This is a genomic window from Pseudomonas sp. GW822-FHT04C11 (assembly GCF_058800905.1).
Genome location: NZ_JBXAMS010000002.1, coordinates 281,247 through 392,840, shown reverse-complemented (window position 1 = coordinate 392,840; position 111,594 = coordinate 281,247). Strand labels below are relative to the sequence as shown.

The following is a 111,594-nucleotide window of genomic DNA, read 5'->3' as shown; positions in this document are numbered from 1 at the left end:
GATTTTACCCAGACGACACTGGAGCAGGCCGGGGCAGGGCGTGATCTTGGTAGCTATCAGTTGTTGCTGACTCAGGCGTTCAATCGGGGTGGCAAACCCGTGCGTTTGCTGGGGATTGGCGTGCGCTTGCAGGATCTGCGTGGCGGGTTCGAGCAGTTGGATCTGTTTGAGCGGTAGGGTCCGATCGGGGGCAAGCGCGTTTGACTCTGTAGGAGCAAGGCTTGCCCGCGATGCTTTTCGGCTTTAGTTCGGCCCTGGATCCGCCACCAAACGCCCGGCATCCTTGGTCAGCGACTTGAGAAACTCGCTTTGCAACTCGGGATCGTTGCGGGTCAGTTCGATCAGGCTTTGTTCCAGCTCGCTGGCTTCTTCTTCCAGGCCCAGCTCCGACAGGCGTTTGACCCGGTGTACCCACTGGCTCACTTCGTCGTCTTCGAGGTCGTCGTAAATCAGCGTATGAGCTTCCAGCAGCTTGCTGCGCAAGGTGCTGCTGATCGTCAGGGACGAGTCGGTGTGCACATCGTCCTGAGCATCTTCAACAGTAATCTGCAGCTTGCCGATACGGTTCAGGTCCTGTTCCGCGAACGGGCTGTCCAGCAGGTTCAAGCGCAACACGCCGTTGCGGTCGGTGGTGAGCTCGAAGGTCTGCGTGCCGGCCTTGACCTCTACCGGGCGCTCGCTCCATGGCAGGCTCGAATATTCCATACGCTTATCACGCTGGACTTCATCGATACCGGCCAGGTTCTGTTGTGCGCGACCATGGGACTGTATGTTCATGAACGGGTTGAGCCCGGCAATGCCATTGCTGATCCAGTCCTTGGTCATGCTGTCTGGCAGGTTGCCGAGGGCGAACACGTTGGCGATGTTCGCGCCGACGCCGCCCACCAAAGTCACCGCGCCCAATGGAATCTCGTAGACCTTGCGCCAGGGTTGGTAAGGCGTGTAGCGATCGTAGCGCCGGGTGACATCGTACTCGGTGACTTCGAAGGTCTTCTGCTCGTGAATCCGAACCCGACGTTGCGGCAGCTCAAGCACCTTAGGCTCACCGACATCGATCTGCAGGCTGTGATCGAGCAGTTTGCGCTCGATGCGTTCCTCGTGCTCGCTGCGTTGTGACATCTGATTGGCGCAGCCGCTGAGCAACAGGGTGCCGCACAGGGCGGCACCACCGAGGTTTAAGGTGTTTCGCTTGAACATGACTTCTCTATCTGGTGTCAGCGGCGGATACGAGCCTGAAGGAACGACAGCACGTCAGCGACCGGCAGCGCTTGCGGCTCGGCCTCGGTACGGCTCTTGTATTCCAGGTTACCTTCGGCAAGGCCGCGGTCACTGACCACGATCCGGTGAGGAATGCCGATCAGCTCCATGTCCGCGAACTTGATGCCCGGGCTGGTTTTCTTGTCGCGATCGTCCAGCAGCACTTCGAAGCCGGCAGCGGTCAGTTCCGCGTACAGCTTGTCGGTCGCTTCGCGAACCTGCTCGGTTTCGTAGCGCAGAGGCACCAGGGCGATCTGGAAGGGCGCGAGGGCGTCGCTCCAGATGATGCCTTTCTCGTCATTGTTCTGCTCGATGGCCGCAGCCACTACGCGGGACACGCCGATGCCATAGCAACCCATTTCCAGGGTGACCGGCTTGCCGTTCTCCCCGAGTACTTCGCACTTCATCGCTTTGCTGTACTTGTTGCCCAGCTGGAAGATGTGCCCGACTTCGATGCCGCGCTTGATTTCCAGGGTGCCTTTGCCGTCAGGGCTAGGGTCGCCGGACACGACGTTACGCAGGTCGGCAACGGTCGGTACTGGCAGATCGCGCTCCCAGTTCACGCCGAAGTAGTGTTTGTCGTCGATGTTGGCACCGATGCCGAAGTCGCTCATCAGTTCGACGGAACGGTCGATGATGATTGGCAGCGGCAGGTTCAGCGGGCCAAGGGAGCCGGCGCCGGCGCCAATGGCGTCACGCAGTTCGGCTTCAGAGGCCATGACCAGCGGGCTGGCGACGCCAGGCTGGTTGGCGGCCTTGATTTCGTTCAGTTCGTGGTCGCCACGGATGATCAGGGCAATCAGCTTGCCTTTCTCTTCAGCGTGAACCACCAGGGTCTTGATGGTTTTTTCGATTGGCAGGTTGAAGCCTTCGACCAGTTGCGCAATGGTCTTGGCGTTCGGGGTGTCGACCAGGCGCAACTCTTCAGACGGTGCGGCGCGCGAGGTCTCCCGTGGTACGGCTTCGGCTTTCTCGATGTTCGCTGCGTAGTCGGAACCGTTGCTGAAGACAATGTCGTCTTCACCGGATTCGGCCAGTACGTGGAACTCGTGGGAGCCGGCGCCGCCGATGGAGCCGTTGTCGGCTTCTACAGGGCGGAACTTCAGGCCGAGGCGGGTGAACACGTTGCAGTACGCCTGGTGCATGCGGTCGTAAGTGATCTGCAGCGATGCCTGGTCGGCGTGGAAGGAGTAGGCGTCCTTCATGATGAATTCGCGACCGCGCATCAAGCCAAAGCGTGGGCGGATTTCGTCACGGAATTTGGTCTGGATCTGGTACAGGTTGATCGGCAACTGCTTGTAGCTGCTCAACTCGTTGCGCATCAGGTCGGTGATCACTTCTTCGTGAGTCGGACCGGCGCAGAAGTCGCGACCGTGACGATCCTTGAAGCGCAGCAGTTCAGGGCCGTACTCTTCCCAGCGACCGGATTCCTGCCACAGCTCAGCCGGTTGAGTGCTCGGCATCAACACTTCGAGAGAACCGGCGGCGTTCATTTCTTCACGAACGACGGCTTCGACCTTGCGCATCACTCGCAAGCCCATCGGCAGCCAGGTGTACAGGCCGGAGGCGAGTTTGCGGATCATGCCGGCGCGCAGCATCAGCTGATGGCTGACGACGACCGCATCGGAAGGCGTTTCTTTCTGTGTGGCGAGCAAATATTGACTGGTGCGCATGGTAGGCCGTTGTCGGTTGCTGAAGACTAGAAGTGACGAAGCATTGTACGGGCGAGATTTGCTGGCGTACAGGATTGCGGCCGGCGGTGTGGCTTGAGTGCGGAGAAAGCCCCGCACTCAAGGGGCTATGATTCTTCGACGGCGGTAGCGGTCTGGGCAGGCTCGGGCGTTGGAGTCGGGCCTTCGCGGCGGTTTTCCTGGAACCAGTGCAGGGCGATCAACAGCAGGGTCGGCACGCCAAGCAGCGCTGTGATGATGAAGAAGTTGTGATAGCCGTATTTCTCCACCATGACTCCCGAGTAGCCGCCGATCAGGCGTGGCAGCAGGAGCATGATCGAGCTGAGCAGGGCGTACTGGGTCGCGGAAAACTTCAGGTTGGTCAGGCTCGACAGGTAGGCGACGAAGGCCGAGGTCGCCATGCCCGAGCTGAAGTTGTCGAGGGAGATGGTGACGATCAGCATCTCCAGGTTGGCGCCCATGTCGGCGAGCATCACAAACAGCAGGTTGGTAGCAGCTGATGCGAACCCGCCGATGAACAGAATCGGCAGGATGCCGAAACGCACGATCAGCAGGCCACCCATGCCGGCGCCTATCAGGGTCATGATCAGGCCGAAGATCTTGCTGACGCCGGCGATCTGATCCTTGGTGAAGCCCAGGTCGATGTAGAACACGTTGGCCATTACGCCCATCACAGTGTCGGACATTCGGTAGGTGGCGATCAGGCCCAGCAGCAGAAAGGCCTGCCAGCGGTAGCGGACAACGAAGTCGTTGACGGGCGTCAGCACCGGGGCCAGGCCGCGGCGGCCCATGGTGGAGAGGCACAGGCTGGTCAGGATGATGTAGAGCAGCGCTCGTAGAAATGCCCGATCTTCCAGCAGCAGATCCAATGGGCTCATGGCGCCGGTGATGACGCTGGCGAAATCAGTGTTGTAGAGCTGGGTAAACATCGCGGGTACGGATACCAGCAAAACGATGAGTACGAATACCGAGGCGAGTTGGTGCACAAAGCTGTAGCGCCCGGCGGACAGCTGGGTACGCAGCGGCACGGGAGGTTCGCGCATCAGCAGGGTGGTCACCAACGCCGGGATCATCAGCAGGCCGAACAGCGCGTAGGTGCCGGTCCAGGCCGAGTGTTTGTAGTTGAACCCGGTGGAGCCGAAACCTTCGGCAATGAACAGTGCACCGGCTGTCGCCAGGAGCGCCGCGACCCGATAGCCGGACATATAACTGGCGGCCAATGCAGCTTGGCGCGTGTCGTCGACAATTTCCAGGCGATAGGCGTCGACGGCAATATCCTGGGTGGCAGAGGCGAACGCGACCAGAACGGCAATCGCAATCAGCCAGGACAGGTGCTTTTGCGGGTCGCAGAAACCCATGCCGATCAGGCCGAGGACCAGCAGTATTTGCGCCAGGACCAGCCACGAGCGTCGTCGGCCGAGTTTGCCGAGTAATGGCAGGCGCCACTGGTCGAGAAGTGGCGACCACACCCATTTAAACGCATAGGCCAGCCCGATCAGGCTGGCATAACCAATCGTTTCACGGGCTACGCCGGCCTCACGCAGCCAGACGGATAGCGTTGAGAACACCAGCATGTAGGGTAGGCCAGCGGCGAAACCCAGTAGCAATAGTACGAGTGTCGAGGGGCTGGCATAAGCAGCGAGCGCGGCGCGCCAGGTTTTACGGGGCATGGGCTGGAGTCTGCCTCAAAATTGCGAAAACAAAGCGCGCACTCTAACCGCTGTGCTCTACCGGGCGCCAGCCATGACGCTGAATATCAACACGATTGTTCAGGACACTGACACCTTCCATGCGCAAGCGTGCCCGCTGTTCATCGCCGGAGGGGCTTCCCGCTGGTAGGCTGAGGCGACCGCCGGCAGCCAATACGCGATGCCAGGGCAGCTTGGTGTCGCCGGGCAACTGACTCAATGTGCGCCCCACCCAGCGGGCGGCCCGCCCCAGGCCTGCCAGTTCGGCGAGTTGACCGTAACTCACCACTTTGCCTTCCGGAACCTGGGCCAGGGTCAGGTAGAGCGTGGTTCGGCGCATCTGTGCCGGGGTCTCGGTTTCATGGTTGGCGTCAGTCACGTTGCCGCTTCCTGATGAGGGTGTTGAGGCTGCTTCCAGAGTAAGTCTTCCGTGAGCGAATGAAAATCTCGCCAAATCGGGTGTGGCCGGTAAAAACAGACAGGCACAAAAAAGCCCCGCTTTTGAGGGCGGGGCCTTTTACTAAATCAGGACAAGTTAGATAACTTGAACTTCTTCAGCTTGCATGCCTTTCTGACCGCGGGTAGCGATGAAAGAAACCTGTTGGCCTTCTTTCAGGCTTTTGAAGCCGTCGGATTGGATAGCTTTGAAGTGAACGAACAGGTCGTCACCGGATTGTGGAGTGATGAAGCCGAAGCCTTTTTCATCGTTGAACCACTTAACGGTACCGGTTTGGCGATTAGACATGGTGTAACTCCTTGAACAAAGATAACTGCGACTCAGGAAGAACCCTGGCCGAGACTGAGTGCAAAGAGCAGGAAAAATTCTTGTAGATGGTTGGATCGAAATTCAACATATCGTGTAGAGATTCTCAGTGACACAAGCAGCACAGTGGCGCCACCTTAACCCTTTTTCCTGAACGTGCCAATGGTCTTTGCGAAGGTTTCTCTGTTTTCATGACTGACGGTGCGCCGTATTGCCGCGAAGGCCCGGAAATCGTGGGGGATCGGCGAGAATTGTGCCCCGGACTTTGAACCGGCGGCGCGCCCCGGTAAGATGCCGGACAGAATTTTTCCACCTCGCTATTCAGGACACCCCCGCCATGAGCATCAAATCGGACAAGTGGATTCGCCGCATGGCGCAAGAGCACGGCATGATCGAGCCCTTCGTAGAGCGCCAGATGCGTGGCGAAGGCGCCGATCGGCTGATTTCCTTCGGCGTATCGAGCTACGGCTATGACGTGCGTTGCGCCGATGAATTCAAGGTGTTCACCAACATCAATTCGGCGACTGTCGATCCGAAAAACTTCGATGAGAAGAGCTTCGTCGACGTCAAAAGCGATGTCTGCATCATTCCACCGAACTCTTTCGCGCTGGCGCGTACCGTCGAGTTCTTCCGTATTCCGCGCAATGTACTGACGATCTGCCTGGGCAAGAGCACCTACGCTCGTTGCGGCATCATCGTCAACGTCACGCCGCTGGAACCGGAGTGGGAAGGTCACGTGACCCTGGAGTTCTCGAACACCACCACGTTGCCGGCGAAGATCTACGCCAACGAAGGTGTGGCGCAGATGCTGTTTTTCGAGTCCGACGAAGAGTGTGAAGTGTCTTATAAGGACCGTGGCGGCAAGTATCAGGGCCAGCGTGGCGTGACCCTGCCGCGTACCTGAGTCAGCCGTCTGACAAACCGTTGGAATTCCTGGGCGGGCGTACACTCTATGGGGTGTACTGCTCCGATGCGCGCAAGGCGCATCGGGCCATCGCTCAGGAGTGCTTCATGAAGATCGATCCGCGAGTAAGTGCCGAACTGGCAAGGCTTGAGCCCAATCAAGTGGGCCTGCTGGCCTGGTCATTGCTGGCGCATCCGCCTGTCACGCAGGCCGGCGGAATCCCTGGTCAGCCCGACCCCGATACCCCGAACGAACAACCGACGGAACCAGGTGAGCCTGGTGAACCCACCTTGCCGGATAAGCCGCCTCCGGCGCCGGTTGCCTGATTTTCCGCATCGAAATTCAATGGCCCGAGGTTGGATTGATCCCTGTGGGAGCGTGGCTTGCCCGCGATGAACGATAACGCGGGTTATCAGATAAATCGCGTTGCCCCATCGCGGGCAAGCCACGCTCCTACGGCATCTGGGGTTACTTGAGGTTGCCGCTGAGGAATTGCTTGAGGCGTTCGCTCTTCGGGTTACCCAGCACGTCTTCAGGCGCGCCTTCTTCCTCTACCAGCCCCTGATGCAGGAACAGCACCTGATTCGAGACTTTGCGGGCGAAGCTCATTTCGTGGGTCACCATGATCATGGTCCGGCCTTCTTCGGCCAGCCCCTGGATCACCTTGAGCACTTCACCCACCAGTTCCGGGTCCAGCGCCGAGGTCGGTTCGTCGAACAGCATGACTTCCGGCTCCATCGCCAGTGCGCGGGCAATGGCCACTCGCTGTTGCTGGCCGCCGGACAGGAACGCCGGGTATTGATCCGCCACACGCGCCGCAAGGCCGACCTTGTCCAGATAACGCCGGGCGCGATCTTCGGCGTCCTTCTTGCTGACCCCCAGCACCCGGCGCGGGGCCATGGTGATGTTTTCCAGTACCGTCATGTGGCTCCACAGGTTGAAGTGCTGGAACACCATTGCCAGTCGGGTACGGATTCGTTGCAGTTCGGCTTCATCGGCCACCCGCATGCCATGGGAGTCTTTGATCATGCGGATCGCTTGACCGTCCAGGCTCATGGCGCCGTCGTTGGGTTGTTCGAGAAAGTTGATGCAGCGCAAAAAGGTGCTCTTGCCCGAGCCGCTGGCGCCGATCAGGCTGATCACGTCACCGGTCTTGGCCTTGAGCGAAACGCCTTTGAGCACTTCATGAGTGCCGTAGCATTTATGCAGGCCTTCGATGGTCAGTTTGTACATGGGGCATGCATCCTCAAGGCGAAAGTAGGTAGCCGGTGCGATAGGCTTCGAGGCCTGCAACATGGGCGATCACCATGCCTGCGGTGGCCATCCGGCGAGTCGAACGGGCGTAGAGCAGGCCGGCGTTGGCGCAATGAACCGGGGTCACGCGGTCGCCGATCGGGTCGATGATTTCGGCGATCAGTTGTCCCGCCTCCAGGTACTCGCCCGGCAGCACGTGGTACACCAGCAAGCCGCCGACCGGGGTTGCAACCGGTTCTACTGCGGCCAGTGGCGTGGCGGGGTAGGGCAGTTCGGGCAAGGGCGTTGCTTCACCTTCGATTGCGCCGAAATGAACCAGATAGTCGATCAGCGCCTGGCAGTCGAGGCTGGCCAGCGGATGATTGACGTCGCCTTGACCGCGCAATTCGACGGTCACCGAGAAGCTGCCCAGCGGAATGTCGAAGTGCTCACCGAAGCGCTCCTGCATTTGCCACCAGACCAGCGTGAAACACTCATCGAACGAATGACCGCCGGAGTCAGTGGCCAGCAGGCTGGCTTCGGCGCCGATGTAGCGCGCCAGTGGCTCGACTTGCGGCCAGGCCTCGGGCGTGGTGTACAGGTGCGCGACGGCTTCGAAATCACAATGCAGGTCCAGCACCATGTCCGCGTCGCAGGCCAGTGTTTGCAGGGTCAGGCGCTGGGATTGCAGTTGGGTGCGGGCGGTTTGCCGAGCCAGCGCATTGCGCAGGCTGCTGCGGATCAACTCAAGGTTGTGTTGTGGGTCGTCGTTGAGTTGCCCTTCGATCTCGTTGCCGACTTCTTCGCCGAGGTCAACGAACCAGCGGTTGAAGTTCTGTCCGCTTTCCAGTTCATAGCGGCCCAGTGGCACGTCCATCAGCACTTGTTCGAGGCCAATCGGGTTGGCCACGGGCACCAGCACGATCTCGCTGCGCAGACGGCCGGCGGCTTCGAGCTCGGCCAGGCGCAGCTTGAGGTGCCAAGCCACCAGCATGCCGGGCATTTCGTCGGCGTGCAGCGAGGACTGGATGTAGATTTTGCCTTTGGCCTGGGTCGGGCCGAAGTGGAAGCTGTGGATCTGTCGTGCAGTGCCCGGCAGTGGGGCAAGCAGGTCATGGATCTGGTGGCGCATTTGCAAAAAATCCTAGTGAGTCGGCCCGAGGAACGCCAGCCATCGGCGTTCGGCCAGTCGGAACAGGCCGACCAGCGCAAAGGTGACGGTCAGGTAAATCAGCGCGGCAATGCCGAACGACTGAAAGGTCAGGAAGGTCGCCGAGTTGGCGTCACGAGCGACTTTCAGAACGTCCGGGACGGTGGCGGTGAAGGCTACAGTGGTCGAGTGCAGCATCAGGATCACTTCGTTGCTGTAGTACGGCAACGAACGACGCAGGGCTGACGGCATGATCACGTAGGCATATAGCTTCCAACCCGTCAGACCGTAGGCCTTGGCGGCTTCGACTTCACCGTGGTTCATACTGCGAATCGCCCCGGCGAAAATCTCCGTGGTGTAGGCGCAGGTGTTCAGGGCAAAGGCTAAGATGGTGCAGTTCATCGCATCGCGAAAGAACGCGTCGAGTACTGGCTGCGCACGGACCGCGGCCAGGCTGTAGATCCCGGTGTAGCAAATCAGCAACTGGATATACAGCGGTGTGCCACGGAACAGGTAGGTGTAGAACTGCACCGGCCAGCGCACATAGAGCTTGCTGGAAACCCGGGCAATCGACAGCGGAATCGACACCAGAAAACCGATGAAGATCGAGGCGCTGAGCAGCCACATGGTCATCGCCAGGCCGGTGATGTGGTAACCGTCGGTATAAAGGAACGGTTTCCAGTAGTCCTGTAGAAGTTCGATCATCGTACGGCCTCCCGGGCACCGGCGGCATAACGGCGTTCAAGCCTGCGCAGGACAAAGTTCGAAGCGCTGGTGATCAGCAGGTAAATCAAGGCGGCCAGCACCAGGAAGTAAAACAGTTGATAGGAGCTTTTACCGGCGTCCTGAGCCGCTTTGACCAGGTCCGCCAGGCCGATGATCGACACCAGCGCGGTGGCCTTGAGCATCACCATCCAGTTATTGCCGATGCCCGGCAGGGCAAAGCGCATCATCTGCGGGAACACCACGAAGCGAAACCGCTGGCCGCGCTTGAGGCCATAAGCCGTGGCGGCTTCGACCTGACCCCGTGGAACGGCGAGGATTGCGCCGCGAAAGGTCTCGGTGAAGTACGCGCCGTAGATAAAGCCCAGGGTGATGACCCCGGCGCTGAACGGGTTGATTTCGATGTACTCCCATTCCATCAGGTCGGTCAGGGAGGTCAGCCAGGTTTGCAGGCTGTAGAAAATCAGCAGCATCAGCACCAGGTCCGGCACGCCGCGAATCAGGGTGGTGTAGATCTGGGCGGGAACTCGTAGCAGTTTGACGCTGGAGAGTTTGGCAGTGGCGCCGAGCAGGCCGAGCAACACGGCCACCAGCAGCGACAACACCGATAATTTGATGGTCATCCAGGTGCCTTGCATCAGCAGCGGGCCAAAGCCCTTCAAGCTGAAGGCGGAAAGCCCGAGGTTTTGTAACAGTTGTTCGAACATAAAATCTGCAACCTGATAGCGTGAAAAAAGCGCCCATCACGAGGATGGGCGCCGGGCATTATTTGCCGCTGTACAGATTCAGATCACCGAAGTGTTTCTTTTGAATGGTCGCGTAGGTGCCATCATCGTGTAACGCTTTGATACCTTTATCGAGAAGGGCTTTGAGCTCTTTGTTACCTTTCGAGATACCGACAGCTGTTTTGGCTGGCAGCAAAGGATCGTTGACCGGCTTGCTGACTTCATAAGCAGCGCCTTGTGGCGACTTCAAGAAGCCCAGTTCGGCTTGCAGCATGTCCTGGATCGAGGCGTCCAGACGACCGGAAGTCAGGTCGGCGTAGACCTGATCCTGGTTGGCGTAGGCCTGAGTGGTCACGCCAGCCTTGTCCAGCACGGCCTTGGCGTAGGCTTCCTGAATGGTGCCTTGCTCGTAGCCGACCTTTTTACCCTTGAGCGAAGCCACGTCAGAAATGCCGGAGCCTTTCTTGTAGACCAGTGCGGTAGGGCCGGAGAACAGTTCGCTGGAGAAGTCGATGACTTTTTCGCGGGCTTCGGTGACGGTCATCGAAGAGATCACACCGTCGAATTTATTCGCCTTGAGGCCTGGAATCATGCCGTCGAAATCGCTTTCGACCCATTTGCACTTGACCTTCAGCTCGGCGCAGATCGCGTTGCCCAGATCAATGTCGAAGCCCACCAGGCTGCCGTCGGCCGCTTTGGACTCGAACGGAGCGTAGGAAGGGTCAACGCCAAAACGCAGTTCTTTATATTCCTTGGCCAGTGCGGAACCAGCGGCCATGCACAACGCCAGTGCAGAAAGGGTCAGCAATGCTTTTTTCATTATTAAATCCCTAAGAACCAATTTGAGCGCTTGTGGCGCGAAATTATTGTTACTGGAAAGCGTAAGACCTTATGAAAGTAGCAATTTCCGAACCAGAGTCCCGAACAAGCGTTTTAAAAGATGATTCAAGACACGTCTGGAGAGGAATCGTGCCCAAAAACGGGCGTGAACAAATTGCCGCACCAAAGTAGAGCGATCGGTGGCGAGGAAGCAAGCTCCCTCGTCACTGATCGCTCTACGTGTTACTTGCCTGGCACCAGGGTCAGCCGCGTTTTGCCATATATCTTGTCGAAGTTCTGCGGTTGCATCGGCAAGCTCATGTATTGGCCTTTGAGCCACGGGTCGATGCTGTCGATATAGTTCGGGCTGGCCGGGTTACCGGATTGGCCGGTGCCGCTCTGACCCATCAGCGGTTCGGCCTGGCCGAAGTCGACAATGAAACGCATGGCCGGCACCCGCGTCACGTTGAAGTCCTGCCCCCACGTGTACGCGGCAGCATTCAATGTGGTGTGGTCACCTCCGGCTGACATGGCGCCACGCACGGTCTGGCCTCGGCTGTTTTTCCATTCGTAGTGGTGCAGTTTGCCCCACTGCCAGGCTTTGTGGTCGGCACCCATCTGGCTCTCGCCGGCGGTAATGGCCGCGGCCAGGCTACGGGCGAGAATGGTCGGTTTGTCTTCTTTTTGCTGCGTGCGCAGGTCATCCCAGAACGGGCTGTCTTCGCGACCCAGCAAATGGTCGGCCTGGGCCGAGTAGGACAATTTGCCGTTGGCGACGAAGGCTTTCCACGTCGGGCTGGACTCTGGGCCGAGCTCGTCGAGGAAGATCTGCTTCATGCTTTCTTGCAGGAACAGTTCATAGATCGCTGCGTCGGCCGAAGTCGGGCTGAGCTTGCCGTCGAACGCCATCAAGCGGTTGTAAGCTTCGCGCGCTTTGCCGGCTTCGGCAGCAGGCAGTGCGTCGATCGCCTGTTTCAGAGGCTGGGACATGCCCGGGGCTTCAAACATCTTTTTCAGTTTGGCGGCGAACAGCGTGGTCTGGTCGTACTGCATCGCGATCATGCTGCGGCTGTCGTGCTTGCCGGCAGCCGCCAGCTCGGCGATGCGCTCGCCACGCTCGGGCGCGGCCCAGGAGTTGGACAGCTGCATGCCGTAACCATGAGGGATGACCCGCTGGTTGGCGGTGCCGACCCAGCCTTGGGCCGGGTCCTGGTCATAAGGGTGGAGCATCGGGTCGGCGTAACCGTCCCAGTCGTAACGACCTTCCCAGCCCGGCGATGGCAACAGGCCTTCACCTTCGCGGCGGTTCGGGAAGCGCCCGGTGACTTGCCAGCCGATGTGGCTGGCATCGGCGAATACCATGTTCAGCGCGATAGCGCGGATTTCACGGCTGGCGTCCGAGGCTTTCTCTGCGCTCTGTGCACGGGACAAGTCGAAGAAGGCATCGAGGCTCTTGTCGTCGGTAAAGTTCGGCATCTGCAACGCCAGACCGAAACCATTGCCCAGTGCGCTGCCTTGAGCGCTGTTGAGCAGCGGGCCGTGGCGGGTTTCGTACACGGCTTCGCGAATCGGCCGCTGGCCTTTGACGAAGTAGGTTTCGTTGCGAACCGTCACCGGTTGCCATTTGCCTGAGACTTCGTAGCTCAGGCCATTGCCTTGACGCTTGAGTTTTTCAAGGAACAGGTCCTGGTTATCGCCCATGACCGCGGTCATGCTCCACGCCACTTTACTGTTGAAACCGGCGAGGACCATCGGCAGGCCGGCAATGGAAACCCCGGCCGCCTGGTACTTCGGCGAACGGATCTGTACGTAGTTCCACAGCGACGGCACGCCAATCGGGAATTGGCTGTCGCTGGCCAGCAGGCTCTTGCCGCTGCGACTGCGCTGCGGGGCAATTGCCCAGTTGCTCGACGCCGTGGCGCCGAGCAAATTCAATGCGGACAACTGGTCGCCGGCTTTACTGAGTTCGCTCAGGCCCGGGATCGTGCCGTTGAGCTTCACGCCTTTAAGCTTTTCAGCTTCGGCGAGTGGCAGCTTTTCGTCCGGATACGACGGCAACAGCCACGGGAGTTTGTCTGTCGTGACGGTTTGCGCCATCACCAGCGAAGCGATTTCTTGCGGCAGGTTGGCTGACTGGCTGAAGTTCAGCAGGCAGAAAATCAGCGCCGAATCTTCCGGTTTCCAGTATTCAGGTTGGTAGCCAGTGGCGGCCAGGTCCGACGGCAGCTTGTCGCGATAGCGGAACAGGTAGGCGTTGACCCCGCGTGCATAGACTTCAAAGAAGCGTTGCAGGCGCGGAGAGGAGGCCTTGTAGAGCTCGTCGGCACTTTTCTTCAGGTTGACTGCGCGCATGTAGCGGTCAGCGTCGAGCATCTCTGCGCCGGACATCTCCGACAGGCGACCCTGGGCCAGCAGGCGCATGGTGACCATCTGGGTGATGCGATCACTGGCGTGTACGTAGCCGAGGGTGAACAGTGCGTCGTGGAAGGTGTTGCTTTCGATCAGCGGCACGCCCATGGCATTGCGCCGCACTGAAACGTTCTGCGCCAACCCTTTGAGCGGCTGCACGCCTGCGGTGGGTGGCAGGCTGTCCTGGGCATTCCAGGTCTGGCAACCGGTGAGGCTGAGCACACTGGCCACTGCTGCGGCAACGCCGAACCGGGGAAGAAAAGATGTAAAGGCTGGCGAGGCCATGGCAAAGCTCCTGCGGGAGTAGAGGCGCAATAAAGGCGCTACGTTAGTGAGCAGGAGAAGGCCGCGCAAGCGGGTGCCGATCTTATTTCAAGGTTTGTCCGATAAATCAAAGAATTTGACGCTGGAGGCTGTATCTGTGGTGGGGGAGCTTGCTCCCGCTGGACTGCGTAGCAGTCCCATTTTCAGGCCCGCTTCGCGCCCCAGCGGGAGCAAGCTCCCTCGCCACAGGGGACTGCGCTGTTTTCAGGGGATTGGCGTTCACGATGACTTGCCTGGAGGAGGGTGTGATGCTCAAGTGTGGAAAATTCAATGACCCGTGCAAGAGATAACTCGCCATGGAACTTCAGGCAAACGCAGTGCTTATTCTGATCGATCAGCAAAAAGGCATTCATCACCCCAGGCTTGGACCACGCAATAACCCCCACGCCGAGGAGCGGATGGCCGAGTTGTTGAGGGAATGGCGGCGCATGGCGCGGCCGGTGATTCATGTGCAGCATTTGTCCCGCTCGCCGGAATCGGTGTTCTGGCCACAGCAGTCGGGTGTCGAGTTTCAGGAACGGTTCGAGCCGCAATCGGGCGAGTGTGTGATCCAGAAACAGGTTCCGGATGCGTTCAGCGGGACGACGCTTGCAGCGGGTTTGCGTGAGGCGGGGATCGAGCAACTGATCATTGTCGGCGTGGCGACCCATAACTCGGTCGAGTCCACGGCGCGTACGGCGGGCAATCTGGGGTTTGAAACCTGGGTCGTGGAAGACGCCTGCTACACCTTCGACAAGCTCGACTTCTTCGGCAACAAGCATTCGGCGCAGGAGGTGCACGCCATGTCGCTGGGCAATCTGCACGGGGAGTATGCGACGGTGATTCGCACAGCCGAGATTCTGATGGCTGATTAAAACCTGTGGGAGCAAGGCTTGCCCGCGATGAGCGATGACGCGTAATACCTCAGATACCGAGGCGATCCTATCGCGGGCAAGCCTTGCTCCTACAGGGGGGATGCGTGCGGCTAGAGAATCAAGCGCCGTGGCACTTCTTGAACTTCTTGCCGTTGCCGCATGGGCAAGGGTCGTTGCGGCCAACGTCTTTCAACGCGTTGCGCACCGGCTCCTGGTGAGCGTGGCCGCAGTTCGGGCCATGAACATGGCCATGGTCGTGATCATGGTGGTCGTGATGGTCATGATCGTGGTTGCAGTCAGGGCCATGGACATGGGGTTGCTGGGTCATCGAGGTTACTCCGGAATGAAATCGCCGGGAATTATCTCGCCATTATTGGCCAGGTGCACGTCATTGCCGATGAATATTCCGGTTTGAAGTGTTCCTTCCAGGCGATAGGGGATCGGCTGGTCGCGTTTCTTCAGCATTTTTACCACCTCACGCAGGTGTTGCCAGAGGTTGGTGCGGATCGGCACCTGGAAATAGCTGCTGCTTTTCGGGTCGACGGTGAACCATTCGCTGGCCTCGCCTTCGGCCAGCAGGAAATCGCTTAAATGAATCCGGTACACCAGGCCGCGAACTCTAAGGTCGGAGTCGTTGGGGTTGTCGACGCGAAAGTAGAGCATGAATTTCTGCTCAAGGAGTTTGGCACGCACCACTTCGACTTTGAGCAGGTGGACTTGCGGGTCGAGGGTGTCATCAGCGAACCAGGACGCGCAGCCACCGAGGCTCAGGAACATGAACAGGGTGACAATTCGTAAGGCGCGCTGCTGATGGGTCATAGTGGTATTTCTCCTTGACCCCCAGTCTAGCCCCAAAAGATCGCCTCAAACGGTGAAATAACTCGCACAACACTTCTTGAATTTCTGCCCGCTGGCGCAGGGGCATGCATCATTGCGCCCGGCCTTGAGCTGCACGGTCGGGTCAATGAAGTACCAGCGCCCGGCGTTTTGCACAAAGGATGAGCGTTCGCGGTGGCTGTGCTCGCCGGTGCTGTCGTGCCAGCGTGCGGTGAAGGTGACGAATGCATGTTCAGGCTGGCCGCCGAAGACCTCGGAGCTTTCCACCTCAAGGCCAAGCCAGGTGCTTTGCGCGCTCCATTCGCTGATCGACTGACGATCCAGGCCTGCCTGTTGGGCGGGCAGGGTGGTGGCCACCAGATAGTCGATCAGGCCCAGCACATAGGCGCTGTAGCGCGAACGCATCAAGGCTTCGGCGCATGGCGCGGGGTGGCCGGCGTGGTAATGGCCGCAGCAGGCATCCAGCAGGGTGCCACTGCCGCACGGGCAAATGGACGTACTCATCGTGTTACCACCAGTATTTTCCGAAGTTTTCCGGATTGGCCCAGAAGCGTGAATTGAGCCAGTCAGGCACTTGTTTGTAGTCAAGCAGATCGTAGGTAAACAGTGTCAGGACCTGTTCGTCACGCTGGAAGCGTTCGCTGGCCTGCAGTGCCAAGGAAAAGAAGTCGGTTTCTTGCCAGCCGCAGGCTTTCAGGTCTGCCAGCACCGCGATGCGGCTAGCGTTGAGATTGCGAATTCCGCCGAGCAGGTTCAGGCCATCGCGTTTGGGCAGATGCTCAAGGCAGTCGAGTGCCAGCGCCAGGTCGAAGCGTTGTGCGGCAAGCTCAGGTGGCAGAGGGCCGGGCGCGACTTGCGCGACGCAGGCATCCGGGTGCGCGAGCTTGAAAGCTTCGAGCGCCGGGAAGCCGCTGGCGCCGATCAGCAACAGACGTTGTGGCGCATAACGGTCGAGCAAGGCGGCGAGTGCTTGCTGGGGCGTGCGCGAAGAAATACCTGTGGTCATCGAAGATCCTCAATCAGATGTGCGAAGACTAGCCTGCCCGAACGTGCGGGCCTAGAGGTGGTTTGCAGGCAATGGTGAGGCCCGCCGTAAATACGCGGCGAAAAGCCGTGGAGTCGAACGGGTGATGGACCGCTGATCGACAGATGCGACGCTCTAAACCGCCCGTTCAGAAGAATTTTCGTTGGCCTCTGGCTTATCCGTTGCGGAAGTCGGTACTGTGCGCGCAAAGAATAATGATCTGCGGGGGCGTACATGAAAGTGCTTTGGGGCTTGGGGAAGGGGTTGACCCTGTTGTTCTGGCTGGTGGTGCTGGTCAATCTGATCAGCCCGTTGATCGGTCCGTTTCATTTGATGATCAATCTGATCGGCTGTCTGTTGCTGATGACCCATGTTGTGGAGTTGGTGCTCTTTAACCGCAACCTTAAAGAGCGGGCTCATCCGTGGCGTGATCGCTGGCAGATCCTCATTGTCGGTATTTTCCATGTGCAAACCCTTGCAACCCCTGCCGCCGGGGAGGTTCGCCATGCGTAAGCTCTGCCTGCTCGCCGCCTTGATCAGCCCGATGGCGATGGCTCAAGTGGTCACGGTCGAGACCAACTCGCTGCTGCGTTTGCCCAATACCGCCAGCACCTTGCAGTTGGAGCGCCTGGAAGTCGCCGATAATGGCACGCTGCTGATCCCCTCGAACGTGACCGAATTGAGCGTTGGCGAGTTGCGTCTGGGCCGCGAGGCACGGATCGCCATTGTCCCCAGCGAACAGGCTCTGCAACTGAATATCAGCCGTGCGCAGCTTGCCAGTGGCAGCCAGATCACCTCGCGAGGCGCACCCGGCACTTACCTCAAGGCCGCCCGCGCCGGGCGCAACCTGAATCTGCGGATTGCCTCGCTGAATGCTCCCGAGTTGTCGGTGGATGCCCGTGGCGGCGCCGGTGCGCCAGGTTACGTGGGGCTCGATGGCGGCAACGGCCAGGAGCCGGGTTGCACATGGGGCCAGGCCGGGCATGGGGCGGATGGTGATAATGGTGGCGATGGTCATGCCGGGGCGCCGGGTGCGCAGGTCCGGGTGGAATTACCGCGTGATTACCCGGCCCAGCAGATCAAGGTGCTGGTCGACGGTGGCGCCGGCGGCGTAGCGGGTGCCGGTGGCAAGCCCGGCGCAGGCGGAAAGGCCAAGGGGTGTTTCGTCTACCGTGCCGACGGCGGTAAAAGCGGTCGTGCAGGTGCGCAAGGTCAGCCAGGTCCTGCCGGGGCGGCAGGTGCCGTGACGGTACAGCGGTTGTAAGAACTGGCGAGTCCCCTGTGGCGAGGGGGCTTGCCCCCGCCGGGTCGCAAAGCGGCCCCAGAACCAGCGCTCCCGTTCCTTCAGAATGCATGCGGTGACTGGTTTACGACTGCTTCGCCCGAGCGCGGACCGGCCGACGGGGGCAAGCCCCCTCGCCACAAAAGCCCTGCTGGGCTGCGTTATCCCTAGAACATCGGCCGAGCCGAGGCCACCGCCACCAGCAGCAGCCCCAGCAATAGATTGATCCCCACCAAGCGCCGAATCTTGCCCAGCATCGCCGCACCCGTCGGCCAATCCTCGGCCAGCACCGCTTTACGCAATTCCGGCAGATTCAGCGCCTGAATGCGGATAAACAGCGCGGTCATCACCAGATACAACCCCATCATGATCTGCACGTAACGCGGTGCGGTTTCAAAACCGCTGAAGCGCAGATGAATCAGCCCGACGCCACTGATCGGCAAGATCACCACGGCGACCCAGACCCAGACAAAAAAACCTTGAAACACTTCTACCCACAGTTTCAGTCGCGCCGGCCCTTCAAGTGCCTTCATGGCGGCGGGGCGCAGGACCATCCAGGCGAAAAACATGCCGCCGACCCAGATCAGGGCCGCCAGTACATGCAGGGTGTAAATGAGGGCGAAAGGTGTCATTGGGGTACTCCGTTCTGCGCGGGATTAATTAGCGGGGTATGATAGCCGCCGATCCGAACCACTGAAAATTTATCCAGCGTTTTTTGCGCCCGACAATCCATGATCAGCACAGAACTCAAAACCACGATCCAGGGCGCCTACTCGCGTTTTCTCGAAGCCAAGAGCCTCAAGCCGCGTTACGGCCAGCGCCTGATGATCGCCGAAATTGCCAAGGTCCTCGGTGACATCGACACCGACGACGAAGGCCGGCGCAGTGGCGACCCCGCGATTGTCGCGGTGGAAGCCGGCACCGGTACCGGGAAAACCGTGGCCTACAGCCTGGCGGCGATTCCGACTGCCAAGGCTGCCGGTAAACGCCTGGTGATCGCTACCGCGACCGTCGCCCTGCAGGAACAGATCGTCTACAAGGACCTGCCGGACCTGATGCGTAACAGCGGGCTGAACTTCAGCTTTGCGCTGGCCAAGGGCCGTGGCCGCTACATGTGCCTGTCCAAGCTCGACATGTTGTTGCAGGAAGGTCACGCGCAAACCGCTACCGCGCAGCTGTTCGAAGAAGAAGGCTTCAAGATCGAGGTCGATGAAGCCAGTCAGAAGCTGTTTACCAGCATGATCGAAAAGCTTGCCGGCAATAAATGGGACGGTGACCGCGACAGTTGGCCCACCGCCCTTGAAGATGCGGACTGGGCGCGCCTGACCACCGATCACAGTCAGTGCACCAACCGTCATTGCCCCAACTTTGGTCAGTGCGCCTTCTACAAGGCCCGCGAAGGCATGGGCAAGGTTGACGTGATTGTCACCAACCACGACATGGTCCTCGCTGACCTGGCGTTGGGCGGTGGTGCCGTGTTGCCCGACCCGCGCGACACCATCTACGTGTTCGACGAAGGCCATCACCTGCCGGACAAGGCGATCGGCCACTTCGCCCATTACACGCGTTTGCGTTCCACCGCCGACTGGCTGGAAACGACCGCCAAGAACCTCACCAAATTGCTGGCCCAGCACCCGTTGCCGGGCGATCTGGGCAAGCTGATCGAACAAGTGCCGGAGCTGGCCCGAGAGATCAAGACCCAGCAGCAGTTCATGTTTACTGCCTGCGAACAGGTTGCCGAATTCAAGCCCGGCGAAGACGTCGAGGGCCGTGAACGGCCACGTCATCGTTTCGTCGGCGGGGTGATTCCCGAGCATATGCGCGAGATGGGCGTCGAGCTGAAGAAAGGCTTCGCACGCCTGACCGATGTCTTTACCCGGCTCACCGAGCTGCTCAAGGAAGGCATGGATGGCGAGGTCAATATCGGCATCGCCAGCAATCAGGCCGAAGAATGGTATCCGCTGTTTGGTAGCCTGCTGTCCCGTTCCCAGGGCAACTGGGAGCTGTGGACCGCATTCACCGCCGAAGACCCGGAAGACAACCCGCCGATGGCGCGCTGGCTGACCCTGGCCGAAAGCGGTTCGCTGTTCGATATCGAGGTCAACGCCAGCCCGATCCTGGCGGCGGAAATGCTCCGACGCAACCTGTGGAATGTGGCTTACGGTGCGCTGGTGACCTCGGCCACCTTGACCGCACTGGGCACCTTCGACCGTTTCCGCATGCGCGCCGGTCTGCCGAAAAAGGCCGTGACGGCGGTGGTGCCGAGCCCGTTCCATCACGCTGACGCAGGCGTGCTGCGGGTGCCGGACCTGCGCGCCGACCCACGGGACGCGGCCGCGCACACCGCGGCGATCATTCGTGACCTGCCGGAACTGGTCGAAGGCTCGCGCGGCACGCTGGTGCTGTTCTCTTCGCGCAAACAGATGCAGGACGTGTTCGACGGCCTGGACCGCGACTGGCGCAAGCAAGTGTTCATTCAAGGCAACCTGTCGAAGCAGGAAACCCTGAACAAGCACAAGGCGCGGGTCGATGGCGGTGACTCCAGCGTGCTGTTCGGCCTGGCGAGTTTCGCCGAGGGTGTCGACTTGCCGGGTGCTTACTGCGAGCACGTGGTGATCGCCAAGATCCCGTTCTCGGTCCCGGACGATCCGGTCGAAGCCGCGCTGGCCGAATGGATTGAAGCCCGAGGTGGTAATCCGTTCATGGAAATCTCGGTGCCCGACGCCTCGCTCAAGCTGGTTCAGGCTTGCGGGCGCCTGCTGCGCACCGAAGAAGACCGCGGCACCATCACTTTGCTTGACCGGCGTCTGGTCACGCAACGCTACGGCAAAGCTATCCTCAACGCGCTGCCGCCGTTTCGCCGCGAAATATCTTGAGACACGGTGGGCGAAATCGCCCACTTCGTTGTCTATCCCCCCACTACCGATTCCACACAGGCCGTTCACTGGTCGTTAGGGAGAACCTGGTTCATATGATTCGCCGTTCGTTACCCGCTGTTTTTGCCCTGATGTTCGCTGCGCCACTGCTGGCGGCTCCGGCCGGACAACAGACGCTTTTCAACTTTGTCCGGCCCGCCGATGTGGTCCAGGTGGCGACCCAGGACGCCAGTCTGCCGCAGTCCAACGCAGAGCAAACGGCCGAAGGTGAAGTGCTGCGCCGGGTGACCTTCAACCCGGCGGCTCAACCGAACCTGCGTCTGACTCCGCAAAGCGGCGCCTGGGACTGGTCGCAGTCTGGTGTCATGAGCTTGCGTATCCAGAGTGCAATGAACTGGCCTGTAACGCTCTACGTGAAAATCCAGAGTAACGACGGCAAGACCTTGGTCAGCCGCATCGATTTGCCGGCCGGGCCTGCGCAAACCTTGCTGGTTCCGCTGACACCGAGTTCGCCACTGAGCCAGGGCCTGAAAGCCGGGCCGCCGATGCCGATCACTGTCGAAGGCCAGCGCGTATTGCTGACCAGCAGCACGGGTGAACTGGATCGCAGCCAGGTGGTGTCGGTGACGCTGTCGATGGATCAGCCAAAAGTCGCCCAGAGCATCATGCTTGAGCGCTTTGGCGTGCAGGACGGCGAGTCGGTGGTCAAGGCCGCCTACGGTTCGTTAGTGGACGCTTATGGTCAGTCCACGCGAGCGAAATGGCCGGAAAAAGTCACCAGCGACGAGCAACTCAAAGCGGCGGCAAACAAAGAACAACAGCAACTGAAAACCTGGCTGGCCGAGCGTAAACGCTCGTCCCTGGACACGTTCGGTGGCTGGAGCAAAGGCCCGGCGTTCAAGGCCAGTGGCTTCTTCCGCACTGAAAAGCGTGACGGTCGCTGGTATCTGGTGACCCCGGAAGGTCACCCGTTCTATTCCCTGGGAGTCAATACAGTCACCGCCGATACCAGCCAGACCTACGTCGCCGGGCGCGAATCCATGTTCGAGTCGTTGCCCGCTAACGACGAGCCATTGGCCAGCCATTACGGTGAAGGCGACAACCGCAATGGCAATGGTGCCGATCAGGGACGTGGGTTCAATGCCGGTCGCTGGTATGACTTCTACGGTGCCAACCTGCAGCGCACTTATGGCCAACCGTGTGCGGTTGTGACTGAAACCAAGGCTGATGAAGCCAAGGCCGACACCGCCACAACCCCGTGCACCTCCCACACGTTCGACGAAAAACGCTGGACCGGCCATACACTCGACCGTCTGCAAGCCTGGGGTTTCAACACCATCGGCGACTGGAGCGCCCCGGCGCTGGGCTTGAATGACCGTGTGCCGTACACCTTGCCGCTGTCCATCGTTGGCGATTACGCCAGCATCAGCACCGGCACCGACTGGTGGGGCGGCATGCCCGACCCGTTCGACCCGCGTTTCGCCATGGCCACCGAGCGTGCCGTGGCCATTGCTGCACGCGATCACCGTGACGACCCATGGCTTATCGGTTACTTCGCCGATAACGAACTGGCCTGGGCCGGTCCCGGCGATGACCCGAAGGCCCGTTATGCCTTGGCATACGGCACCTTGAAAATGACCACCGACGTGCCGGCCAAACGGGCGTTCCTCAAGCAATTGCGGGATAAATACCGTAACCAGGCGGGCCTGTCGAAAGCCTGGGGCATTGATTTGCCGGCCTGGGAATTGATGGAAGACCCGGGATTCGTGCCGCCGCTGCCAAGTGCGGAACACCCGGAAATCGAAGCCGACTTCAAGTATTTCCAGAAAGTCTTCGCCGATACCTACTTCAAGACCATTGCCGATTCGCTGAAATGGCACGCACCCAACCACCTGCTGCTCGGTGGTCGGTTTGCCACCAGCACACCTGAGGCTGTCGAGTCTTGCGCGCAGTACTGCGACGTCCTGAGCTTCAACATGTACACGCTTAAACCTCAGGACGGTTATGACTTCGCCAAACTACAGGCGTTGGACAAACCGGTGCTGATCACCGAGTTCAACTTCGGTTCGCGTGATCGCGGTCCGTTCTGGGGCGGAGTAACGGAGCTGGCGAAGGAAGAAGACCGTGGGCCGGCCTACGCCAATTTCGTCAAGCAAGCGGTGAGTGAACCGTCGATTGTCGGCGTGCATTGGTTCCAGTACCTCGATCAACCGGTGAGCGGTCGCCTGCTGGACGGTGAAAACGGCCATTTCGGTCTGGTCGGGATCACCGATCTGCCGTTCCAGGGCTTTGTCGAAAGTGTGCGCAAGGCCAACTTGCAGGCCGTCAATCAGCTCGGCAAAGAAGCCGAGAAGGCCAAGGCTGCGGCGGATAAAGCCGACAGTGCCGGTCATGAAGACACAGCTGGGAAGAAAGGCCGCGACAGCAAGGGTGCAGGGCAGGGCGCTGGCCATGCAGGTGGGCATTCCGCCAATGGTCATTAAAGCCTGCGATCTTTTGATCTTTTGATCGCTGACCTATTAACGATTACGGCAACCGCCGAGCCCGCCCCTGTTCCCAAATCGCTCAAGGGCTGGAACAATGCAGGTCATTGTGTCGAAACGTTTTTTCGGAGAGTTACGGGTGCTGATTCAGGGTCATTACGAGCTTAAATTTGAAGCGGTACGTGAAGCTTTCGCGGCACTCTTCGACGATCCCCAGGAACGCGGCGCGGCACTGTGCATTCAAATCGGCGGTGAAACCGTCGTCGACCTCTGGGCCGGTACTGCCGACAAGGACGGTCACGAGGCTTGGCACAGCGACACCATTGCCAACCTGTTCTCCTGCACCAAGACCTTTACCGCGGTGACCGCCCTGCAACTGGTCGCCGAAGGCAAGTTGCAGCTCGATGCTCCGGTCGCCAGGTATTGGCCGGAGTTCGCCGCTGCCGGCAAGGAAGCGATCACCTTGCGTCAGTTGCTCTGCCATCAGGCGGGTCTGCCGGCCTTGCGCGAATTGCTGCCACCAGAGGCGCTCTACAACTGGCAAACCATGGTTGACGCGCTGGCCGCCGAAGCCCCTTGGTGGACGCCCGGTGAAGGCCATGGTTATGCGGCGATCACTTATGGCTGGCTGGTCGGGGAACTGCTGCGACGCGCCGATGGCCGTGGTCCGGGCGAGTCGATCGTGGCACGTGTTGCGCGACCGCTGGGGCTGGATTTCCATGTCGGCCTGGCGGATGAAGAGTTCCATCGCGTGGCGCACATCGCGCGTGGCAAGGGCAATGTCGGCGATGCGGCGGCGCAGCGTTTGCTGCAAGTGACGATGCGTGAGCCGAAGGCCATGACCACTTTGGCGTTTACCAACCCGCCATCGATCATGACCAGTACCAACAAGCCGGAATGGCGTCGTATGCAACAACCGGCAGCGAATGGCCACGGCAATGCCCGCAGCCTGGCCGGGTTCTACAGCGGTCTGCTCGATGGCAGCCTGCTGGAAAGCGAGATGCTCCAGGAACTGACTCGCGAGCACAGCCTGGGCGAAGACAAGACTTTACTGACCCGGACCCGTTTCGGTCTGGGTTGTATGCTCGATCAACCGGACGTACCCAACGCGACCTTTGGCCTCGGCCCTCGAGCGTTTGGTCATCCGGGTGCTGGTGGCTCCATCGGTTTCGCTGACCCGGAACATGATGTGGCCTTCGGTTTTGTGACCAATACCCTTGGGCCATACGTGTTGATGGACCCTCGTGCGCAGAAGCTTGTGCGGGTTTTAGCCGCCTGTCTGTAAAGGGTAGTTTCAAGGCATTTTTTTGAAAAAAACTTGCCCAATGGTCGCAGGACGGAACCCTGTGGCTTCTATAGTTTCAAAGCGTCTGTTTTATACGGGTCGTAGCGGCCCACAGCTTCTTATCTCATTTTGTGGATATCCCCATGTCACTGAACAAATCTCTAGCCTTGGCACTGTGTCTCAGCATTACCGGTTGCGCGCAAACCCCACAAAATGATGCAGACGGGGCCCACTGGTGGTCATTCGGTTCCGGTTCGGACAAAGCCGCTGCCAAACCGGACGCGAAGGCCGCTGAAGACGCTGCAGCCGCGAAGGCCAAATCGACTGCAAGTGCTGCCGCGCCAACCACCCCGGCTGCAGTTCCAGGTTCTTCAGCTGCCGCAGCAGCCAAGGCCGATAGCGAAAGCAAATGGTGGTGGCCGTTCGGCGACCAGCCAAAAGCCATCACCAAGGCCGACATCAAAGATGTGCCGATGCCTGATCCGAAAATCACCCAGGCCTGGCTGGACAGCTACGAGCCACGCTTGCGGTCTGCGGTCCAGGACGGCCATATGCAGGTTGAACGTCGTGAGAACGTGCTGGTGGTCGTAGTGCCAGTGGATGACTCTTTCAACCCGAAACGTCCAGCCATGCTGCTGCCGTCGTCCCTGGGGCAGTTCACCAAGATCGCCAAGCTGGTTGAGCCCGATACCCAGGCTGCCGTCCTGGTACTTGGCCACGGCGACGCTGTGGGCACAACTTCCGACGCTCAACAACTGAGCAAGGACCGTGCGACTTCCGTTGCGTCGATCTTCAGCCTCAGTGGCTTGAAGCGTGATCGTCTGATGTTGCGTGGCATGGGCAGCTTGATGCCGCGCGCCGCCAATGACAGCGCCCAGGGCCGTGCCTTGAACCGTCGCGTGGAAATCATGCTGACCCAGCGCACCACCATGCTGGCATTGCTGAACAAATACAGCCAGCCGACCCCACCACCGGTGGAAATGGTTGCAGCGCAGCCCGTCAAGCCCGCAGCACCAGCCGTGGCCACGAAAAAAGCAACGTCGAAGAAGAAAGGCGCTGTCTCGAAAAAGGCTCCGGCGAAGAAAGCTCCGGCCAAAAAACAGCCGGCCAAGAAGCCAGCAGCTGCAGCCAAAGCGGATACAGCGGCAAAAAGCACCAGCGGCCAGTAATCGGCCAGCAACTGACTGATCAAGCACAAGGAAAACGCTATGCCCCGGACTTTGGCTGATATGCGTCGTGACTACACTCGCGATGGTTTGACCGAGGCTCAGGCCCCGGCCGAGCCATTCGCGCTGTTTCATCAGTGGTTTGCCGAGGCGGTAAATACCGAGCAACCTCCGGTCGAGGCGAATGCCATGACCCTGGCCACGGTTGATCAGGACGGTCGCCCGCATTGCCGAATCCTGTTGCTCAAGGGGCTTGATGATCAGGGGTTTACCTTCTTCACCAACTACGACAGTGCCAAGGGTCAGCAGCTGGCGGGCAATCCGTTTGCTGCCATGACCTTCTTCTGGCCGACCCTGGAGCGCCAGGTGCGTATCGAGGGTCGAGTGGTGAAGGTCACGCCGCAGGAGTCCGATGCCTATTTCCAGGTACGGCCGCTGGGCAGTCGCCTGGGGGCCTGGGCGTCTCCGCAGAGTCAGGTGATTGCCGATCGTGCCGAGCTGGAAGGGCTGCTCAAAGTCACTGAACAGCGCTTCAGCGATAGCCAGCCGCATTGCCCGGAACATTGGGGCGGCTATCGTTTGTTGCCAGAACGCATCGAGTTCTGGCAGGGTCGGGCGAGTCGTTTGCATGACCGTCTGAACTATCGTCTGCAAGGCGCGGACTGGAGTCGCGAGCGCCTGGCACCGTAAACCGGCTACACAGTGGGGTAGGTGGCAGCCGCCGCCTCCAGCCACTGTGGCAGGTCCCGACGTTTGATATTCTGCTGCCGGGCAATAGCCAATTGTTGCAGCATGAACGCCTTTTTCCGCTCGTCATTGCCGGCAAGTGCCAGCGCCAGATCACGGTCCATCCAGCGTTTGATCCGCACGTACAGCCACCAATGGAAGTACAGTCCGGCAACGGTGGTGGCGACAATGATGAAGTAATCCATGGAAATCCTTGGTGCAATGGCGCAGATTCTGGAATTTGGCGCTACTGTGTGATGAGTTCTCAAGTGCGACTGTACTGCACCTGAATGAAACCAATTTTATCCGGGCAGTGCCGTGACAGGCGTCAAGCTGCGGAGTTTAATGAATACCTGTCCTTTGGAGTTGATGCTATGCGTAAGTCTGTTTTGCTGGTTGCTTCTTTTTCTACGATGGCGATGCTGCTCACCGGTTGCCAATCGAGCCTGACCGGTGACTCCTACTCCCGTGACGAAGCACGTCGGGTGCAGACGATCCGTATGGGTACCATCGAGTCCCTGCGTCCGGTGAAAATCGAAGGCACTAAAACCCCGATCGGCAGCGTAGCCGGTGCGGCCGTTGGCGGCGTTGCCGGCAGCTCCGTGGGTGGTGGCAAAGGCAGCATCGTCGCTGCGGTGATCGGTGCTGTGGCTGGCGGTCTGGCGGGTTCTGCCATCGAAGAAGGCGCGACCCGTACCCAAGGCGTGGAAATCACCGTTCGCGAAGACGACGGCAGCATGCGCGCCTACGTTCAGGAAGTTCAGCCAAACGAAGTATTCCGCGTTGGTGAACGCGTGCGTATCTCCACCGTCGGTGGCACCAGCCGCGTTTCGCACTAAGTTTTACGCGGTTAAAACAAAACCCCGATCAGGTAACTGGTCGGGGTTTTGTGTTTTTGGCTGATTGTTTTGTTAGACCACTACAGCACACCTCGGCTGTGTGAACTCGGTAATAAATCCGGCTATTCAGGGCGCACTATTGATGCGCTTGCGACTGGCCGCGGCGGTCACCGCATAACCGATCAATGCGGCGAGGATCGACCCAGTGAGAATGCCCATGCGGTCCATGCCGGCGTATTCGCTGCTGCCCGGCACAAAGGCCAGGGAACCGACAAACAGACTCATGGTGAAACCGATACCGCAGAGGATTGCCACGCCGAGTACCTGGCCCCAATTGGCGCCAGCGGGGAGGGCTGCGATGCCTATCTTCACGGCGAGCCAGGTCAGGCCGAAGACGCCAACGGTCTTGCCCAGCAGCAAACCGGCAGCAATGCCCATCGGTACGTGGTGGGTGAAGCTCTCAAGGTTAACGCCAGCCAGTGAAACACCGGCATTGGCGAAAGCGAACAACGGCAGGATACCGAAGGCCACCCAAGGGTGCAGCGCGTGCTCCAGGCTCAGCAACGGTGACGGTTCAGCGTTTTTGGTGCGTAGCGGAATGCAGAACGCCAGGGTCACACCGGCCAGCGTGGCGTGGACACCGCTCTTGAGTACACACACCCATAGAATCAGGCCAATGATCATGTAGGGGCCGAGCTTGACCACGCCTAGCCGATTCATCGCCACCAGCGCTACCAGACAGGCTGCGGCCAGCATCAACGACAGCGTCGACAATGCGCCGGAGTAGAAGATCGCGATGACGATGATTGCACCCAGGTCATCAATGATCGCCAGGGTCATCAAAAACAGTTTCAGCGAGACCGGCACACGCTTGCCCAGCAAGGCGAGCACACCGAGGGCGAAGGCGATATCAGTGGCCATCGGGATCGCCCAACCACCCAGGGCTGACGGGTTGTCTTTGTTGAGGAACCAGTAGATCAGCGCCGGCACGACCATGCCGCCGATGGCCGCTGCGCCCGGCAGGACGATCTGCGACGGTTTGGACAGATGGCCTTCAAGGATTTCGCGTTTGACCTCAAGGCCGATCAACAGGAAGAACATCGCCATCAGGCCGTCGTTGATCCATAACAACAGCGGCTTGGCGATTTTCAGGGCGCCGATCTGGGCGACTACGGGAGTGTCCAGCAGGCCGTTGTAGAGCCAGGACAGCGGTGAGTTGTTGATGATCAGGGCAAGAGCTGCAGCGGCAATCAATAACAGACCGCTGGCAGCTTCCAACTGAAAGAAACGCGTGAAAGTGCTACGCAGAGGCAAGGTCGCTCTCCATCTATCGATTCAAAAGGTGGACCACCCTAACCCGTACGGTTAGTTGTTAAAACAAAAGTTATATTCTTTTTTGTTATATGCCATTACAACGATGTCTCCCGGACCCGGCCTGAGCCTAGCAGTTGGTTGGCGTATTGGGCCTCAGCTGTACCTGTGCGTTATGTGGGTTTTTTCCTAAGCTTGTTGATTGAGCCTTCCGACAAGGTCAATCCATTGCCTGTTGTCACCGCCAGGTTTCCTTACGCCTATTCGATTCAATGAGAAAAAGACCATGAGCGACAACCGTCAGTGGGCTCGCGAAGCCATCCGGATCATCGAAGCCGACTTCCAGCGCAGCGCCGATACGCACCTGATCCCTTTGCCACTGCCGGGATTGCCGGGCATCGAGTTGTATTTCAAGGATGAGTCCAGTCACCCCACCGGTAGCCTCAAGCATCGGTTGGCGCGCTCACTGTTCCTTTATGCGCTGTGTAACGGCTGGCTCAAGCCGGGAGCACCGGTGATCGAGGCGTCCAGCGGTTCGACGGCGATCTCCGAGGCGTATTTCGCGCGCTTGCTCGGTTTGCCGTTCATTGCCGTGATGCCGGCCACGACCTCCCGGGAAAAAATTGCGCAAATCGAGTTCTACGGTGGCAAAAGCCATCTGGTGCAGGATCCGACACAGATCTACGCCGAGTCCGAGCGCTTGGCCCGGGAACACGACGGCCATTTCATCGACCAGTTCACCTATGCCGAGCGTGCCACTGACTGGCGAGCCAACAACAACATTGCCGAGTCGATTTTTCAGCAGATGCGTTTCGAACGTCATCCTGAACCGAGCTGGCTGATTTCCAGCCCTGGCACCGGCGGTACGACGGCCACTCTGGGGCGCTACGTGCGTTATCGCCAGCATTGCACCCGCGTGTTGTGTGCCGATGCCGAGCGTTCGGTGTTCTTCGAGTACTACCAGACCGGCGACGCGAGCTTGCGTCTGGATTGCGGTTCGCGGATCGAAGGCATTGGCCGGCCACGGGTTGAGGCGTCGTTCTTGCCTAAGGTCATCGATGCGATGGTCAAGGTGCCGGATGCGTTGTCGCTGGCGGCCATGCATTATTTGGCGCAGCGTCTGGGCCGGCATGTGGGAGGCTCGAGCGGGACCAACCTGATCGGCGCCTTGATGGCGGGGCAGCAGATGGTGGCAGCGGGGGAGAGTGGCTCGATCGTGGCGATTCTGTGTGATGGCGGCGAACGTTACGCGACCACCTATTACGATCAGGACTGGCTGAAGGCTCAGGGGTATGAGCTGAGTGGACTGATCGCGGCCGTTGTGGGCAGTGCCGAGCGCGGTGAGCCGCTGCCGACCAGCGTGTTGCGCGCCGGTATCTAAAACCAGGCACTGTCCCCGTAGGAGCAAGGCTTGCCCGCGATGAAGTTGACGCGGTCTTCCCGAAAGACCGCATTATCGTTCATCGCGGGCAAGCCTTGCTCCTACAGGGTTTCGGTCAGGCCTCGATGCCGAGAATATCCCGCGCCACCGCTTCGGCAATGCGAATACCATCGACACCCGCCGACAGGATCCCACCGGCATAACCGGCGCCTTCACCGGCCGGGAACAGGCCTTTGACGTTCAGGCTCTGCATCGACTCGTTACGGGTGATCCGCAGTGGCGAAGAGGTGCGGGTTTCAATCCCGGTCAGCACCGCGTCGTGCAGCGAGTAGCCGCGAATCTGCTTCTCGAAGGCCGGTAAGGCTTCACGAATGGCGTCGATGGCAAACGCCGGCAACGCCAGCGCCAGATCGCCCAGTGCAACCCCGGGTTTGTAGGAGGGTTCGACGCTGCCCAGCGCCGTCGACGGCTTGCCTGCGATGAAATCGCCGACCAGTTGCGCCGGTGCTTCGTAGTTGCTGCCACCCAGCACAAAGGCGTGGGACTCCAGACGCTCCTGCAACTCGATCCCGGCCAATGGGCCGCCCGGATAGTCGACTTCCGGGGTGATGCCCACAACAATCCCGGAGTTCGCATTACGTTCGTTACGCGAATACTGGCTCATGCCGTTGGTCACCACGCGATTCGGCTCGGAAGTCGCCGCCACCACGGTGCCGCCCGGGCACATGCAGAAGCTGTAGACCGAACGACCGTTCTTGGCGTGGTGCACCAGTTTGTAGTCGGCGGCACCGAGTTTCGGGTGACCGGCGTATTTGCCCAGGCGCGCGCTGTCGATCAGCGATTGCGGGTGTTCGATACGGAAACCTACCGAAAACGGCTTGGCTTCCATGAACACGCCACGACCGTGGAGCATGCGGAAGGTGTCACGGGCGCTGTGGCCGAGGGCAAGAATCACGTGTTTCGAGTGGATCTGTTCACCGCTGGCGAGCTCGATACCGGTCAACTGGCCGTCTTCGATCAGCACGTCAGTGACTTTTTGCTGGAAGCGTACTTCACCGCCCAGCGCGCGAATCTGCTCACGCATGTTTTCGACGACGCCCGTCAGACGGAACGTACCGATGTGCGGTTTGCTGACGTAGAGGATCTCTTCCGGTGCGCCGGCCTTGACGAATTCGTGCAGGACTTTGCGGCCATGGTGCTTGGGATCCTTGATCTGGCTGTACAGCTTGCCGTCAGAGAATGTCCCCGCGCCGCCTTCACCGAATTGCACGTTGGACTCGGGATTCAGCACGCTTTTGCGCCACAGACCCCAGGTGTCCTTGGTGCGCTGACGCACTTCTGTGCCGCGCTCAAGAATGATCGGCTTGAAGCCCATCTGCGCCAGCAGCAGCCCGGCGAAAATCCCGCACGGGCCGAAACCGACCACGATCGGCCGTTGGCTCAGATCCTGCGGAGCCTGGCCAACGACCTTGTAGCTGACATCCGGCGCCGCATTGACGTTACGGTCATCGGCGAATTTGTGCAGCAATTTCGCCTCATCGCGCACGCTAAGGTCGATGGTGTAGATGAAGCACAGTTCGGAAGATTTTTTGCGCGCGTCGTAGCTGCGCTTGAACAAGGTGAAATCGAGCAGGTCATCACTGGCGATGCCCAGGCGCTGCACGATGGCTGGCCGCAGGTCTTCTTCGGGATGGTCGATCGGCAACTTGAGTTCGGTGATTCGTAACATGACGGGGTCCGGTTCGCGGGGGCGCACAACTGCGCCAAAGGCGTTTCACAAACCGGCGATTATAAGCCTCAACGGCCCGTTCCGGTGAGGCTAAAACAGCATCCTGTCGAATCAGTCGTTACGCGAGCCGCCGAAATACGCGCAGCCACGTTGTACCTGGCCGTTGACCCGCAACTCGGCGCTCATGAATTGAACGCTGCCACGGGTGCTGTCGACGCAGCGTTGTGGTGCGATCCAGAGTTCAACGTGTTGGTCATTGGCTTCGCTACTGAGGCTGAAACGCCCGTCACCGAGTTGTTCTTCCAGAAACGGCAAGGCCAACGCTGGCTGGCCGGCGCGCTCGATCACCATGCCCTTGGTGTTGACCTTGACGTTCCAGTCGGGCGTAGTGCCGCTGGCACGCAGGATCAGCCGCTGGAAGTTGGGGTCTTCACAGGCCGCGCTCGAGCGTTCGACGCGGTATAGCTGCTGCACGTCGAACTGGGCACCCGCATCAGCTGATTTGCCAGTGGCAACCCGGCCGCGCACGTCAGCGAAAATCTTGTGCTGCGCGCCCGCCAGCGTTGCAGCTTCCTGCAGGATGCTGGTGCTGCCGGTGTCATTAACGACATACAGCTTGTTTTCCTGGCACGGCTGAAACATCAGCTTGCCGTTGGCCATGCTGAGTTCGCCCTGCATGCGGGACAGGCCCGCCATGGACGGTTTCTCAGGCTGGCTCTGCAGCAACTGGCAACCGGCGAATACAGGAAGCAGGGCGACAAACATCAGGGAACGGGCAGCACGCATCGTTGGGTCTCCAGACAAGTGCCGCCACGTTACTCAGGCTGACCGCTCATCACAACCCTGCAGTGCACCTGCCCTCCTGTAAAACGCCTTGCTCTCAGCCGACGTTGTAGATCTGGCCAGTCTGCAGGCCTTCCACACTTTTCGCGTAGGCCAGCGCCACATCGGCGGCTGGGACCGGTTTGAATCCGCGGAAGTACGGTGCGTAGCTGCCCATGGCTTCAACCAGTACGTTAGGGCTGACCGAGTTGATCCGCAGACCGCGTGGCAATTCGATAGCCGCCGCTTTAACAAAACTGTCCAGGGCGCCGTTGACCATCGACGCCGAGCTGCCGGTACGAATCGGATCGTGGCTGAGAATGCCGGTGGTGAAGGTGAACGACGCACCGTCGTTGGCGAAATCCCGGCCGATCAACAGCAGATTGACCTGGCCCATCAGCTTGTCTCGCAAGCCCAGTTCGAAGTCTTTTTCAGTCATGTTCGCCAGCGGTACGAAGTTGACGCTGCCGGCGGCGCAGATCAGTGCATCGAATTTGCCGGTCTGTTCGAACAGCTTGTGGATCGAGGCGCTGTCACTGATATCGACCTGGAAGTCACCACTCTTGCGACCGATACGAATGATTTTGTGGCGCTGGGACAGTTCCCGGTCAATGGCCGAGCCGACAGTGCCGGAGGCTCCAATCAAAAGAATTTTCATCGTGCGAATCCTCAAGTGGGTGAATGTGGTTTCAGTTTAGTGTGGTTTTTTTTATTGATAAGCGTGCTAATGGGCAACCTTTGGTTTTCAAATGGAAACAATCCATGAGCGAAATGGATGATCTGGCGGCGTTTGCAGTGTTGATCGAGGCCGGCAGTTTCACGCTGGCAGCGCAGCAACTGGGGTGTAGCAAGGGGCAGTTGTCCAAGCGCATCAGTCAGCTGGAAACACGTTTCAGCGTAGTGCTGTTGCAGCGAACCACACGGCGTTTGAGCCTGACGGCTGCCGGTGCGGCGTTGTTGCCGCAAGCGCAGGCGCTGGTGATTCAGGTAGAGCGGGCGCGACAGGCCCTGGCACGCTTGAAGGACGACATGGCAGGGCCGATTCGGATGACGGTCCCGGTGTCGTTGGGGGAGACTTTTTTCGATGGGTTGCTGCTGGAGTTTTCCCGAGAGTACCCCGACGTGCAGATCGAACTTGAGCTGAACAACAGTTACCGCGACTTGTCACGGGATGGCTTCGATCTGGCGATTCGTTCAGAGGTGGCCAACGACGAGCGAATGGTCGCCAAACCACTGTTGGCCTGGCACGAGATGACCTGCGCCAGCCCGGCTTATCTTGAGCAGTTTGGTGAGCCGCAGACGCCGGCGGACCTGGCCGATCATCGTTGCCTGCTCAACAGCCATTACAGCGGCCGGGAAGAGTGGTTGTATCACCAGCAACATGAACTGTTGCGGGTGCGGGTCTCGGGACCGTTCGCCAGCAACCACTACAACCTGCTGAAGAAGGCTGCGCTCGCTCATGCGGGGATCGCGCGCCTGCCTTCTTACTTGCTCCAGGCTGAACTGGCCGATGGCCGTTTGCGCTGGCTGCTACGCGACTATCAGACCCGCAGCATGCCGATGTATCTGGTGCATCCGTATCAGGGCGGCTTGCCCAAGCGCACGCAGGTATTGGCCGATTACCTGATGAGGTGGTTCAAGCGCAGCGGCGAAGCACTGGATCGGCTGTAGCAGCTGCCGAGCCAGCGAGGCTGCGTCCGAGGACGAAGTCCTCGCAAATCCTGAACATGCAATTTATCTGAAAGAGCGCGTCGTCTGATGTACGAGCGCTTCGCACTCGAACGCAGCCTTCGGCAGCTGCTACACGGGCTTAGCGTTTGGCGGCGTAACGTTTGGCGATCAGGTGATCGATCGATAGCATGCCCGGACCTCTGGCCATCAGGTACAGCAGAACGGCCGCCCAGGTGCCGTGAGTCGGGTAGGCGTCCGGGTAGACAAAGGTCTGAATGGTCAGCGTCATCCCCAGTAACGCCAGGGCCGAAAAACGTGTGGCGAAGCCGACGAGGATCAGCATCGGGAAGAAATGCTCGGCGAAGGCCGCCATGTGCGCCGCCTGTTCCGGGGACAGCAGCGGCACATGGTATTCGCTTTGGAACAACGGAATGGTCGAGTCCGCGAGGTGCGGAATTCCGAGCTGGAAGGTGCCGTCGAGCAGGTCGATGGCCAGGCCTTCGACCTTGGTTTGCCCGGACTTCCAGAACACCGCGGCAATGGAGAAACGTGCAACGAAGGCGATCAGGCTGTGGGGGATTTTCTCGAACAGTTCGATGATCCGTTCGATCAAGTGGGTGATTGCGTTCGGGTGTTCGGTGCGGGTGTTCATGGCGATACCTTGTCGTGTTGCAAGTGGATGATGGCGTTGTGGCCGATCAGCAGCGCCAGGCACTGACTCGGGTCGAACGCCGGTGCAGCGTTCAGGGCATCGGCGACCGCTTGCCCCAGAGGGTGGTTGTTTTGCAGGCTGTGGATGAAGGTCGCAGTGCCGACATCGATCGCAAAGACCTCGACCTCCAGGCCATTGCGCAGCACCAGTGCGTTTTGCGGGTGATACGGCTCAAGGTTTCGGGGCGGTATGTCAGTCTGGTGGGCAGCCCATAGCGCAACGGTGGCGTACGGCGAACTCAGCGTGAACGTTGAGGGATGCAGATGAATGTGTAGCTGTGCGAGCGCTTCGGGAGCAGCCAGCGCAGCAGCAATCTGTGCAGGCTCGACGGCATTGGCATCCGCTGCGTGATAGGCCATTACCCGCAAGCGTTCCAGGCGCGCAACATCTGCGAGGTACGGCACTGACGCGGCCGGTGCAAAGTGCTCGATGAAACTGGCGAAGTCGCTGCCGTAGTCGTTGATCAGCGCACTGCTCGGCGGAAAATCCCGTACATGGAACTGGGCCATGGCCCGAAAAAACTCTTCTCCGACCAACTGCGAAACCACCGGATAACTGTCGGCCAAGGAGTTGATCAACGAGCTCTGCACGTTGTTGCGGTACACAGCGAAGCGGCTATCCGGGTTAGCGCCGTTGGCGCTGAACAAACCGTCAGGGCAGGGCCGTCGAGGATCAAGCAGGGCAGCGGCGAAATCGGCTTGAGTATTCATCGGCGAACCTCGGTGTAACCCAGCAATTCATCGGCTTGACGGGCCTCGGCGAGCAGCACGGAAAATGCCGGCACCTGATTGTCGCGCTCAATCAGCGTGGCCACCGGCCCGACGCGCTCAAGAACTTGCGTATACAGCGTCCACACAGCGTTATCGATGGGGGCACCGTGATCGTCGATCAGCAGGCGATCGCCGAGGCTGTCAGTGTCTTCGGCAAATCCGGCCAGATGGATCTCGCCCACGGCATGCAACGGCAGTGCGTCGATGTACTCCAGCGGATCGCGCTGATGATTGATGCAAGAGACGTAGACGTTGTTCACATCCAGCAGCAAGCCGCAGCCGGTGCGGCGAATGACGTCAGTGATGAAGCTGGCTTCTTCCATGCCGGAGTGCTGGAACTGTAAGTAAGTCGCCGGGTTTTCCAGCAGCATGGGGCGTTTCAGATGCTGCTGGACCTGGTCGATATGCTCGCAGACACGCTGCAGTGTCGACTCGTTATAGGCCAATGGAAGCAGGTCATTGAGAAACACCGGGCCGTGGCTCGACCAGGCCAGGTGTTCGGAAAAGGACTGGGGTTGGTAGCGTTCGATCAGATCGGCGAGCCGGGCAAGGTGCTCGGAGTTCAGCGGGCCTTCGCCGCCGATCGATAGACCGACGCCATGCAGCGACAGCGGATACTGCTCGCGGATCAAACCCAGGTAATGATGAAACGGGCCGCCGGCCACCATATAGTTTTCGGCGTGGACTTCGAAGAAACCGATGTCCGGGCGAGTATCGAGTACTGCGCCAAAGTGCTCGGTCTTGAGCCCCAGCCCCGCGCGGGGCGGGAGCTCGGACGCCAATGCCTGAGTGTGAGGATGTACGTTGTGCAGCGCTGAAGTGGTCATCATCAACACTCAGGCAGAGGAGGGATTACGACTTGGCTTTGTAGGCGGCCATTTGACCGAAGCCGGTCGGTGAGGTCGGGCTGGCGGTCTTCTCGCAAGTGCCTTTTGGCACCAGTTTGAAGTGGTTGCTCTCGAAGTCGATTTTCGAGGTGCCCGCGCAGGTAGTGCCTGCACCTGCGGCGCAATCGTTCTTGCCTTTCATAGCGACGCCAAAGCATTTTTCCATGTCAGTGGCTGCGGCGTGGGCAGTGGTCGGCAGAGCCGCGATGCTCAGGGCGGAACCCAAGGCCAGGGCGAGGGCGGCGGCGGACAGGGGGCGAGTGGTAGCAGTCATGGTGTTTCTCCAAACGAGGGGTGGGTTCAAGTAAGCGTTGGTGCTTGCTTACCCCTCTAGAGAAAGGTCATTCGAGTTCGTTACAGCGCGTGTGAAAAAACTTTTGTACACGACACAATCCTGTAGGAGCACGGCTTGCCGGCGATGGTGCCCGGGAGAACGCCATCGCCGGTAAGCCGTGCTCCTACAAGGCAAAAAAAAACGGCCCGCAGGCCGTTTTTTTTTGCAGCAGTGCTTAGCCGCCCAGGTAGGCGTCGCGCACTTTAGGGTCGCTCAGCAGGGCTGCACCGGTGCCTTGCATCACTACCCGGCCGTTTTCCAGCACATAGGCACGGTCGGCAACCTTCAACGCCTGGTTAGCATTCTGTTCAACCAGGAACACCGTCACACCATCCTTGCGCAGCTGTTCGATGATGTCGAAGATCTGCTGGATGATGATCGGCGCCAATCCCAGCGACGGCTCGTCGAGCAGCAGCAGCTTGGGTTTGCTCATCAGCGCCCGACCGATGGCAAGCATCTGCTGCTCACCACCCGACATGGTGCCGCCGCGCTGGTTGAAGCGTTCCTTGAGCCGCGGGAACAACCCCAGGACCTTGTCCATTTGCTCCTGGTAATCGCCTTTCTCGGTGAAGAAACCGCCCATGGCGAGGTTTTCTTCCACGGTCAGACGGGCAAACACCCGACGACCTTCCGGGACCACGGCGATGCTTTTACGCATGATTCGCGCGGAGTCCTGGCCGACCAGTTCTTCGCCCATGTAGCGAATGCTGCCGCTATGGGCTTGCGGCGAACCGCACAGGGTCATCAGCAGGGTGGATTTGCCGGCGCCGTTGGCCCCGATCAGCGTGACGATCTCGCCCTGACGGACTTCGACGTTGACGCCGTGCAGGGCCTGGATCTTGCCGTAGAAGGTGGAAACGTTTTCGAACTGCAGCATTTACGCTTCCCCCAGGTAGGCTTTGATCACTTCAGGATTGTCGCGGATCTGTTCCGGCGTGCCGTTGGCCAGAGGCGTGCCCTGGTTGATCACGAAAATGTGGTCGGAGATGCTCATGACCAGTTTCATGTCGTGTTCGATCAATAGCACGGTGACGTTATGCTCTTCACGCAGGGTGCCGATCAGCGCCTTGAGGTCGTCGGTTTCCCGCGGGTTGAGGCCGGCGGCCGGTTCGTCGAGCATCAGGATGCTTGGACGGGTCATCATGCAACGGGCGATTTCCAGGCGGCGCTGCTGACCGTAGGCCAGGGTACCGGCCGGACGGTTGGCAAACTCCTTGAGGTTGACCTTGTCGAGCCAGAACTCGGCGTATTCCATGGCCTCGCGTTCGCTGCGGCGAAACGCCGGGGTCTTGAACAGACCCGCCAGGAAGTTGGTGTTCAGGTGCCGGTGCTGAGCGATCAGCAGGTTTTCCACGGCGGTCATTTCCTTGAACAACCGCACGTTCTGGAACGTCCGCACCACGCCTTTACCGGCGATCTTGTGGCCGGGCAGGCCTTCGATCGCTTCACCGTTGAGCTGGATAGTGCCAGCAGTGGGCTTGTAGAAACCGGTCAGGCAGTTGAACACAGTGGTCTTGCCGGCACCGTTAGGGCCAATCATCGATACCACCTGTTTCTCTTTCACGCTCAGGGCAACGCTATTGACCGCCAGCAAGCCGCCAAAGCGCATGCTCAGGCCTTCTACTTTCAGGATCTCTCTGCTCATTTACGCAGCTCCATGTGAGGACGTTGCATGGGCAGCAGACCTTGAGGACGCCAGATCATCATCAGCACCATCAAGGCGCCGAACATCAACATGCGGTATTCGCTGAAGTCACGCATCAGCTCGGGCAACAGGATCATCACGACGGCCGCGAGGACCACGCCCAGTTGCGAGCCCATGCCGCCCAGCACCACGATGGCGAGGATGGTGGCCGACTCGATGAAGGTGAACGACTCCGGAGTTACCAGTCCTTGACGTGCGGCGAAGAAGCTACCGGCAAAACCGGCGAAGCAGGCACCCAGGGTGAAGGCCGACAGCTTGATCACGGTCGGGTTCAGGCCCAGGGCCCGGCAGGCGATTTCGTCTTCACGCAACGCTTCCCAGGCACGGCCGATCGGCATGCGCAGCAGACGGTTGATCACGAACAGCGCGAACAGCGCCAGCAGCAGCGCGACCAGGTAGAGGAAAACCACCTTGCTGACCGGGTTGTACGTCAGGCCGAAGAACTCGTGGAAGGTCTGCATGCCTTCGGCGGCCGTTCTCTCGAAGCTCAGGCCGAACAGCGACGGTTTGGGAATGTTGCTGATACCGTTCGGTCCGCCCGTGAGGCCCGTCAGGTTACGCAGGAACAGACGGATGATCTCACCGAAGCCCAGGGTCACGATCGCCAGATAGTCACCGCGCAAACGCAGCACCGGGAAGCCCAGCAAGAAGCCGAAGGTTGCCGCCATCAAGCCGGCGATGGGCAGGCAGATCCAGAAGCTCAGACCGTAGTAGTGCGACAGCAGCGCATAGCTGTAGGCGCCCACGGCGTAGAAACCGACGTAGCCCAGGTCGAGCAGACCTGCCAGACCGACCACGATGTTCAGGCCCAGACCGAGCAGCACATAGATCAGAATCAGTGTGGCGATATCCACCGCACCGCGCGAGCCGAAGAACGGCCAGACCAGAGCGATGACGATCAACCCCATGATGACCCAGCGCTGGGTGCTGGGCAGGGTCAGGAAATTGCTCGCACTGGCCGGGATCAATTTACCTTTGGGCACGGAGCGCATGGCCGCCGTGTATTCGCGGTCGAACAGCACGCGCAGGAACATCAACACCGAGCAGGCGGCGATGATCAGCAGCGTGGAGGTCGTGGCACCCTGTACTTCGAGGTTGATGCCGGCGATGGACAGTTTCAGGCCGAGTACCGGGTACGCCACAGCCCAAACCAATAGCGCGCTGAAAAGCGCCTGTCTAAGATTCCTGATCATACTTTCTCAACCTCCGGACGGCCCAACAGGCCGGTTGGCCGGAATAACAACACCAGAACCAGAAGGCCGAAAGCCACCACGTCCTTGTACTGGTCACCGAATATATCGGCGCCGAATGCTTCGGCCACCCCCAGCACCAGACCACCGAGCATGGCGCCCGGAATGCTCCCGATGCCGCCCAGAACCGCCGCGGTAAAGGCCTTGAGGCCCACCAGGAATCCGGCGTTCGGGTTGATCACGCCGTACTGCATGCTCAGCAGTACAGCCGCCACGGCTGCCAGGGCAGCACCGATGACGAAGGTCAGGGCGATGATGTTGTTGGTGTTGATGCCCAGCAGGTTAGCCATCCTGATGTCTTCGGCACAGGCCCGGCAGGCACGTCCCAGACGTGAACGCGAAATGAACGTGGTCAGGCAGAGCATCACCACCAGGGTCACTACGAATACCAGGATCTGCATGTAGGAGATCAGTACTTCCTGTGCCCCGCCTGGACCAAAGCTGAAGCTGCCCGGAATCAGGTTGGGGATCGATTTGTCCTTGGAGTCCTGCGAGAGCAGTACGGTGTTTTGCAGGAAGATCGACATACCGATGGCCGAGATCAGCGGGATCAGGCGGTTACTGCCCCGCAGAGGGCGGTAGGCGATCCGTTCGATACTGTAGCCGTAGGCACTGGTGACAACGATGGTCGCCAGGAATGCGGCGGTCATCAACAACGGTAGAGAATGGATACCCAGCATGGCCAGTCCGGCAAGGACGATGAAGGCCACGTAGGAACCGATCATGTAGACCTCGCCGTGGGCGAAGTTGATCATTCCAATGATGCCGTAAACCATCGTATAGCCGATGGCGATCAGGGCATACGTGCTGCCAATGGTCAGACCATTAACCAGCTGTTGGAAAAAGTGATAGATCTCAGGCATTACTGCGCTCCTAAAAACCTGATACGCATTTCACTGGTGGAGTCATTTTCCCGCTCAGGCCCCGTGGATCTGCATCCACTTCGAACATGAGGTTTGCCAGCGAACCGCTGATGACGGTTTTGAGATTTTCAGGTGGGGAGGCTTCCGGATCACGGAGGCACGGCCCATTACCTCGTAAAACAAAGCCCACGGCACGCCGTGGGCTTTATTGGCAGTCAGTCAGGCAACGCCTTACTGAGGCGAAACTTCGGTTTTAGGTTTGCCAAAGTGCCACTGGTAAACCACGAACTTGAAGTTCTTCAGGTCGCCCTTGGCGTCGTAGCTCAGGTCGCCAGTCGGAGTCTTGAAGGTGCCAGCGTGAATGGCTGCGGCCACTTTGGCGGTGTCTTCGCTCTTCGCTGCCTTGATGCCTTCAGCGATGACTTCGACTGCCGAGTAGGCCGGGAACACGAACGGGCCGGTCGGGTCCTGTTTCTTGGCGGCGAATGCGTCAACCAGTGCCTTGTTGGCCGGATCCTGGTCGAAAGACTTCGGCAGGGTCACCAGCAGGCCTTCGGAAGCGTCCTGGGCGATCTGCGAGATGGATTCGTTGCCGACGCCTTCTGGCCCCATGAACTTGGCGTTCAGGCCTTTTTCCTTGGCTTGACGCAGGATCAGGCCCAGTTCCGGGTGGTAGCCGCCGTAGTAGACGAAGTCGACGTTGGCTTGCTTGAGTTTCTGGATGATCGAGGAGAAGTCCTTGTCGCCGGCGTTCAGGCCTTCGAACACGGCAACCTTGACGCCTTTGCCTTCGAGGGTTTTCTTCACGGCGGTGGCGATGCCTTCACCGTATTGCTGTTTGTCGTGCAGAACGGCAACGATTTTCGGCTTTACGTGATCGGCGATGTAGTTACCGGCGGCAGGGCCTTGGGCGCTGTCGAGGCCGATGGTGCGGAACACCATTTTGTAGCCACGGTTAGTGATGTCCGGGCTGGTGGCGGCCGGGGTGATCATGATCACGCCTTCGTCTTCGTAGATGTCCGAAGCCGGTTGAGTGGAGCTGGAGCAGAGGTGGCCGACCACGAACTTGACGCCGTCGTTGACCACTTTGTTGGCAACGGCAACGGCCTGTTTAGGGTCGCAGGCGTCATCGTATTCCTTGGCTTCGAGCATCTTGCCGTCAACACCGCCTTTGGCGTTGATCTGCTCGATGGCCATTTTAGCGCCGATGAACTGCATGTCACCGTACTGGGTCACTGGACCGGTTTTAGGGCCGGCGATGCCGATCTTGATGGTGTCAGCTGCGAACGAATGGCTGGCAACCCCGGCCAGAACCATAGCGGCAAACAGTTTGGAAATCTGCTTAGTAGCCTTATTCATAGTGCTCCACTCTTACTGTTGTAGTTTTTATAGTCCTGGCAGCCTGAGCCACAGAACCGGATCGATATCTTGGATATCCCCCGGAAATGCCCCCGGCAACTGTACCGGTACAGTGTAGAGCGCCGGTTGTTCGCTTGGAAAGCTGGCGCTCAGGGGCAATTCCTGGGGGTGTCGCTTTTTTGAAAGAAAAAGACAGAATTGCGGCGGGATTTTGGCTGCGTAGTAACCCGATTCAGCGGCTATCCTTGCTTTCCTGCAGTTCTCGATCAATGACTCTATTGCATCCGGGTTTTTCTGCCAGAGCGCCGACGTTATGATTGCGCCGATTTCAATTCCGGACAGGGCCCATGACTCAAGAACCTAGCACCCTCTATGCCAAGCTGCTTGGTGAAACCGCATCTATTACCTGGAAGGAACTCGAACCGTTCTTCGCCAAGGGTGCCCTATTGTGGGTCGATCCCGACCTGGATTTGATCGCTGCCGCCGAGGCAGTTGCCCAGGACGAAGGCGAGAAAGTGGCTGCCTGGCTGGCCGCCGACAAACTCGCCAAGCTCTCTGAAACGCGGGCGCTGGATCTTTTCGAGCGTGATCCGGAGTTGTGGGCAGTGGTCGTTTCGCCGTGGATTCTGATCCAGGAAAGGGCGCAGGCCTGAAGTGGTGCACCGATTTGGTGCTGGTGGCGTTCGGGTAAAAGTGTGTAGCCGAGTAGCGTGATGGCAGGTTGCCGTAGAGAAATGCCACAGGCAGGCGGGGGGAAGGTTACGTAAACGTAACGGGAACAGTTTAATAAGCAGCCGAATGGCTGCTTAATTGTTTCTGATTGTTTGAAAAAAAGGATCGCAGCCTGCAGCAGCTCCTACGGGCTGCGATCTTTTAGGGGGCTACGCCATTACGCCGTCTTGCCCGTATGGTTATTCAGCGAAATGACCTTGGTCTTGCCAATGCGGTGGCGGTAGATCTCGCGCAGGTACTTGATGGCCTTTTTCACGCAATCGCGCGACAGGCGGATGTCGTTGATCGAGACGAATTTGTCTTTGTCGTTGATCAGCTCGCGGTACTTCTTCTCGTACATCGGCTTGATCGCGTACCAGTTGGTGTCGAGGATCTTCGCCGGGTTTTCGAACTCGTTGAGCAGCTCGTCGATTTTCGCCTCGTCGAAGTCTTCATGAATGATGAAGTCGAGGATCGAATTGTCCAGCGTTTCGTCGAAACGGTACGGGTTGCGGGCAAAGCAGCGCTTGATGAACGCCACGATCAAGGTCAGGAAATCGTCTGACAGGCACGGGCTCTTGGCGATCAGGGTGGTCAGCGAAAGGTTGGCCGAGGCGCCGATCACCAGGGCATAACGCTTGAGCGTGGTGTTGGGGAACAGGCTGTTGAGGTGGGTCTTCAACCGGTTCAGGTCCATGTAGGACAGCTTGTAATCCTTGGGCAGCGACACGATCGACACCACCGACGAGCAATTCTTGAAGAAGTGCAGGTCATGCAGCGCGGCAGCGTCGTAACCCGAGTTCTTGTATTGCTCCAGCGACGCGCGATAGCGCTTGGACTCGATCGGCAACAGGCTGATGCCTTCGATGGCCTGGGTCACTTTGTTGAAGTGCGGCAGGTCGATGGAGCGGAAGAACAGGTCGTCGATGTTCAGGCGCTGCGGCTCTTTGTCGAACACCTTGAACTTGTCGCTGCTCGGTGCCGGTTGCTCTGGCACCACCGACTCGGCGTAGGCAATCGCCACCGGCCCGGCCAGACTCATGAACAGGTCATTGGCGTCCAGGCGAATGGTTTCGCCGATATCGATGCCGGCCCGGCGGAAATAGTTCTGATCGTAGTCAGTGGTGACCGCCTGGGCTGTCAGAATGTTGAAGATCTGCTGCGAGATGTACTGGTTGGCGTGCTTTTCCATGGCATTGACATCAATGTTCTGGATATTGCCGTCATCGTTCTCTTCGGCGTAACGCATGATGTCGTTGGAGATCAGCATCATCGCGTTCCATGGGCGGATACGACCCATGACGCTGGCTTCGCTGCTGTCTTCGTTAGCGAAGTTGTACGAGAAATCCCATTCTTCCGACAGGTACTTGCACAACAGGCGACCGGCGTTGATGTGCAGCGCTTCAGACATTTCGCTGCGGTGATCGGAAATGTTCGGCAGTACACAAATGCCGCTGGTGAAGATCGGCTCGAAAACGAAGGAGTGGCCGCTCTTGCTGTCGTGTTCGTCCACCGGTTTGGTGTCGAACGTCTTGTTCATGTACGAGTGTTGCTGGGCCAGCCCGAACTCCGAGGCCATGCCCGAACCGGTACCGCCACCGGCGCTGAAGATCGAGAAGTACAGGCGCGACTGGTTGGCCTTGATGCCGCAGCTGTCGATCAGGTACGAGTGGATCATCTTCCAGTCGGGGCTGGAGAAACGCTGGGTGTCCTTGTTCAGGATGATCTTCGCCAGGTACTGGCCGAGGATCGGCGCGTTACCGGCGCCACCGGCGTGGACTTCCGAGAGGTCCATGATCTTCATTTTGCTGTAGTCGCGCAGGAAGCCGCTTTTTTCGCCCTTGCGCGAGAAACGGATACGTCCGGCGATGTCTTTGTCGAGGTCGCCGAGCATCACCAGTGGTTCGACCAGGAACACCGGTTTGGTGGCCTTGCCGACACCCAGTTTGAGGTTGTTACGAATCCATTGCGCAGGGCTGTAGCCCTTTTCAGCATAGGGCTTGTCTTCGTTGTTGAACTCGTTGAGGTAGAACTTGCGGGCGTTGTACACCAGTTCCGCGACGTCCAGCGCAATGTTCGAACCGCAGCGACCCAGACCGATCAGGCACACCGAGGGGAATTCCTGCTGATGCAGTTCGTGGGCGTCTTCCAGGTGCGGCGGCTTGGGGAACACCAGATCGCGCAGGCCATCGAGGTTGTCGAGGATGCGATCGGTGTTGGTCTCGGTAAAGTACAGGTACTGCTGGGTCGCAAGCGGGCGCGAGCTGGTCAATGGCTTCGGGACTGAGGGTTTATCCGTGGCGGCGGTGAGCGTCAGTTCGGATACCGCTGGGGCAGGATTATTTTTAGAAGTCATTGTGCGCCATGTGCCTGGACTGGTTGGTTCGGTGGCGAGATGTCATCAAGCCATCACGAATAAAGAACTCGCGACTTTACAGCGCGATATTGTCCCCAGCGATAGGGCTTTACCTGAGCGTCGCTAGGGGGAATCCTTTCCTGAGTCATGATGAATCGGCCAAAATTTGGCGATCTTTAATCAAATAGAGGCAAATTGATGGCTACGTTACCTTCGCTCGCGTTTGCTGGAATCGGCTTGATGGGTTTACCGATGTGCCGGAACTTGTTGGCTGCGGGCTATCCACTGACCGTCTGGAACCGCAACCCCGACAAGTGCGCGCCCTTGGTCGAGGCCGGAGCGCGACAAGTGGCCACACCTGCCGAGCTGTGTCAGCACGCCGATCTGGTGATGTTGTGCCTGGCCAATACCGAGGTGGTACGCGAGGTCGTGTTCGGTGCGGCGGGCGTGGCATCCGGTGCGAAAACCGGTCAGTTGCTGGTGGATTTTTCCAGCCTGGAGCCCACCGCGACGCGGGAAATGGCTGCCGAACTGGTCAGTCGTACGGGCATGGGCTGGGTGGATGCGCCGGTGTCTGGTGGTGTGGCGGGGTCCGAGGCCGCAAGCCTGGCGATCATGGTGGGTGGTGAGTCAGCCGATGTCGAACGCGTACGCCTGGTGTTGTCGAGTCTTGGCCAACGGGTCACGCACATGGGCGCAGTCGGCGCAGGGCAAGTGACCAAGGCCTGCAATCAGATGATCGTTGCCTGCAATGCGTTGGTGATCGCTGAAGTGGTGGCGTTGGCTGAACGTTCAGGCGTGGATGCGAGCCTGTTGGCCGAAGCATTGAGCGGCGGGTTTGCCGACTCTAAACCCTTGCAGATACTGGCCCCGCAAATGGCCGAGAGCCGTTTCGAACCCATAAAGTGGCATGTTCGAACGCTGCTCAAGGACCTGGATGGCGCCGTGAAGTTTTCCCGCGAGCAAGGCTCCGCGACGCCGATCAGTGGACTGGCCGCGCAGTTGATGCGTCTGCATGCAGGTCAGGGCTATCTGGAAAAAGATCCCGCGACACTAATCCATCTATACCGCGAGCCAGATTCAAAGGATTGATGGCGTGTGCTTGCCTGCGCTGGTTGATCTCGTTCAGTACCGGACGTAATTCAGCCAGCGGCACCGGGCGGCTCAACAGGTAACCCTGAACAAAGTCGCAACCGAAACGTTCGAGAAACTGGTACTGCTCCAGGGTTTCGACCCCCTCGGTGACCACTTGCAAATGCAGGGTGTGGGCCATGACGATAATGGCCTGGACGATCTCCATGTCCTGAGTGGCCTTGGGGATGTCCTGGATAAACGAACGGTCGATTTTCAGGGTGTTCAGCGGCAGGCGCTTGAGGTAGGCCAGCGACGAATAACCGGTGCCGAAGTCGTCGATCGACAACGAAACTCCCAGTGCCCGAATCTTGCGCAGTAGCACCAGCGTATTGGCAATATTGCCCATCAGTGCGTTTTCCGTGACCTCCAGCTCCAGCCTCTGCGGTGAGACGCCGGCTGCTCGCAGCGCACTTTCGACTTCTTCGGCGAGCTCTTCGCGAGCGAGATTGAGAGGTGAGCAGTTCACGGCGATTTTCAACGACTCGCAGCCGTGCCTGGACAGCTCGCTCAGGTCTTCGCAGGCTTTGCGCAGCACCCAGTTGTCGAGTTCGGCGATCAAGCCATTGGCTTCGGCAATCGCGATGAAACGATCAGGGGCGAGCAAGCCGTGTATCGGGTGCTGCCAGCGAATCAGCGCTTCCAGTTTGGTGACCTGGCCGCTTTTGAGGTCATAGATCGGCTGGTAATAAAGCATCAATCCGTCTTCGTCGCGTAAGGCATTGCGCAGTTCTTCTTCGAGCTGCAGCGCCATCGTCGCCTTGGTTTTCAGGTTGGAGCTGAAGAAGTGCAGGCCGTTTCGGCCGTTGCCCTTGGATTGGTACAGCGCCAGGTCGGCGTGTTTCAGCAGTTCCTCGCAGGTTTTGCCGTCGTCAGGGAACACGCTGATACCGATGCTGGTGGTCATGACCATGCGCCTGCCGGCCAACTCGATCGGCTCCTTCATCTTTTGCATGATGCGCTGGGCCATGTGCCGTGCTTCGTCGCGCTCACGCAGGTTGATCAGAATGCAGAACTCATCGCCGCCAAACCGCGCGACCACATCATCGTGGCTGCGGGTCGAGCTTTTGATGTGGCTGGCGAGCACTTTCAACAGTTCGTCACCGGCGTCATGACCGAGGCTGTCGTTGATCCGCTTGAAGTGATCGATGTCCAGAAACATCACCGCCAGCATGCCGCCATGGGTGCTTTTCTCGATGAGCTTTTCGGCGAAGATCTGATTGAAGCCGCGGCGGTTGATCAGGTTGGTCAGGGGGTCGTAGTGCGCCACTTGTTGCAGCGACATGCGCGCCTGATCCAGTTGACTGAGCAGCGCGTTGACCCGGCGCAGGTCATGGTCCTTGTGCTGCAGTTTTTTGTCGGCGAGGGCGGCGCTGATGCTGCTGCCGATGACCACCAGCGCGATCAGCGCAATTGTCAGCGCCAGTTGCAGGTGGTCGTTGTCGACCGACAGTTGCATGGGGACTCCGGTCGGCAACACCAGGCTCATGGACTGCATGCCGGTGAAGTGCATGCTCACGATGCCGGCGCCGAGTACCAGGCTGGCGGTGTACTTGAGTACTTGATGAGCGATGCCGCCGCCGTTGCGCAGACCATGCGACAGCAGCAAGGCAATGGCGCTGGCACCGATGGCAATCAGGACCGACAGGCCGAACACGATTGGCTGGTAGTGGGCCACGGCGTTCGAGCGCATTGCCGTCATTCCCACGTAATGCATGGTGGCGATGCCCAGTCCGATGCAAATCGAGGTTTGCACGTATTGCCGCACGTTAAGTTGAGCATTGCTCAGGGTGTTCATCGCTACAAAGGCTGCAATAAAGGCGATCAACAGGGAAAGCAGGGTGGCCGGCAAGTCGTAATGGATGTCGATAGGGGCCTGGAACGCCAGCATGCTGATGAAGTGCATGGCCCAGATACCGCCCGACAGGCAGCAGGCACCGACCCAGCGCCAGAGCCGTTGAGAGGCAGGATTTTCGGCATTACCGACGCGTTCGGCCATGTCCAGCGTGGCGAAGCTGGCTGCACAGGCAACCAGATAGGCCAGTAGCACCAGAAAGGGGTTATGAGTGCAATTGAGGACGACTTGCCCGCTGCTCTCTGGCAGCTCGGTAATGAAATGCAAACCAGGCCACTCCATAGCATGCCCCGCCTTTGAGTCATTCTCTGCCGGCGCCATGAACGCTGGCGAATGTCTGGAGTATAGAGGCCGTGCACAGAGCACAAGAAATAGTGGCACATTGGCACTAATGATTTTGCAATAAGCCGGGGAGCGCTTAGACATAAATTGTCACGCGCGCGGCGTTGGCTGTCATGAGCGGGTATCAGCCTGACGAATAATGACAGACAGCGGCCATGGCGCTGACTAGATTGCGGGTTCCGGGCTGGAGTGTTGTCGGCAGTGAAGCCCTCATAACAATAAAAGAGACGGACCCATGCAGAACTCGACCCAAGCGGCGAATGCCTGGCGCATTCTGTTCCTGCTGTTTCTGGCCAATCTGTTCAACTTCTTCGATCGTACGATCCCGGCGATCATCATCGAGCCAATCCGCATGGAATGGCACCTCAGCGACTTTCAACTGGGGATCATCGGTACTGCATTCACGATCGTTTATGCCATTGCCGGTCTGCCGTTAGGGCGACTGGCGGACACCGGTTCGCGCAGCAAACTGATGGGCTGGGGCTTGGCGGTCTGGAGCGGGTTGACCGCAGTCAACGGCCTGGTGGGGAGTTTCTGGAGTTTCCTGATCGTGCGCATGGGGGTCGGCATCGGTGAAGCCAGCTATGCGCCGGCCGCCAATTCGCTGATCGGTGATTTGTTCCCGGCACACCGTCGGGCGCGGGCCATGGGGATCTTCATGCTCGGTTTGCCGCTGGGCCTGTTGCTGGCGTTCTTCACCATCGGCGCGATGGTCAAGGCGTTCGACAGCTGGCGTGCACCATTCTTTATCGCGGCGATCCCGGGTTTGATCCTGGCGATCTTCATGTTCTTCATCAAAGAACCCCAGCGCGGCGCGGCGGAAACTGTGCGCGTGTCCCAGGAGCGGGTGGATCGGCCGATTCGCCGGGTACTGGCGATTCCAACGTTCCTCTGGCTGGTAATGGCGGGGCTGTGTTTCAACTTCGCCACCTATGCCTGTAACTCGTTTCTGGTGCCGATGTTGCAGCGCTACTTTCAGATACCATTGCAGCAAGCGGCGGTGGCGACCGGGGTGATCGTCGGTGTGACCGGCTTGTTCGGCCTGACGCTGGGCGGCTGGGTGGCTGACAAGATTCACCAGCGGGTGGCCAACGGTCGGCTGCTGTTTGCTGCGTTCAGCCTGATCATCTCGACCCTATGCACGGCCTGGGCACTGCATGCAGGACGGATTGAAATCGGTGTGTTCGTCGCCGTGTTCAGCGTCGGCTGGTTGTTTGCCTACAACTTCTATACCTGCGTTTACACGGCTATTCAGGATGTGGTCGAACCGCGTTTGCGCGCCACGGCGATGGCGTTGTTTTTTGCCGGACTCTACCTGTTGGGCGGTGGCTTGGGGCCGGTGGTGGTCGGCGCTTTGTCCGATCACTTTGCCCATAGCGCAATGCTGGCGGCCGGCGCCGAGCAAATGAACGAGGCCTTCAAGGCGGCAGGGCTGCATGACGCGATGTACCTGATTCCGGTGGCGTTGTTTTCGACCATGGTGTTTCTGTTCCTGGCTTCGCGGTGTTTTGTGCGGGATGCCAAGCGGATGAAGGAAGGGTTGATGGCGGTGGTTGAGCCGGGGATTGCGGTGGCAACAGCTTAAGATCTTGCAGGTCTTCAGAAAACAAAAAGGCCCGCATCGCTGCGGGCCTTTTGTTTTTACCGGGGGAGAGGAGGGATTACCCCGCCACCAGCACCCGGATCGCTTCCAGTCGCAGTGCCGCTTTGTCGAGCATGGCCAGGCCTTGCTCGCGCTGCTGGCGCAGGGCAACCAGTTCGCTGTCGCGCACGGTCGGGTTGACCGCTTGCAGGGCGGTCAGGCGCGCCAGCTCTTCTTCGGTGTCGGCGGCCAGGCGGCGTTGCGCTTCGGCTACACGTTCGGCGTGGCGCGGAGTGATCTTCTCTTCACCGGCATTGATGCGCGGTGTCAGTTGATCACGCTGGGCCTGGACGAACTTGTTGGCGCTGGCGCGAGGCACGCTTTCGAGCTGGTCGTTGAGGGTTTCGAACGAGACGCGGCCCGACAGGTCGTTGCCGTTGGCATCGAGCAGGCAGCGCAACGCCGCCGGCGGCAGGTAACGGCCCAGTTGCAGCGAGCGCGGGGCAACCACTTCGCTGACATAGAGCAGTTCCAGCAACACGGTGCCAGGCTTGAGCGCCTTGTTCTTGATCAGCGCCACGGCGGTGTTGCCCATCGAACCGGACAGCACCAGGTCCATGCCGCCCTGAACCATCGGGTGCTCCCAGGTGATGAATTGCATGTCTTCGCGAGACAGCGCCTGGTTGCGGTCGTAGGTGATGGTCACGCCTTCGTCGTCACCCAGCGGGAAGCTGGCGTCGAGCATTTTTTCGCTCGGCTTGAGGATCAGCGCGTTTTCCGAATGGTCTTCGCTGTCGATGCCGAATGCGTCGAACAGGGTTTCCATGTAGATCGGCAGGGCGAACTGATCGTCTTGCTCAAGAATCGCCTCAACCAGCGCGTCACCTTCGCCAGCGCCACCGGAGTTGAGTTCCAGCAGGCGGTCACGGCCGCTGTGCAACTCGGCTTCGAGGTTTTCACGGGTGGTGCGGGCTTCGTCGATCAGCGCTTGCCACTCGCCGTCATCGGCATTTTCCAGCAGCGGCAGCAGGCGCGGGCCGAACTGATGCTGCAAGGCGTTGCCGGTCGGGCAGGTGTTGAGGAACGCATTCAGCGCTTCGTGATACCACTGGAACAGGCGCTCTTGCGGGCTGGTTTCCAGGTACGGCACGTGCAGTTCGATGACGTGCTTCTGACCGATCCGGTCGAGACGCCCGATCCGCTGTTCCAGCAGGTCCGGGTGCGATGGCAGGTCGAACAGCACCAGGTGGTGGGAGAACTGGAAGTTGCGACCTTCACTGCCGATTTCCGAACAGATCAGTACCTGGGCACCGAATTCTTCGTCAGCGAAGTAAGCCGCCGCGCGGTCACGTTCGAGGATGTTCATGCCTTCGTGGAACACCGTGGCCGGAATGCCGGAACGTACGCGCAGGGCGTCTTCCAGGTCCATCGCGGTTTCGGCGTGGGCACAGATCACCAGCACTTTGGTGCGCTTGAGCATTTTCAGCTGGTCGATCAGCCATTCGACCCGTGGGTCGAAGCGCCACCAGCGTTGTTCTTCATCTATATCCGGCTGAGCCTGGAAGCTGACTTCCGGATACAGCTCGGCGTGTTCGCCCAGCGGCAGTTCGAGGTATTCGTCCGGGCACGGCAGCGGGTACGGGTGCAGTTTGCGTTCCGGGAAGCCTTGTACCGCGGCGCGGGTGTTGCGGAACAGCACGCGGCCAGTGCCGTGGCGGTCCAGCAATTCGCGGACCAGACGGGCGCTGGCCTCGGCGTCGCCAGCGTTGACGGCAGTCAGTAGCGCTTCGCCTTCGTCACCGAGGAAACCCTGGATGGTTTTGTGTGCGGCCGGGGACAAGCGCCCCTGGTCCATCAGCTCCTGAACGGCTTCGGCCACCGGGCGATAGTTTTCGCTCTCGGCGCGGAAGGCTTTCAGGTCATGGAAACGGTTTGGATCGAGCAGGCGCAGGCGCGCGAAGTGGCTGTCCTGACCCAATTGCTCCGGGGTCGCGGTCAGCAGCAGCACACCGGGGATGGTTTCCGCGAGTTGCTCGACCAGCGAATACTCAGGGCTGACCTGATCTTCGTGCCACACCAGGTGGTGCGCTTCGTCGACCACCAGCAGGTCCCAGCCGGCAGCGAACAACGCGTCCTGGGCCTTTTCGTCGTCCACCAGCCATTCCAGAGCGACCAGTGCGAGCTGGGTGTCTTCAAACGGGTTGCCGGCATCGCTTTCGATGAAGCGTTCTTCGTCGAACAGCGCGACTTGCAGGTTGAAACGACGGCGCATCTCCACCAGCCATTGGTGCTGGAGGTTTTCCGGTACCAGGATCAGCACGCGGTTGGCGCGGCCCGAGAGCAGTTGGCGATGGATCACCAGACCGGCTTCGATGGTTTTACCCAGACCTACTTCGTCCGCCAACAAAACCCGCGGCGCAATACGGTCAGCAACTTCACGGGCGATGTGCAATTGGTGAGCGATCGGCTGCGCACGCACGCCACCCAGGCCCCAGAGCGAGGATTGCAACTGGCGGCTGGTATGTTCCAGGGTGTGGTAACGCAGAGAGAACCAGGCCAGTGGGTCGATCTGCCCGGCGAACAAACGGTCGCTGGCCAGACGGAACTGGATGAAGTTCGATAGTTGGGTCTCAGGCAGCGTCACCACTTCGTTCTGCGCGTTGAGCCCGTGATAGACCAGCAGGCCGTCGACGTCGTCGACTTCGCGCACGGTCATTTTCCAGCCTTCGAAGTGAGTGATCATGTCACCCGGCGAAAACCTCACGCGAGTGAGGGGCGCATTCCGTAGCGCGTACTGGCGAGTGTCGCCAGTGGCCGGATAGAGCACGGTCAGCAAGCGACCGTCCTGTGCCAGAACGGTGCCTAGACCTAGCTCGGCTTCGCTGTCACTAATCCAGCGTTGCCCCGGTTGATACTGCTGCGCCATGCTGCCTGACTCCCGCCTTGAAAAAGCCGACTATATTAACGGATGCGGGTCCCGAGGCCAAAGGGTTACTCGCGTAGGAGCGGCCGAAGGTTCGGGCCGCGTTGGCTCGCAAGTTTGCGACCGTTGGCTCAAGTCGCCGACTCAGCAGCCGACAGCCTGCTGTCAGGAGACTAATAACCATGCTGCCACCGATGCTCCCCTTGAGTGCCGTGCCGATTACTTCCCAGCAGGATCCGATTCGCCAGCGGCCGGATATTCCGCCGGTGGTGCCGGTGGAGGCGAGCTCCAGCGAAAGTACGATCGACCTGCACAAGCGCCATGCCGAAGAGTCGGCGCAGTTGTTGCGCGAAGAGCAGCGGCGTCAGCAAGCGCGCGACAAGCGTCGCCGCGAAGCCGAAGAGGACCCTGAAGAGCACTTGGCTGTGCCGGGTGACGAGTTGAACGCCGACAATACGGTGCCCGTTGTCCCGCTGATAGACGATCAGCCGCGCCAGGGATTGTGGGTCGATGTCGAGGTCTGACGCTTACTCACTTTTTGTTGCGCTGTGATGTTGCTGGCGACTGGTCAGCGCCGGCTATTGGCCGCATTATTGGCAAACCCTGAGCGGGCAGGGTGACAGTAGTCACTTTGCTACGCCTGTATTGACCTTGAAGATGTAAGCCACGCCATGAGCCAAGATGACAAGCTGATTGACCTCAACACCGAGCGTGCCAAGCGCGTGCATGACCTTAATGAAAAGCGCCTGAACGAAGTGCGCCAGGCTTTCGAGCAGGCCATGCCTTTGGGTAAAGCGAAGAAAAAGCCGAAAAACAAACCGAAAAAGCGTTGATCCTCCCTGTTTCCATTGATGCAGGTCAGTTATTTCCCTTCCTTTTACGCCCGGTCTTGGGCGGCATTGATCCCGGTCAATTTTCTTCTGCGCCCGATTGGGTAACTTAGCCCCATCGCAACAGGGCAAGTGCAGGAGGCCAGTCATGTTTTTCGATAATGTGGTGATTGCCGGAGTGCTGACAGTTGGCCTCATGGTTCTGTTTTTTGCCGGGTTTGGATTTTTTATCTGGAAAGACGCACATAAGCGTAAAAAGCCTTAGGTCTTTCTGGAAGCACGAGCACGCAAGGCATTTTGGGCGACTTCGGTCGCCCTTTTTTTTTGCCTGCGGTTTCTTGCCGGGTCAGCGTTTGCAGGTGTACTCGATCCACTGTGGGAGCTGGCGTGCCTGCGAAGGCGCCCCGACAGCCGACCCATCTCCCGCAGATGTACCCCAATCCAAAGTGTGGGAGCTGGCTTGCCTGCGATGGCGGCCTGACAGCCGGCCAATCTCCCGCAGATGTACCCCAATCAAACCTGTGGGAGCTGGCTTGCCTGCGATGGCGGCCTGACAGCCGGCCTATCTCTTGCAGATGTACACCAATCCACGGTGGGAGCGAGCCTGCTCGCGATGGCGGCCTGACAGCCGACCCATCTCCCGCAGGTGTACATATCCATTCCTGCGGTAACGGCCACTTAGGGTTTCGCCCTTACGGCGAGTCCCTTTTTCAAACGCCAAAAAGGAACCAAAAGGCTTCGCCCCAAGCGTACGGCACCTCGCCTAGGCTCGGCGTTCCCTCACTCCGGTGTCCATCAGGGGGCATCGCCTACGGTCTGCTGCGCGACGACCTCCTCTCGATGTGTCCGGCTGCGCCGTACGGCGCTGCGCGCCCACCCCCTGATGAACACCTCCACTCGGCCTCCCGAAGGGGCGGGTGGATCAAGATCAACAGCAACATCAAAAGCAACAGCACGACGGCCTACCGGCCGGTCTGAGTGGTTGGGGTGTGTGCGGCTTCAGATGCTGATCGTTCCCACGCGCAGCAAAGGAATGCATCCTGTGACGCTCTGCGTCACGCTTTGAAACAACGGGAAACGCTCATCAAATCCTTGCAAATCCTACAGGCATAAAAAAAGCGCGACCTCCAGGAGGGCGCGCTTTTTTGTAAGGCGGCGGATCAGCTGCCGAGTGCCTTCGATGCCAGCCAGAACAGGCCGGCTGACAGGGCCACCGTCGCCGGCAGGGTCAGGACCCAGGCCAGCAGGATGGTTTTCACGGTGCCGCCTTGCAGGCCGCTTTTGTTGGCGATCATGGTCCCGGCCACACCCGAAGACAGCACGTGGGTGGTCGATACCGGCAGGCTGAAGATGTTCGCCAGGCCGATCATGCCCGCCGTGGTGATTTGTGCCGACATGCCTTGAGCGTAAGTCATGCCTTGCTTGCCGATTTTCTCGCCGATGGTCAGTACCACGCGTTTCCAGCCAACCATGGTGCCCAGGCCGAGTGCCAGGGCGACCGCCAGAATCACCCAGAACGGGGCATATTCGGTGGTGGTGGTCAGGTCTTTGCGCAGTTTGTCCAGGTCAGCCTTTTCGCGGGCATCGAGGCCAGGCAACTTGCCGACCTTTTTCGCCGTATCGTCCAGGCAGAGCAGGTAGCGACGCACCTCAATGCGGCTTTCTTGCGACAGCGAGTGGTAGTCCGCTACACCCTTGAGGGTGCCGAGCAGGGCGGTGATGGTCGGTTCGGTCTGTTGCGGATTGCAGCGGAATTTCTCCGGCAAATCGCCATCCAGGCTTTTGCCCAAGGCCAGGAACTCGCCCAGGGTATCGGCATTGCGCTTATAGAACTGGCTCAGGTGCAGGGTCGCATCGCGAGTCCGCTCAATCTGGTAGGTGGTGCTGCTCAGGTCGAGTACGAACTGGGCCGGCACGATACCGATCAATACCAGCATGATCAGGCCGATGCCTTTCTGGCCATCGTTGGAGCCGTGAACAAAGCTGACAGCCATTGCCGAGATCACCAGAACCAGGCGGTTCCAGAACGGCGGGTGTTTCTTGTCGTCAAGCTTGCGGCGTTGCTCCGGTGTCTTGTGCATCTTGGACAGCGGACGCCACCATTTCAGGCCAATCAGCACCAGCGCGGCTACCAGGAAGCCGGCTAATGGCGAGAACACCAGCGAGGCGCCGATATCGATCGCTTTCTGCCAGTTGACACCGTCAGCCAATGGAATGTCGTTGATCAGGGCGTTCGCCAGACCCACACCGAGGATCGAACCGATCAGGGTATGGGAGCTCGAGGCCGGGATACCGAAGTACCAGGTCCCCAGGTTCCAGGTGATGGCTGCAGCGAGCAACGAGAACACCATCGCCAGCCCGTGGCCGGTATTCACATTGATCAGCAGTTCCACCGGCAACAGGTGGACGATGGCATACGCCACGCCAACGCCGCCCAGCAACACGCCGAGGAAATTGAACACACCGGAAAAGAACACTGCCAGATGAGGCGGCATGGCTTTGGTGTAGATAACAGTGGCAACCGCGTTAGCGGTGTCATGAAAGCCGTTGATGAACTCGAAGGCGAGGACAAAGGCCAGGGCGAGCAAGAGGCTCACAAGCACCCAAGCATCCAGTCCGCTGAATAAATCGATCATGAAGGTTTTCTGACCCGGTCATAAGGGGGCGCGATTATGCCAGAAAACCCTGCTAATCAATGCACTTGCTGCTCATCGGTTACATTCTTCAACGAATTAGTGTGTAACAAGGCCCTAAGTCCCAGCGTTGCCGTAGGTTTTTCAAGCCTTTGATTTCATTGGGTGTTGTGGCGCACGCCAGCATTTCAGCGACTTCGATGGGAGGCCGAACGGGGTGTGTGAAATATCTGTAAGGAGGGCCAGCCAAGCGCCAATAACCTCATCCGGTAGGAGTGAGGTGGCAATCGCCGGCTTTTAGCAGGCGCGATATGGGACGCCATTTCATTCAGCGTGTAGCTGAAGGTGACGCAGGCCCTGAAAACTCAAACCTTCGCGATTATGGCTCTTCGGCTTTGAGTTCCTTTTCCATCTTCTGCAGTTCCTGGGTAAAGGCCTGATCGAGGATGCTGGCGCGTTTACGCCAAGGTTTGCGTTCCGGGTCGGGCTGAGCGGCGTAGGTGGTGACTTCCCCGCCGTAAACTTCCTTGTAACGTTGTTCCTGGCGCTCAAGTTCCGCGCGCAGTTCTTCTTTCGTCACAGTGTTACCTAATTGAGTTGAGATAAATTCTGGTGATACGCACTGCATTCGTTGTGTCGGTCACACGCCTCTCGAGCAGAGTGTCCGGGAAGACACCCATTGCGAAAGTGTTGTGCTTGACAGCTTCCTTCGTGCAGGCGGCCACGGCACCAGAGTAGAACCACTGACGTAGCATCAGTTTCTTTGTTTTTTTGCAAACGCATGGGTCGGGCATTCGAAATGAGCGTCAGGCGTTTGCCAGCAGGAAGCGGGGTTGAAACCTCGCGCTGCCTGAGTGATTGGATCCCGTAGTTGCCAACAAGCACGGTCATCACTGAGTTGCATTATAGCGACCGATTGGCAGAACACTATCTCGAATAACTTAAAAGTGCTTCGTTCTGTGAATTTGTGTTGTTACCCGCAAGTCGTGTGTGCAGTGCACTTTGGGGCAACGTCTTTAACAAGCCCATTTCCTGGCGCCATTAAGTCGTACAAGTTGAGTGGATTAGAACGTGGTTGTTATTCAGTGTCAGCTAAAGTGTCAAAATCTGTAATGAACGGTTCCCGGTCTTATCGGAAAATGTACCGCAGGCCTTATGCCATTGGGTCGTGCGTCGGTTGATTGCGATTATCGATTAATGGTTCGATAATCGCCCAACCTTGGCTGCCGATGCTTGTACACAAGCTCCGGAGCAGCTTGTAATAGCTATCGAACTCTGGGGAATGACCTGAAATGAACGATCAATTGCGCAATTCCTTTGCTTCAGTGGCGCCGCCGATCGTTGCTTCGCCGGCCAAGCGGATTCAGGCATTCACTGGCGATCCGGACTTCATGACCTCCCTGGCCCGTGGTCTGGCGGTGGTGCAAGCCTTCCAGGAGCGCAAGCGGCATCTGACCATCGCGCAAATCAGCCATCGTACGGAAATTCCCCGCGCCGCCGTACGCCGTTGCCTGCATACGCTGATCAAGCTCGGCTACGCGACCACCGATGGCCGAACCTATTCGCTGCTGCCCAAAGTCCTGACCCTTGGCCATGCCTATCTGTCCTCGACGCCACTGGCGGTATCGGCCCAGCCTTATCTGGACCGCATGAGCGAACAACTGCACGAGGCGTGCAACATGGCCACGCTGGAGGGGGATGACATCTTGTATATCGCCCGTTCGGCCACGACCCAGCGTTTGATCTCGGTCGATCTGTCGGTGGGCGGGCGTTTGCCGGCTTACTGCACCTCCATGGGGCGGATTCTTCTGGCCGCGCTGGACGATGCATCGTTGCACGATTACCTCGAACATGCCGAATTGCAGGCCAAGACCAGCCGCACCCTGCATACACGCGAGTCGTTGCTCGAATGTCTCCAGGAAGTTCGGCAGCAAGGCTGGTGCATTGTCGATCAGGAACTCGAGCAAGGCCTGCGCTCGATTGCCGTTCCGGTGTACGACGCCTCCGGTCAGGTGCTGGCTGCGCTGAATGTCAGCACCCACGCCGGACGGGTCAGCCGCAACGAACTGGAGCAGCGTTTTTTGCCCGGGTTGTTGAGTGCCAGCCGTGAGTTGAGTGCCCAGCTGTTTGCGTAAGCTGTTCGATAAACGCACAGAGTCGCGTTTGGCGAATTGACGCTGTTTCCCTTGCCTCATTAATGTCGCGGCAGCGTCATCCGCTGCTGTTGGCCACTGCTCCTGGCACCGGAAGACGACCGAATAATAATGAAGAGGCGATTGCCTGCGCGTATTCGCCTGCGCTTCTTGCCTGGAATAAAAATAATGAACCAGCCTCAATCCGCTGTCGGGAACTGCCTCGATGTGCAGTCCTTTATCAATGCCCAACCGCTGTCGCGCTATCAATGGCGGGTGGTGATCCTGTGTTTCCTGATTGTGTTTCTCGATGGCCTGGACACCGCGGCCATGGGTTTTATCGCACCGGCGCTGTCCCAGGATTGGGGGATCGACCGCGCCAGCCTCGGCCCGGTGATGAGTGCTGCGCTGATCGGCATGGTCTTCGGCGCGCTGGGCTCAGGACCGCTGGCTGACCGTTTTGGACGAAAAATCGTACTGGTCGGCGCGGTACTGTTATTCGGCGCCTTCAGTCTGGCCTCGGCCTACAGCACGAATGTCGAGCAACTGCTGGTGCTGCGTTTCCTGACCGGGCTTGGCTTGGGCGCCGGCATGCCGAACGCCACCACGCTGCTGTCGGAGTACACCCCGGAGCGCAAAAAATCCCTGCTGGTGACCAGCATGTTCTGCGGCTTCAACCTGGGCATGGCCGGTGGCGGTTTCATCTCGGCCAAGCTGATCCCGGCGTTTGGCTGGCACAGCCTGTTGCTGATTGGCGGGGTTCTGCCGCTGATTCTCGGCGTGGTGCTGTTGCTGTGGCTGCCGGAGTCAGCGCGTTACCTGGTAGTACGCAATCGCGGCACCGACAAAGTGCGCAAGGCGCTGGCGCCGATTGATCCGGCGACTATCGCCCAGGCGTCGAGTTTCAGCGTACCCGAACAAAAAACCGTGAAGGCCCGCAATGTGTTCGCGGTGATTTTCTCCGGCACTTACAGCACCGGCACGTTATTGCTGTGGCTGACCTATTTCATGGGGCTGGTCATCGTCTACCTGTTGACCAGTTGGCTACCGACCCTGATGCGTGACAGCGGCGCGAGCATGGAGCAGGCGGCCTTCATTGGTGCGCTGTTCCAGTTTGGCGGCGTGCTGAGTGCAGTGGCGGTGGGCTGGGCGATGGACCGGTTCAATCCGCACAAGGTGATCGGCACTTTCTACTTGTTGGCCGGAGTGTTTGCCTACGCGGTAGGGCAAAGCCTGGGCAACATCACACTGCTGGCAACGTTAGTGCTGGTCGCCGGGATGTGCGTCAACGGCGCGCAATCGGCGATGCCGTCGCTGGCGGCGCGCTTCTATCCAACTCAAGGTCGGGCCACGGGCGTGTCGTGGATGCTCGGGATTGGCCGTTTCGGTGCGATTCTCGGCGCCTGGATGGGGGCGACGTTGTTGGGCCTGGGCTGGAATTTCGAACAGGTGCTGACTGCCTTGGTGATTCCGGCGGCGTTGGCCACCACGGCGGTGGTGATCAAAGGCATGGTCAGCCATGCGGATGCGAATTGAGTCGCGATCGTTCCCACGCTGAATGTTGATCGTTCCCATGCTCCGCGTGGGAATGCCTCAATGGACGCTCTGCGTCCGCTCTTGGGACGCGGAGCGTCCCTGGCTGCATTCCCACGCGGAGCGTGGGAACGATAGGAAGACAACAATCTGTTCGATAAACGAACACTTAGTCGATTATCGGATTGTTTGGGGTTTTTCGGCGGCTTAATCTTCAGTCATTCCGGCGCTGCTCATCGCGCTTTGTCCTCCACATCGGTTTACTGATAATCGGGAGTCCAACCCCATGGCTGAAATCCTTTCGCTGCACGACGCGGTGAAGCAATTCGTCAACGACGGCGATACCGTCGCACTTGAAGGCTTCACGCACTTGATTCCGACCGCAGCGGGTCATGAAATCATTCGTCAGGGCAAGAAAGACCTGACGCTGGTGCGCATGACTCCTGATCTGGTCTACGACCAATTGATCGGTGCCGGTTGCGCTCGCAAGCTGATTTTCTCCTGGGGCGGTAACCCGGGTGTAGGCTCCCTGCACCGTCTGCGTGATGCCGTCGAGAAACAGTGGCCGCACGCGCTGGAAATCGAAGAGCACAGCCACGCCGACCTGGCCAATGCCTACGTTGCGGGCGCTTCCGGCCTGCCGTTCGCAGTGCTGCGGGCCTACGCCGGTTCCGACTTGCCGAAGGTCAACCCGTTGATCAAAAGCGTGACCTGCCCGTTCACCGGTGAAGTGCTGGCGGCGGTGCCGTCGGTGCGCCCGGACGTCACGGTAATCCACGCGCAAAAGGCCGATCGCAAGGGCAACGTCTTGCTCTGGGGCATTCTTGGCGTGCAGAAGGAAGCCGCATTGGCCGCCAAGCGCTGCATTGTCACCGTTGAAGAAATTGTCGACGACCTGAAGGCGCCGATGAACGCCTGCGTCTTGCCGACCTGGGCCTTGAGCGCGGTTTGCCATGTGCCCGGCGGCGCGCATCCGTCCTACGCCCATGGTTACACCGAACGCGACAACCGCTTCTATCAGGCCTGGGACCCGATTGCCCGCGACCGTGAAACCTTCACCGCGTGGATCAACGAATACATCCACGGCAGTGCTGACTTCAATGAATTCCAGGCCAAGCTGGCCAAAGCGTCGGAGGCTCAATAATGGCTTACTCCACCAACGAAATGATGACCGTCGCCGCCGCTCGCCGCCTGAAGAATGGCTCAGTGTGCTTCGTCGGCATCGGCCTGCCGTCGAAAGCGGCCAACTTGGCGCGTCTGACTTCCTCTCCAGATGTAGTCCTGATCTATGAATCGGGTCCGATCGGTGCCAAGCCGACGGTATTGCCGCTGTCGATCGGTGACGGCGAGCTGGCGGAAACTGCCGACACCGTTGTTCCGACCGGTGAGATTTTTCGCTACTGGTTGCAAGGCGGGCGCATTGACGTCGGTTTTCTCGGTGCTGCTCAGGTCGACCGTTTTGGCAACATCAACACCACCGTGGTTGGCGATTACCATCAGCCGAAAGTCCGCTTGCCGGGTGCTGGCGGTGCGCCGGAGATTGCCGGCTCGGCGAAAAGCGTGTTGATCATCCTTAAGCAGTCGGCTCGCTCGTTTGTCGACAAACTCGACTTTATTACCTCCGTCGGCCATGGCGAAGGCGGCGACTCGCGCAAGCGTCTCGGCCTGCCGGGCGCCGGTCCCGTGGGGATCATTACTGACCTGTGCATCATGGAGCCGGAAGCCGGTACCAACGAATTCGTGGTCACCGCGCTGCACCCGGGCGTGACCCGCGAGCAAGTGATCGCTGCCACCGGTTGGGCTGTCCGCTTTGCCGATCAGCTGGAGCACACCGCCGAACCGACCGACATCGAATTGGCTGCGCTGCGTGATCTTGAAGCGCGTACTGCTGCCGCCCACGGCCAAGCACCGGGAGAAGCGTGATGCGCGAGGTTTATATCTGCGATGCGATTCGCACACCGATCGGCCGTTTTGGCGGTGGTTTGTCGACGGTTCGCGCTGACGATCTGGCTGCCGTGCCGATCAAGGCACTGATGGAGCGCAACCCGAGTGTCGATTGGAGCGCCGTGGACGAAGTGTTCCTCGGTTGCGCCAACCAGGCCGGCGAAGACAACCGCAACGTGGCGCGCATGGCATTGCTGCTGGCCGGGTTGCCGGACAGCATTCCCGGCGTGACCCTCAATCGTTTGTGTGCCTCGGGCATGGACGCCATCGGCACGGCGTTCCGGGCAATTGCCAGCGGTGAGATGGAGCTGGCGATTGCCGGCGGTGTCGAGTCGATGTCCCGTGCACCGTTCGTGATGGGCAAGGCCGATGCGGCGTTCTCGCGCAACATGAAACTGGAAGACACCACCATCGGCTGGCGCTTCATCAACCCGTTGATGAAGGCTCAATACGGCGTCGACGCGATGCCGCAGACGGCCGATAACGTGGCCGACGATTACGCGGTTTCCCGCGCCGATCAGGACGCTTTCGCACTGCGCAGTCAGCAACGTACAGCGGCCGCGCAAGCTGCCGGCTATTTCGCCGAAGAAATCGTCCCGGTGCGCATTGCCCACAAGAAGGGCGAAAGCGTGGTCGAGCAGGACGAACATCCGCGCGCTGACACCACTCTGGAAACCCTGAGCAAACTCAAACCGGTCAACGGCCCGGACAAAACCGTCACCGCTGGCAACGCCTCAGGCGTGAACGACGGTGCCGCGGCGCTGATTCTCGCGTCTGCCGAAGCGGTGAAAAAACACGGTCTGACCGCCCGCGCTCGGGTATTGGGCATGGCCAGCGCTGGTGTTGCGCCGCGAGTGATGGGCATCGGCCCGGTGCCGGCGGTGCGCAAGTTGACCGAACGGCTGGGCGTGGCGGTCAGCGATTTCGATGTGATCGAACTCAATGAAGCCTTTGCCAGCCAGGGCCTGGCGGTGTTGCGTGAACTCGGTCTGGCCGACGACGCAGCGCAGGTCAACCCGAACGGTGGCGCCATTGCGTTGGGTCATCCGTTGGGCATGAGTGGTGCGCGGCTGGTAATGACGGCGCTGCATCAGTTGGAAAAAACCGGCGGCAAGAAAGCGCTGGCGACCATGTGCGTTGGCGTTGGCCAAGGGCTGGCACTGGCCATCGAACGGGTCTGATGCGCCGCCGCGCTATCGAACAAGAAAAGAGGAGGTTTCATGACTGACAAGCCTGGTTACCGTCGCCCGCAAGCGGGCACCCAGCCGGAATATTTGCATCCGGCCTATCAATCGACCAATCGCCGTTCGCCGTCCAAGCCGTTGGTGTTTTTGCCTCACTCATTGTCGGAAATTACTGGCCCGACCATTGGCGCCGAGTCTCTGCAAGAACGGGATAACGACCTGACCGCCCAGCATCAGGGCGCGCCATTGGGTGAGCGGATCATCATTCACGGCCGTGTGCTGGATGAGAACGGCCTGCCGGTGCCGGGGATTTTAGTGGAGATCTGGCAGGCCAACGCCGCTGGCCGCTACAACCATGACCGCGACCTGCATGACGCGCCGCTGGACCCGAACTTCACCGGCACCGGCCGCACCGTGACCGACGCCGATGGCTGGTACCAGTTCCAGACCATCAAGCCTGGCGCTTACCCGTGGGGCAACCACCACAACGCCTGGCGCCCGGCGCATATCCATTTCTCGCTGTTTGGGCCGAGCATTCTGACGCGCCTGGTTACGCAGATGTACTTCCCCGGTGATCCGTTGCTGGCCTACGACCCGATTTACAACTGCGTACCCGATACCAGCGCCAAAGAGCGCTTGATCGCCAGTTTCGACCTGGAAAAAACCATCCCGTCCTACGCCCTCGGTTATCGCTGGGATATCGTTTTGCGCGGCCGCGATGCCACGCCGATGGAGAAATAAGATGACGCTGAACGCGACGACGTCCCACACGGTCGGGCCGTATTACCACATCGGTCTGACCTGGTTGAACCGTGAAGACCTGACCGTTGAACAAACCCTCGGCGAGCGTGTGACGATCACCGGGCAAGTGGTCGATGGCAACGGCGATTTCGTCAACGACGCGATGCTGGAAGTCTGGCAGGCCAATGCCGCCGGCAAGTATGACCATCCAGAAGACGAGCAGGACAAACCGCTGGACCCGAACTTCGAAGGGTTTGGCCGAGTGCCGGTGGACGCAGAAGGGCGATTCCGTTTCACCACCATCAAACCGGGAACTGTGCAGGGGCTCAAGGGCAGCACACAGGCGCCGCACCTGGTGGTGCTGGTGTTTTCCCGTGGCCTGGTCAAACACTTGCTGACGCGAATCTATTTTGACGGTGAACCGGCCAACGCCAGCGACCCGCTGCTGGCTTGCGTGCCAGAAGAGCGCCGCACGACCTTGATGGCGAAAGCCAATGGGACGGGCGCGTTGCAGTGGAACGTGATCCTGCAGGGCACCGATGCCGAGACGGTGTTTTTCGATTATTGAGTTCACCGCACTTTTGTGGCGAGGGCGCTTGCTGTGGCGAGGGGGCTTGCCCCCGTTGGTCTGCGTAGCAGACCCAAAACCTGGCTGTGCAGTTTTTCATATAGAACTGGTCAGCCGGATTTACGGCCGCTTCGCGACCGAGCGGGAGCAAGCTCCCTCGCCACAGGTTTATCGCAGTGTTCGGGTTTGTTCTGTGGAGCGGGGCTGTTGCAAAGTATGTCTAGACTCTCTCTGTCCCCATCGAGTGAAAAACCATGACAACAATAACCAGTCTCTATACCGCTGAAGAGCGTGGCAAAAGGATCTTTGCAATTGTCGGGGCGTCTTCCGGCAACCTGGTCGAGTGGTTCGACTTCTATGTTTACGCCTTCTGCGCAATCTATTTTGCCCCGGCGTTTTTCCCCTCCGACAACCCCACGGTGCAACTGGTTAACACCGCCGGAGTGTTCGCCGCAGGGTTTTTGATGCGTCCCATTGGCGGCTGGCTGTTTGGCCGGGTGGCCGACAAGCACGGGCGCAAGAATTCCATGATGATTTCGGTGCTGATGATGTGCGCCGGCTCATTGCTGATCGCCTGCCTGCCGACCTACAAGGACATCGGTGTCTGGGCACCGCTCCTGCTGCTGGTGGCTCGCCTGATCCAGGGCGTGTCGGTAGGCGGTGAATATGGCACCACCGCGACCTACATGAGTGAAGTCGCGCTCAAGGGCCAGCGCGGTTTCTTCGCCTCGTTCCAGTACGTGACCTTGATCGGCGGCCAACTGTTGGCAGTGTCCTTGGTGGTGATCCTGCAACAGTTCCTGACTGAGGACGACCTGCGTGCCTGGGGCTGGCGGATTCCGTTCGTGGTCGGTGCTGCTGCTGCATTGATTTCGCTGTTCCTGCGTCGTTCGCTGAAAGAAACCACCAGCAAGGAAATGCGCGAAGACAAGGATGCCGGCAGCATGGCCGCGTTGTTCAGGAACAACACCGCCGCCTTTATTACCGTGCTCGGCTTCACCGCTGGTGGTTCGCTGATTTTCTACACCTTCACCACCTATATGCAGAAGTACCTGGTGAACACCGCCGGGATGCCCGCCAAGACCGCCAGTTACATCATGACCGGCGCACTGTTCCTTTATATGTGCATGCAGCCGTTGTTCGGCACGCTCGCCGACAAGATCGGCCGGCGCAACTCGATGCTTTGGTTTGGTGCGCTGGGGACACTGTTCACCGTGCCGATCCTGCTGACCCTTAAGTCAGTGACCAATCCGTTCCTGGCGTTTGGGTTGATCACCGTGGCGTTGGCCATCGTCAGTTTCTACACCTCGATCAGCGGTCTGGTGAAAGCCGAAATGTTCCCGCCGCAAGTCCGTGCGCTGGGGGTGGGCCTGGCCTACGCGGTGGCCAATGCGATCTTCGGCGGTTCGGCCGAGTACGTGGCCTTGAGCCTGAAATCGGTGGGTATCGAAAACTCCTTCTACTGGTACGTGACGGCGATGATGGCGATCGCCTTCCTGTTCAGCCTGCGTTTGCCGAGGCAGGCAGCGTACCTGGAAAACGAACTTTGACTTGTCGGCGCGCGCCTGAAGCGGGCGCGCGCCGCGTAAGGAATCCCCTATGCAACGACCGGGCAATCAATTGTTCGATGCCTATTTCACGGCTCGAAATATGCGTGAGGTGTTCAGTGATCAGGGCCGGGTTCAGGCCATGCTCGATTTTGAAGCTGCATTGGCCCGGGCCGAGGCGCGGGTCGGGCTGATTCCGGCATCTGCCGTTGCACCGATCGAGGCGGCTTGCCGGGCCGAGCACTACGACTTTGCGGCCCTTGGCGAGGCTATTGCGATTGCCGGTAACTCGGCGATTCCGTTGGTCAAGGCGTTGGGCAAGCAAATCGCTGCGCATGATCAGGACGCCGAACGTTACGTGCATCTGGGCGCAACCAGCCAGGATGTGATGGACACCGGGCTGGTGCTGCAAGTGCGCCAGGCACTGCAGTTGATCGACAGCGATCTGGCGCGACTCGGCGAAGCGTTGGCGATCCAGGCTCGGCGCCATGTGCTCACGCCACTGGCCGGACGTACCTGGCTGCAACATGCGACGCCGGTCACGCTGGGGATGAAAGTCGCCGGTTGGCTGGGGGCGGTGACGCGCAGTCGGCAACGTCTGCACGCACTCAAGCCGCGCCTGCTGGTGCTGCAATTTGGTGGTGCCAGCGGAACCCTCGCAGCCCTCGGCGAGCAGGCCATGCCGATTGCCGAAGCGCTGGCGCAGGAGCTGCAACTCACATTGCCGGAACAACCTTGGCACACCCAGCGCGACCGGCTGGTGGAGTTTGGCGCAGCGCTGGGCCTGATCGCCGGCAGCCTCGGCAAACTCGGCCGTGACATCAGCCTGCTGATGCAGACCGAGGCGGCGGAAGTCTTCGAACCCTCGGCGCCGGGCAAGGGTGGCTCCTCGACCATGCCGCACAAACGCAACCCGGTGGGCGCGGCGGTGCTGATCGGTGCTGCGACGCGTGTTCCCGGATTGCTGTCGACCCTGTTCAGCGCCATGCCGCAAGAGCACGAACGCAGCCTCGGGTTGTGGCATGCCGAGTGGGAAACCTTGCCGGAAATCTGCTGCCTGGTGTCCGGTGCCTTGCAGCAAGCGCTGTTGATAACAGAAGGGCTGGAGGTCGACGCCGAGCGCATGGCGCAGAACCTCGACTTGACCCAAGGCCTGGTGCTGGCCGAAGCCGTGAGCATCGTCCTCGCCCAACGGATCGGTCGCGATAAAGCCCACCATCTGCTGGAACTGTGCTGCAAACGCGCGGTGGCCGAGCAGCGACATTTACGTGCGGTGCTCGGTGATGAGCCACAGGTGACTGCCGAGCTCTCGAGCGCTGAACTCGATCAATTGATGAACCCTGCGCACTACCTTGGTCAGGCTCAAACCTGGGTTGAGCGTGCGCTGGCCGAACACGTTGCCCTGACTGCCTGAAGGAGAATTTCTGTGGGATTCGTACAACTCGCCGACGGCGAACTGAACTACCAACTCGACGGTCCGGAACACGCCCCGGTGCTGGTGCTGTCCAACTCGCTGGGTACCGACCTGCACATGTGGGACGCGCAGATTCCGGCGTTCACCCAACACTTTCGGGTGCTGCGTTTCGACACTCGCGGTCATGGTCGTTCGCTGGTGACGCCGGGGCCTTACAGCATCGAGCAGTTGGGCCGTGACGTGCTGGCGCTGCTGGATGCCCTGAACATCGAGCGCGCTCATTTTTGCGGTCTGTCCATGGGCGGGTTGATCGGTCAGTGGCTGGGGATCAATGCCGGCGAGCGTCTGAACAAACTGGTGGTGTGCAATACCGCGGCAAAGATCGGTGATCCTTCTGTGTGGAACCCGCGGATCGAAACCGTGCTGCGCGACGGTCCGGCAGCGATGGTCGCACTGCGCGATGCATCGATTGCCCGTTGGTTTACCCCGGACTTTGCCCAAGCCAATCCGGCGGTGGCGAAGCAGATCACCGACATGCTCGCCGCCACTTCACCGCAAGGTTATGCCGCCAATTGCGCGGCAGTGCGCGATGCCGATTTCCGCGAGCAACTGGCATCGATCACGGTACCGACCCTGGTCATCGCCGGCACCGAAGACGCGGTCACGCCACCTTCTGGCGGGCGCTTCATTCAAGAGCGGGTGAGAGGCGCCGAATACGCCGAGTTCTACGCCGCCCATTTGTCCAACGTTCAGGCCGGCAGCGCGTTCAGTGACCGGGTGCTGAGTTTTTTGTTGGCTGAAAAGTCTATCTGAGGAGTGATTTGTGGACGAGAAACAACGTTACGCCGACGGCATGCAAGTGCGTCGCGCGGTGCTCGGCGATGCTCATGTCGATCGCAGCCTGGCGACCCTGACCGAGTTCAATTCGGAGTTTCAGGACATGATCACCCGCCACGCCTGGGGTGACATCTGGACCCGCCCAGGCTTGCCACGCCACACCCGCAGCCTGATCACCATCGCCATGCTGATCGGTATGAACCGCAACGAAGAGCTGAAACTGCACCTGCGTAGCGCGGCGAACAATGGCGTCACCCGCGCCGAGATCAAGGAAGTGCTGATGCAGAGCGCGATCTACTGCGGCATCCCGGCGGCCAATGCGACTTTCCACCTGGCCGAGTCGGTGTGGGATGAGTTGGGCGTCGAATCGCGCGAGTAGTCACGACCTCAGGCCCTGACACGACTGTCAGGGCCACAACACTTCAGCGAAGGTGTGCCTCAATGAGAGTTGCTGTCCCAGAACCAGCTCCACACGCCAGGTAAATGCACCGGTTGGTTGGCATCGCGCACCGTGCGGGCCATGGCGGCGCGTTGCACGGCTGCCTGGTCGTCGTAAAACGGTTTGGCGGCGGTTGTCACACCGGTCTCGCGGGCGCTGTCGAGCAGAATCTGTAGATACTCCCCCATATGCCAGGACGTGTAGCGATTGAGGTCGTGAAACGTCACCACCACTGGAATAACACCGTCGACCGTCGGCAGTTCGCCGGCCGCAATCCGTTCGCGCACCTCGGACATTTGCCTGAGCATGTTGGAGCGTCGGCGCGGGCTGCCATTGAAGCCCCATATCTTGCCGTCATTGGCGCTCAGGTCGGTCAGCAGTACATGCAAGCCATGTTGTTGATACGCGGCGAAGGTGCGTTTGTCGTAATTCCAGAACGGCGGCCGTAACAGTACCGGCGCGCTGCCGGTGATCGCCGTAATGTCCGCAGAGCCTTGGGTGAGCGACTGCTCGAGTTCTTCCGGGGAGAGCGAGCGGTGATTGGTATGCCACTGCGTGGCGGTGTGGAAGCCCAGGGTCTGGCCCTCGGCATGTTCACGCTGCATGATTTTTTTGCCCAGTTCACTGCCACCGGCCCGGGGGGCTTGTGTCTGCACGAAGAACACGGCCTTGATACCCGGCTCAATCGGGTTGTTGGCAAGCACGTCGAGAACGGCACTGGTCGGATTGAAAAAGCTGGACGCGCTTGGACCGTCGTCAAAGGTCAGCAAAAAGCGGATCGGCGGGGTCGAGCGCAGAATCTGCTCGGTCTTCGGGGTCAGTTCGATCGGCGGGCCGATACAGCCGCTGAGGCCGACCGTTACGGCAAGGACGGATAAGACAGCAGCGATCAGTTTCATGTGTTTGCTTTGGCCTACGACAGATCAGGACGAATGCAGACTGTCGGTGCGCGGTTATTCACCACGCCGCCAACCGTCGCTCCCATGGAAGTCTCCATAGGAGCATAACGGTGCTGAACGGTTCATGTCCTCGCGGTATTTTTATCGCTTTAGAGCAGGCTGATCGGATAGCTGACGATCAGGCGGTTTTCGTCGAACTCGTTGTTGCTGTAGTCCCGACGCATGGTCGAGTTGCGCCACCTGACGTTGAGGTTTTTCAGGCTGCCACTTTGCACGGTGTAGCCGATTTCGCTCTCGCGGCCCCATTCCTTGCCGTCGGTGACGGTCCCGGTGTGCACATTAGAACCGCTGATGTAGCGGTTCATCAGGGTCAGACCGGGAATGCCGAGGGCAGCGAAGTTGTAGTCGTGGCGCAGTTGCCAGGATTTCTCCCGGGCGTTGTCGTAGCTCGAGTTGTAACTGTCGTTGGCCAGCGTCCCGCCGCTGGTGCCATTGACCCGCATCCAGGCATTGTCGCCGGTGAGTTTCTGCAAGCCGACATAGAAGGTGTTGCCGCCATATTTGGCCGAGAACAGCCCGGACCAGGTTTTGTTATCGAGGTCGCCGGCCCGTGCGCTGCCATCTTCCTTGCCATAGAAGAAGCCAAGGTTGGCGCCCAGCGTCCAGTCGCCCAGTGGCTGGGTGTGGACCAGGTTGATAAATTGCTGGCTGTAGATGTCCTTGAGCTGGGCATTCCACACCCCGATTTGCGTGCGCTTGTCGTTGAAGCTGTATTCGGCGCCTTCAAAGTTGAAACGGTCGGAGGTGAAGGCGGGTTTGCCGGTCATCGACATGTCACTCATGCTGCTGTCGTCACGCGGGCTGTTAGCGCGCATCTGACCGCCGTAGAGCGTCAGGCCGTCGATTTCCTTCGAGGTGATCTGGCCACCGCGAAACGTTTGCGGCAACGAACGCCCATCGTCCGAACGCAGGATCGGCAACACCGGCATCCACTCACCGACTTTCAACTCGGTCTTGGAAAGCTTCGCCTTGAACGCCACGCCCAGACGTCCGAAGTTATCGGCGGGGCGACCATCGTGGTCCAGCGGCAGCAGCTGCGTCCCGCCGGTGCCGCGTCCGCCATCGAGCTTCACCGAGTACAGGCCCAATACGTCCATGCCGAAACCGACGGTGCCCTGGGTGAACCCGGATTTGGCATCGAGGATGAAGCTTTGCGTCCATTCTGCCGCTGTTCCTTGCGCCTTGGTCGGGTTGGTGAAATTGCGGTTGAAGTAGAAGTTGCGCAGGTTCAGGTTGGCCTGGGCGCCGTCTAGAAAGCCTGACTCTTCGGCTAGCGCCGGGAGGGCTGCGCTGACCAGTGCGGTGGTCAATAGAGTCGGAAAAAGCTGTTTTGCACAGGAGGAAGGCTTCATGAAGTCGGGTCTCTCTAATTGTTAGGGATGAAGCAGGACGCAGCCGCAACCAAGGGGTTGCAGACAAAAATTCGAATTCGGGTCAACGAACGGGAGAGATCAGCCGGAGCGGGTAGGGTGTGCAGTCATGGTGCCGGACCTGTTGTTATTGGTTCTTGTAGGTGGGGGAATGGTGCGGGGGATCAAGGGCGGGATTCAATCGGGCGTACCGGGTTTTGGGCGATAATCGAACACAAATCGACGCCTGTCGGATCACCAGCGGTATGAAGCATTGTTAATTAAATCCCATAGTTATTCGGGGCAATAATGGGTGTCTGCCTGTGTGTTCTATTAATGACGCATTGCTGTCCAGTGGCTATTAAATAGAAGGGCCTATTACTTTGGTTGTAAGCGCTTTCCTACAGTTCTTGTTGTCATTAAACGACTATCGATAATCGCCAGTTAACCTTAAGAAACGGTGTTATCGATTATCGTGAAACGGTTTAAAGGGAGCCGTGGGGATGGCTGGAAAAGAGCAGTGGTCTTGCTATATTCAAAGTCCCCAGGACGGGCGAGGGAAAGTTACATGCTTCGTCAGGGGTGCATTTTTCGTCGTGCCGAAATAACAAGGAGAAGTACCATGAGCAATAAAGTCAATCAGCAAACCTTGGCCACGGTTGTTGGACGTGCGGTGCTGGATCCGGGGTTTGCCGATGCACTTCACAATGATCCTGCCTCGGCAGCTAAAAATATTGGTGTGCATCTAAGTGCTGATGAAATTGCGGCGGTTAAAGGCATTGATGCTGCAAAACTGTCGGCTGCCTCTGCCGGTATTCGAAATAATCTGGGGACGCGTGCCATATTTGATACCCAGCAACAGCAAGCGCGCATGGATTAACGGCCGGTGATGCCATTTGGCGTACCCCGAAAGGTGGGTCTTTCACGCAGGTACGCCGAATGGCTTTATGAAGTGTCATGAGGCACAGCGGTCGAGCGCGGAGTGAATGACTCATGCCTGTCACCTTGGCTCCAATGGATAACGCGGACTTTGCAACGTTCGCCGAAAGAGCCGTTGCTGAATATGGTGACGGTATGGTCGTCTCGGGTGAGTGGGCCCATGAGGAGGCCTCGCAAAGGGCACGCAGTGTCTTCGAGCAGTTGTTGCCGCAAGGGCGACTGACTGAAAAAAACCAACTCTGGGTGATCAAGGATCAGGAGCGTCGTATTGGCGAGTTGTGGGTCGCCGAGCGACACACCGGTGCCGGCAAGAGTGCCTTCATCCTGGATATCTACATTGACCCTGGAGAGCGCCGCCAGGGTTATGCGAAACAATCACTGTTGGCCCTCGAGTCATGGGCACGCCAGGCGGGATGCGAAGAAGTGCGACTGCACGTCTTTGGTCGCAACGATGCGGCGCGTCGTCTTTATGAACAATCAGGGTATGGCATCGCCAGTCTGACGATGGCGAAGCCGTTGCCGCCTACCTAAGGGAAGGTTGAAAAATGGAAATCGGGAACAGTGGTCTGCGTGAGCTATCCGATGACGAGTTGTTTCAGGGCACGACATTCCTGCCGGACACGGATCCTTCACGATTTGACGTATTGCTGGAACGTGTCAGTCGAAATCGCTACACAAGTTTTGTGGCGCTGTACACCGAACTTTTTCAACTGTTTCCCAATGCTCCGCAGTTGGCGGAGTTTTTCGAGCAGGCATTCAATCTTATTGTGCCGCCGACCCGCGAGCAGCGCGTGATTATTAATGATCCGCTGTTTCAAGTGTGGAGTGTATTGACGGCTCATTATGCCAACCTGGTTATCACGAAAAAGGCGGCGAATACCGATGAGTTAGAGCGCATGTTGATCGAGTTCCCACTGATGCTGGCGCGGGTGAAAAAGAACGACAGTGTTCACATGAATGATTATTGCCCGCCGGTGTATCGTTTTAATGTTGATCCGTTGGTGATGAGAGTGGCACCGCCCAGTTATGAGTTCCCAGAAGATGAAGCAACCCGTAAACAATTGGAACGTCATGGTCATTCCGTGAGTTTCTTTTGCGATGTGGTGAATATCGCGCTGTTGCGGATAGAACACTCGTGGCCCGCCTGTCGCGAGCAGTTTAGAAAACTGGTCAAGTCCATATGTTATTTGCCCGATGGTTCATTTCGAAGCTGCTCGGCTTCGCGCTTCACCGGGATCATCCTCATCTCGAACCGGGATGATTCGATTCTCGACCTGGAAGAGTCGCTGGTGCATGAGGCCACTCATCAGTTGCTCTACAACATTGTCGAAGTGTGCCCGGTCGTCAGGGATGAGACCTCGCGGGAGGCATTGTTCACCTTGCCGTGGTCGGGGCAGAAGCGTGATCTCTATGGTTATTTTCATGCGTTTTTCGTGTACGTCGCGTTGGTCAAATACCTGGAGCGGGTTCGTTCGCGCTCGTCTCATGAACTGCAGCGGGCACAAAAACGCCTGGTGTTCATCCTGCAAGGCTTGATCAAGGCGTTACCGGATTTCGAAGCGTGCACGGATTTCACCCCTCAGGGCCGCCAACTGCTGGAAAACCTGATCAAAGAAGTCAGGGCGCTGGAAACTCAACACGCCGCGTTGTTGGCGATATCGGGCGCTGCGGCGGGGGCTAAACGCATGCTGGGCCTGACCGGTTGACGCCAGGGAGGCGGACATGGCGATGTTTGATGCTTCGCAATTTCCGGAGGCCGGCGTCGGGCTGGAATACCATTTGCCACGGCACACGCCTCAGGATGAGTTATCGGAGGAGGGGCTCGACCCGACCGTCGAACGGATTCTCGCCGAGGGCTTGCCGCATTTCGATTACGTCGAGTTTCAGCCGACACACTGCATTCTGGAACCGCGTCTGCTTGAGCTCGGTGCGCAAGTACCGAGCCTGCTGCATTCTTCCAGTTTGTCCCTGGGCAGTGTGGGCATCGCGATGGACCGCGAGTTTCTGAAAATGACTCGGCGGCTGTGCGAGAAAACCCGCTCGCCCTGGTTGGCCGAGCATATTTCCTGGTCGCGGTTTCACGGAGGCGACACTCAGCATTTCATTTTGCCGACCCTGGCCCAAGAGGTAGCTGACACGGTGGTGGCCAACGCCATTGAATTGCGTGACCTCACGGCAACGCTGCTGGTACTGGAAAACGCGCCGCGGTTGTTTTCGTTGCAGGATACACAAGAACAATCTGAAGGCGGGTTCATCTCTCGGGTGGTGGAACGCAGTGGCTCGGGATTTCTGCTGGACCTCGACAGCGCGATCGCGACCGCCAGAACCCTGGGTTATGACCTGAACAGCTACTTGCGTTCGTTACCGCTGGACCGGCTGATTGAAATACATACCGGCCATCCGCGGCGAGATTGGGACATCTTGCGTCACTTGTTTGATTCATCGCCGGTGAAAGCGATCACCCTTGAGTGGGATATTTCCCGCAAAACCGATGATGCAGAATTGTTGACCTTGATCACGGCCATCAAGTCCCTTCGCCCCAAAGCCTTGTTCTGGCAGGGGTGTGCCCGGCAGGCGCCGCAAACGCAACTCGAGCAGGGTGCACAAACCCTGCTCAAACTCAGGGAAAGCACCTGGCTCAGCGTCGGCTCGGCGTCGTTTTTTATCCGCGATCGGCAGTGCGACCTGAGTCTGGAATTCGGTGTGATGTTTCTGCCGTTGCTGCGCCACTTCCTGACTCCCCAGACATTGGGCAGTGCCTTGTTGCTGCCGGGTGTTTTGCAGAGTCCCGAGCAGGACGACAACCTGGCGTTTCTGCGGCAACTGATCAGCCAGGGTGTCCTGCAACCGGTCGAGACGCCATCTGACACTGGCGCTTGCGTTGAGCGTAGCCAGCCGGCCAGCCTTTGGACCCACTGGGACGCGGCGCTGGAGTTTTACCTGAGCACTCGGACTGGGTCGCACACGCCCTACATCAGCGTCAGCGATCTGGAAGCGCAGCTTGAGCAAAAGGCCTTGGCGCGACGTCAGCCGTCGGCGTTCAAGGATTATTTCTCCCATCCTTTCGTTGCCCTGGAAAACCCGCTGCTGGCGCCTTCCGGCGCGATCGCCCAATCGACATTGCTCGATTCGCTGTGCGAGCGCCGCACGTCGCGCACCTTCAGCGACCGGCCGTTGAGCGCGCAGCAATTGTCCCTGTTGCTCTACTACACGTGGGGCGCGACGGTCATGGAACAGAACCGCATGGGGGATTATTTCCTGAAGAAAACCTCACCGGCCGGCGGTTCGCTGCAGGGCACCGAGGTGTATGCGGTGCTGATGAATGTGCAAGGCTTCGAACGCGGTCTTTACCACTATTCGGTTCGCCGTCACGGGCTCGAGCTGCTGTCACGGGAAGACCCGCGAGTCTGGATCAGCGACGCCTGTGGCGAGCAGCCGTGGATCAAGGATGCAGCGGCAGTGTTTGTGTCCACGGCACGGGTCGAGCGAATGGCCTGGAAGTACGAGTTCAGCCGAGCACTGCGGGTGGCATTGATGGATGCCGGGCATCTGAGTCAGACCTTTTCACTGGTGGCCACGGCCCTTGGGCTGGGCTGTTTCACCACGGCGGCATTACGCGATGAAGTGTTCGAAAACCGGCTGGGGCTCCACTATCTGGAAGAACCGGTGTTTCTGGTCAATGGCGTTGGAGGTTGAGGTGTTCTGTCATTTCTAAAACCGGTGATCAAGGCTAATGCCGCTCAATTAAGCCGTAACGCGATTCGTAGCAGCTGCCGAGCCCGCGAGGCTGCGTTCGGCCGCAGAGCGGTCGTAAAATCAGGCAACACGTTCTGTCAGGTAAACCGCGTACGCAGGATTTGCGAGGACTGTGTCCGAACGCGGCCCGCCTCTAACGCAGCCTCGCGGGCTCGGCAGCTGCTACGACGGGTGTTTAAGCTTGGTCACGCAGTGTCCATCAGAGGCTACAGCGCCTTGCGTCACGGCCTACACCTGCGCCAGAATCCGCCGGCTTGTGCGCTTTGGTCCACGCCTCTATCGTTTCCGTGTCGCTGATTATCAGCGATCGGGTTTGGTAGCCCGGACACACGGCGCACAGCGTCACCTTATGCAGGTGCTTTTTGTCGGCATTCGCTTTTATGGTGGCCATGCGCAGGGCGCCCTCGGGCGCGCCGGTTTCCAAGTGTCCGGTCTACCAACCCGCGTATGGCCACCACCCTTCGTTTGGTAGCGAGGGTGATGGCTCCTCTACTTACATTTGGAGTTTCATCATGTTCAAAGCCACACCGAATCCCCCCGAAACCGATCCGGTTTCCCCCTACGCCTCCCTCGACTCAAAAGAACTCCACGCCGCCGCACACCGCGCGCTCGACCATTACCTGGTGCTGCCCGAAACCAAGCAGTTGTTAGCCGACCGACGCCCCGGCTGCATTTTCGTCATCGCCCCCGACGTCGACTCTGAAACCCTATTGGCCCACGCCTGCGAAACCCTCGCCTCGGTCAATGTCATGGCCAGCGATCTGGCGTTCGACCTCGAAGGCCCCAAACGCAATACCGCACTGGCGATCCAGCAGATGATCTCGCTGGCCGAGTTGGCGGTGAATCGGGCGCTGGATTACCTTGATCCACCTGAACCGACATAGGCGCAGGCTCCTACGCGGGACACAGCCCACAAAAAAGCCCACCAAATGGTGGGCTTCGTTTTTACGAGTGTTATCAGAACATCTTCAGCTTCGGTGCTTCTTCTTTCACCGGCTCGTTCTTCGCGGTTTGTGCGTTCCAGCCACCACCGAGAGCCTTGTACAGATTCACTTCGCTGATCAGTTGCGACAGACGGTCGGTGATCAACGATTGCTGCGCAGTGAACAACTGACGCTGGGCGTCTAGGAAGGTCAGGTTGCTGTCGACACCGATGCGGTAGCGACGTTCGGCCAGGCGGTAGTAGTTCTGGTTGGCGGCCACCAGATCACGCTGGGCCTGCAACTGTTCGTTGAAGGTCAGGCGTGCGGCGAGGCCGTCGGAGACTTCCTGGAAGGCGGTCTGGATCGACTTCTCGTACTGCGCGATCGTGATGTCTTTCTGGATTTTCGAGTAATCCAGGCTGGCGCTCAGGCTACCGGCATTGAAGATCGGCAGGTTGATTTGTGGCTGGAACAGCCAGGTCCCCGAACCACCCTTGAACAGACCGGACAGATCCGGGCTCAGGGTGCCGGCATTGGCGGTCAGGCTGATGCTCGGGAAGAACGCTGCGCGCGCCGCGCCGATGTTGGCGTTGGCAGCCTTGAGCTTGTGTTCGGCTTCAAGGATGTCCGGGCGACGTTGCAGCAGGTCGGACGGCAGACCGGCCGGTACTTCGCTGAGCAGGTCATCGGACAGCGGCTGGCCCGCGGCCAGATTGGCCGGTACACCGGTGCCCAACAGCAGCGCCAGGCTGTTTTCGTCCTGGGCCACCAGGCGAGTGAATTTCGCCTGCTGGACCCGGGCGGTCTCCACGGCCGTACGCGACTGGCTCAGGTCCAGCGCCGACGCCACGCCGACTTCGTTACTACGGGAGGTGAGCCGGTAGCTTTCTTCGAAGGTGGCGAGGGTGTCCTGAGACAGTTTCAGCTGTTCCTTGTCGGCCTGCCAGGTCAGGTAAGCGTTGGCCACGCTGGCCACCAGGCTGATCTGGGTGCTGCGGCGTGCCTCTTCAGTGGCGAAGTAGTTTTGCAGCGCTTGTTCGTTCAGGCTGCGAACCCGACCGAACAGGTCGAGTTCATAGGCGCTGACGCCCACGGTGGCCGAGTAGCTGGCACTGATGCTCTCTTTACCAGTCTGCGAGGCACGCGCCGGAATCCGCTGACGGCTGCCGGTGCCGGTCGCCGAGACGGCCGGGAACAGGTCGGCGCGCGAAATGCGGTATTGGGCCGCAAAGGCGTCGATGTTCAGCGCCGCGACACGCAGGTCGCGGTTGTTTTCCAGAGCGGTCTGGATCAGCTGCTGCAGCGCCGGGTCACGGAAAAACTGCTTCCAGCCTTGTTCGGCGGCAGCCTGGTTCGCGGCCTGGGCCGGCGAGTACGCCGGACCTTGTGGGTATTGCGATGCAATCGGTGCGGCAGGCTGCTGATAATCCGGTATCAGCGAGCAGCCACCGAGCACGAACGCGGCGATGGCTAGGGAGAGTAGCGACTTGCTCATTGGCCAGCCTCTTTAGAAGTTTCTATAGCGACGTCATCCTGATCCGCAGTTTTGCGTTGACCCATCGACGACACAGTGACAAAGAACAGTGGGACCCAGAAGATCGCCAGTACGGTGGCCGTCAGCATACCGCCGATAACCCCGGTACCGATCGCATGCTGGCTACCCGAGCCTGCGCCGGTGGAAATGGCCAGCGGTACCACACCGAGGACGAACGCCAGCGAGGTCATGATGATCGGTCGCAAACGCATCCGGCACGCTTCGATGGCTGCGTCACTCAGGCTGCGCCCTTGTTCATGCAGTTCCTTGGCAAATTCGACAATCAGAATGGCGTTTTTCGCCGCCAGACCGATGGTTGTCAACAGGCCCACCTGGAAATACACGTCGTTGGACAGACCGCGCAGGCTGGTGGCGAGCAGGGCACCGATGATCCCCAGCGGTACAACCAGCATCACCGCAATCGGAATCGACCAGCTTTCGTACAGAGCCGCCAGACAGAGGAAGACCATCAGCAACGACAAGGCGTACAGCGCCGGAGCTTGCGAGCCGGACAGACGTTCCTCATACGACAGGCCGGTCCAGGAAATACCCACGCCTGCCGGCAGTTTCTGGGCCAGGGCTTCGACTTCGGCCATGGCTTCACCGGTGCTGTAGCCAGGTGCCGGGGAACCGAGGATTTCCACCGCTTCTACGCCGTTGTAACGCGCCAGCTTCGGCGAGCCGTAGATCCACTCGCCCTTGGCGAACGCGGAGAACGGAACCATGGCGCCCTGGCTGTTGCGTACATACCATTTCTTCAGGTCTTCAGGGCTCATGCGAGCACCCGGCTGGCCTTGTACGTAAACCTTTTTCACTCGACCACGGTCGATGAAGTCGTTGACGTAGCTACTGCCCAGCGCGATCGACAGCGTGTTGTTGATGTCGGTCATCGTGATGCCCAAGGCACTGGCCTTTTCATCGTCGATTTCCAGCTGGTATTGCGGTTCGTCGTTCAGACCGTTCGGACGGACCTGCGACAGCACCTTGCTCTGCGCCGCCATACCGAGGAACTGGTTACGGGCAGCCATCAACTTGTCGTGACCGATGCCGGCGCGATCCTGCAGGAACACGTCGAAACCGGTGGCGTTACCCAACTCCAGTACCGCCGGTGGCGCGAAGGCGAACACCATGGCGTCGCGGAAGGTGAAGAAGTGCTGTTGGGCACGGGCCGCAACCTTGAACACGCTGTTGTCGGCGTTCCGCTCGGCCCATGGCCTGAGCATGATGAACGCCATGCCCGAACTTTGGCCACGGCCGGCGAAGTTGAAGCCGGTCACGGTAAACACCGAGTTCACCGCATCGCCTTCACCACCGTCCTTGCCAGGACGCAGCAGGAATTCACGCATCTCGTCCACGACCACTTGGGTGCGCTGGGAGGTAGAGCCGGCCGGGGTCTGGACCTGGGCAAAGAGTACACCCTGGTCTTCTTCCGGCAGGAACGCCGTTGGAATGCGGGTGAACAGCCAGATCATGCCGACCACGATGATGATGTAGGCCAGCAAGTACGGCGCTTTGTGCTTGAGCATGTTGCCGACACCGCGCTCGTAGCTTCTTACGCTACGGTCGAAGTTGCGGTTGAACCAGCCGAAGAAGCCGCGTTTCGGAGTGCCGTGCTCGCCTTTCGGAATCGCCTTGAGCATGGTGGCGCAGAGCGCCGGGGTGAAGATCAGGGCAACCAATACCGAAAGGGCCATGGCCGAAACGATGGTGATCGAGAACTGTTTGTAGATCACCCCGGTCGAACCGCTGAAGAACGCCATCGGCAGCAGTACCGCCGACAGAACCAGTGCGATACCGACCAGTGCGCCCTGGATCTGGCCCATGGATTTCTTGGTGGCTTCCTTGGGTGAGAGTCCTTCTTCGCTCATCACCCGTTCGACGTTTTCCACCACGACGATGGCATCGTCCACCAGCAAGCCGATGGCGAGCACCATACCGAACATGGTCAGGGTGTTGATGCTGAAGCCGAACGCCGCGAGGATCCCGAAGGTACCCAGCAACACCACCGGTACGGTCATGGTGGTGATGACCGTGGCGCGGAAGTTTTGCAGGAACAGGAACATCACCAGGAACACCAGCACGATCGCTTCGACCAGGGTTTCAACCACACCCTTGATCGACTCGGTCACCACCGGAGTGGTGTCGTATGGGAACACCACTTCCATCCCTTCCGGGAAGAATGGCTTGAGGTTGTCGATGGTCTTGCGCAGGGCCTTGGCGGTGTCGAGGGCGTTGGCGCCGTTGGCCAGCTTCACTGCCAGACCGGAAGCCGGGCTGCCGTTGAACTGGGCGCTGATGCTGTAGTTTTCGCCACCGAGGCCGACATCGGCAACGTCAGACAGGCGAACCTGCGAGCCGTCCTTGTTGACCCGCAGCAGGATTTCCTTGAACTGCTCGGCCGTCTGCAAGCGGGTCTTGCCGATGATCGTGGCGTTCAGTTGCTGGCCAGGCAGGGCGGGCAAGCCACCGAGTTGACCGGAGGAAACCTGGACGTTCTGCGCGGCGATGGCGGTTTTGACATCGACCGGGGTCAGGTTGAAGTTGTTCAACTTGGCCGGGTCGAGCCAGATACGCATGGCGTACTGGGCACCAAACACCTGGAAGTCACCGACACCGGCTGTCCGCGAGATCGGGTCCTGCATGTTGGAAACGATGTAGTTGGACAGGTCGTCCTTGGTCATGCTGCCGTCGCGCGAGACCACGCCGATGACCATCAGGAAGTTTTTCACTGCCTTGGTCACGCGGATACCCTGTTGCTGCACTTCTTGTGGCAGCAGCGGGGTGGCCAGGTTCAGTTTGTTCTGGACCTGGACCTGCGCGGTATCGGAGTTGGTGCCCTGCTCGAAGGTCGCGGTAATGGTCATGCTGCCGTCGGAGTTACTTTCCGAGGACACATAACGCAGGTTATCGATACCGTTGAGCTGCTGCTCGATCACCTGCACCACGGTGTCCTGCACGGTTTGTGCAGAAGCACCTGGGTAGGTGACGGAAATGGCGATCGCCGGCGGGGCGATGCTCGGGTATTGGTTGATCGGCAACTTGAGGATCGATAGAGCCCCGACCAACATGATCACCAGGGCAATTACCCAGGCGAAAATCGGACGGTCGATAAAAAATTTCGACATGGTTTACTCCCCTTTACCGCCAGTGGCAGTGTTAGCTGCCTGTGCGGGGGCTGGGTTCTTTGCGCCAACGTTAGTCGCTTCAGTGGGCTTGACTACGACGCCAGGTTTGACGAATTGCAGTCCTTCAGTGATCAGGCGGTCGCCGGCCTTGAGGCCATCTTCAATCAGCCATTGGCTGCCGACCGTACGGCTGGCCTTGAGCTGACGCAGCTCGACCTTGTTGTCCGGACCGACCACCAGAGCAGTTGGCGTTCCCTTGAGGTCACGGGTCACGCCCTGTTGCGGTGCGAGAATCGCGGCAGCGTTCACCCCGGCTTGCAGCTGAGCGTGAACGAACATGCCCGGCAGCAAGGTGTGATCAGGGTTCGGGAACACTGCGCGCAAGGTCACGGAACCGGTGGTCTGGTCAACCGACACTTCGGAGAACTCGAGCTTGCCCTGTTGTTTGTACTGGCTGCCGTCTTCGAGGGTCAGCTTGACCATGGCGGCATTCTCGCCGGCCTTTTGCAGACGACCGCTTTCCAGTTCGCGGCGCAGCTCCAGCAGTTCGACCGAAGACTGGGTAACGTCGACGTAGATCGGGTCCAGTTGCTGGATCACGGCCATGGCGTCGGCCTGGCCATTGTTGACCAGTGCGCCTTCGGTGACCGAAGAGCGGCCGATGCGACCGGAAATCGGTGCGTAAACCTTGGTGTAGCGCACATTGATCTCTGCGCTTTTCAGGGCGGCTTCCGATTGCAGGCGGTTGGCCACGGCAGTGTCGTATTCCTGACGGCTTACGGCTTGCTCGTTGACCAGTTGCTTGTAGCGATCGGAAATCGACTTGGTCGATTGCAGGTTGGCTTGTGCGCTGTTCAGGGTGGCCTGATAGACCGAAGGATCGATCTGGTAAAGCTGCTGGCCTTCCTTCACGTCACCGCCTTCCTTGAACAGGCGCTTGAGAATGATGCCATTGACCTGTGGGCGAACTTCCGCGATGCGGTAGGCCGTTGTGCGGCCCGGCAGTTCGGATGTCAGGGTAAAGGCTTGAGGTTGAAGGGTTACGACGCCGACCTGAGGGGTTGGAGGGGCTGGGGGCGCCTCTTCCTTTTTACATCCGCTGAGCAGCGATGCCAGGGCGACGGCAGTAACCAGAGCGGTAACAGCTGGCTTGAATTGCATGAAGATCCTCGGGTCAGGCGCGCAACATGCGCACAAGAAAAGTGTAAAGGTAAAAAAACTGTGCTGGGTGGATAAGTAGCTTGCTAAGGAATATACTTACGTTCATGGTTGTTTGTAAATAGCCTGGCTCAGTACCCATCCGGTTACAAAAGTCGATGCAAGGTGAAAATTGTAGGCTGGGGATGAGATCTCAGAGAGCTCGCACCCACATTTATTCAGACGGTGTACAGACATCGCTGAAGCATTCCTGATTGAGGTTTTACTGCCATGGTCCGTCGCACCAAAGAGGAAGCTCAAGAAACTCGCAGCCAGATACTCGAAGCGGCAGAAAAAGCCTTTTACGAAAGGGGCGTGGCGCGCACGACACTGGCGGACATTGCGACCCTGGCCGGTGTTACGCGTGGGGCCATCTACTGGCATTTCAGCAACAAGGCTGATCTGGTTCAGGCGATGCTCGACAGCTTGCATGAACCGCTGGATGAAATGGCCAGGGCGAGCGAAAGCGCAGAGGAAGAGGATCCGCTGGGATGCATGCGCAAACTGCTGATTCATTTGTTTCATCAAGTTGCCCTGGACCCGAAGACCCGACGCATCAATGAGATTCTGTTCCACAAGTGCGAATTCACTGATGAAATGTGTGATCTGCGCCAGCAGCGTCGCACCGTCAGTCTGGAGTGCAATGTGCGTATCGAACTGGCATTGCGTAATGCGGTGAAACGAGGCCAGTTGCCGGAGAATCTCGACACGGCCCGCGCAGCGATCAGCATTCATGCCTATGTTGACGGCATCCTGTATGGGTGGCTGCTCGCTCCCGACAGCTTTCAGCTGCACGCTGAAGCCGCGCGCTGGGTCGACGCGGGTCTGGACATGCTGCGCTTGAGCCCCAGCCTGCGCAAATGAAACAAGATGCGTAATTGGATCCGATTCTGTCAATAGACGCGGGCGAAGATCAACTCTTCGCCCGCGTTGTCGTAATGGGTGCTTTTATATACGGACGCGCTTCGGGATGACAGGTAGCAAGCTACGTATTTTGTAGGAGTTTTGTGTCGTAGATGTGAAAAGGTGAGAACAATCCGGAAGGGGCGTTGCTTCAGCCCAGCCTGATTTCCACCTCGAAATTGAAAGGCTCACTCTCTCCCATGCTCGTGATTTGGGTTGAGCAATTGATTTTGGATGAGCCAATGGAGGTGACGGTGTTTTTTACCCTTGCCCTGTGTGTGGGCGACAGAACGCCGAAGGACGTATTCATTATCATGCCGAGATCAAAACGAACCCCGACGTTCTGATCGATAAAATCCACGAACTGATTGAACATGATTTTGTTTTTTTGCCAAGGATAGGCGTAGGTATAGGCGAAATCGGATTTGAATGCTGTATTGCCGTACGCGGGGAGCAGGAATGACTCACGCTCTGATGTGTGCAGTGGCAAGCTGGTCTGTGCAATTTTAAACGTGTGAGGGGAGTTATTGATGAGTTTGACTATCACGCGAGTGATGTTCGAGCGCTTGTTTTGATTTCGCCACTGTTCGATTTGTTTGTTCTGGGCGTGCTCCGAATTAATTTGATCTAACAGGCTGATCAATTCAACCTTGGCGACCCCAATCAACTCATCCAGTGCTTGCTGGTTTTCCTCGCTGAATAGAAGCGGCGTCAGGTTGTAAAGCATTCCAATTGAGGTGTAGTTGAAAAACGAGAGCAGCTCTTCGTAGTTGTTGCTGGTGTCTTTGATGTCGTTCATGTCGATTCCTTTCGATTAAGTAAGTGGTTTCAGGGGCTTTGCGGGCCACGGCTCAGCCCTCCAGGACGATCAGCTGTGTGTTAAGTGGCATGACGTTGGAAGGGAAGGCTGACGGGGTGTCATCCAGCATGACGTCGTTGCGTCAGACTATCGAGTCAGTGAGGTTGCTGAGTGTCAGTGTGATAATAAGTTTGTGTGCGGGGGCGTCCATGTTAGATAACGTGTTAGTCGTGTTGGTGGTTGAAGTTAACCCCGCTGTCAGTGTCGGTGCAATGTTGATGTTGTTTCATTAGTTGAGCGTTTTCCAATAAAGAAGCCCCGGGTATTTCTACCCGGGGCTTCTTTATTTAAACGGAGTTTACAGCGTCGGATAGTCGATGTAGCCGACCGGACCCTTGCCGTAGAACAGTTCTGGGCGCGGCTCGTTCAATGGCGCATCGGCTTTCAGGCGTGCCGGCAGGTCCGGGTTGGCGATGAACGGTACGCCGAAGGCGACCGCATCGGCCTTGCCGCTGGAGAGCCAGGCATTGGCGCTGTCCTTGGTGAAACGTTCATTGGCAATGTATGCGCCGCCGAAGGCTTCTTTCAGTTGTGGGCCGAGGCTGTCGCCAGCTTCTTTCTCGCGGGAGCAAATGAACGCGATGCCGCGTTTACCCAGTTCGCGAGCGACGTAGGTGAAGGTTTCGGACAGGTTGTCGTCGCCCATGTCGTGGGAGTCGGCGCGCGGTGCCAGGTGCACACCGACGCGACCTGCGCCCCAGACTTCGATGGCGGCGTCGGTCACTTCGAGCAACAGGCGAGCACGGTTTTCCAGCGAGCCGCCGTAATTGTCGGTGCGCTGGTTGGTGCTGCTTTGCAGGAATTGGTCGAGCAGGTAACCGTTGGCGCCGTGGATTTCCACGCCGTCAAAACCGGCAGCCTTGGCGTTTTCCGCACCGACGCGGTAAGCGTCGACGATGTCGGCGATTTCAGCGGTTTCCAGTGCGCGTGGCGTTGGGTAGTCGGCCAGTGGGCGAACCAGGCTGACATGACCTTTTGGCTGGATGGCGCTCGGTGCAACCGGAGCTTCGCCGTTCAGGTAGGACGGGTGGGAAACCCGGCCCACATGCCACAGTTGCAGGAAGATCTTGCCGCCGGCGCCGTGTACCGCTTTGGTCACGTTGCTCCAGCCGCGCACCTGGTCGTTGGACCAGATGCCCGGGGTGTCCGGGTAGCCGACGCCCATCGGCGTGACCGAGGTGGCCTCGCTGAGGATCAGGCCGGCGGACGCGCGCTGCACATAGTATTCAGCCATCAGTGCGTTCGGCACGCGGCCTTCGTCGGCGCGGCAGCGAGTCAGTGGCGCCATGATGATGCGGTTTGCCAGTTGCAGGTCGCCAAGCTTGATCGGATCGAAAATAGTCGTCATTTAATACAACCCTCGTGAGGTATCAGTTGGTAGCAGGAGCCAGTTCGGGATTACCGCTCTGACGGAAAGTAATCAGGGTCACCAGCAGCGCCAGGATCGCCAGCGCAGCGGCCGCGAGGGGCACGCTGGTCAGGCCGAAACCATGGGCGATGACGCTGCCGCCAACCCAGGCTCCGAGTGCGTTGCCGACATTGAAAGCGCCGATGTTCAGGGTCGACACCAGGTTCGGTGCCGCCTTGCCAAAGGTCACTACGTTCACTTGCAGGGCGGGGACGGCGGCGAAGCACGCGGTAGCCCAGAGGAACAGGGTGATTTCGGTCGGGATCACTGCGACGCTGGTCCAGGTCAGCACGGTGGAGACCACCGCCATGCTGATGAACACGCCAATCAGTGTCGCCGCCATGCCTTTGTCAGCCAGCTTGCCGCCGATGATGTTGCCGACTGTCAGGCCCAGGCCGATGAGCATCAGGGTCCAGGTCACGCCGCGTGGCGAGACACCGGTAACTTCGCCCAACAGCGGTGCGACATAGGTAAACAAGGTGAAGACCGATGCGGCGAACAGTGCGGTCATGCTCAACGACAGCCAGATACCGGCCCCTTTGAGGGCGCTCAGTTCGGCGCGCATGTCGAGTTTTTCTTCGTCACGTTTGGCCGGCAGGAAACGGATCAGGCCGATCAGCGCAATCACGCCGATCACGGTCACTGCCCAGAAGGTCGAGCGCCAGCCAGCTTCCTGACCCAGCGCAGTGCCCAGCGGTACGCCCAACACGTTGGCCAGGGTCAGGCCGGTGAACATCAATGCAACGGCCGACGCACGCTTGTTGGCAGGCACCAGACCCGCCGCCACCACCGAGCCGATACCGAAGAACGCGCCATGGCACAGGGCGGTGACGACACGGGCGAACATCAGCACCTGATAATCACTGGCGAGGGCGCAGAGCAGGTTGCCGACAATGAAAATGCCCATCAACGCGACCAGCGCAGCCTTGCGTGGCAGTCTGGCGGTGGCCAGTGCCATGAACGGCGCACCGATGGCCACGCCCAGGGCGTAGCCGGTCACCAGCCACCCGGCGCCAGGGATCGACACACCAAGGTCGGCCGCCACATCGGGCAGCAAGCCCATGATGACGAACTCGGTGGTGCCGATGGCAAAGGCGCTGAGGGCCAGAATGAGAAGCGAGAGGGGCATTGTTGATTCCTTATCGGCGAAAGGGTCAGAGCTCTTTGCTGAAGGTGCGGAGGAATTCCTGAATGGTTTCCTCGTTGCGTTTGAAAAAATGCCACTGGCCAACTTTACGGCTGCTGATCAGGCCGGCGCGTTGCAGGGTCGCCAGATGGGCGGAAACGGTGGACTGCGACAAACCGCAACGTTGATCGATCTGCCCGGCGCAGACGCCGTGCTCGTTGCTGTGGGATTGGTCGGGGAATTCGACGGTCGGGTCTTTGAGCCAGTGCAGGATTTCTCGCCGTACCGGGTGCGCCAGGGCTTTTATTATTTCGTCGAGGTCAATGGTGGACATGGCAGTGCTCGGGTTGGGTAAAACGTTATATCGCGATGAGGCGAACTTTAAATCTGTATTTCGCGATATACCAATATGATTTTGATCTGATGACAGCCTAAATCGGTATATCGGGTTATAACGATATTGAGGGCGCAGTGCTAAGCTACGCGGCATGAACTATCTCGCACATCTTCATCTCGGTGGCCAGCGCCCCGGTCAAATGCTCGGCAGTTTGTATGGCGATTTCGTCAAGGGTCGGCTGCAAGGGCAGTTCAATCCGGAGATCGAAGCGGCCATTCAGCTGCATCGCAGCATCGACGTGTTTACCGACCGCCATCCGTTGGTCGACCTGGCGTTGTCGCGCTTTACGCTGACGCGACGGCGGTATGCCGGGATCGTGCTCGATGTGTTTTTCGACCATTGCCTGGCGCGGGACTGGAGGCTTTACGCGGACCAGCCGCTGGAGCAGTTCACTTCGGATGTGTACCGGGTGTTGGCTGCCGAACCGCAGCTGCCAGGGCGACTCGCGCAGATTGCCCCGCACATGGAGGCGAATGACTGGCTTGGTTCTTATCGGGAGTTTGCGGTGCTGGACCAGGTGCTGCGGGGGATTTCACGGCGCCTGTCACGGCCTGAAGAACTGGCTGCAGCGATGGAGGAATTGCAGCGGCTGTATGAGCCGTTGAGCGAGGACTTTCGGTTGTTCTATCCGCAGCTTCAGTTTTTTGCACAAGACCATCTGGAGCGCCTGAATCCGTATCCGTAGGAGCAAAGCTTGCTCGCGATCGATGCGCCGCGGTTTTTCTGAACCACCGCGTCATCGTTCATCGCGAGCAAGCTTTGCTCCTACGGGATTGGGTCGGGATCGGGATCATGCGGCAATCAGTTCGCCAGCGCGCCGTGGTTCCGCAGGTTTTGCCACATCACCAAACAACGCCTTCTGAACCGCTTGTTGCGCCGCAAACGCCAGCGCCGCGCGTTCCTGGCCGTGGCAGGCAATCGGTTTGAGCAGATGGATCTCGACGTCGCCCTGATCGTTGGCGAACAAGCGCATCAAGTGCGAGAGCAAGTCGTCATCACCAATGAACGGGGCGAGCGGGTCGATCTGGCCGTCGCGCAGATAACGAACGGCCACCGGTTGCAGCGCCACGTCCGCGTCGATGGCTGCCGACAGCAAGCGACCATGAAAGGTGCGCAACGAACGGCCATCGGTGGTGGTGCCTTCCGGGAACATCAGCAACGGATGGGCTTGCTCCAGGTGGCGGCTCATCTGCTTGCGGATCAGTTGGCTGTCACCCGAACCTCGACGAATGAACAGGCTGCCAGCCTTGGCCGCGAGCCAGCCGGCGACCGGCCAGGTACGCACTTCGGCCTTGGACAGGAAGGACAAGGGCGTGAGCATGCCCAGTAGCGGAATGTCGGTCCAGGACACATGGTTACTGACCCAGAGCATCGGCTTTTGCGGCAGTTCACCGTGAACCGTCACGCGAAAGGGCAGGGCGTTACTCAGACGGGTCATGAAAAAACGCGACCAGCGTTGGCGCCGCACCATCGAGTTGGCCACCCCCATGCGTTCGAACAGCCCGAACACGCTGGCCATGCTCAAGCCCAGCGCGACCACCAGCAGCACTCGCGCGATCCGCGCGTACACCCGCAGCCGGCTCATCAGACTGCCGCCTTGAAGTGTTTGGCGTAACGCGGGCACAGTTCGTCACGCTTGAGCAGGATGAACACGTCGGCGACCTGGAAGTCTTCGTCCCAGCACGGCTCACCGCAGATCTTCGCGCCCAGGCGCATGTAGGCCTTGAGCAGTGGCGGCATTTCGGCGATCACGTTGGACGGAATGTCGAGGGCCGGCAGCGGTTTCTTCGGTTCGGCGCGCAGGTGCTCGGTGCACAGATAGCGTTCACGCAAACGCTGCATGATCGCCTGGGCCTGAATGCCGCCGTCCTGCATCGGAATGCTCGCGCAGCCCATCAGGTAGCTGTAGCCGCCCTGATTCAGCACTTCGGCCAACTCGCCCCAGAGCACGGCGATGGTGCCACCGTTACGGTAGGCCGGGTCGACGCAGGTGCGACCGATTTCCAGGATCGGACCTTGCAGATGGACCAGGCCGTGCAGGCTGAATTCTTCTTCGCTGTAAAAACGCCCCAGGCTGCTGGCGGCCTGATGGTCGAGCAAACGCGTGGTTGCTACCAGGCGTCCGCTATTCAAATCACGCACGCCGATGTGGGCGCAGTGAACATCATAGTCATCCATGTCCAGACCCAACTCTGCGCCTTTGAGCTTGGCGTTGAACTCGCCACTGAAAACGTTGAAGCGCAGGGCCTGGGCTTCCTGCAACGCCTCGGCGCCGATCAGGCGTTCGGCTTGCAGGCGGCGTTCATTGCCGGTGTCGCTGATGCGGGCGATCTGAGTCATTGCGAATCTCCGTACGGGCTGCTCACCCGTCTTGGGTTGCAGTCGATCGACTTTGTTGTGCAAAGTCAGGCTATGTAGCCCCGGTGTCATCGCCATGAAGCTTTGGTGATGCTTGTGTGACAGCCCCCAGAGGACCCGTTTATGCCTTGGCAAGCCTTGTTGAACTGTAACCAGCGCCAGCCCGAAAACCCCGACCTTGCGGAGGGGTATGCGACGTTGCTGCAGGTATTGGGTGCGGTGACACCGTTCGAATTGGCGGTGCACGGCGGGCGGATGATGGCAACGCCGGGGTTGGCTTTTCTGGTGGGATACCAGGCGGCGTTGCGTATGTTGTGGCCCAGCGCACCGCCGAGCCTGGGGGCATTGTGTGCGACTGAGCAGCGCAGCCTGCGCCCGGCAGACCTGCAAACCCGGCTCAAGGATTTGCGTTTGAGCGGGCGCAAGGATTTCGTGACTGCGGGTGATGCGGCAGACTGGCTGTTGATCGCCGCACGCAGCGAAGAGCAGGGCGAGTCACCGCAATTGAGTCTGGCGGTGGTGTATCCCGGTGAACCCGGCGTACGGGTTGAAAAGCTGCCGGCCATTGCCTTGATGCCGGACATCAGCCATGGCCGGCTGTTTCTCGACAACGCGCTGTGTGAACTGCTCGCTGGAGATGGCTGGGACGCGTACGTCAAACCGTTCCGCACCCTGGAAGACATCTATGTACTCAGCGCAATGAGTGCCTGGCTGTACGGTGTGGGTCAGGACAGCGCCTGGCCGCAAGACCTTCAACTGAAGCTGCTGGCACTGTTGGCCGGGTGTGCGGAAGTCAGCCGCCAACCACCGAACAGTAGCGCCGGGCATGTGTTGCTGGGCGGGTTGTTTGCGCAGTTCGATGGGCTCAAGTCTGCACTCAATGAAGCCTTTGCCGCCGGACCGCCACAATGGGCGGCGTTGTGGACGCGCGATCAGGCGGTGCTCGATCTGGCGGCGGGAGCCCGGGCCAAGCGGTTGGCCAAGGCGTTGGCGGGATCTGACTAGCGCCCCAGCGTGCGTGCTTTTGTAGCAGCTGGCGCAGCCTGCGTTCGGCCGCGCAGCGGTCGTAATCCGGTGAATGGGTTTTACCTGAAGAACCGCAATCGCAGGTTTTACGACCGCTGCGCGCTCGAATGCAGGCTGCGCCAGCTGCTACGGAAGCTGAGTAGTTGCTGGTTGGGTACTTACATTCGAAACCGTCATCTGCCTCGACTACGCTCAGAGGGTTAATCCCTCTGAGTGCCTACCGTGTTCAAACGCCTGACTCTGCTGTTCCTGTTGCTGGCCAGCCTTCCGGTTCTGGCGGAAAACTGGCCTGCCGAGCAATGGTCACCCGGCCCGAAAATCAGTGGTCCGGCGCTTCAGGCCCTGGAAGATTACGCCTTTGCACCGCGCGACGACGGCAGCCGCACAGGCGTTCGCACCGATGCCTTGCTGGTGATTCGTGACGGGCAATTGATCTACGAACGCTACGCCGGCCCAACCACAGCCGAGACACCGCACCTGACCTGGTCCGTCAGTAAAAGCCTGATGGCCACGGTGTTGGGCGTGGCCTATGGCGAAGGTTTGTTCAAATTGCAGGACCCGGCCGTGAAGTTTTATCCACCCTTGCAGGGCCATCCGAATGTATCCATCGCGGATCTGCTGCATTGGGCCTCGGGGCTGGACTGGCAGGAAACCTATGAATATGCACCGCTGAATTCTTCGATAGTGGCGATGCTCTACACCCATGGACGCCAGGACATCGCCGCGTTTGCTGCCGGCCATGACGAGTTCAGCCCGCCGGGTCAGGCGTTTCGTTATTCCAGCGGTGACAGCAATCTATTGTCGGCAACGTTGAAGACCATGGTCGGTGCGCAGCGCTACGCCGACTATCCATGGACCGCATTGTTCGGCCCCCTGGGGATTCGCAGTGCGGTGTGGGAGAGCGATGCCACGGGAACGTTTGTCGCCTCGTCCTATGCCTATATGACGGCGCGCGATCTGGCGCGGATCGGCCTGTTGATGCAGCGCGACGGTCGCTGGGGTAACCGGCAGTTGCTGCCAAAGGACTGGGTCGAGTTCAACCGCCAACCGTTCATGCGCTTCAAGGCCAATCAGGATGAAGCCGTCCCCGGTGGGCATTGGTGGCTCAATCGGGCGGTCGGCGGCGCCGAAAGACCCTGGGAAGACGCACCCGATGACACCTTTGCCGCACTCGGCCATTGGGGGCAGGCGCTATACGTGGTGCCCAGCGAGAACCTGGTGATCGTGCGCTATGGCGATGATCGCGACGGCAGTTACCGGCACAACGAATTGCTCAGGCTGGCACTGGCGGCATTTGCGCAGAAGGTGCAGCCATGAATCCTGGAATTATTCTTCGTCGACCACGGCTCAGCATGCTGCTGTTGTTGAGTGTCGTGCTGCTCGGCTGGATCTGGCAGGAACGGGTCGCTTTGTGGGCATTTCCCGACATCATCAGTGCCTACACCGCCAAGGAGTATTGCTCGTGCCGGTATGTCGAGAACAACCCGGCGGATTATTGCCAGGGCTATGTGACGCAGTACGTGCCCGTCAGCAGTTTTCTCGATGACGCTCCCAACAAACGCGTGACGGTCAGCGGCATGGGGCGCAGTCATATCGCCGCGTGGCTGGGGATTCGTCAGGGCTGTCGGTTGAACCCATAGAGGCGGTCTTTTGCCTTGCGCGGTTTGCAAGCGCGTTCACTCAGGCTAAGGTTCGGCTCAGGTTTACTTGCCCATGAGTGTTTATGTTCAAGCGGTTTTGCTGCACAGCCCTGGCCTTGCTGCCGTTGGCTTTCGTTACCTCGCCAGCCCACGCCGACTGGTATCTGGACGGTGAGTCTTCACGTCTGTCGTTTATCTCCACCAAGAACGCCAACCTCTCCGAAGTTCAGCGCTTTCTGGTGCTGCATGGCAAGGTCGATGCCAACGGCCAGGCGCAAGTGCAGGTCGAACTGGAGTCGATCAACAGCGGCATTCCGCTGCGCGATGAGCGCATGCGCAAAGAGCTGTTCGAGATCAAGACGTTCCCTGAAGCGCTGATCAGCACGCAGATCGATCTGCGGCCGATCAAGGATCTGGCCCCCGGTGCGCAACTCGAATTGCGTTTGCCACTGACGGTCAGCCTTCACGGCAAAGAGCACGCGTACAACGCCGAGTTGCTGGCGACACGCCTCGATGATCGACGCTTTCAAGTGGTGACCCTGGAACCGCTGGTCATTAAAGCGGAGGATTTCGATTTGCTGCCAGGGCTGGAAACCCTGCGCACAGTCGCCGGCCTGTCGGCCATCAGTTCGTCGGTGCCGGTGGGTGCGGTGCTGATTTTCACGGCGCGCTGACATGAGCGGTGCAGTGTTTCCCTGGCGCGACGGCAATCGCTATGAGCTGTTGATCGACGGGCCGCAGTTTTTTCCACGGATGCTGGCGGCGATTGCCGCTGCGCAGGAACAGGTCGAACTGGAGCTGTACCTGGTGGAAGCGGGCGCCTGTGCCGAGGCGATGGTGCAGGCGCTGGTGCAAGCTGCCGAGCGCGGCGTGCGCGTGCGTTGCCTGTTTGATGACTATGGCAGCCTGGCATTCACCCTGAGTCTGCGGCGACGCCTGATCGAGGCCGGCGTGGAGCTGCGTTTCTACAATCGCCTGAGCTGGCGGCGCTGGGTGCGCAACCTTTACCGTGACCACCGCAAGTTGCTGTTGGTCGATCAGTCGCTGGCGGTGGTCGGCGGCACGGGCGTCACCGACGAGTTCTGGACCCCAGGTTGCGAAACCAGCGAGTGGCATGAAGTGATGGTGGAAATCGGCGGCCCGCTGGTGCTCGACTGGCAGTTGCTGTTCGACCGCCAATGGATCGCCAACCGCCACCGCCGCGCCTGGAAACCTGCCTCCCATTTCGGTTTGCCGCGTCTGCCACGGGTGCCGCCGATGGGTGAAGGCATGGGGCGGGTAGCGTATGCCGACGCCCGGCAACACCGGGACATCCTGCAATCGCTGTTTCGTGCACTGAACAGCGGCCAGCAGCGAATCTGGCTGGCCACGCCTTACTTCCTGCCGACCTGGAAAGTCCGCCGCTCGCTGCGCAAGGCTGCTGCACGGGGCATCGATGTGCGCCTGCTGCTGACCGGGCCGCGCACCGATCATCCGTCGGTGCGCTACGCCGGGCATCGTTATTACCCGCGCTTGCTCAAGTCCGGGGTGAAGATCTTCGAGTACCAGCCGTGTTTCCTGCACCTGAAAATGGTCCTGATCGATGACTGGGTGAGCATTGGCTCATGCAATTTCGATCACTGGAATTTGCGCTTCAACCTGGAGGCCAACCTGGAAGCCCTCGATCCGACGTTGAGCCTGGCAGTGGCAGCGAGTTTCGAGAGGGACTTTGCCCTGAGTCATAGGGTCAGTCTTGAGGAATGGCAACGCCGACCGTTGTGGCGACGGATCAAGCAGCGGGTGTGGGGATGGGTGGATCGGATGGTGGTGAATCTGCTGGATCGGCGGGGATAGCCGGTTACGTGGAACTGTGGCGAGGGGGCTTGCCCCCGTTTGGCTGCGTAGCAGCCATAAAACCTGCAAACTCATTCTCAGGACAGAACGAGTTTGCCGGTCTTAGGACCGCTTCGCGGTCCAACGGGGGCAAGCCCCCTCGCCACAAGAGCCCGCCAGATTTCAGGGGGGTTAAAGCAACTCAAAGCTCTGCTGCGTCACGTCCTCGGAATCGAGGCCAATCTGCACGTTGAACTTGCCAGGTTCTGCTGCATATTTGAGCTGGGCGTTGTAGAACTTCAGGTCGTCCTCGTCGATGGTGAAGTGGATGACTTTCTGTTCGCCGGCCTTGAGCATCACTTTCTGGAAGTTTTTCAGTTCCTTGAGCGGGCGAATCATCGAACCGACCACGTCCTGAATATACAGCTGCACCACGGTTTCGCCGTCGCGCTTGCCGGTGTTTTTAACGGTCACGCTGGCGTCGATCTTGCCGGACTTGTTCAGCGTGGTCGACGACAGGGCCATGTCCGACAGGCTGAAGCTGGTGTAGCTCAGACCGTAGCCGAATGGAAACAGAGGACCGGTGGTGTCATCGAAATACTGCGAGGTGTAGTTGCCCGGTTTGCCAGGGGTGAATGGGCGACCGATGCTCAGGTGGTTGTAGTAGGTCGGAATCTGCCCCACCGAACGCGGGATGCTGATCGGCAGCTTGCCGGACGGGTTGTAGTCGCCGAACAGCACGTCAGCAATGGCGTTGCCGCCTTCGGTACCGGTAAACCAGGTTTCGAGAATCGCGTCAGCCTGGTCCTTCTCGTCGAGAATGGTCAGCGGACGGCCGTTCATCAGCACCAGCACCAACGGTTTGCCGGTGGCTTTCAGGGCCTTGATCAGGTCGCGCTGGTTGGCCGGGATGTTCAGATCGGTACGGCTCGACGATTCGTGGGACATGCCACGGGATTCCCCGACTGCCGCCACCACCACATCAGCCTGCTGCGCGGCTTTCACCGCTTCGTCGATCATGACCTGCGCCGAACGCGGGTCATTCACCACTTCCGGGGCATCGAAGTTGAGGAAGTTCAGGTAATCGAGGACTTTCTTGTCCTCAGTGATGTTGGCGCCACGGACGTAGGTCAGCTTGGTCTGATCACCCAGGGCACGGGTCATGCCGTCGAGCAACGTGACCGACTGTTCCGGTTTACCGGCGGCAGCCCAGCTGCCCATCATGTCGATCGGTGCCTTGGCCAGCGGGCCGACCAGAACGATTTTCGCAGTCTTCTTCAGCGGCAGGGTTTCGTTCTGGTTCTTCAGCAACACCATGCTGCGACGTGCAACGTCACGGGCCTCGGCGCGGTGCAGACGGTTTTCGGCGTAAGTGTCGGCCGGATCATCCTCGGCCTTGCCGATACGCAGGTAAGGGTCCTTGAACAGGCCCATGTCGTACTTGGCACCCAGCACTTCACGCACGGCGTTGTCGATGTCGCTTTGCTGGATCTCGCCGGACTTCAGCAGCCCTGGCAGTTCCTTGCCGTACAGGGTGTCGTTCATGCTCATGTCGATGCCGGCCTTGATCGCCAGCTTCGCCGCTTCACGCCCGTCGCGGGCCACGCCGTGCTTGATCAGCTCGAAGATCGCCCCGTGGTCGCTGACCGCCAGGCCCTTGAAGCCCCACTCCTTGCGCAGCAGGTCCTGCATCAGCCACATGTTCGCGGTGGCCGGAATGCCGTTGATCGAGTTCAGCGCAACCATCACCCCACCGGCGCCGGCATCAATCGCGGCGCGGTACGGTGGCAGGTAGTCCTGGTACATCTTCACCGGGCTCATGTCGACGGTGTTGTAGTCGCGACCGCCTTCGACCGCACCGTACAGGGCGAAGTGCTTGACGCTGGCCATGATGCTGTCGGCCGCGCTCGGGGTCTCGCCCTGATAGGCCTTGACCATCACTTTGGCGATGCGCGAGACCAGATAAGTGTCTTCGCCGAAACCTTCGGAGGTGCGGCCCCAACGCGGGTCGCGGGAGATGTCGACCATCGGCGCGAAGGTGATGTCGAGGCTGTCGGCAGCGGCTTCCTTGGCGGCAATGCGCCCGCTACGGCCAATTGCGTCCATGTCCCAGCTCGATGCCAGGGCCAGGGGGATAGGGAAAATGGTCCGGTGGCCGTGGATCACGTCATAGGCGAAGAACATCGGGATCTTCAACCGGCTGTGCATGGCCGCGTCCTGCATCGGACGGTTTTCCGGACGCGTGATCGAGTTGAAGGTGCCGCCGATGTTGCCGGCGGCGATTTCCTTGCGGATCAGCTCGCGGGGCATTTCCGGGCCGATGCTGATCAGGCGCAATTGGCCGATCTTTTCTTCCAGGGTCATCTGCTTCATCAGGTTGCTGATGAAAGCGTCCTTGTTTTCAATCGGTGCAGGCGTTGTGTCGGCCCATACCGAGTGACTGGCCAGGCCGATGGCAAGGCCCAGCAAACACAGCTTCTTCATGAATAGTGATCTCAAAAGCCTAAACGGACGCAGTGGTTACGCGCCGGTCAGCCAAAAATTAGGGGGCGTCTGTTGTTGTTCGACTAAATGCCGCAAACTTCTAAACTCTTTCAGCGCTGGGCATCTTTTAGCCGATTGGCCCGATGCAATCCAGTGGCGGCGGCAGATTATGCCCCAAGAGTTCGAGTTGAAGGCGCGCAGGAATATTTCCAGGGTAATGGGCAAGGGAGCATCACTCGCATGAATGTACAACAGCGCTATCGTTCGGGCTGGCAAATAGCAGTATTGATGGTGCTCAGCACGGTTCTGGCCGGCTGTGGCATCAACACCATACCGACCCTCGACGAGCAGGCCAAGGCGGCCTGGTCGCAAGTGCAGAACCAGTACCAGCGTCGCGCCGACCTGATCCCCAATCTGGTGGAAACGGTCAGGGGTTACGCCAAACATGAAGAGGAGACCCTGACGGCGGTGGTCGAAGCGCGGGCCAAGGCGACCTCGATTCAGGTCGATGCCAGCACCCTCGACAACCCGGAAAAACTCAAACAGTTCCAGCAGGCCCAGGATCAGCTCAGTGGCGCCCTCAGCCGTTTGATGGTGGTGTCCGAGCGTTATCCGGACCTGAAGGCCAACCAGAACTTCCTGGCGCTGCAATCGCAACTTGAAGGCACCGAAAACCGCATCGCCGTGGCGCGCCGGGATTTCATCCTGGCGGTGCAGAACTACAACACCGAACTGCGGACGTTCCCTGGCCGTTTGTGGCACAGCGTGCTGTACAGCGACCTGCCGTTGCGCGACACCTTCGAGGCCACCAGCCCGGGTGCCGACAAGGCGCCGCAAGTGAAGTTCTGATCAGCGCAGGTTCCCGGCGGGTTTTCAATTCTGTCGGGATACCACCCCATGAATCATGAGGAAAGAGCCATGAGGCATGAGGCATGAGCCATTAGGGATGAGGTGCCAATGCGCGTTTTGAAAATCAGCCTGGTGGTGATGCTTTGGATCTTTGCCATCACCACTCAGGCCGAGCTGAAGTTTCCGGCGCTGACCGGTCGGGTGGTGGATAACGCCCAGATGATCGAGCCTGCGGTGCGCGAGCAACTGACTCAGCAGCTCCAGGCCCACGAACAAGCCACCGGCGAGCAGTTGGTGGTGGTGACGCTGCCGGACCTGCAAGGCACCAGCATTGATGACTATGGTTATCAGCTGGGGCGTTACTGGGGCATCGGACAGAAGGGCAAGAACAACGGCGCCTTGCTGATCATTGCTCGCGCCGAGCGCAAGCTGCGGATCGAAGTCGGGTATGGCCTGGAGGATCGGCTGACTGATGCGCAAAGCTCGGTGATCATCAATCAGGTGATCACCCCGGCGTTCAAGTCCGGCAATTTCAGCAAAGGCATCAGTGACGGCGTTGCCGCGATGCTGGTGGTACTGGGCGGCAGCCCACTGGATGAACCGTCGACGATATATGATTCGGGCGGAGATCAGGGCAGCGACTTTATCGGGCGTCATCCGACAGTATTCGTGTTATTGGCGGTGCTGTTTATCCTGACGATTTCTATCATGCAGATGCTCGGTATCCTGCCCCGTGGCGGCGGTCGCGGAGGTTCCGGCGGGTTTGGCGGCGGAGGCTTTGGCGGCGGTTTGGGAGGGGGCGGCGGCTTCAGCGGTGGCGGGGGCAGTTTCGGGGGCGGCGGTTCGTCGGGCGGCTGGTGATAACAATAATGAGCGAGCATTCAAAACCATGGCATTACTGACGGAACACGAACAGCGCAAAGTCGCCGAGGCCATCGCGCGTGTCGAGCGCGACACCGACGCTGAACTGGTCACCGTGCTCGCGGCCCGGGCCGACGACTACGCGTACATCCCGCTGCTCTGGGCCAGCCTGCTGGCGTTGATCGTGCCGGGCATCGTGCACTACGTTACCGGCTGGCTGAACATGCACAGCTTGCTGCTGGTGCAGTGGGTGAGTTTTATCGTGCTGTGCCTGGTGTTCCGGATTCCGTCGATCACCACCCACCTGATCCCGCGGTCGGTGCGCCACTGGCGCGCCTCGAACCTGGCGCGTCGGCAGTTTCTGGAGCAAAACCTGCACCACACCGTCGGCGGCACCGGCGTGCTGATTTTCGTCTGTGAAGCCGAGCGCTATGTGGAGATTCTGGTGGACGAAGGGATTTCCAGGCGGCTGCCTGCCAAAAGCTGGGATCCGATCGTCGCAGCCTTCACCCGGCAGGTGAAACAGGGCCAGACGTTGCAGGGCTTTGTCACCTGCATCGAGGCCTGTGGCGAGTTGCTCAAGGTGCATGTGCCGGTGACGCAGGCGCGCAATGAATTGCCGAACCGGTTGGTGGTGTTGGGCTGAAGCTGGTTCTGGGATTTAGAACCGGGAACTTTGTGGTGAGGGAACTCGCTCCCGCTGGGGCGCGAAGCGGCCCTAAAACCAGCAAACATGGTCCATCAGGTAATCGCGGTTGCCTGTCTTGCGGCTGCTTCGCAACCGAGCGGGAGCAAGCTCCCTCGCCACAGGATGTGCACCGTTCGTAAATAACTGCGTGTCCCGACGCGCCATCCCCCCTAAAATACCGGTCATTCCCCGATCCGCACCGCCCGAGGCGCTTTTTACATGTCTGTTACCGCAACTCCCGCCAGCCTCACGCCGGATCATCACGCGCAATTTATCGACCTGCTGAGCACCAGCCTGGCGCAGAACGCCTTCATCAAACTGGTGCTGGCCAAGTACGTCGGCGCTGAAGTCGACTTGCAGCGAATCATCATCAAGCAGCTGACGGTCAAGGATCAGCCGTGCCTGTCCTTCGTCTATCGCTACAAGACGCGTGACATCACCAAGAATTTTCCGGTCGAAGAGGGCATCGCGACGATTGCTGTGCTGTTGCCGCAGGACTTCAAGAACGCTCACCTGCTGGCGCTGACCGATGAAGCCCAGCTCGAATACAGCAAGAAGGGCAAGAGCTCGCTGTTCAAGAGCAAACCCCAGCAACTGCGCGAAGTGCCGTCCGCCGAGCACAACCGTGAGAAGAACCGCTTCCTCGACCTGACCCGACCGTTTCTCGCGGATCTCGGTGTAACGAACAGCAAGCACGAGCTGATTCCGGCGATGTCGCGCAAGTGGAAGCAGATCAACAAGTTCATCGAAGTCTTCAGCCATGCGCTGACATCTTCACCGCTGGCGCTGGATAAACCGGTACGGGTGGCGGACTTCGGTTCAGGCAAGGGTTACCTGACCTTCGCCATTCACGATTACCTGCGCAACACCTTGCACGCCGAAGGCGTGGTCACCGGTGTCGAGTTGCGCGAAGACATGGTCAATCTGTGCAACACCGCTGCGGCGCGCCTTGAACATCCGGGGCTGGTGTTCAAATGTGGTGATGTGCGTAGCGTGGCACCGAGCGAGCTGGACGTGATGATCGCCCTGCATGCCTGTGACATTGCCACCGACTATGCGATCCACACCGGCATCCGCTCCGGTGCGGCAATCATCATGTGCTCGCCGTGCTGCCATAAGCAGATTCGCCTGCAAATCCAGAGCCCGGCGCTGCTCAAGCCGATGCTGCAATACGGTTTGCACCTCGGTCAGCAGGCGGAAATGGTCACCGACAGCCTGCGGGCGTTGTTCCTCGAGGCCTGCGGGTATGAAACCAAGGTCTTCGAGTTCATCTCCCTGGACCACACCAACAAGAACAAGATGATCCTGGCGGTCAAACGTGCGGAGCCGGTGGACCCGGCCCAGCTGTTAGTGAAAATCCAGGAGCTCAAGGCGTTCTACCACATCAGCGAGCATTGTCTGGAAACGCTGCTGCGAGCCGATGGGCTGCTTATTTGAACGGCTTGATCTGAATACCCGCCGGTAACGTGCCCGGTTGCGCCGGGCGCACTGCCGTCTTGCGCCCGAGCATCACGGTGACAATCACCCCGACCGCAAACAGCCAGGTAATCGGTTCGATGTGTTCGCCAAAGAACAACGCCGAGAAGGCGATGGTGAAGAAGATCTGCAGCAGCTGGATCTGACTGACCCGGGCGATGCCACCCATCGCCAGCCCGGCGTACCAGGCGAAGAAGCCGATGAACTGCGAGAACAGCGACACGTAACTGAAGGCCCACCAGGTTTTCGCCGAAATCTCGCCTTGGTGTTGCAGCGCCAGATACGTCACCGGGCCGATCAACAGCGGTGTCGACAGCACCAGCGCCCAGCAGATCACCTGCCAGCCGCCCATCTCCTTGGCCAACCGGCCACCTTCGGCATAACCCAGGCCACCGATGGCAATCGCCCCGAGCATCAACAGATCACCGGCCTGGATGCTGCCGGCACCGCTGATCAAGGCGTAACCCAGGACCAACGCACTGCCCAATGCGGCACAGGCCCAGAAGGCTTTCGACGGTCGCTCATGGGACAACCACGCCGCATACAGCGCCACGCACAAGGGCTGCAAACCGTTGACCAGTGCGCCATGAGACGCCGGCAGCGTTTGCATGGCCCAGGCCGAGAGTACCGGGAAACCGAGAATTACTCCGGCAATGACCAGCGTCAGGCCTTTGATCTGTTTCCAGGTCGGCCATTTCTCCCGACGCCAGAGCAACAACATCGCCGCCGGAATCGCCGCGAACAACGCTCGGCCCAGGCCATTGAGCAGCGGATGGAGTTCTTGCACCACGATCCGGGTGAAGGGCAGGGTCAGGCTGAAGATGACGACGCCGAGCAGGCCCAGCGCCATGCCGGTGTTTTCGCGGGAGGACATAACGGTAACCAGAGTTCTGAAGTGGCGGGAGAGTGTTCATCTAGCCATAAACCTGGAGCGCAGCGCTGCTACAGCTAGGCACAGAGTGACACGTACAGTTTTGAAGCAACCGCAAATCCTGTGGCGAGGGGGCTTGCCCCCGTCGGCCGGTCCGCGTTCGGGTGAAGCAGTCGTAAACAGATTGACGCGGTTTGTCTGAAAGAAAACGGTGTAGGGGTTGAGGGCTGCTGCGCGCCCCAACGGGGGCAAGCCCCCTCGCCACAAAGGCATCTGCGTGCTACAGGGAGTGCGCTGCTTTACGTAGTAGCTGGTTATTACCCGCCTCGCTGGATTCGGACTACCTTGAATACTCCTTCCTGCCCAATTTTTACCAGAGGAGTCATCCCCATGGCCGCGAAAAAAATTCTGATGCTGGTCGGCGATTATGTCGAAGACTACGAAGTGATGGTGCCGTTTCAGGCACTGCTGATGGTCGGTCACACAGTGCACGCGGTCTGCCCGGACAAAACCGCCGGGCAGACCGTGCGCACCGCGATCCATGACTTCGAAGGCGATCAGACCTACAGTGAGAAACCCGGTCACCTGTTCGCGCTGAACTTCGACTTCGCCAAGGTCGATGCGGCGGACTACGACGCGTTGCTGGTGCCGGGTGGGCGGGCGCCGGAATACCTGCGCCTGAACGAAAAAGTCCTGCAACTGGTGCAAGCTTTCGACAAGGCCGGCAAACCGATTGCGGCGGTCTGCCATGGTGCGCAATTGTTGGCGGCGGCGGGGATTCTTGAAGGTCGCGAATGCAGCGCTTATCCCGCCTGTGCGCCAGAAGTGCGTTTGGCCGGTGGCACGTTCATCGATATCCCGGTGACGCAAGGCCACGTTCAGGGCAATCTGGCGACGGCTCCAGCCTGGCCGGCACACCCGAGCTGGCTGGCCGGTTTCCTTGGTCTGCTGGGCACCAAAATCACTTTGTAAGCGGAGGCCTGCGCATGTGCGAGCTGTACGTCAAAGCCGACCCGATCCTCTACGAGTCACGCTCGCGCTCGCTGCGCATCTGCGGGGTGGTGACCACGCTGCGGCTGGAGAACCAGTTCTGGGACATCCTCAGCGAGATCGCCGAAGTTGATGGCATGACCACCAACCAGTTGATCGCCAAGCTCTACGAAGAGGTGATGGACTACCGGGGCGAAGTGGTGAACTTCGCCTCGTTTCTGCGGGTCAGTTGCACGCGTTACCTGAGCCAGCGCCGGGTGACGACGCCGGAGTTATCGGTGGTGCGCGCGGTGGTGAAGTAAGTGGGTTTGTATTGATCTTGAGGGCCCCATCGCGGGCAAGCCTTGCTCCTGCGCGGTGCGCACAAACGCTATTGAACCGTAGGAGCAAGGCTTGCCCGCGATGAGGCCGGTACAGGCGACAGAAACCCCGACCTGGTCTTTACTCTGAAGCGCGAACCTCTCAATCGCCAAGGAGAACGAGCATGTCCGGATGGTACGAGTTGAGCAAAAGCATCACTGGCCAGTTCCGCTTTGTGCTGAAGGCGGCCAACGCCGAGACCATTCTCACCAGCGAGCTGTACACCACACGCAGCGCCGCCGATGACGGCATCGCCTCGGTTCAGGCCAATAGCCCACTGGATGAACGCTACGAGAAAAAAACCACCAAGGATGGCCATCCTTACTTCAATCTCACGGCTGCCAATCATCAGATCATCGGCAGCAGTGAAGCCTACTCTTCAGACACCGCACTGGAAAAAGGCATCGCCAGCGTCAAGGCCAACGGGCCGACCAAGGTGATCAAGGACAAGACGTTGCCGGTGTTTTAAAGGCTGCTGATGATCGTTCCCATGCTCTGCGTGGGAATGCAGCCCGTGACGCTCGTTTCTGTTTGTCCATGAAGGCCAGGTCGAAGTCGACTTCATGAGCGAACGGGTGATTTTGAACCGTGGCGATGCGCTGCACTTCAACGCGCAAGAACCGCATCGCCTGCGCTCGGTGGGCGAGGTGCAGGCGCAGTTGCTGGTGCTGCATAGCGGCGAGGAGTGAGCTGGAGCTGCAGGTTCTGACTTGAGAGCACAGCTTTTGTGGCGAGGGAGCTTGCTCCCGCTGGGGTGCGAAGCAGCCCCGAAATCAGCAACACGATTGCGTCAGACACACCGCGCATTCTGGTTTGCGGCCGCTGCGCGACCGAGCGGGAGCAAGCTCCCTCGCCACAGGTGTCAGCGTTCGACCGGCACACTCAGTGTTGGGCTACCCAACGCATGGCTCTTCGAATCAAAAAACCTCAGCGCCACACCGGTCCCTTCAAACACCTTCGCGTAATGCCGCTTCTGGCTCTGGATGAACGCCGCGCTGCGCGGGTAAATCGAGATCGCCACGGTCTTCGGTTGTGCCTGGCGCAACGCATGCACGATGTGAGCGTCCTGCTTGCCCAGGCTGTGGCCGAAGATGCACAGCGCGTCGCTTTGCTTGAGTAACTGGTCGTAGCAGAACGACAGGTAATCCGAACTGCGGATGGTCTTGAGCTTGTCTTCAGAGCTGCCTTCGCTGACGAACAGCGGCACGTCGTCCAGCGTCTTGATCGTGTTGTTGATCGCAAAACTGCCCAGCAGCGTGCCTTCGGTCGAGGTCAGTTTGCGCGCGGTGCCGTCCTGGTTGCGCACCAGGTGCAGGCCGCCGTGCAAGTAGAGCAGGCGGGTTTTATCCGCGGTGCTGGTACTCAGGTCGAAGCTCGGCTCGGTGCCGTGAAACAGGTCGCTGATGGTATTGGGTTGGTGCTGGATCGCCCAGTAATTGAGCAAGTCGTAGTTGGTGGTGAACACCGTTGGATAGGTGCTCAATTCCTGATTGATTGCCGCCAGGCTTGACGGCTGTACCAGACGCCACGGGATGTGCACCGCGTGCACGGTGTTGATCAGCGCTTCCTTGATTGCGTAGTAGCGATTGCGCGGCGCGGCGGAGCTCACGGCCAGGGCCTTGTTGACCCGGCTGGTGGTTTTCAGTGCACCCAGCACTTGCTCGAAACTGCGGGTTTGCATTGCGTCGAACACGCTCAGTTCGGACTGGCTCAACGGCTTTTCTTCGACCGTGCGGGCGTTCTCGAACAGCGAGTCGTAACCAAAGTCATCCCACACCGCACGGCTGGCGCCGTTGCCCACCAGCAGGCCGCTGAACGGGGTGGTTGCGCGCAACGCATTCCAGTCTTCTAGTCGGGCATCAAATTCCTGGAAATCGGTCATCGCGTCGGTCATCTCAAGCGGGTGGAGTGCAGGGCGCAGACTTTATCACGACCGGGTGTTGAGCCAGATCAAGATGCGCGGTAACGGATGGGTCGATCCTTTGGGCCTCCGCTGAATCGGGGTTGCCGGTTCGGCCCTATCGAAGAGGATTGGTGATGACCAGCACGTTTTTCATTCCTGCCGTGAACATCATGGGCACCGGTTGCCTCGACGAAGCCATGAATGCCATTCGCAACTATGGATTTCGCAAGGCCTTGATCGTGACGGACGCAGGATTGGCCAAGGCTGGCGTGGCAGGGTTGATCGCTGAAAAACTGGCGATGCAGGACATCGACTCGGTGATTTTCGACGGTGCCAAACCGAACCCGAGCATCGCCAACGTCGAGAGCGGCCTGGAACTGCTGCAGCGCAGCCAGTGCGATTGCGTGATCTCCCTGGGCGGCGGCTCGCCCCACGATTGCGCCAAAGGCATTGCGTTGTGCGCCACCAACGGCGGCAAGATCGCCGATTACGAAGGCGTCGACCGATCAGCCAAGCCGCAATTGCCGCTGATCGCGATCAACACCACCGCCGGCACTGCCAGCGAGATGACCCGTTTCTGCATCATCACCGACGAATCGCGCCACGTGAAAATGGCCATCGTCGACCGCAACGTCACGCCGCTGCTGTCGGTCAACGACCCGGCGCTGATGGCGGCGATGCCCAAGGGCCTGACCGCCGCAACCGGCATGGACGCCTTGACCCACGCCATCGAAGCCTACGTTTCCACGGCCGCCAACCCGATCACCGACGCCTGCGCACTGAAAGCCATCGAGCTGATCAGCCGCAACCTGCGCCTGGCCGTGCACGACGGCAGCGACATGATCGCCCGGGAAAACATGGCGTATGCGCAGTTCCTCGCCGGTATGGCATTCAACAATGCTTCGTTGGGGTTTGTGCACGCGATGGCGCACCAGTTGGGCGGCTTTTATGATTTGCCCCACGGCGTGTGCAACGCGGTACTGCTGCCGCACGTACAAAGCTTCAACGCCGCAGTCTGCGCCGAACGCCTTGCGGTAGTGGCGCAGGCTCTGGGTGCCGACACCCTCGGTGTCAGTCCGGAAGAGGGCGCCCAAGCGGCCATCGTGGCGATCCGCGCGTTGGCCAGGGATGTCGAGATTCCCGGCGGTTTGCGCGACCTCGGCGCCAAGCTGCAAGACATTCCGATCCTTGCCGCCAACGCCTTGAAAGATGCCTGTGGCCTGACCAATCCACGGGCGGCAGATCAGCGGCAGATCGAGGAGATCTTTCGCAGCGCGTTTTGACTGGCGGTGTTACCGGGCGCTTTGTTCGATGATTTCGGGACGCGGTACAAGCGTTACGCAGAGCATCGCGCCGAGGGCCAACAAGCTGCATAACAATGACAACGGCCAAGCCTGCTGGCTGACCAGCAGGCTGGCGATGCCACCGATAATGGCGGCCATCAGTTGGTGGATAAAGCCGCTCAAGGCCATTGCATAAGCACCACTGACCGGCGAGCCATCGTTGGCCAGAGACAGGCTGATGGGATAAATCAACGATTGGCCAAGCACCGCAACGCAGTAAGGCAACCATAGTAGTAACGCCAGCGCAGTTGCCTGCAGGCTGCCCAGCAGCATGACCGCGCTGCCGACCAACACCAAGCCTACACCTGCGTTCATCAACCGGTGCTGACCGGTGTGCAGGACGTAGCGATTGATCACCAGCGCCCCGAAAAAATAGGCTGCACTGATTGGCCATCCCAAGAGGCCGTACTCGACCGCAGACCAGTTGAACGTACCTTGCAGAATTGCCGGTGCTGCGGTGTTGAACGCGACGATTACTCCGTAACCGAGACCACCGGCGAGTGCTGGAAGCAGAAAATGCCGATGACGCAGAATGCGCCAGTAAATGGGCCAACTGGATGACTGACTTTTCGTTTCTGGCAATGTCGGGAAGGTGACCCGTGCCACCACTGTCCCCATCAACAGGCTCGTGCCGCCCAGCCAATAAAAGATCGCTGACCAGCCCAGTGCAACCTGTATCAGTGAGCCCAGGTATTGTCCAATCCCCAACGCAACCACAAAGGAAATCGAAATCCAGGACAGTGCCTTGGCTAACAGATCTCCGCGAAAGCTGTCGCGAATCAGCACTCGGGCCATGACTGAAATCCCGCTGGCGCCAATACCCTGAACCAACCGTAGTGCAAGGAATGACTCCAGGGTGGTGCCCATGGGCAAGGCCAGATTACCCAGCCCATAGATGCCTAACGCCGCAATCAGCACCGGTTTGCGGCCAATGCGTTGGCTCAGGCTGCCCCAGAACAACATGGGCAGCGCCATGCCGATCAGGTACACCGCCAGCCCCCAGGAGACGTGCGAAGCATCGCTGTTCAGGTACCGGGCAATCTCCGGCAGGGCCGGGAGATAAATGCTCATGCCCAACTGCGCGAGAAAAACCGTAGAGCAAGTGATGACGAGTGTTGTGCTGCTTTTCAAGGACTGTTTCCTGGTGGGTCAGTGGCCGGGGTGTCGGCTGTGAGCGCGCAATAGGTCGATGATCAGCTCGCAAAAACGGCTGATCTGCGAGGGTTCCATGTCCGCACCAAAGGTCATTGCTTCAGTGCTGCCCGATCCGTATGAGGCTTTTAAAGCGTTGGATATTAACCTGAAGTTAGAAGGCTCAGTGTCATTCGATGGATGCACCCGGCATCGCAACCCTCGCGTCATGGTGACGATCAGGCATTGAACGGGTTGAATCGGCAGACCGGGCGGGCAATAGTGCAGGGCTGATCTTTTATCGATTGATGACGTTCACAAGGAACAGGGAATGACCTTGAAATACAGCTGGTTGGGATGTGTGGCAATGAGTGGTGCGCTGGGCGCGACCCAGGCGTATGCCGAGTGTGTAACACCGCCATTGCCCGAGGGTGTACCGGGTTATTCGGTGTGCAAGAACTGGCCGGCCTACAGCGGCCAGACCATCACTGCACTGTCGCAGATTGAGCCGGACTCGACTCATAGCGATGAGCCTGACGGCATGGGTATGTACGACTTGAAACTGGCGGTGGTGTCCAACGTTGATGGCAAGCCGCTGGCCCACTATTCCAAAGCCTCGGTGTTCAGCTCCGATGCCATCCGGTTCGATGGGCTGAGCATCGATACCGCGCGCTACAAACTCACCTCCGATCTGCGAGCGTTCGGCGTGCGGGCAGGTTTCACTGGCTCGTCGCGGGCCAATCCTTTCGGCGAGTCCCAACTGTCGCTGTATGTTCGCGAAGGCAACACGCTGCGCCCGGTACTGGAGCAACTGGTGATCGAATCCGCTAGCGGTGAGTGGGATACCAACTGTGCGGGCGAGTTCTCGAACATCAAACGCACTCTGGATATAGCCAAAACCAGCAGCCACGGCTTTGCCGACCTGATCGTTAAATCGGTGACCACCGGCTCGCAAGACTCGGTGAAAAATGGCGAATGCGAATCCAAAGATACAGTGGGGAAAACGGTACTGACGACGCTGCGGTATGACGGTCAGCGGTATGTTGTTCCGAAAGAATTGCAGGGCTCATGACACAGGTTGAGACCTACCATGTTCCGGGGGGTAGACGGCGGGTGTGGAACACTCGCAGAACCTGCAAACGCCCTTGGCGGACTCTATAAGGGATGACGTAGGGGCGATCGGCTAGTACCCACTCTCGAGTGCCGGGCAGACGGCCTTCACGGCCAATCGCAGGAAATTGGGCAAGGTGCTCGATACTGGTGAAGATGGCTTTGACGAAGTCAGCTGCGGCTTTTGGACTTTCCAGCGCGATGTAAGCGGCTTCGTCATCAATATTTTTTAGTGCGGTTTTCAGCCACTCAACGCGCATTGTTTGCCCACTTGCGGGCCAAGGCATTTACGTCTTCGTCACTGGCAAAATCTCCAGCGTCAGCCTCTTTTAAGGCATGTTGGATTTCTTCGATTTGCCAGGCCTCTCGAGCCAGGTATTCACGTAGCGCATCTACGGCGAGAAAAGATTTGCTGCGGCCTGTCGCTTTAGCCAAATTGGCGAGGGTCTCGGCGATTTCGTCTGGCAGGCGCAAAGACATGACGGACATGGCAGTCTCGATGTAGTGGTTTGTAATACAACATACTACATCGCTGTCAGGGGGGCGCTGCTAGCCCCATTTGTCTGTTGCCCCCAGAACCTTTGATTCAAAACATCACCCACAAGGTATTCCTGCATGCTCTCTGGCCTCAACCATCTGACCCTGGCGGTCACTGATCTGGACTGCAGCGTGGTGTTCTATTTTCTGGATCCGGATGGGCACAAGATCGAGGCCCATGTCGGGGATCTGGTGTCGCGACTTCAGGCGTGCCGCCAGAGAGCTTATGCCGGGATGAAGTTTTTCACTCCGTGACCGGGCGCACTCCCGGCATGTCCATAGCTGATCTTTCCGAGTTTCGTTGGCGGTATCGCCGCATACGCTATTCTGATCGGCATTGTGGGCACTCGTCGGGTGCGCATGTTGTATCAGCGTCATGAGCTGGCAATTACCCGGATTTGCGGGGTAATGTTCACCGGTTTCGCCATCAATGCCTTGCTGCACGCGGTGCCAGGGTTGCTGACGAACAAGGTTTGAGGCTGCGCGCAGGGCTGCGACAGCTGCATCAGGACATCCGTTTCAGCGATGCCGGGTCCAGGGATTGATACTCACGGCTGCACTTTTGGACAGTATCCATCCACGATGACCACCAGTAATTCCGCGCCGCTGGCGAGTTACATCGATCTTTTGCTCGACGTCGTGTGTGCGGTCGATAGCCAGGGGCGCTTCGTCTTTGTCAGTGCCGCCAGCGAGCGAGTGTTCGGTTACACCCCGGACGAGCTGATCGGCCAGTCGATGATCGAGATGGTCCACCCGGCCGATCGCCAACGGACCCTGGACGCCGCTCGGGAAATCATGCGCGGTCAACCCAACCCGAACTTCGAAAACCGCTACCTGCGCAAGGATGGTCAGGTGGTGCATCTTCTCTGGTCGGCGCGCTGGTCTGAAGTCGATCAACTGCGCATCGCCGTGGCCCGTGACATCACCGAGCGCAAACAGGCAGAGTCCCGGCAGGCCGCACTGTACGCGATCTCCGAAGCAGCCCATGCCGCTGAGGATCTGCTGGCGCTGTTCAAGCTCGTTCATCAATTGATTGGCGAATGGCTGCCGGCGCTGAACTTCTCGGTGGCGCTCTATGACGAGCACTGCGAGCAATTGAGTTTCCCGTACCACGTCGACGAACGCGAGAGCGATCCGCTGTGCAGCGTTACCGGCCGGCTTTGCACCGAGGTGATCGAAACGGGGCAGCCGGTGCTGGTGACGCCTGACCAACCTTTCTCGATGCCCGGACTGTTCGAGGTCGGCAATGGCCAGGACTCACCCTGCTGGCTGGGTGTGCCGCTGAACTCACAGAAAGGCACCATCGGTGCGCTGATCGTCAAAAGCGTACCCGGTGGCGAACGCTATACCGAGCGCGACAAGGAGCTGCTGCAATACGTTTGTGCCCAGCTCGCGGCAGCCATTGAGCGCAAGCAATTGCACTGCCGGTTGCAATTCATGGCGCAGCACGACCAGTTGACCCGCTTGCCTAACCGCGAACTGTTGCGTGAACGCCTGACTGCTGCCCTCGGTAAAGCCAGAAGAAACTCTGGACGCATGGCGCTGCTATACGTCGACCTGGACCACTTCAAACAGGTCAACGACACCTATGGCCATGGCGTCGGCGACATGCTGCTGCAAGCGGTGGCCAATAGACTACAAGGTTGCGTGCGTGAGTCCGACACGGTGGCGCGTATTGGCGGTGATGAGTTTGTGGTCTTGCTCGACAGCATTCAGGCCGCCGAAGATGCAGCCCGTGTGGCGATCAAAATCCGTCAGGTGCTTGGCCAGCCGATGCGCCTGGAGAGCCATACCCTGAACATCCTGCCGAGTATCGGCATCGCGCTCTACCCCGAGCATGGCAGCGAAGAAAAGCAATTGTTCAAGCATGCGGATGAGGCCATGTACGCGGTCAAACGCCTGAGTGGACGGCTGGACCGCGTCTGATTCGGCTTCCATTCGGGCGCCGTTCGTCGCGGCCGGTGCAATTTTTCTAAACCTTTGCGGTGTTTTAACTTCAGACGTCAGGCGGGGAAACCCGTTGCACTCATTTGCCTGTTCAAGGAGGGCGCGACCATGAGCCGTATGGCCAGCCGATTATCGACCATCAGTTTTGTCGTGTTGCTAGGCCTGGGCGCCAGCAACGCTTTTGCCCAGTCGCCAACCGACTTCATCAATGACACCTCGGTCAAAGGTATGGCAGACATCGAAGCCAGCCGCCTGGCTCACCAGAAAACCGAATCCAAAGAGGTCAAGGATTACACGATTGTGGTGATCAACGACCGCACCACGGCTAACCAGCATCTGGCGAAAATCGCCAAGAAACTCGATCTGCCCGTCGCCCCCAGAGACGAGGTGGCCAGCAAGGCCAAGGCGCTGATTCCTGAGGTCAAGGACGGCGACTCCTTCGACACGGCCTTTGCCGCCAGCCAGGTGAAAACCACCCAGGAAGCCATCGAACAGTTGAAGCAGGAAGCACAAACCACCGACGTGCCGGAACTCAAGGCCTTCGTTGCAGAAACCCTGCCCAAGCTCGAAAACCATTTGCATATGGCAAGGGCCCTTCAGGCCAACAGCCAATTGGGTCGGGTGGATGGTTGAGGCAGGTGCTGATCAGCACTGATTCAAATCCTGCTGTTGCTTGTCAGCAGCAGGTGAACCTTCCAGCGAAGTTGTCTCGCTGTCACCAATGCTGTGTTTCCAGCCCCCGCATCTCGTTTTGCATTTCTTGGGTAGAGCGCGGTCATTTATCTTCCTGAACGGCTATAGAGACATCCCTGTCTTTCGTATTCGTAGGAACGCTCTTCTTCTGACCTATATCCACATTCGGTTTCTTTCTTTGTGGCGGTTTGTGTCTAGTATCAATGGCAGTCAATTTGCCAGCATGCACATACACGGATCGGAAACAGGTAAGAGGCCACTCATGGAATTTATCGAAAAGCTTGCAAGTCTCGCCGCAAAAGTTCGTCTGCAAGGGGCTGCGATTCAGACGGAAGAAGCGACCAAAAACGCTTTTGTCATGCCTTTTATCAGCACAGTACTGGGCTACGACGTTTTTGATCCGTCGGAGGTGACCCCTGAGTTCGTTTGCGATGTCGGGACCAAGAAAGGAGAAAAAATCGATTACGCGATCATGAAGGAAGGGGA

At 59.3% G+C, this 111,594-nt stretch carries 107 protein-coding genes and 3 pseudogenes (2 of these 110 running past the window's edge); 58 read left to right on the top strand and 52 right to left on the bottom strand.

From position 1 onward, the window contains the following. A protein-coding gene (dinB, locus tag AC1RJ3_RS04610; protein ID WP_489111085.1) for a DNA polymerase IV crosses the window boundary here: on the top strand, positions 1-177 show its final stretch. It extends 885 nt beyond the left edge of the window; 177 of the gene's 1,062 nt are visible here — the last part of the coding sequence; its start codon lies beyond the left edge, outside the window; its stop codon occupies positions 175-177. 66 nt (positions 178-243) lie between these two features. Here dinB and AC1RJ3_RS04605 read toward each other — a convergent pair whose 3' ends face one another. The 5 genes from AC1RJ3_RS04605 to AC1RJ3_RS04585 all read right to left on the bottom strand — a co-directional run bounded on the left by AC1RJ3_RS04605 (position 244) and on the right by AC1RJ3_RS04585 (position 5,381). After that, positions 244-1,197: a hypothetical protein gene (locus AC1RJ3_RS04605; RefSeq protein WP_054595983.1), complete on the bottom strand. Its 954-nt coding sequence runs from the start codon at positions 1,195-1,197 to the stop codon at positions 244-246. A gap of 17 nt (positions 1,198-1,214) precedes the next feature. Continuing rightward, positions 1,215-2,930, bottom strand: coding sequence for a proline--tRNA ligase (locus AC1RJ3_RS04600; protein ID WP_054595984.1), 1,716 nt, complete (start codon positions 2,928-2,930; stop codon positions 1,215-1,217). 125 nt (positions 2,931-3,055) lie between these two features. Then, complete coding sequence (locus tag AC1RJ3_RS04595) at positions 3,056-4,618, bottom strand: AmpG family muropeptide MFS transporter (RefSeq protein WP_347929123.1); 1,563 nt, start codon at positions 4,616-4,618, stop codon at positions 3,056-3,058. Positions 4,619-4,661: 43 nt separating this feature from the next. Beyond that, the gene (locus AC1RJ3_RS04590; protein WP_219731303.1) at positions 4,662-4,976 is read right to left on the bottom strand and encodes an MGMT family protein; all 315 of its coding nucleotides are present in this window, start codon (positions 4,974-4,976) and stop codon (positions 4,662-4,664) included. Between the two features lie 195 nt (positions 4,977-5,171). Further along, the gene (locus AC1RJ3_RS04585) at positions 5,172-5,381 is read right to left on the bottom strand and encodes a cold-shock protein (RefSeq protein WP_002554837.1); all 210 of its coding nucleotides are present in this window, start codon (positions 5,379-5,381) and stop codon (positions 5,172-5,174) included. A 355-nt stretch (positions 5,382-5,736) separates the two neighbouring features. Between AC1RJ3_RS04585 and dcd the strand changes: the two genes are divergently transcribed. Together dcd and AC1RJ3_RS04575 are read left to right on the top strand one after the other, a co-directional pair. Next, positions 5,737-6,303, top strand: coding sequence for a dCTP deaminase (gene dcd / locus AC1RJ3_RS04580; protein WP_019692149.1), 567 nt, complete (start codon positions 5,737-5,739; stop codon positions 6,301-6,303). 107 nt (positions 6,304-6,410) lie between these two features. After that, positions 6,411-6,629, top strand: coding sequence for a hypothetical protein (locus AC1RJ3_RS04575; protein ID WP_054595987.1), 219 nt, complete (start codon positions 6,411-6,413; stop codon positions 6,627-6,629). A 142-nt stretch (positions 6,630-6,771) separates the two neighbouring features. Here AC1RJ3_RS04575 and AC1RJ3_RS04570 read toward each other — a convergent pair whose 3' ends face one another. The 6 genes from AC1RJ3_RS04570 to AC1RJ3_RS04545 form a co-directional block, all read right to left on the bottom strand. Continuing rightward, positions 6,772-7,536 (bottom strand): ABC transporter ATP-binding protein, encoded by a 765-nt coding sequence (locus tag AC1RJ3_RS04570; RefSeq protein WP_054595988.1) that lies wholly within the window; start codon positions 7,534-7,536, stop codon positions 6,772-6,774. A gap of 13 nt (positions 7,537-7,549) precedes the next feature. Continuing rightward, entirely contained in the window at positions 7,550-8,668 is a 1,119-nt protein-coding gene (locus AC1RJ3_RS04565; RefSeq protein WP_493077657.1) for a succinylglutamate desuccinylase/aspartoacylase family protein, read from the bottom strand. Between the two features lie 12 nt (positions 8,669-8,680). Then, a complete protein-coding gene (locus AC1RJ3_RS04560) occupies positions 8,681-9,391 on the bottom strand; it encodes an ABC transporter permease (protein WP_054595990.1) in 711 nt (236 codons plus the stop codon). Then, complete coding sequence (locus AC1RJ3_RS04555; protein ID WP_054595991.1) at positions 9,388-10,116, bottom strand: ABC transporter permease; 729 nt, start codon at positions 10,114-10,116, stop codon at positions 9,388-9,390. Before AC1RJ3_RS04555 ends, AC1RJ3_RS04560 begins: the two co-directional genes overlap by 4 nt. 58 nt (positions 10,117-10,174) lie before the next feature. Then, a complete protein-coding gene (locus tag AC1RJ3_RS04550; RefSeq protein ID WP_054595992.1) occupies positions 10,175-10,954 on the bottom strand; it encodes a transporter substrate-binding domain-containing protein in 780 nt (259 codons plus the stop codon). A gap of 242 nt (positions 10,955-11,196) precedes the next feature. Continuing rightward, positions 11,197-13,647 (bottom strand): penicillin acylase family protein, encoded by a 2,451-nt coding sequence (locus AC1RJ3_RS04545; RefSeq protein WP_493077656.1) that lies wholly within the window; start codon positions 13,645-13,647, stop codon positions 11,197-11,199. Between the two features lie 335 nt (positions 13,648-13,982). Between AC1RJ3_RS04545 and AC1RJ3_RS04540 the strand changes: the two genes are divergently transcribed. Continuing rightward, a complete protein-coding gene (locus tag AC1RJ3_RS04540) occupies positions 13,983-14,540 on the top strand; it encodes a cysteine hydrolase family protein (protein ID WP_493077654.1) in 558 nt (185 codons plus the stop codon). 118 nt (positions 14,541-14,658) lie between these two features. Here AC1RJ3_RS04540 and AC1RJ3_RS04535 read toward each other — a convergent pair whose 3' ends face one another. Genes AC1RJ3_RS04535 through AC1RJ3_RS04520 form a run of 4 tightly spaced genes read right to left on the bottom strand, consistent with a single transcriptional unit; the run spans position 14,659 to position 16,383 of the window. Beyond that, positions 14,659-14,868: an SEC-C metal-binding domain-containing protein gene (locus AC1RJ3_RS04535; protein WP_007906737.1), complete on the bottom strand. Its 210-nt coding sequence runs from the start codon at positions 14,866-14,868 to the stop codon at positions 14,659-14,661. Positions 14,869-14,873: 5 nt separating this feature from the next. After that, positions 14,874-15,359: an LEA/WHy family protein gene (locus AC1RJ3_RS04530; RefSeq protein WP_493077652.1), complete on the bottom strand. Its 486-nt coding sequence runs from the start codon at positions 15,357-15,359 to the stop codon at positions 14,874-14,876. Positions 15,360-15,404: 45 nt separating this feature from the next. After that, positions 15,405-15,881 (bottom strand): YchJ family protein, encoded by a 477-nt coding sequence (locus tag AC1RJ3_RS04525; protein ID WP_054595996.1) that lies wholly within the window; start codon positions 15,879-15,881, stop codon positions 15,405-15,407. A 4-nt stretch (positions 15,882-15,885) separates the two neighbouring features. Then, complete coding sequence (locus AC1RJ3_RS04520) at positions 15,886-16,383, bottom strand: DUF6231 family protein (protein ID WP_054595997.1); 498 nt, start codon at positions 16,381-16,383, stop codon at positions 15,886-15,888. A 252-nt stretch (positions 16,384-16,635) separates the two neighbouring features. Here AC1RJ3_RS04520 and AC1RJ3_RS04515 point away from each other — a divergent pair, with 252 nt between their 5' ends. Both AC1RJ3_RS04515 and AC1RJ3_RS04510 read left to right on the top strand, forming a co-directional pair. Further along, positions 16,636-16,914 carry a DUF1145 domain-containing protein gene (locus AC1RJ3_RS04515; protein WP_347929128.1) on the top strand — a complete coding sequence of 93 codons (279 nt, stop codon included), beginning with the start codon at positions 16,636-16,638 and terminating at the stop codon, positions 16,912-16,914. Next, positions 16,907-17,665, top strand: a complete 759-nt coding sequence (locus tag AC1RJ3_RS04510; RefSeq protein ID WP_103315455.1) for a hypothetical protein — start codon at positions 16,907-16,909, stop codon at positions 17,663-17,665. Before AC1RJ3_RS04515 ends, AC1RJ3_RS04510 begins: the two co-directional genes overlap by 8 nt. Before the next feature lie 185 nt (positions 17,666-17,850). Here the strand turns inward: AC1RJ3_RS04510 and AC1RJ3_RS04505 are convergent, their stop codons facing one another. Next, the gene (locus tag AC1RJ3_RS04505) at positions 17,851-18,315 is read right to left on the bottom strand and encodes a CopD family protein (RefSeq protein ID WP_054596000.1); all 465 of its coding nucleotides are present in this window, start codon (positions 18,313-18,315) and stop codon (positions 17,851-17,853) included. Positions 18,316-18,414: 99 nt separating this feature from the next. On the opposite strand from AC1RJ3_RS04505, the gene dinG reads away from it, so the two are divergent. From dinG to pdxH, 5 genes are all read left to right on the top strand, one after another. Further along, positions 18,415-20,559 carry an ATP-dependent DNA helicase DinG gene (gene dinG / locus AC1RJ3_RS04500; protein ID WP_493077648.1) on the top strand — a complete coding sequence of 715 codons (2,145 nt, stop codon included), beginning with the start codon at positions 18,415-18,417 and terminating at the stop codon, positions 20,557-20,559. A gap of 95 nt (positions 20,560-20,654) precedes the next feature. After that, positions 20,655-23,042: a beta-galactosidase gene (locus AC1RJ3_RS04495; protein WP_493077646.1), complete on the top strand. Its 2,388-nt coding sequence runs from the start codon at positions 20,655-20,657 to the stop codon at positions 23,040-23,042. Between the two features lie 139 nt (positions 23,043-23,181). After that, positions 23,182-24,327 carry a serine hydrolase domain-containing protein gene (locus tag AC1RJ3_RS04490; RefSeq protein ID WP_427533554.1) on the top strand — a complete coding sequence of 382 codons (1,146 nt, stop codon included), beginning with the start codon at positions 23,182-23,184 and terminating at the stop codon, positions 24,325-24,327. 143 nt (positions 24,328-24,470) lie between these two features. Beyond that, positions 24,471-25,496 carry an OmpA family protein gene (locus AC1RJ3_RS04485; RefSeq protein WP_054596002.1) on the top strand — a complete coding sequence of 342 codons (1,026 nt, stop codon included), beginning with the start codon at positions 24,471-24,473 and terminating at the stop codon, positions 25,494-25,496. A 39-nt stretch (positions 25,497-25,535) separates the two neighbouring features. After that, positions 25,536-26,183, top strand: coding sequence for a pyridoxamine 5'-phosphate oxidase (pdxH, locus tag AC1RJ3_RS04480; protein WP_054596003.1), 648 nt, complete (start codon positions 25,536-25,538; stop codon positions 26,181-26,183). A gap of 5 nt (positions 26,184-26,188) precedes the next feature. Here the strand turns inward: pdxH and AC1RJ3_RS04475 are convergent, their stop codons facing one another. Next, the gene (locus tag AC1RJ3_RS04475; RefSeq protein ID WP_054596004.1) at positions 26,189-26,425 is read right to left on the bottom strand and encodes a hypothetical protein; all 237 of its coding nucleotides are present in this window, start codon (positions 26,423-26,425) and stop codon (positions 26,189-26,191) included. Positions 26,426-26,593: 168 nt separating this feature from the next. Between AC1RJ3_RS04475 and AC1RJ3_RS04470 the strand changes: the two genes are divergently transcribed. Continuing rightward, positions 26,594-27,058, top strand: a complete 465-nt coding sequence (locus tag AC1RJ3_RS04470) for an outer membrane lipoprotein (RefSeq protein WP_054596005.1) — start codon at positions 26,594-26,596, stop codon at positions 27,056-27,058. Between the two features lie 126 nt (positions 27,059-27,184). On the opposite strand, the gene nhaA is transcribed toward AC1RJ3_RS04470, so the two are convergent. Next, entirely contained in the window at positions 27,185-28,372 is a 1,188-nt protein-coding gene (gene nhaA, locus AC1RJ3_RS04465) for a Na+/H+ antiporter NhaA (RefSeq protein WP_493077642.1), read from the bottom strand. 283 nt (positions 28,373-28,655) lie between these two features. Between nhaA and AC1RJ3_RS04460 the strand changes: the two genes are divergently transcribed. Beyond that, positions 28,656-29,750, top strand: coding sequence for a PLP-dependent cysteine synthase family protein (locus tag AC1RJ3_RS04460; protein ID WP_054596007.1), 1,095 nt, complete (start codon positions 28,656-28,658; stop codon positions 29,748-29,750). A gap of 115 nt (positions 29,751-29,865) precedes the next feature. On the opposite strand, the gene AC1RJ3_RS04455 is transcribed toward AC1RJ3_RS04460, so the two are convergent. The 3 genes from AC1RJ3_RS04455 to AC1RJ3_RS04445 form a co-directional block, all read right to left on the bottom strand. Beyond that, positions 29,866-31,479: an NAD(P)/FAD-dependent oxidoreductase gene (locus tag AC1RJ3_RS04455; RefSeq protein ID WP_103315449.1), complete on the bottom strand. Its 1,614-nt coding sequence runs from the start codon at positions 31,477-31,479 to the stop codon at positions 29,866-29,868. Positions 31,480-31,590: 111 nt separating this feature from the next. Then, positions 31,591-32,265: a COG3650 family protein gene (locus AC1RJ3_RS04450; RefSeq protein WP_103315448.1), complete on the bottom strand. Its 675-nt coding sequence runs from the start codon at positions 32,263-32,265 to the stop codon at positions 31,591-31,593. Between the two features lie 94 nt (positions 32,266-32,359). Next, entirely contained in the window at positions 32,360-32,959 is a 600-nt protein-coding gene (locus tag AC1RJ3_RS04445) for a short chain dehydrogenase (RefSeq protein ID WP_216740960.1), read from the bottom strand. A gap of 104 nt (positions 32,960-33,063) precedes the next feature. Between AC1RJ3_RS04445 and AC1RJ3_RS04440 the strand changes: the two genes are divergently transcribed. Beyond that, a complete protein-coding gene (locus tag AC1RJ3_RS04440) occupies positions 33,064-33,972 on the top strand; it encodes a LysR family transcriptional regulator (protein WP_054596011.1) in 909 nt (302 codons plus the stop codon). A gap of 139 nt (positions 33,973-34,111) precedes the next feature. Here the strand turns inward: AC1RJ3_RS04440 and AC1RJ3_RS04435 are convergent, their stop codons facing one another. From AC1RJ3_RS04435 to AC1RJ3_RS04395, 9 genes are all read right to left on the bottom strand, one after another. After that, positions 34,112-34,624 (bottom strand): DoxX family protein, encoded by a 513-nt coding sequence (locus AC1RJ3_RS04435; protein ID WP_493077639.1) that lies wholly within the window; start codon positions 34,622-34,624, stop codon positions 34,112-34,114. Beyond that, positions 34,621-35,394, bottom strand: a complete 774-nt coding sequence (locus AC1RJ3_RS04430; RefSeq protein ID WP_493077637.1) for an HvfC/BufC family peptide modification chaperone — start codon at positions 35,392-35,394, stop codon at positions 34,621-34,623. Before AC1RJ3_RS04430 ends, AC1RJ3_RS04435 begins: the two co-directional genes overlap by 4 nt. After that, entirely contained in the window at positions 35,391-36,284 is an 894-nt protein-coding gene (gene bufB / locus AC1RJ3_RS04425) for an MNIO family bufferin maturase (protein WP_493077635.1), read from the bottom strand. The genes AC1RJ3_RS04430 and bufB overlap by 4 nt, the downstream gene beginning before the upstream one ends. Before the next feature lie 22 nt (positions 36,285-36,306). Then, on the bottom strand, positions 36,307-36,615 hold the full coding sequence (locus AC1RJ3_RS04420; RefSeq protein WP_493077633.1) for a BufA1 family periplasmic bufferin-type metallophore: 309 nt from the start codon (positions 36,613-36,615) through the stop codon (positions 36,307-36,309). Positions 36,616-36,850: 235 nt separating this feature from the next. Next, positions 36,851-37,552: an ABC transporter ATP-binding protein gene (locus AC1RJ3_RS04415; protein ID WP_054596016.1), complete on the bottom strand. Its 702-nt coding sequence runs from the start codon at positions 37,550-37,552 to the stop codon at positions 36,851-36,853. Then, entirely contained in the window at positions 37,553-38,320 is a 768-nt protein-coding gene (livG, locus tag AC1RJ3_RS04410; RefSeq protein WP_054596017.1) for a high-affinity branched-chain amino acid ABC transporter ATP-binding protein LivG, read from the bottom strand. Continuing rightward, on the bottom strand, positions 38,317-39,573 hold the full coding sequence (locus AC1RJ3_RS04405) for a high-affinity branched-chain amino acid ABC transporter permease LivM (protein WP_054596018.1): 1,257 nt from the start codon (positions 39,571-39,573) through the stop codon (positions 38,317-38,319). Before AC1RJ3_RS04405 ends, livG begins: the two co-directional genes overlap by 4 nt. Then, a complete protein-coding gene (livH, locus tag AC1RJ3_RS04400; RefSeq protein WP_019692183.1) occupies positions 39,570-40,493 on the bottom strand; it encodes a high-affinity branched-chain amino acid ABC transporter permease LivH in 924 nt (307 codons plus the stop codon). The genes AC1RJ3_RS04405 and livH overlap by 4 nt, the downstream gene beginning before the upstream one ends. Before the next feature lie 231 nt (positions 40,494-40,724). Continuing rightward, complete coding sequence (locus AC1RJ3_RS04395; protein ID WP_054596019.1) at positions 40,725-41,852, bottom strand: branched-chain amino acid ABC transporter substrate-binding protein; 1,128 nt, start codon at positions 41,850-41,852, stop codon at positions 40,725-40,727. 347 nt (positions 41,853-42,199) lie between these two features. On the opposite strand from AC1RJ3_RS04395, the gene AC1RJ3_RS04390 reads away from it, so the two are divergent. Continuing rightward, positions 42,200-42,505, top strand: a complete 306-nt coding sequence (locus AC1RJ3_RS04390) for a DUF2288 domain-containing protein (protein WP_103315445.1) — start codon at positions 42,200-42,202, stop codon at positions 42,503-42,505. 236 nt (positions 42,506-42,741) lie between these two features. Here AC1RJ3_RS04390 and AC1RJ3_RS04385 read toward each other — a convergent pair whose 3' ends face one another. Further along, the gene (locus AC1RJ3_RS04385; protein ID WP_054596021.1) at positions 42,742-44,919 is read right to left on the bottom strand and encodes a hypothetical protein; all 2,178 of its coding nucleotides are present in this window, start codon (positions 44,917-44,919) and stop codon (positions 42,742-42,744) included. Positions 44,920-45,114: 195 nt separating this feature from the next. Between AC1RJ3_RS04385 and AC1RJ3_RS04380 the strand changes: the two genes are divergently transcribed. Then, positions 45,115-46,011 carry an NAD(P)-dependent oxidoreductase gene (locus AC1RJ3_RS04380; protein WP_493077629.1) on the top strand — a complete coding sequence of 299 codons (897 nt, stop codon included), beginning with the start codon at positions 45,115-45,117 and terminating at the stop codon, positions 46,009-46,011. Here AC1RJ3_RS04380 and AC1RJ3_RS04375 read toward each other — a convergent pair. Beyond that, on the bottom strand, positions 45,902-48,187 hold the full coding sequence (locus AC1RJ3_RS04375; RefSeq protein ID WP_493077627.1) for a putative bifunctional diguanylate cyclase/phosphodiesterase: 2,286 nt from the start codon (positions 48,185-48,187) through the stop codon (positions 45,902-45,904). The genes AC1RJ3_RS04380 and AC1RJ3_RS04375 overlap by 110 nt on opposite strands. Positions 48,188-48,482: 295 nt before the next feature. Here AC1RJ3_RS04375 and AC1RJ3_RS04370 point away from each other — a divergent pair, with 295 nt between their 5' ends. Continuing rightward, entirely contained in the window at positions 48,483-49,832 is a 1,350-nt protein-coding gene (locus AC1RJ3_RS04370; RefSeq protein ID WP_493077625.1) for a spinster family MFS transporter, read from the top strand. A gap of 76 nt (positions 49,833-49,908) precedes the next feature. Here AC1RJ3_RS04370 and rapA read toward each other — a convergent pair whose 3' ends face one another. Next, positions 49,909-52,755 (bottom strand): RNA polymerase-associated protein RapA, encoded by a 2,847-nt coding sequence (rapA, locus tag AC1RJ3_RS04365; protein ID WP_054596025.1) that lies wholly within the window; start codon positions 52,753-52,755, stop codon positions 49,909-49,911. 179 nt (positions 52,756-52,934) lie between these two features. On the opposite strand from rapA, the gene AC1RJ3_RS04360 reads away from it, so the two are divergent. From AC1RJ3_RS04360 to ccoM, 3 genes are all read left to right on the top strand, one after another. Continuing rightward, positions 52,935-53,276, top strand: a complete 342-nt coding sequence (locus tag AC1RJ3_RS04360) for a hypothetical protein (protein WP_054596026.1) — start codon at positions 52,935-52,937, stop codon at positions 53,274-53,276. 147 nt (positions 53,277-53,423) lie between these two features. Continuing rightward, a complete protein-coding gene (locus AC1RJ3_RS04355) occupies positions 53,424-53,585 on the top strand; it encodes a hypothetical protein (protein WP_007906621.1) in 162 nt (53 codons plus the stop codon). Positions 53,586-53,730: 145 nt separating this feature from the next. Beyond that, positions 53,731-53,847 (top strand): cytochrome c oxidase subunit CcoM, encoded by a 117-nt coding sequence (gene ccoM / locus AC1RJ3_RS04350; RefSeq protein ID WP_007926603.1) that lies wholly within the window; start codon positions 53,731-53,733, stop codon positions 53,845-53,847. Between the two features lie 895 nt (positions 53,848-54,742). Here ccoM and AC1RJ3_RS04345 read toward each other — a convergent pair. Together AC1RJ3_RS04345 and AC1RJ3_RS04340 are read right to left on the bottom strand one after the other, a co-directional pair. Next, on the bottom strand, positions 54,743-56,218 hold the full coding sequence (locus tag AC1RJ3_RS04345; protein WP_477768704.1) for an inorganic phosphate transporter: 1,476 nt from the start codon (positions 56,216-56,218) through the stop codon (positions 54,743-54,745). Positions 56,219-56,594: 376 nt separating this feature from the next. Continuing rightward, entirely contained in the window at positions 56,595-56,795 is a 201-nt protein-coding gene (locus AC1RJ3_RS04340) for a hypothetical protein (protein WP_019692194.1), read from the bottom strand. Positions 56,796-57,507: 712 nt separating this feature from the next. Between AC1RJ3_RS04340 and pcaR the strand changes: the two genes are divergently transcribed. The 11 genes from pcaR to pcaC all read left to right on the top strand — a co-directional run bounded on the left by pcaR (position 57,508) and on the right by pcaC (position 68,494). Then, positions 57,508-58,350: a pca regulon transcriptional regulator PcaR gene (gene pcaR / locus AC1RJ3_RS04335; protein WP_054596029.1), complete on the top strand. Its 843-nt coding sequence runs from the start codon at positions 57,508-57,510 to the stop codon at positions 58,348-58,350. Positions 58,351-58,536: 186 nt separating this feature from the next. Continuing rightward, entirely contained in the window at positions 58,537-59,883 is a 1,347-nt protein-coding gene (gene pcaK / locus AC1RJ3_RS04330) for a 4-hydroxybenzoate transporter PcaK (protein WP_054596030.1), read from the top strand. Between the two features lie 283 nt (positions 59,884-60,166). Next, the gene (locus AC1RJ3_RS04325) at positions 60,167-61,024 is read left to right on the top strand and encodes a CoA transferase subunit A (RefSeq protein WP_489111098.1); all 858 of its coding nucleotides are present in this window, start codon (positions 60,167-60,169) and stop codon (positions 61,022-61,024) included. Next, positions 61,021-61,803 (top strand): CoA-transferase subunit beta, encoded by a 783-nt coding sequence (locus AC1RJ3_RS04320; RefSeq protein WP_493077851.1) that lies wholly within the window; start codon positions 61,021-61,023, stop codon positions 61,801-61,803. Before AC1RJ3_RS04325 ends, AC1RJ3_RS04320 begins: the two co-directional genes overlap by 4 nt. Next, positions 61,800-63,005 carry a 3-oxoadipyl-CoA thiolase gene (gene pcaF / locus AC1RJ3_RS04315; RefSeq protein ID WP_493077619.1) on the top strand — a complete coding sequence of 402 codons (1,206 nt, stop codon included), beginning with the start codon at positions 61,800-61,802 and terminating at the stop codon, positions 63,003-63,005. The genes AC1RJ3_RS04320 and pcaF overlap by 4 nt, the downstream gene beginning before the upstream one ends. A 39-nt stretch (positions 63,006-63,044) precedes the next feature. Then, positions 63,045-63,749 carry a protocatechuate 3,4-dioxygenase subunit beta gene (gene pcaH / locus AC1RJ3_RS04310; RefSeq protein WP_054596034.1) on the top strand — a complete coding sequence of 235 codons (705 nt, stop codon included), beginning with the start codon at positions 63,045-63,047 and terminating at the stop codon, positions 63,747-63,749. Position 63,750: 1 nt separating this feature from the next. After that, positions 63,751-64,317 (top strand): protocatechuate 3,4-dioxygenase subunit alpha, encoded by a 567-nt coding sequence (gene pcaG, locus AC1RJ3_RS04305; protein WP_493077617.1) that lies wholly within the window; start codon positions 63,751-63,753, stop codon positions 64,315-64,317. A 254-nt stretch (positions 64,318-64,571) separates the two neighbouring features. Next, a complete protein-coding gene (locus tag AC1RJ3_RS04300; protein WP_493077615.1) occupies positions 64,572-65,867 on the top strand; it encodes an MFS family transporter in 1,296 nt (431 codons plus the stop codon). A 49-nt stretch (positions 65,868-65,916) separates the two neighbouring features. Beyond that, positions 65,917-67,278 carry a 3-carboxy-cis,cis-muconate cycloisomerase gene (locus AC1RJ3_RS04295; protein ID WP_493077613.1) on the top strand — a complete coding sequence of 454 codons (1,362 nt, stop codon included), beginning with the start codon at positions 65,917-65,919 and terminating at the stop codon, positions 67,276-67,278. A 12-nt stretch (positions 67,279-67,290) separates the two neighbouring features. Then, positions 67,291-68,091: a 3-oxoadipate enol-lactonase gene (pcaD, locus tag AC1RJ3_RS04290; protein ID WP_493077611.1), complete on the top strand. Its 801-nt coding sequence runs from the start codon at positions 67,291-67,293 to the stop codon at positions 68,089-68,091. 10 nt (positions 68,092-68,101) lie between these two features. Then, positions 68,102-68,494: a 4-carboxymuconolactone decarboxylase gene (gene pcaC / locus AC1RJ3_RS04285; protein WP_054596039.1), complete on the top strand. Its 393-nt coding sequence runs from the start codon at positions 68,102-68,104 to the stop codon at positions 68,492-68,494. Positions 68,495-68,553: 59 nt separating this feature from the next. Here pcaC and AC1RJ3_RS04280 read toward each other — a convergent pair whose 3' ends face one another. Together AC1RJ3_RS04280 and AC1RJ3_RS04275 are read right to left on the bottom strand one after the other, a co-directional pair. Then, entirely contained in the window at positions 68,554-69,453 is a 900-nt protein-coding gene (locus tag AC1RJ3_RS04280) for a polysaccharide deacetylase family protein (protein WP_493077608.1), read from the bottom strand. A 149-nt stretch (positions 69,454-69,602) separates the two neighbouring features. Next, complete coding sequence (locus tag AC1RJ3_RS04275; protein ID WP_493077606.1) at positions 69,603-70,865, bottom strand: OprD family porin; 1,263 nt, start codon at positions 70,863-70,865, stop codon at positions 69,603-69,605. A 619-nt stretch (positions 70,866-71,484) separates the two neighbouring features. On the opposite strand from AC1RJ3_RS04275, the gene AC1RJ3_RS04270 reads away from it, so the two are divergent. The 5 genes from AC1RJ3_RS04270 to AC1RJ3_RS04250 all read left to right on the top strand — a co-directional run bounded on the left by AC1RJ3_RS04270 (position 71,485) and on the right by AC1RJ3_RS04250 (position 76,441). Continuing rightward, on the top strand, positions 71,485-71,742 hold the full coding sequence (locus AC1RJ3_RS04270) for an Os1348 family RiPP precursor (RefSeq protein WP_347929144.1): 258 nt from the start codon (positions 71,485-71,487) through the stop codon (positions 71,740-71,742). A gap of 113 nt (positions 71,743-71,855) precedes the next feature. Then, on the top strand, positions 71,856-72,332 hold the full coding sequence (locus AC1RJ3_RS04265) for a GNAT family N-acetyltransferase (protein WP_054596043.1): 477 nt from the start codon (positions 71,856-71,858) through the stop codon (positions 72,330-72,332). A gap of 14 nt (positions 72,333-72,346) precedes the next feature. Continuing rightward, complete coding sequence (locus AC1RJ3_RS04260) at positions 72,347-73,507, top strand: aKG-HExxH-type peptide beta-hydroxylase (RefSeq protein ID WP_493077603.1); 1,161 nt, start codon at positions 72,347-72,349, stop codon at positions 73,505-73,507. 16 nt (positions 73,508-73,523) lie between these two features. After that, the gene (locus tag AC1RJ3_RS04255) at positions 73,524-75,497 is read left to right on the top strand and encodes a multinuclear nonheme iron-dependent oxidase (RefSeq protein ID WP_493077601.1); all 1,974 of its coding nucleotides are present in this window, start codon (positions 73,524-73,526) and stop codon (positions 75,495-75,497) included. A 572-nt stretch (positions 75,498-76,069) separates the two neighbouring features. Beyond that, positions 76,070-76,441: a DUF6124 family protein gene (locus tag AC1RJ3_RS04250; RefSeq protein WP_347929147.1), complete on the top strand. Its 372-nt coding sequence runs from the start codon at positions 76,070-76,072 to the stop codon at positions 76,439-76,441. Between the two features lie 73 nt (positions 76,442-76,514). On the opposite strand, the gene adeC is transcribed toward AC1RJ3_RS04250, so the two are convergent. From adeC to emhA, 3 genes are read right to left on the bottom strand one after another with little or no spacing between them, the layout of a single operon-like run. Beyond that, entirely contained in the window at positions 76,515-77,975 is a 1,461-nt protein-coding gene (gene adeC / locus AC1RJ3_RS04245; RefSeq protein WP_493077599.1) for an AdeC/AdeK/OprM family multidrug efflux complex outer membrane factor, read from the bottom strand. Beyond that, positions 77,972-81,139, bottom strand: a complete 3,168-nt coding sequence (gene emhB, locus AC1RJ3_RS04240) for an efflux RND transporter permease subunit EmhB (protein ID WP_054596050.1) — start codon at positions 81,137-81,139, stop codon at positions 77,972-77,974. Before emhB ends, adeC begins: the two co-directional genes overlap by 4 nt. Positions 81,140-81,142: 3 nt before the next feature. Next, complete coding sequence (emhA, locus tag AC1RJ3_RS04235; RefSeq protein ID WP_054596051.1) at positions 81,143-82,300, bottom strand: efflux RND transporter periplasmic adaptor subunit EmhA; 1,158 nt, start codon at positions 82,298-82,300, stop codon at positions 81,143-81,145. Positions 82,301-82,567: 267 nt separating this feature from the next. On the opposite strand from emhA, the gene emhR reads away from it, so the two are divergent. Beyond that, entirely contained in the window at positions 82,568-83,200 is a 633-nt protein-coding gene (gene emhR, locus AC1RJ3_RS04230) for an efflux system transcriptional repressor EmhR (RefSeq protein WP_054596052.1), read from the top strand. Positions 83,201-83,390: 190 nt separating this feature from the next. Here the strand turns inward: emhR and AC1RJ3_RS04225 are convergent, their stop codons facing one another. The 4 genes from AC1RJ3_RS04225 to AC1RJ3_RS04210 all read right to left on the bottom strand — a co-directional run bounded on the left by AC1RJ3_RS04225 (position 83,391) and on the right by AC1RJ3_RS04210 (position 86,966). Continuing rightward, positions 83,391-84,038, bottom strand: coding sequence for a hypothetical protein (locus AC1RJ3_RS04225; RefSeq protein WP_054596053.1), 648 nt, complete (start codon positions 84,036-84,038; stop codon positions 83,391-83,393). Between the two features lie 358 nt (positions 84,039-84,396). Beyond that, complete coding sequence (locus AC1RJ3_RS04220) at positions 84,397-85,446, bottom strand: alkene reductase (RefSeq protein ID WP_347929150.1); 1,050 nt, start codon at positions 85,444-85,446, stop codon at positions 84,397-84,399. Between the two features lie 22 nt (positions 85,447-85,468). Beyond that, positions 85,469-86,635: an MFS transporter gene (locus tag AC1RJ3_RS04215; protein ID WP_054596056.1), complete on the bottom strand. Its 1,167-nt coding sequence runs from the start codon at positions 86,633-86,635 to the stop codon at positions 85,469-85,471. A gap of 25 nt (positions 86,636-86,660) precedes the next feature. Next, positions 86,661-86,966: an ArsR/SmtB family transcription factor gene (locus AC1RJ3_RS04210; RefSeq protein WP_054596057.1), complete on the bottom strand. Its 306-nt coding sequence runs from the start codon at positions 86,964-86,966 to the stop codon at positions 86,661-86,663. Between the two features lie 154 nt (positions 86,967-87,120). On the opposite strand from AC1RJ3_RS04210, the gene AC1RJ3_RS04205 reads away from it, so the two are divergent. Beyond that, positions 87,121-87,714: an acyl carrier protein phosphodiesterase gene (locus AC1RJ3_RS04205; RefSeq protein WP_054596058.1), complete on the top strand. Its 594-nt coding sequence runs from the start codon at positions 87,121-87,123 to the stop codon at positions 87,712-87,714. Between the two features lie 105 nt (positions 87,715-87,819). Here the strand turns inward: AC1RJ3_RS04205 and AC1RJ3_RS04200 are convergent, their stop codons facing one another. Beyond that, positions 87,820-88,614, bottom strand: coding sequence for a lysophospholipid acyltransferase family protein (locus AC1RJ3_RS04200; RefSeq protein WP_054596059.1), 795 nt, complete (start codon positions 88,612-88,614; stop codon positions 87,820-87,822). Further along, entirely contained in the window at positions 88,614-89,369 is a 756-nt protein-coding gene (olsB, locus tag AC1RJ3_RS04195) for an L-ornithine N(alpha)-acyltransferase (RefSeq protein WP_054596060.1), read from the bottom strand. The genes AC1RJ3_RS04200 and olsB overlap by 1 nt, the downstream gene beginning before the upstream one ends. A gap of 141 nt (positions 89,370-89,510) precedes the next feature. On the opposite strand from olsB, the gene AC1RJ3_RS04190 reads away from it, so the two are divergent. The 5 genes from AC1RJ3_RS04190 to AC1RJ3_RS04170 all read left to right on the top strand — a co-directional run bounded on the left by AC1RJ3_RS04190 (position 89,511) and on the right by AC1RJ3_RS04170 (position 93,886). Next, positions 89,511-90,392 carry an acyl-CoA dehydrogenase middle domain-containing protein gene (locus AC1RJ3_RS04190; RefSeq protein ID WP_493077594.1) on the top strand — a complete coding sequence of 294 codons (882 nt, stop codon included), beginning with the start codon at positions 89,511-89,513 and terminating at the stop codon, positions 90,390-90,392. 243 nt (positions 90,393-90,635) lie between these two features. Next, positions 90,636-91,730, top strand: coding sequence for a serine hydrolase domain-containing protein (locus tag AC1RJ3_RS04185; RefSeq protein WP_493077592.1), 1,095 nt, complete (start codon positions 90,636-90,638; stop codon positions 91,728-91,730). Further along, the gene (locus tag AC1RJ3_RS04180) at positions 91,727-92,053 is read left to right on the top strand and encodes a hypothetical protein (protein WP_054596063.1); all 327 of its coding nucleotides are present in this window, start codon (positions 91,727-91,729) and stop codon (positions 92,051-92,053) included. The genes AC1RJ3_RS04185 and AC1RJ3_RS04180 overlap by 4 nt, the downstream gene beginning before the upstream one ends. 83 nt (positions 92,054-92,136) lie before the next feature. Beyond that, complete coding sequence (locus AC1RJ3_RS04175; protein WP_347929155.1) at positions 92,137-92,727, top strand: YceI family protein; 591 nt, start codon at positions 92,137-92,139, stop codon at positions 92,725-92,727. Between the two features lies 1 nt (position 92,728). Then, complete coding sequence (locus AC1RJ3_RS04170) at positions 92,729-93,886, top strand: phospholipase D-like domain-containing protein (RefSeq protein ID WP_489111110.1); 1,158 nt, start codon at positions 92,729-92,731, stop codon at positions 93,884-93,886. A gap of 171 nt (positions 93,887-94,057) precedes the next feature. On the opposite strand, the gene bglX is transcribed toward AC1RJ3_RS04170, so the two are convergent. Beyond that, positions 94,058-96,349: a beta-glucosidase BglX gene (gene bglX / locus AC1RJ3_RS04165; RefSeq protein WP_054596066.1), complete on the bottom strand. Its 2,292-nt coding sequence runs from the start codon at positions 96,347-96,349 to the stop codon at positions 94,058-94,060. A 240-nt stretch (positions 96,350-96,589) separates the two neighbouring features. On the opposite strand from bglX, the gene AC1RJ3_RS04160 reads away from it, so the two are divergent. The 4 genes from AC1RJ3_RS04160 (at position 96,590) to AC1RJ3_RS04145 (ending at position 100,184) form a co-directional block, all read left to right on the top strand. Continuing rightward, complete coding sequence (locus AC1RJ3_RS04160; protein WP_054596067.1) at positions 96,590-97,198, top strand: LemA family protein; 609 nt, start codon at positions 96,590-96,592, stop codon at positions 97,196-97,198. A 108-nt stretch (positions 97,199-97,306) separates the two neighbouring features. Beyond that, complete coding sequence (locus AC1RJ3_RS04155) at positions 97,307-98,059, top strand: TPM domain-containing protein (RefSeq protein ID WP_493077588.1); 753 nt, start codon at positions 97,307-97,309, stop codon at positions 98,057-98,059. Between the two features lie 28 nt (positions 98,060-98,087). After that, positions 98,088-98,705, top strand: a complete 618-nt coding sequence (locus AC1RJ3_RS04150) for a TPM domain-containing protein (protein WP_054596069.1) — start codon at positions 98,088-98,090, stop codon at positions 98,703-98,705. 261 nt (positions 98,706-98,966) lie between these two features. Then, entirely contained in the window at positions 98,967-100,184 is a 1,218-nt protein-coding gene (locus AC1RJ3_RS04145; protein WP_493077586.1) for a class I SAM-dependent methyltransferase, read from the top strand. Here the strand turns inward: AC1RJ3_RS04145 and AC1RJ3_RS04140 are convergent. After that, entirely contained in the window at positions 100,177-101,097 is a 921-nt protein-coding gene (locus AC1RJ3_RS04140) for a DMT family transporter (RefSeq protein ID WP_493077584.1), read from the bottom strand. The genes AC1RJ3_RS04145 and AC1RJ3_RS04140 overlap by 8 nt on opposite strands. Positions 101,098-101,484: 387 nt before the next feature. Here AC1RJ3_RS04140 and AC1RJ3_RS04135 point away from each other — a divergent pair, with 387 nt between their 5' ends. The 4 genes and pseudogenes from AC1RJ3_RS04135 to AC1RJ3_RS04120 form a co-directional block, all read left to right on the top strand. Next, a complete protein-coding gene (locus tag AC1RJ3_RS04135) occupies positions 101,485-102,066 on the top strand; it encodes a DJ-1/PfpI family protein (RefSeq protein ID WP_054596072.1) in 582 nt (193 codons plus the stop codon). A gap of 14 nt (positions 102,067-102,080) precedes the next feature. Next, positions 102,081-102,386, top strand: a complete 306-nt coding sequence (locus tag AC1RJ3_RS04130) for a ribbon-helix-helix domain-containing protein (RefSeq protein WP_054596073.1) — start codon at positions 102,081-102,083, stop codon at positions 102,384-102,386. 182 nt (positions 102,387-102,568) lie between these two features. Further along, a complete protein-coding gene (locus tag AC1RJ3_RS04125) occupies positions 102,569-102,913 on the top strand; it encodes a YegP family protein (protein ID WP_054596074.1) in 345 nt (114 codons plus the stop codon). A gap of 55 nt (positions 102,914-102,968) precedes the next feature. Beyond that, a pseudogene (locus tag AC1RJ3_RS04120) lies at positions 102,969-103,133 on the top strand (cupin domain-containing protein); the annotation flags it as partial. 173 nt (positions 103,134-103,306) lie between these two features. Here the strand turns inward: AC1RJ3_RS04120 and AC1RJ3_RS04115 are convergent. Next, on the bottom strand, positions 103,307-104,326 hold the full coding sequence (locus AC1RJ3_RS04115) for a DUF4917 family protein (RefSeq protein WP_493077581.1): 1,020 nt from the start codon (positions 104,324-104,326) through the stop codon (positions 103,307-103,309). Between the two features lie 155 nt (positions 104,327-104,481). On the opposite strand from AC1RJ3_RS04115, the gene yiaY reads away from it, so the two are divergent. Continuing rightward, entirely contained in the window at positions 104,482-105,630 is a 1,149-nt protein-coding gene (gene yiaY / locus AC1RJ3_RS04110) for an L-threonine dehydrogenase (protein WP_347929161.1), read from the top strand. 9 nt (positions 105,631-105,639) lie between these two features. On the opposite strand, the gene AC1RJ3_RS04105 is transcribed toward yiaY, so the two are convergent. Continuing rightward, entirely contained in the window at positions 105,640-106,821 is a 1,182-nt protein-coding gene (locus AC1RJ3_RS04105) for a multidrug effflux MFS transporter (RefSeq protein WP_493077579.1), read from the bottom strand. 331 nt (positions 106,822-107,152) lie between these two features. Between AC1RJ3_RS04105 and AC1RJ3_RS04100 the strand changes: the two genes are divergently transcribed. After that, on the top strand, positions 107,153-107,893 hold the full coding sequence (locus AC1RJ3_RS04100; protein WP_493077577.1) for a PA3715 family protein: 741 nt from the start codon (positions 107,153-107,155) through the stop codon (positions 107,891-107,893). Between the two features lie 13 nt (positions 107,894-107,906). Here the strand turns inward: AC1RJ3_RS04100 and AC1RJ3_RS04095 are convergent, their stop codons facing one another. Both AC1RJ3_RS04095 and relB read right to left on the bottom strand, forming a co-directional pair. Beyond that, positions 107,907-108,191, bottom strand: a complete 285-nt coding sequence (locus AC1RJ3_RS04095) for a type II toxin-antitoxin system RelE/ParE family toxin (RefSeq protein WP_081013749.1) — start codon at positions 108,189-108,191, stop codon at positions 107,907-107,909. Next, complete coding sequence (gene relB, locus AC1RJ3_RS04090) at positions 108,181-108,420, bottom strand: type II toxin-antitoxin system RelB family antitoxin (RefSeq protein ID WP_054596077.1); 240 nt, start codon at positions 108,418-108,420, stop codon at positions 108,181-108,183. The genes AC1RJ3_RS04095 and relB overlap by 11 nt, the downstream gene beginning before the upstream one ends. Before the next feature lie 186 nt (positions 108,421-108,606). On the opposite strand from relB, the pseudogene AC1RJ3_RS04085 reads away from it, so the two are divergent. The 5 genes and pseudogenes from AC1RJ3_RS04085 to AC1RJ3_RS04065 form a co-directional block, all read left to right on the top strand. Further along, a pseudogene (locus tag AC1RJ3_RS04085) lies at positions 108,607-108,723 on the top strand (glutathione transferase); the annotation flags it as partial. A 27-nt stretch (positions 108,724-108,750) separates the two neighbouring features. Next, a pseudogene (locus AC1RJ3_RS04080) lies at positions 108,751-108,945 on the top strand (LysE family translocator); the annotation flags it as partial. A gap of 105 nt (positions 108,946-109,050) precedes the next feature. Further along, a complete protein-coding gene (locus AC1RJ3_RS04075) occupies positions 109,051-110,394 on the top strand; it encodes a sensor domain-containing protein (RefSeq protein ID WP_493077574.1) in 1,344 nt (447 codons plus the stop codon). 129 nt (positions 110,395-110,523) lie between these two features. After that, positions 110,524-111,048, top strand: a complete 525-nt coding sequence (locus AC1RJ3_RS04070) for a DUF4142 domain-containing protein (RefSeq protein ID WP_493077572.1) — start codon at positions 110,524-110,526, stop codon at positions 111,046-111,048. Positions 111,049-111,370: 322 nt separating this feature from the next. Next, positions 111,371-111,594: the start of a type I restriction endonuclease gene (locus tag AC1RJ3_RS04065; RefSeq protein WP_493077570.1), read on the top strand. 862 nt of this gene lie beyond the right edge of the window; only the first 224 of its 1,086 coding nucleotides appear in the window; the start codon lies at positions 111,371-111,373; the stop codon falls past the right edge of the window.

Bases quoted from the DNA above. Each gene is read 5' to 3' on its own strand.
- AC1RJ3_RS04605 (WP_054595983.1), bottom strand. From the start codon at position 1,197: ATGTTCAAGCGAAACACCTTAAACCTCGGTGGTGCCGCCCTGTGCGGC.
- AC1RJ3_RS04600 (WP_054595984.1), bottom strand. From the start codon at position 2,930: ATGCGCACCAGTCAATATTTGCTCGCCACACAGAAAGAAACGCCTTCC.
- AC1RJ3_RS04595 (WP_347929123.1), bottom strand. From the start codon at position 4,618: ATGCCCCGTAAAACCTGGCGCGCCGCGCTCGCTGCTTATGCCAGCCCC.
- AC1RJ3_RS04590 (WP_219731303.1), bottom strand. From the start codon at position 4,976: ATGCGCCGAACCACGCTCTACCTGACCCTGGCCCAGGTTCCGGAAGGC.
- AC1RJ3_RS04585 (WP_002554837.1), bottom strand. From the start codon at position 5,381: ATGTCTAATCGCCAAACCGGTACCGTTAAGTGGTTCAACGATGAAAAA.
- dcd (WP_019692149.1), top strand. From the start codon at position 5,737: ATGAGCATCAAATCGGACAAGTGGATTCGCCGCATGGCGCAAGAGCAC.
- AC1RJ3_RS04575 (WP_054595987.1), top strand. From the start codon at position 6,411: ATGAAGATCGATCCGCGAGTAAGTGCCGAACTGGCAAGGCTTGAGCCC.
- AC1RJ3_RS04570 (WP_054595988.1), bottom strand. From the start codon at position 7,536: ATGTACAAACTGACCATCGAAGGCCTGCATAAATGCTACGGCACTCAT.
- AC1RJ3_RS04565 (WP_493077657.1), bottom strand. From the start codon at position 8,668: ATGCGCCACCAGATCCATGACCTGCTTGCCCCACTGCCGGGCACTGCA.
- AC1RJ3_RS04560 (WP_054595990.1), bottom strand. From the start codon at position 9,391: ATGATCGAACTTCTACAGGACTACTGGAAACCGTTCCTTTATACCGAC.
- AC1RJ3_RS04555 (WP_054595991.1), bottom strand. From the start codon at position 10,116: ATGTTCGAACAACTGTTACAAAACCTCGGGCTTTCCGCCTTCAGCTTG.
- AC1RJ3_RS04550 (WP_054595992.1), bottom strand. From the start codon at position 10,954: ATGAAAAAAGCATTGCTGACCCTTTCTGCACTGGCGTTGTGCATGGCC.
- AC1RJ3_RS04545 (WP_493077656.1), bottom strand. From the start codon at position 13,647: ATGGCCTCGCCAGCCTTTACATCTTTTCTTCCCCGGTTCGGCGTTGCC.
- AC1RJ3_RS04540 (WP_493077654.1), top strand. From the start codon at position 13,983: ATGGAACTTCAGGCAAACGCAGTGCTTATTCTGATCGATCAGCAAAAA.
- AC1RJ3_RS04535 (WP_007906737.1), bottom strand. From the start codon at position 14,868: ATGACCCAGCAACCCCATGTCCATGGCCCTGACTGCAACCACGATCAT.
- AC1RJ3_RS04530 (WP_493077652.1), bottom strand. From the start codon at position 15,359: ATGACCCATCAGCAGCGCGCCTTACGAATTGTCACCCTGTTCATGTTC.
- AC1RJ3_RS04525 (WP_054595996.1), bottom strand. From the start codon at position 15,881: ATGAGTACGTCCATTTGCCCGTGCGGCAGTGGCACCCTGCTGGATGCC.
- AC1RJ3_RS04520 (WP_054595997.1), bottom strand. From the start codon at position 16,383: ATGACCACAGGTATTTCTTCGCGCACGCCCCAGCAAGCACTCGCCGCC.
- AC1RJ3_RS04515 (WP_347929128.1), top strand. From the start codon at position 16,636: ATGAAAGTGCTTTGGGGCTTGGGGAAGGGGTTGACCCTGTTGTTCTGG.
- AC1RJ3_RS04510 (WP_103315455.1), top strand. From the start codon at position 16,907: ATGCGTAAGCTCTGCCTGCTCGCCGCCTTGATCAGCCCGATGGCGATG.
- AC1RJ3_RS04505 (WP_054596000.1), bottom strand. From the start codon at position 18,315: ATGACACCTTTCGCCCTCATTTACACCCTGCATGTACTGGCGGCCCTG.
- dinG (WP_493077648.1), top strand. From the start codon at position 18,415: ATGATCAGCACAGAACTCAAAACCACGATCCAGGGCGCCTACTCGCGT.
- AC1RJ3_RS04495 (WP_493077646.1), top strand. From the start codon at position 20,655: ATGATTCGCCGTTCGTTACCCGCTGTTTTTGCCCTGATGTTCGCTGCG.
- AC1RJ3_RS04485 (WP_054596002.1), top strand. From the start codon at position 24,471: ATGTCACTGAACAAATCTCTAGCCTTGGCACTGTGTCTCAGCATTACC.
- pdxH (WP_054596003.1), top strand. From the start codon at position 25,536: ATGCCCCGGACTTTGGCTGATATGCGTCGTGACTACACTCGCGATGGT.
- AC1RJ3_RS04475 (WP_054596004.1), bottom strand. From the start codon at position 26,425: ATGGATTACTTCATCATTGTCGCCACCACCGTTGCCGGACTGTACTTC.
- AC1RJ3_RS04470 (WP_054596005.1), top strand. From the start codon at position 26,594: ATGCGTAAGTCTGTTTTGCTGGTTGCTTCTTTTTCTACGATGGCGATG.
- AC1RJ3_RS04460 (WP_054596007.1), top strand. From the start codon at position 28,656: ATGAGCGACAACCGTCAGTGGGCTCGCGAAGCCATCCGGATCATCGAA.
- AC1RJ3_RS04455 (WP_103315449.1), bottom strand. From the start codon at position 31,479: ATGTTACGAATCACCGAACTCAAGTTGCCGATCGACCATCCCGAAGAA.
- AC1RJ3_RS04450 (WP_103315448.1), bottom strand. From the start codon at position 32,265: ATGCGTGCTGCCCGTTCCCTGATGTTTGTCGCCCTGCTTCCTGTATTC.
- AC1RJ3_RS04445 (WP_216740960.1), bottom strand. From the start codon at position 32,959: ATGAAAATTCTTTTGATTGGAGCCTCCGGCACTGTCGGCTCGGCCATT.
- AC1RJ3_RS04440 (WP_054596011.1), top strand. From the start codon at position 33,064: ATGAGCGAAATGGATGATCTGGCGGCGTTTGCAGTGTTGATCGAGGCC.
- AC1RJ3_RS04435 (WP_493077639.1), bottom strand. From the start codon at position 34,624: ATGAACACCCGCACCGAACACCCGAACGCAATCACCCACTTGATCGAA.
- AC1RJ3_RS04430 (WP_493077637.1), bottom strand. From the start codon at position 35,394: ATGAATACTCAAGCCGATTTCGCCGCTGCCCTGCTTGATCCTCGACGG.
- bufB (WP_493077635.1), bottom strand. From the start codon at position 36,284: ATGATGACCACTTCAGCGCTGCACAACGTACATCCTCACACTCAGGCA.
- AC1RJ3_RS04420 (WP_493077633.1), bottom strand. From the start codon at position 36,615: ATGACTGCTACCACTCGCCCCCTGTCCGCCGCCGCCCTCGCCCTGGCC.
- AC1RJ3_RS04415 (WP_054596016.1), bottom strand. From the start codon at position 37,552: ATGCTGCAGTTCGAAAACGTTTCCACCTTCTACGGCAAGATCCAGGCC.
- livG (WP_054596017.1), bottom strand. From the start codon at position 38,320: ATGAGCAGAGAGATCCTGAAAGTAGAAGGCCTGAGCATGCGCTTTGGC.
- AC1RJ3_RS04405 (WP_054596018.1), bottom strand. From the start codon at position 39,573: ATGATCAGGAATCTTAGACAGGCGCTTTTCAGCGCGCTATTGGTTTGG.
- livH (WP_019692183.1), bottom strand. From the start codon at position 40,493: ATGCCTGAGATCTATCACTTTTTCCAACAGCTGGTTAATGGTCTGACC.
- AC1RJ3_RS04395 (WP_054596019.1), bottom strand. From the start codon at position 41,852: ATGAATAAGGCTACTAAGCAGATTTCCAAACTGTTTGCCGCTATGGTT.
- AC1RJ3_RS04390 (WP_103315445.1), top strand. From the start codon at position 42,200: ATGACTCAAGAACCTAGCACCCTCTATGCCAAGCTGCTTGGTGAAACC.
- AC1RJ3_RS04385 (WP_054596021.1), bottom strand. From the start codon at position 44,919: ATGACTTCTAAAAATAATCCTGCCCCAGCGGTATCCGAACTGACGCTC.
- AC1RJ3_RS04375 (WP_493077627.1), bottom strand. From the start codon at position 48,187: ATGGAGTGGCCTGGTTTGCATTTCATTACCGAGCTGCCAGAGAGCAGC.
- AC1RJ3_RS04370 (WP_493077625.1), top strand. From the start codon at position 48,483: ATGCAGAACTCGACCCAAGCGGCGAATGCCTGGCGCATTCTGTTCCTG.
- rapA (WP_054596025.1), bottom strand. From the start codon at position 52,755: ATGGCGCAGCAGTATCAACCGGGGCAACGCTGGATTAGTGACAGCGAA.
- AC1RJ3_RS04360 (WP_054596026.1), top strand. From the start codon at position 52,935: ATGCTGCCACCGATGCTCCCCTTGAGTGCCGTGCCGATTACTTCCCAG.
- AC1RJ3_RS04355 (WP_007906621.1), top strand. From the start codon at position 53,424: ATGAGCCAAGATGACAAGCTGATTGACCTCAACACCGAGCGTGCCAAG.
- ccoM (WP_007926603.1), top strand. From the start codon at position 53,731: ATGTTTTTCGATAATGTGGTGATTGCCGGAGTGCTGACAGTTGGCCTC.
- AC1RJ3_RS04345 (WP_477768704.1), bottom strand. From the start codon at position 56,218: ATGATCGATTTATTCAGCGGACTGGATGCTTGGGTGCTTGTGAGCCTC.
- pcaR (WP_054596029.1), top strand. From the start codon at position 57,508: ATGAACGATCAATTGCGCAATTCCTTTGCTTCAGTGGCGCCGCCGATC.
- pcaK (WP_054596030.1), top strand. From the start codon at position 58,537: ATGAACCAGCCTCAATCCGCTGTCGGGAACTGCCTCGATGTGCAGTCC.
- AC1RJ3_RS04325 (WP_489111098.1), top strand. From the start codon at position 60,167: ATGGCTGAAATCCTTTCGCTGCACGACGCGGTGAAGCAATTCGTCAAC.
- pcaH (WP_054596034.1), top strand. From the start codon at position 63,045: ATGACTGACAAGCCTGGTTACCGTCGCCCGCAAGCGGGCACCCAGCCG.
- pcaG (WP_493077617.1), top strand. From the start codon at position 63,751: ATGACGCTGAACGCGACGACGTCCCACACGGTCGGGCCGTATTACCAC.
- AC1RJ3_RS04300 (WP_493077615.1), top strand. From the start codon at position 64,572: ATGACAACAATAACCAGTCTCTATACCGCTGAAGAGCGTGGCAAAAGG.
- AC1RJ3_RS04295 (WP_493077613.1), top strand. From the start codon at position 65,917: ATGCAACGACCGGGCAATCAATTGTTCGATGCCTATTTCACGGCTCGA.
- AC1RJ3_RS04280 (WP_493077608.1), bottom strand. From the start codon at position 69,453: ATGAAACTGATCGCTGCTGTCTTATCCGTCCTTGCCGTAACGGTCGGC.
- AC1RJ3_RS04275 (WP_493077606.1), bottom strand. From the start codon at position 70,865: ATGAAGCCTTCCTCCTGTGCAAAACAGCTTTTTCCGACTCTATTGACC.
- AC1RJ3_RS04270 (WP_347929144.1), top strand. From the start codon at position 71,485: ATGAGCAATAAAGTCAATCAGCAAACCTTGGCCACGGTTGTTGGACGT.
- AC1RJ3_RS04265 (WP_054596043.1), top strand. From the start codon at position 71,856: ATGCCTGTCACCTTGGCTCCAATGGATAACGCGGACTTTGCAACGTTC.
- AC1RJ3_RS04260 (WP_493077603.1), top strand. From the start codon at position 72,347: ATGGAAATCGGGAACAGTGGTCTGCGTGAGCTATCCGATGACGAGTTG.
- AC1RJ3_RS04255 (WP_493077601.1), top strand. From the start codon at position 73,524: ATGGCGATGTTTGATGCTTCGCAATTTCCGGAGGCCGGCGTCGGGCTG.
- AC1RJ3_RS04250 (WP_347929147.1), top strand. From the start codon at position 76,070: ATGTTCAAAGCCACACCGAATCCCCCCGAAACCGATCCGGTTTCCCCC.
- adeC (WP_493077599.1), bottom strand. From the start codon at position 77,975: ATGAGCAAGTCGCTACTCTCCCTAGCCATCGCCGCGTTCGTGCTCGGT.
- emhB (WP_054596050.1), bottom strand. From the start codon at position 81,139: ATGTCGAAATTTTTTATCGACCGTCCGATTTTCGCCTGGGTAATTGCC.
- emhA (WP_054596051.1), bottom strand. From the start codon at position 82,300: ATGCAATTCAAGCCAGCTGTTACCGCTCTGGTTACTGCCGTCGCCCTG.
- emhR (WP_054596052.1), top strand. From the start codon at position 82,568: ATGGTCCGTCGCACCAAAGAGGAAGCTCAAGAAACTCGCAGCCAGATA.
- AC1RJ3_RS04225 (WP_054596053.1), bottom strand. From the start codon at position 84,038: ATGAACGACATCAAAGACACCAGCAACAACTACGAAGAGCTGCTCTCG.
- AC1RJ3_RS04220 (WP_347929150.1), bottom strand. From the start codon at position 85,446: ATGACGACTATTTTCGATCCGATCAAGCTTGGCGACCTGCAACTGGCA.
- AC1RJ3_RS04215 (WP_054596056.1), bottom strand. From the start codon at position 86,635: ATGCCCCTCTCGCTTCTCATTCTGGCCCTCAGCGCCTTTGCCATCGGC.
- AC1RJ3_RS04210 (WP_054596057.1), bottom strand. From the start codon at position 86,966: ATGTCCACCATTGACCTCGACGAAATAATAAAAGCCCTGGCGCACCCG.
- AC1RJ3_RS04205 (WP_054596058.1), top strand. From the start codon at position 87,121: ATGAACTATCTCGCACATCTTCATCTCGGTGGCCAGCGCCCCGGTCAA.
- AC1RJ3_RS04200 (WP_054596059.1), bottom strand. From the start codon at position 88,614: ATGAGCCGGCTGCGGGTGTACGCGCGGATCGCGCGAGTGCTGCTGGTG.
- olsB (WP_054596060.1), bottom strand. From the start codon at position 89,369: ATGACTCAGATCGCCCGCATCAGCGACACCGGCAATGAACGCCGCCTG.
- AC1RJ3_RS04190 (WP_493077594.1), top strand. From the start codon at position 89,511: ATGCCTTGGCAAGCCTTGTTGAACTGTAACCAGCGCCAGCCCGAAAAC.
- AC1RJ3_RS04180 (WP_054596063.1), top strand. From the start codon at position 91,727: ATGAATCCTGGAATTATTCTTCGTCGACCACGGCTCAGCATGCTGCTG.
- AC1RJ3_RS04175 (WP_347929155.1), top strand. From the start codon at position 92,137: ATGTTCAAGCGGTTTTGCTGCACAGCCCTGGCCTTGCTGCCGTTGGCT.
- AC1RJ3_RS04170 (WP_489111110.1), top strand. From the start codon at position 92,729: ATGAGCGGTGCAGTGTTTCCCTGGCGCGACGGCAATCGCTATGAGCTG.
- bglX (WP_054596066.1), bottom strand. From the start codon at position 96,349: ATGAAGAAGCTGTGTTTGCTGGGCCTTGCCATCGGCCTGGCCAGTCAC.
- AC1RJ3_RS04160 (WP_054596067.1), top strand. From the start codon at position 96,590: ATGAATGTACAACAGCGCTATCGTTCGGGCTGGCAAATAGCAGTATTG.
- AC1RJ3_RS04155 (WP_493077588.1), top strand. From the start codon at position 97,307: ATGCGCGTTTTGAAAATCAGCCTGGTGGTGATGCTTTGGATCTTTGCC.
- AC1RJ3_RS04150 (WP_054596069.1), top strand. From the start codon at position 98,088: ATGGCATTACTGACGGAACACGAACAGCGCAAAGTCGCCGAGGCCATC.
- AC1RJ3_RS04145 (WP_493077586.1), top strand. From the start codon at position 98,967: ATGTCTGTTACCGCAACTCCCGCCAGCCTCACGCCGGATCATCACGCG.
- AC1RJ3_RS04140 (WP_493077584.1), bottom strand. From the start codon at position 101,097: ATGTCCTCCCGCGAAAACACCGGCATGGCGCTGGGCCTGCTCGGCGTC.
- AC1RJ3_RS04135 (WP_054596072.1), top strand. From the start codon at position 101,485: ATGGCCGCGAAAAAAATTCTGATGCTGGTCGGCGATTATGTCGAAGAC.
- AC1RJ3_RS04130 (WP_054596073.1), top strand. From the start codon at position 102,081: ATGTGCGAGCTGTACGTCAAAGCCGACCCGATCCTCTACGAGTCACGC.
- AC1RJ3_RS04125 (WP_054596074.1), top strand. From the start codon at position 102,569: ATGTCCGGATGGTACGAGTTGAGCAAAAGCATCACTGGCCAGTTCCGC.
- AC1RJ3_RS04115 (WP_493077581.1), bottom strand. From the start codon at position 104,326: ATGACCGATTTCCAGGAATTTGATGCCCGACTAGAAGACTGGAATGCG.
- yiaY (WP_347929161.1), top strand. From the start codon at position 104,482: ATGACCAGCACGTTTTTCATTCCTGCCGTGAACATCATGGGCACCGGT.
- AC1RJ3_RS04100 (WP_493077577.1), top strand. From the start codon at position 107,153: ATGACCTTGAAATACAGCTGGTTGGGATGTGTGGCAATGAGTGGTGCG.
- AC1RJ3_RS04095 (WP_081013749.1), bottom strand. From the start codon at position 108,191: ATGCGCGTTGAGTGGCTGAAAACCGCACTAAAAAATATTGATGACGAA.
- relB (WP_054596077.1), bottom strand. From the start codon at position 108,420: ATGTCCGTCATGTCTTTGCGCCTGCCAGACGAAATCGCCGAGACCCTC.
- AC1RJ3_RS04075 (WP_493077574.1), top strand. From the start codon at position 109,051: ATGACCACCAGTAATTCCGCGCCGCTGGCGAGTTACATCGATCTTTTG.
- AC1RJ3_RS04070 (WP_493077572.1), top strand. From the start codon at position 110,524: ATGAGCCGTATGGCCAGCCGATTATCGACCATCAGTTTTGTCGTGTTG.